At 52.2% G+C, this 92,434-nt stretch carries 70 protein-coding genes, 1 other RNA gene and 1 pseudogene; 18 read left to right on the forward strand and 54 right to left on the reverse strand.

Features of this window, described 5'->3' with window-relative positions:
• The first annotated feature begins 55 nt into the window (after positions 1-55).
• Together H7C19_RS16155 and H7C19_RS16160 are read left to right on the forward strand one after the other, a co-directional pair.
• A complete protein-coding gene (locus H7C19_RS16155; protein WP_185143683.1) occupies positions 56-700 on the forward strand; it encodes an SGNH/GDSL hydrolase family protein in 645 nt (214 codons plus the stop codon).
• Between the two features lie 330 nt (positions 701-1,030).
• Positions 1,031-1,249: a hypothetical protein gene (locus H7C19_RS16160; protein ID WP_185143684.1), complete on the forward strand. Its 219-nt coding sequence runs from the start codon at positions 1,031-1,033 to the stop codon at positions 1,247-1,249.
• A 173-nt stretch (positions 1,250-1,422) separates the two neighbouring features.
• Here the strand turns inward: H7C19_RS16160 and H7C19_RS16165 are convergent, their stop codons facing one another.
• A complete protein-coding gene (locus H7C19_RS16165) occupies positions 1,423-3,177 on the reverse strand; it encodes a methyl-accepting chemotaxis protein (protein WP_185143685.1) in 1,755 nt (584 codons plus the stop codon).
• A 397-nt stretch (positions 3,178-3,574) separates the two neighbouring features.
• Between H7C19_RS16165 and H7C19_RS16170 the strand changes: the two genes are divergently transcribed.
• The 5 genes from H7C19_RS16170 to H7C19_RS16190 all read left to right on the forward strand — a co-directional run bounded on the left by H7C19_RS16170 (position 3,575) and on the right by H7C19_RS16190 (position 12,967).
• On the forward strand, positions 3,575-5,941 hold the full coding sequence (locus tag H7C19_RS16170) for a helix-turn-helix transcriptional regulator (protein WP_185143686.1): 2,367 nt from the start codon (positions 3,575-3,577) through the stop codon (positions 5,939-5,941).
• A 122-nt stretch (positions 5,942-6,063) separates the two neighbouring features.
• Positions 6,064-9,333, forward strand: a complete 3,270-nt coding sequence (locus tag H7C19_RS16175) for an Ig-like domain-containing protein (protein ID WP_246469549.1) — start codon at positions 6,064-6,066, stop codon at positions 9,331-9,333.
• Between the two features lie 197 nt (positions 9,334-9,530).
• Complete coding sequence (locus H7C19_RS16180; RefSeq protein ID WP_185143688.1) at positions 9,531-10,490, forward strand: ABC transporter permease; 960 nt, start codon at positions 9,531-9,533, stop codon at positions 10,488-10,490.
• Positions 10,491-10,504: 14 nt separating this feature from the next.
• Positions 10,505-11,401, forward strand: coding sequence for a carbohydrate ABC transporter permease (locus tag H7C19_RS16185; protein WP_185143689.1), 897 nt, complete (start codon positions 10,505-10,507; stop codon positions 11,399-11,401).
• Positions 11,402-11,455: 54 nt separating this feature from the next.
• Complete coding sequence (locus H7C19_RS16190; RefSeq protein WP_185143690.1) at positions 11,456-12,967, forward strand: ABC transporter substrate-binding protein; 1,512 nt, start codon at positions 11,456-11,458, stop codon at positions 12,965-12,967.
• An 82-nt stretch (positions 12,968-13,049) separates the two neighbouring features.
• Here the strand turns inward: H7C19_RS16190 and H7C19_RS16195 are convergent, their stop codons facing one another.
• The 5 genes from H7C19_RS16195 to H7C19_RS16215 all read right to left on the reverse strand — a co-directional run bounded on the left by H7C19_RS16195 (position 13,050) and on the right by H7C19_RS16215 (position 16,150).
• Positions 13,050-13,415, reverse strand: coding sequence for a GntR family transcriptional regulator (locus tag H7C19_RS16195; RefSeq protein WP_185143691.1), 366 nt, complete (start codon positions 13,413-13,415; stop codon positions 13,050-13,052).
• Complete coding sequence (locus H7C19_RS16200) at positions 13,415-14,068, reverse strand: ABC-2 transporter permease (protein WP_185143692.1); 654 nt, start codon at positions 14,066-14,068, stop codon at positions 13,415-13,417. Before H7C19_RS16200 ends, H7C19_RS16195 begins: the two co-directional genes overlap by 1 nt.
• Positions 14,061-14,915 (reverse strand): ABC transporter ATP-binding protein, encoded by an 855-nt coding sequence (locus H7C19_RS16205; RefSeq protein WP_185143761.1) that lies wholly within the window; start codon positions 14,913-14,915, stop codon positions 14,061-14,063. The genes H7C19_RS16200 and H7C19_RS16205 overlap by 8 nt, the downstream gene beginning before the upstream one ends.
• Positions 14,916-14,997: 82 nt before the next feature.
• Positions 14,998-15,384: a hypothetical protein gene (locus tag H7C19_RS16210; RefSeq protein WP_313731702.1), complete on the reverse strand. Its 387-nt coding sequence runs from the start codon at positions 15,382-15,384 to the stop codon at positions 14,998-15,000.
• A gap of 220 nt (positions 15,385-15,604) precedes the next feature.
• The gene (locus H7C19_RS16215) at positions 15,605-16,150 is read right to left on the reverse strand and encodes a DinB family protein (RefSeq protein WP_185143693.1); all 546 of its coding nucleotides are present in this window, start codon (positions 16,148-16,150) and stop codon (positions 15,605-15,607) included.
• Positions 16,151-16,438: 288 nt separating this feature from the next.
• Here H7C19_RS16215 and H7C19_RS16220 point away from each other — a divergent pair, with 288 nt between their 5' ends.
• Positions 16,439-16,846 carry a DUF6855 family protein gene (locus H7C19_RS16220; RefSeq protein WP_185143694.1) on the forward strand — a complete coding sequence of 136 codons (408 nt, stop codon included), beginning with the start codon at positions 16,439-16,441 and terminating at the stop codon, positions 16,844-16,846.
• Positions 16,847-16,909: 63 nt separating this feature from the next.
• Here the strand turns inward: H7C19_RS16220 and H7C19_RS16225 are convergent, their stop codons facing one another.
• From H7C19_RS16225 to H7C19_RS16240, 4 genes are all read right to left on the reverse strand, one after another.
• Positions 16,910-17,416, reverse strand: a complete 507-nt coding sequence (locus H7C19_RS16225) for a hypothetical protein (protein ID WP_185143695.1) — start codon at positions 17,414-17,416, stop codon at positions 16,910-16,912.
• Between the two features lie 243 nt (positions 17,417-17,659).
• Positions 17,660-18,157, reverse strand: a complete 498-nt coding sequence (locus tag H7C19_RS16230; RefSeq protein ID WP_185143696.1) for a hypothetical protein — start codon at positions 18,155-18,157, stop codon at positions 17,660-17,662.
• The gene (locus H7C19_RS16235; protein ID WP_221469283.1) at positions 18,154-18,735 is read right to left on the reverse strand and encodes a cyclic nucleotide-binding domain-containing protein; all 582 of its coding nucleotides are present in this window, start codon (positions 18,733-18,735) and stop codon (positions 18,154-18,156) included. Before H7C19_RS16235 ends, H7C19_RS16230 begins: the two co-directional genes overlap by 4 nt.
• A gap of 18 nt (positions 18,736-18,753) precedes the next feature.
• Positions 18,754-20,304: an ABC transporter ATP-binding protein gene (locus H7C19_RS16240; protein WP_185143698.1), complete on the reverse strand. Its 1,551-nt coding sequence runs from the start codon at positions 20,302-20,304 to the stop codon at positions 18,754-18,756.
• A 368-nt stretch (positions 20,305-20,672) separates the two neighbouring features.
• Between H7C19_RS16240 and H7C19_RS35715 the strand changes: the two genes are divergently transcribed.
• Complete coding sequence (locus H7C19_RS35715; protein WP_376775372.1) at positions 20,673-20,933, forward strand: DUF3973 domain-containing protein; 261 nt, start codon at positions 20,673-20,675, stop codon at positions 20,931-20,933.
• 174 nt (positions 20,934-21,107) lie between these two features.
• Here H7C19_RS35715 and H7C19_RS16250 read toward each other — a convergent pair whose 3' ends face one another.
• From H7C19_RS16250 to H7C19_RS16285, 9 genes are all read right to left on the reverse strand, one after another.
• Positions 21,108-21,995 carry a carbohydrate ABC transporter permease gene (locus tag H7C19_RS16250; protein ID WP_185143700.1) on the reverse strand — a complete coding sequence of 296 codons (888 nt, stop codon included), beginning with the start codon at positions 21,993-21,995 and terminating at the stop codon, positions 21,108-21,110.
• A gap of 14 nt (positions 21,996-22,009) precedes the next feature.
• Positions 22,010-22,900, reverse strand: coding sequence for an ABC transporter permease (locus H7C19_RS16255; protein ID WP_185143701.1), 891 nt, complete (start codon positions 22,898-22,900; stop codon positions 22,010-22,012).
• An 81-nt stretch (positions 22,901-22,981) separates the two neighbouring features.
• The gene (locus tag H7C19_RS16260; protein WP_185143702.1) at positions 22,982-24,685 is read right to left on the reverse strand and encodes an extracellular solute-binding protein; all 1,704 of its coding nucleotides are present in this window, start codon (positions 24,683-24,685) and stop codon (positions 22,982-22,984) included.
• A gap of 131 nt (positions 24,686-24,816) precedes the next feature.
• Positions 24,817-25,902 (reverse strand): response regulator, encoded by a 1,086-nt coding sequence (locus tag H7C19_RS16265; RefSeq protein ID WP_185143703.1) that lies wholly within the window; start codon positions 25,900-25,902, stop codon positions 24,817-24,819.
• Complete coding sequence (locus H7C19_RS16270; RefSeq protein WP_185143704.1) at positions 25,899-27,728, reverse strand: sensor histidine kinase; 1,830 nt, start codon at positions 27,726-27,728, stop codon at positions 25,899-25,901. Before H7C19_RS16270 ends, H7C19_RS16265 begins: the two co-directional genes overlap by 4 nt.
• 349 nt (positions 27,729-28,077) lie before the next feature.
• Complete coding sequence (locus tag H7C19_RS16275) at positions 28,078-29,082, reverse strand: ankyrin repeat domain-containing protein (RefSeq protein WP_185143705.1); 1,005 nt, start codon at positions 29,080-29,082, stop codon at positions 28,078-28,080.
• A gap of 60 nt (positions 29,083-29,142) precedes the next feature.
• Complete coding sequence (locus H7C19_RS16280) at positions 29,143-29,751, reverse strand: MerR family transcriptional regulator (RefSeq protein ID WP_185143706.1); 609 nt, start codon at positions 29,749-29,751, stop codon at positions 29,143-29,145.
• A gap of 646 nt (positions 29,752-30,397) precedes the next feature.
• Positions 30,398-30,484 (reverse strand): putative holin-like toxin, encoded by an 87-nt coding sequence (locus H7C19_RS34335; RefSeq protein ID WP_219642490.1) that lies wholly within the window; start codon positions 30,482-30,484, stop codon positions 30,398-30,400.
• Positions 30,485-30,673: 189 nt separating this feature from the next.
• Entirely contained in the window at positions 30,674-31,129 is a 456-nt protein-coding gene (locus tag H7C19_RS16285) for an IS1096 element passenger TnpR family protein (protein ID WP_185143707.1), read from the reverse strand.
• 391 nt (positions 31,130-31,520) lie between these two features.
• Here H7C19_RS16285 and H7C19_RS16290 point away from each other — a divergent pair, with 391 nt between their 5' ends.
• The 3 genes from H7C19_RS16290 (at position 31,521) to H7C19_RS16300 (ending at position 34,087) form a co-directional block, all read left to right on the forward strand.
• Complete coding sequence (locus H7C19_RS16290) at positions 31,521-32,774, forward strand: AAA family ATPase (protein ID WP_313731704.1); 1,254 nt, start codon at positions 31,521-31,523, stop codon at positions 32,772-32,774.
• 104 nt (positions 32,775-32,878) lie between these two features.
• Positions 32,879-33,565 carry a PD-(D/E)XK nuclease domain-containing protein gene (locus H7C19_RS16295; RefSeq protein WP_185143708.1) on the forward strand — a complete coding sequence of 229 codons (687 nt, stop codon included), beginning with the start codon at positions 32,879-32,881 and terminating at the stop codon, positions 33,563-33,565.
• A gap of 264 nt (positions 33,566-33,829) precedes the next feature.
• Positions 33,830-34,087, forward strand: a complete 258-nt coding sequence (locus H7C19_RS16300) for a hypothetical protein (protein ID WP_221469284.1) — start codon at positions 33,830-33,832, stop codon at positions 34,085-34,087.
• Positions 34,088-34,132: 45 nt separating this feature from the next.
• On the opposite strand, the gene H7C19_RS16305 is transcribed toward H7C19_RS16300, so the two are convergent.
• The 3 genes from H7C19_RS16305 to H7C19_RS16315 form a co-directional block, all read right to left on the reverse strand.
• On the reverse strand, positions 34,133-34,708 hold the full coding sequence (locus tag H7C19_RS16305; RefSeq protein WP_185143710.1) for a hypothetical protein: 576 nt from the start codon (positions 34,706-34,708) through the stop codon (positions 34,133-34,135).
• 340 nt (positions 34,709-35,048) lie between these two features.
• Entirely contained in the window at positions 35,049-37,385 is a 2,337-nt protein-coding gene (locus H7C19_RS16310) for a family 78 glycoside hydrolase catalytic domain (protein WP_185143711.1), read from the reverse strand.
• Positions 37,386-37,523: 138 nt separating this feature from the next.
• Positions 37,524-39,302: a helix-turn-helix transcriptional regulator gene (locus tag H7C19_RS16315; RefSeq protein WP_185143712.1), complete on the reverse strand. Its 1,779-nt coding sequence runs from the start codon at positions 39,300-39,302 to the stop codon at positions 37,524-37,526.
• An 815-nt stretch (positions 39,303-40,117) separates the two neighbouring features.
• Between H7C19_RS16315 and H7C19_RS16320 the strand changes: the two genes are divergently transcribed.
• The 4 genes from H7C19_RS16320 (at position 40,118) to H7C19_RS16335 (ending at position 46,504) form a co-directional block, all read left to right on the forward strand.
• Positions 40,118-40,981: an ABC transporter permease gene (locus tag H7C19_RS16320; RefSeq protein ID WP_185143764.1), complete on the forward strand. Its 864-nt coding sequence runs from the start codon at positions 40,118-40,120 to the stop codon at positions 40,979-40,981.
• 12 nt (positions 40,982-40,993) lie between these two features.
• Entirely contained in the window at positions 40,994-41,911 is a 918-nt protein-coding gene (locus tag H7C19_RS16325) for a carbohydrate ABC transporter permease (protein WP_221469285.1), read from the forward strand.
• 105 nt (positions 41,912-42,016) lie between these two features.
• Positions 42,017-43,585 carry an extracellular solute-binding protein gene (locus tag H7C19_RS16330; protein ID WP_221469286.1) on the forward strand — a complete coding sequence of 523 codons (1,569 nt, stop codon included), beginning with the start codon at positions 42,017-42,019 and terminating at the stop codon, positions 43,583-43,585.
• Between the two features lie 96 nt (positions 43,586-43,681).
• Positions 43,682-46,504 (forward strand): carbohydrate binding domain-containing protein, encoded by a 2,823-nt coding sequence (locus H7C19_RS16335; protein WP_185143714.1) that lies wholly within the window; start codon positions 43,682-43,684, stop codon positions 46,502-46,504.
• Positions 46,505-46,614: 110 nt separating this feature from the next.
• Here the strand turns inward: H7C19_RS16335 and H7C19_RS16340 are convergent, their stop codons facing one another.
• Positions 46,615-49,380 (reverse strand): alpha-mannosidase, encoded by a 2,766-nt coding sequence (locus H7C19_RS16340; RefSeq protein WP_185143715.1) that lies wholly within the window; start codon positions 49,378-49,380, stop codon positions 46,615-46,617.
• A gap of 86 nt (positions 49,381-49,466) precedes the next feature.
• Positions 49,467-51,938, reverse strand: a complete 2,472-nt coding sequence (locus tag H7C19_RS16345; RefSeq protein WP_185143716.1) for a glycoside hydrolase family 38 N-terminal domain-containing protein — start codon at positions 51,936-51,938, stop codon at positions 49,467-49,469.
• A 138-nt stretch (positions 51,939-52,076) separates the two neighbouring features.
• Between H7C19_RS16345 and H7C19_RS16350 the strand changes: the two genes are divergently transcribed.
• Positions 52,077-52,970, forward strand: coding sequence for a helix-turn-helix domain-containing protein (locus H7C19_RS16350; RefSeq protein ID WP_185143717.1), 894 nt, complete (start codon positions 52,077-52,079; stop codon positions 52,968-52,970).
• Between the two features lie 90 nt (positions 52,971-53,060).
• Here H7C19_RS16350 and H7C19_RS16355 read toward each other — a convergent pair whose 3' ends face one another.
• The 26 genes from H7C19_RS16355 to H7C19_RS16480 form a co-directional block, all read right to left on the reverse strand.
• Positions 53,061-55,814, reverse strand: coding sequence for an L-dopachrome tautomerase-related protein (locus tag H7C19_RS16355; RefSeq protein WP_221469287.1), 2,754 nt, complete (start codon positions 55,812-55,814; stop codon positions 53,061-53,063).
• Between the two features lie 67 nt (positions 55,815-55,881).
• Positions 55,882-58,290 (reverse strand): alpha-L-rhamnosidase-related protein, encoded by a 2,409-nt coding sequence (locus H7C19_RS16360; protein ID WP_185143719.1) that lies wholly within the window; start codon positions 58,288-58,290, stop codon positions 55,882-55,884.
• A 33-nt stretch (positions 58,291-58,323) separates the two neighbouring features.
• Entirely contained in the window at positions 58,324-59,172 is an 849-nt protein-coding gene (locus H7C19_RS16365) for a carbohydrate ABC transporter permease (RefSeq protein WP_185143720.1), read from the reverse strand.
• An 18-nt stretch (positions 59,173-59,190) separates the two neighbouring features.
• On the reverse strand, positions 59,191-60,123 hold the full coding sequence (locus H7C19_RS16370; protein WP_185143721.1) for a carbohydrate ABC transporter permease: 933 nt from the start codon (positions 60,121-60,123) through the stop codon (positions 59,191-59,193).
• A gap of 64 nt (positions 60,124-60,187) precedes the next feature.
• Positions 60,188-61,531, reverse strand: coding sequence for an ABC transporter substrate-binding protein (locus tag H7C19_RS16375; protein WP_185143722.1), 1,344 nt, complete (start codon positions 61,529-61,531; stop codon positions 60,188-60,190).
• A gap of 148 nt (positions 61,532-61,679) precedes the next feature.
• Positions 61,680-62,669: a LacI family DNA-binding transcriptional regulator gene (locus tag H7C19_RS16380; protein ID WP_185143723.1), complete on the reverse strand. Its 990-nt coding sequence runs from the start codon at positions 62,667-62,669 to the stop codon at positions 61,680-61,682.
• A 292-nt stretch (positions 62,670-62,961) separates the two neighbouring features.
• The gene (locus H7C19_RS16385; RefSeq protein ID WP_185143724.1) at positions 62,962-64,005 is read right to left on the reverse strand and encodes an aldose 1-epimerase family protein; all 1,044 of its coding nucleotides are present in this window, start codon (positions 64,003-64,005) and stop codon (positions 62,962-62,964) included.
• 254 nt (positions 64,006-64,259) lie between these two features.
• Complete coding sequence (locus tag H7C19_RS16390; protein ID WP_185143725.1) at positions 64,260-64,922, reverse strand: helix-turn-helix transcriptional regulator; 663 nt, start codon at positions 64,920-64,922, stop codon at positions 64,260-64,262.
• A 6-nt stretch (positions 64,923-64,928) separates the two neighbouring features.
• Positions 64,929-66,110: an ABC transporter substrate-binding protein gene (locus H7C19_RS16395; protein WP_185143726.1), complete on the reverse strand. Its 1,182-nt coding sequence runs from the start codon at positions 66,108-66,110 to the stop codon at positions 64,929-64,931.
• 264 nt (positions 66,111-66,374) lie between these two features.
• Positions 66,375-68,177, reverse strand: a complete 1,803-nt coding sequence (locus tag H7C19_RS16400; protein WP_185143766.1) for an ABC transporter ATP-binding protein — start codon at positions 68,175-68,177, stop codon at positions 66,375-66,377.
• Positions 68,178-68,197: 20 nt separating this feature from the next.
• The gene (locus H7C19_RS16405; RefSeq protein WP_185143727.1) at positions 68,198-69,136 is read right to left on the reverse strand and encodes a phosphoenolpyruvate carboxykinase (ATP); all 939 of its coding nucleotides are present in this window, start codon (positions 69,134-69,136) and stop codon (positions 68,198-68,200) included.
• Positions 69,137-69,259: 123 nt separating this feature from the next.
• The gene (locus H7C19_RS16410; RefSeq protein ID WP_185143728.1) at positions 69,260-69,397 is read right to left on the reverse strand and encodes a paeninodin family lasso peptide; all 138 of its coding nucleotides are present in this window, start codon (positions 69,395-69,397) and stop codon (positions 69,260-69,262) included.
• Positions 69,398-69,426: 29 nt separating this feature from the next.
• Positions 69,427-71,358, reverse strand: a complete 1,932-nt coding sequence (locus H7C19_RS16415) for an asparagine synthase-related protein (RefSeq protein ID WP_185143729.1) — start codon at positions 71,356-71,358, stop codon at positions 69,427-69,429.
• A 217-nt stretch (positions 71,359-71,575) separates the two neighbouring features.
• On the reverse strand, positions 71,576-74,917 hold the full coding sequence (locus H7C19_RS16420) for an S-layer homology domain-containing protein (RefSeq protein WP_185143730.1): 3,342 nt from the start codon (positions 74,915-74,917) through the stop codon (positions 71,576-71,578).
• A 290-nt stretch (positions 74,918-75,207) separates the two neighbouring features.
• A complete protein-coding gene (locus H7C19_RS16425; RefSeq protein ID WP_185143731.1) occupies positions 75,208-76,425 on the reverse strand; it encodes a multidrug effflux MFS transporter in 1,218 nt (405 codons plus the stop codon).
• A 377-nt stretch (positions 76,426-76,802) separates the two neighbouring features.
• Positions 76,803-77,597 (reverse strand): hypothetical protein, encoded by a 795-nt coding sequence (locus H7C19_RS16430; RefSeq protein ID WP_185143732.1) that lies wholly within the window; start codon positions 77,595-77,597, stop codon positions 76,803-76,805.
• A gap of 27 nt (positions 77,598-77,624) precedes the next feature.
• A complete protein-coding gene (locus H7C19_RS16435) occupies positions 77,625-80,045 on the reverse strand; it encodes a DUF2357 domain-containing protein (protein ID WP_185143733.1) in 2,421 nt (806 codons plus the stop codon).
• A complete protein-coding gene (locus tag H7C19_RS16440; protein WP_185143734.1) occupies positions 80,017-82,224 on the reverse strand; it encodes an MrcB family domain-containing protein in 2,208 nt (735 codons plus the stop codon). The genes H7C19_RS16435 and H7C19_RS16440 overlap by 29 nt, the downstream gene beginning before the upstream one ends.
• 175 nt (positions 82,225-82,399) lie before the next feature.
• Positions 82,400-83,920, reverse strand: a complete 1,521-nt coding sequence (locus H7C19_RS16445) for a restriction endonuclease (RefSeq protein WP_185143735.1) — start codon at positions 83,918-83,920, stop codon at positions 82,400-82,402.
• A gap of 522 nt (positions 83,921-84,442) precedes the next feature.
• Entirely contained in the window at positions 84,443-84,940 is a 498-nt protein-coding gene (locus H7C19_RS16450; RefSeq protein WP_221469289.1) for a hypothetical protein, read from the reverse strand.
• Positions 84,924-85,823 carry a hypothetical protein gene (locus H7C19_RS16455; RefSeq protein ID WP_185143737.1) on the reverse strand — a complete coding sequence of 300 codons (900 nt, stop codon included), beginning with the start codon at positions 85,821-85,823 and terminating at the stop codon, positions 84,924-84,926. Before H7C19_RS16455 ends, H7C19_RS16450 begins: the two co-directional genes overlap by 17 nt.
• 167 nt (positions 85,824-85,990) lie before the next feature.
• Positions 85,991-86,572 (reverse strand): hypothetical protein, encoded by a 582-nt coding sequence (locus tag H7C19_RS16460; RefSeq protein ID WP_185143738.1) that lies wholly within the window; start codon positions 86,570-86,572, stop codon positions 85,991-85,993.
• Positions 86,573-86,900: 328 nt separating this feature from the next.
• On the reverse strand, positions 86,901-87,278 hold the full coding sequence (locus H7C19_RS16465) for a hypothetical protein (RefSeq protein WP_185143739.1): 378 nt from the start codon (positions 87,276-87,278) through the stop codon (positions 86,901-86,903).
• A 312-nt stretch (positions 87,279-87,590) separates the two neighbouring features.
• Positions 87,591-87,890, reverse strand: a complete 300-nt coding sequence (locus tag H7C19_RS16470; RefSeq protein WP_185143740.1) for a hypothetical protein — start codon at positions 87,888-87,890, stop codon at positions 87,591-87,593.
• 131 nt (positions 87,891-88,021) lie between these two features.
• Positions 88,022-88,276: a DUF7660 family protein gene (locus H7C19_RS16475; protein WP_185143741.1), complete on the reverse strand. Its 255-nt coding sequence runs from the start codon at positions 88,274-88,276 to the stop codon at positions 88,022-88,024.
• A 46-nt stretch (positions 88,277-88,322) separates the two neighbouring features.
• Complete coding sequence (locus H7C19_RS16480) at positions 88,323-88,745, reverse strand: hypothetical protein (protein ID WP_185143742.1); 423 nt, start codon at positions 88,743-88,745, stop codon at positions 88,323-88,325.
• 35 nt (positions 88,746-88,780) lie between these two features.
• On the opposite strand from H7C19_RS16480, the pseudogene H7C19_RS35875 reads away from it, so the two are divergent.
• Positions 88,781-88,909 (forward strand): annotated as a pseudogene (locus tag H7C19_RS35875) (IS256 family transposase); the annotation flags it as partial.
• 789 nt (positions 88,910-89,698) lie between these two features.
• Here the strand turns inward: H7C19_RS35875 and ssrA are convergent.
• From ssrA to H7C19_RS16500, 4 genes are all read right to left on the reverse strand, one after another.
• Positions 89,699-90,060, reverse strand: a transfer-messenger RNA (tmRNA) gene (ssrA, locus tag H7C19_RS16485).
• A 189-nt stretch (positions 90,061-90,249) separates the two neighbouring features.
• On the reverse strand, positions 90,250-90,735 hold the full coding sequence (gene smpB / locus H7C19_RS16490; RefSeq protein ID WP_185143743.1) for an SsrA-binding protein SmpB: 486 nt from the start codon (positions 90,733-90,735) through the stop codon (positions 90,250-90,252).
• A gap of 298 nt (positions 90,736-91,033) precedes the next feature.
• Positions 91,034-91,963 carry an aspartate carbamoyltransferase gene (gene pyrB, locus H7C19_RS16495; RefSeq protein WP_185143744.1) on the reverse strand — a complete coding sequence of 310 codons (930 nt, stop codon included), beginning with the start codon at positions 91,961-91,963 and terminating at the stop codon, positions 91,034-91,036.
• 256 nt (positions 91,964-92,219) lie between these two features.
• The coding region (locus tag H7C19_RS16500; protein WP_221469290.1) for a hypothetical protein at positions 92,220-92,434 on the reverse strand (215 nt) is incomplete at its 5' end.

Consider the following 92,434-nt stretch of genomic DNA (forward strand, 5'->3'; position numbering starts at 1 on the left):
CCGCCTCAAATATCCATATGTTGGAGTGATCGTCTATTGGAAGGAGTTTTATAAAATGATCGTGTATACGGCTATGGGAGATTCCATTACGCACGGCCTTGGCGCAACTTGTCCTGCGCAAGCCTATCCGCAACGGATTGCCGGCATGCTGCGTTCTCGGCACAGACACGCATGTTCACAGGTTGTGGCCAACTCTGGATGGACGAGTACGGATTTGCTTCACGCCTTGTTGGACCTTGATCCGATTCAGCTTAGAAATTCTACAGCGACGAGCGTTTGGGTCGGCGGCGACAACCTGGTCCTCGCGGGTTTATCGATGCTTAGCGGGGCAGACAAACGCATGATTCCAGACATGCTGTCCCGTTACCAACGAGACCTGACCGTCATGATCAAGACGATCCGAAGGGTCAGCCGGACGACGATCGTCTTATGCACGCAGTACAACCCTTTTCCCAAGAGCGCCATCGCCGCGGAAGCCATCGCCGCGCTCAACGGCGTCACCATGCAAGCGGCTAGACACCATCATGTCATCCTAGCGCCCGCACATCGCTGGTTCGAAGGCAGGCAGCCGCAATTGATTGCCGGTTATCGATCGGGACGACTCGAGGATGCGCAAGGAAGATCGCTCCCCGTTCACCCCAACGATCTCGGCCACCAAGTGATTGCGCAAGGATTAATGCCTTTTATGATGAATCAATGAATCAAAGCCTAGCAATCGTTTCACGACTGTGTTTTCCAGATCCGCCACCGCAACAGCCCAAGAGCCGAAGCTCCGGGCTTATTCGCGTTCAACGCCTAGCCCCCGGGGATGGTGATGGAGAACGCAGATGTACAGAATGTTTGATGAGATTAGACCTAAACAGCCCAAACGGTGCAACTAGATTCCCCGCCCCGCCCAGCCAAGGCTCGCGGGGATTTGTTGTATATGCGGAATTTTGGTTTGATCTGTGCTGATGGACGGACCGTATGCTTATCCATTCATATATTGAGTATGGGAATAATCACTTTTAATAGACAGGTGGTGATTCACATGCAAGCACTCAGAAAAAAATCTATTCCCTCAAACAAAAAACAGAAGAATGTCCGTACAAGCGCGAGAAAGCTTAAAACCGCAAAATCCGTGCGTACAAAAGCATTTTTCCCGTTTGGATTCGAACGTTTTGAGCCATTCGAACGATTCGAGCGATTTGAGCCATTCGAATTTGAGTCACCGTTTTTCTTTAGAAGAGGCTTCCGGGATTTTTTCTAAACAGCTCACATCAAATCAAGATCCCCGCTGTTCTTACAGCTGGGGTCTTTCCTAATTTGGCCTGCTTGCGGGAACGCACCGTATCCACTACAGCGTAGAACCGTACATACCGGGGAATCCCCCGATTTGACGCGATGCGTGGCGATCGAGGAAAACTAATCAACAATGAAGGCCTACAACTTGAACTTGCCGACCGCCGCTTCCAAGCCGGAGCTCCTCTCTCTCAGCAGCTCGGTCGTATCGGCGATTCGCTTGGCCGCCTCCAACTGGCGAGCAGACATTGCGCGAAGCGCCTCCGTGCTGTCTTCCGCTTGCCGGGAGATCCTGGAGATCTGCTCCACGGATGCGGAGACCTCCTCGGAGCCGGCCAGCACCTCCTCCGAAGCCGCGGAGATCTCTTGAATCTGGCCGTTCACCAGAACGAACCGGTCCATCGCGAGGTTGAACAGCCGTTCGGCTTGACCGGACAATTCCTCTCCCCGGTTGATCTCTTGGCCTTCCTCCCGCATCCGCTCCCCGATCCGCACCGACTCTTGCTTGATTTGGAGCAGGAGCTCGGCGATGTGCTTGACTGCAACGGCGGATGCGTCGGCCAGCTTGCGCACTTCGCCGGCGACGATCGCGAAGCCCGCCCCATGCTCTGCGGCCCGTGCCGCCTCAATCGACGCATTGAGCGCCAGCAGCTTGGTCTGATCGGAGATGCCCGTGACGGCTGCCAGCGCCGGTTCGATCTCTTGCATGCAAGCCTCCAGCACCTGCACCGACTCCGTCGTCTGCCTGGCGGCATCGGACATCGAAGCCACCTGCTCGCGCAGCCACCCGATGGCGTTCCTGCCGCGCTCCGCGGACGCCAGCGCTTCGCCGGACACCTCCGTCACGGACGCCGAGGCTTCCGCGATCCGCCCGATGGCGGCAGCCATCTCGCCCACCGACTTGGCGCTCTCCTCCGCTCCGATCCTTTGATGCTTCGCGCCGTCTGCCAGCTCCGCCGCCGACTGCTCCAGGCTCTCGTTCATCGCCACCATCCGTTCGCTCTCCGAACCGAACTGGTTCGTAGATCGAACGAGACTTTGCGTCGTGTCCGCCATATCGCGAACCACGTCCCCGAGCGTGACGCCGAGCCGTTCGGTCATCCGGATCATCGCCGAATAGGCTTGTCCGATCTCGTCCTTCGACCTGACCCGCTTGGCGCCAAGATGCGCCTTCGCATCTGCGAGATCCCCGCGGGCAATGGCCTCCGCACCCTTGACGATCACGCCCAGCGGCCTCAAGGCCCGAGACATAAACCAAACGATCAGGATGAAGATCAGGAGCGTGAGGATCCCCATCAGGACGAACAGAGGCATGCTATTCCGGATGACGTCCCGATAGATCGAATTCGCCACCGATACGTTCGTATCGATGCCGAGCGCTCCGATCACCTTGCCGTCCGCATCGCGCAGCGGCGCATAGGACGAAAGATAATCGCCGTACTCCGGGTTCCGGATGACGCTCGTCTTGGCCGGTTGCCCGTCCAGGATCGCCTCGATCGCCTGCTCGGGCATATCCGTGACTTCCCCGATCGGCGACGCCGAATCCGAACTCCGCGGCTGCCCGTCGATGAGCAGGATCGGCTTCTTGTCGCCATCGATTCGCACCGTATATACATACATCGCGCCGATCCGCTGCCGGTAAAGGTTCAGCTCTTCGCGGAGATTCCAGTAGAGATCCGTCTCCGTGGCATTCTTCAAAAAGTCGGCGTAGGACTTCAAATCGAACTGCCCCGCATAGGCTTCCGCCATATGCATGTTGAAGCTGCCGATCGCTTCTTCGCTAGCTTTCTTGGTGTTGCGGATTTGCATGACGATCAAGACGGAAGACAGGAGAACGAGGAGGGCCAGAATGCTGAGGGACAGCTTGAGGACCAACCGACTGTTGAATCTGAACATGGAAGAAGTGCTCCTTCGGCTGCAATATGCGCATGTGGTTTTCTTTAGTCATACAGAATGTATAAGTTTTACCCCTATCCATTTCTGTATGACCTCCGATAAAAACGTGTCGCCGTCCGGGAAGACGGCGAAGCCGTTTTTACTTGCCAGTAGAACCTCTACAAAATTCGACATAACTGCGCATTTTCCTTCCAGGTCGCCGCCTGAAGGGATGACAAACCATCGAAAATAACCGTTGATGGATAAATAAACCCCGACGTGTCCATCCCGAATGGGCTCTTCATGTAACAAAATGATGCAATTCTTTAGACTTTGATACGATTCGCATTTTTTTGGATTGACATGAAAGCGCATTCCAGAAATGATATTTCTACAGTAGAAAGGGGGGCTTCCTCCGATGGGCATCGTCCGATGGCTCAAAAGCCGGAAATATTTGCAGCGAATCGTCCTGTACTTCAACCTCTCGTTTGTCGGTCTGCTCGTCCTGTTCTCCATCGCCTATTACGTCAGCTCCAAAAACGTCGTCCTGGACACGCAAAAGGACGCCGACGAAAAAGTGTTGTCCCAAATCAAATACAACATCAACTATTTGCATGAAATCGTTCAGAATATCGCGATCATGATGAGCTTCGACAAAAGCATCGTCTATTTGATGAACGCCAGAGAACCGGATTCCTTCACGAAGTTTCAAACGCTCCGCATGCTCGATACGGTCGCCGATTCCACCTCCTTCGTCGATTCGATCGCGGTCTACAACGGCGTCGAAGGGCGCATGTACATCGGAGGCTCCGGCAAGTGGTCCCGCACGCACCTGAAGGAACTGGAGGAGATGACGCTGCGCAGTCTGCGGCAGTCCGACCGCTTGACCGGGGGCAGACTCGTTCCGATGAAGACGGACGAGCGGAACGCGAACGTCGATTTGTTCTCCTTTTTCGTCCTTGAAAGCCATCCGGCGAACGGCGCGGCTCCGAACGCGGTCATCGTCAACATCCGGCCGCAGTGGGTGTTCGATAACATTGCCAACGTGAACAATCTCGGCGGCCGCCAAGACGGCATCGTCGTGCTCGATCAGGACGGCAAAGCGCTGGCTTATCGCAACGAGACCACGAAAAAGCTGGCGGAGGCGGGCGGAGGAACGGCGCTCCACGCCGGACCTGCGTCCGACCTGTTCCAAGTCCGCCGGCTCGGCGGGGAGAAGTATCTGGTCTCCGAGATGAGCGTCGGGGTGAACGATTGGAAAATCATGAGCATACTGCCGTACGACACCGTGATGGGACGCGTGGAGTCTTTTCGCGACCTTTCCTTTTTGCTGATCGGCCTCGCGCTGGCGATCTCGATCGTGCTCTCCGCCGCCGTCGCGAACCGGTTGTACCAGCCGATCCGCAAGCTGACCGATCAATTCAGACGGAACACGCTAGTTCCTCTCCCCGGGGGGCCCAAGACGACGCAGGACGAGATGAGCTACATCTCCGGCGTGTATGAGCGCACGCTGAACAAGCTCCGGCTTGCCCACGAGGAGGAGAACCGAAATCAGCAGATCGTGAACGACTATTACTTGCGGCGATGGATGGCCGACAGCGAATCTTTGACCGAGGAGGAGCTCCGGGAATGCCGTGCGGCATGGCCCCTCTTGTTCCCGGAAGGCGACGAAGCTGAGCCGGGGTGGATCGTTGCCGTGCTGACGCCGGATCCTTCGCTTCCCGCCATGCATTCGCACGTCCGGGACGATCTGTTCCGGTTTGCGGCGTGCAATATTACCGAAGAGACGCTCGCCCGTTCATACCCGGTCCGGGTGCTGGATATGAAAAACGAATTTCTCGTCGCCATCGTCCGAACGACGGCTGAGGGAGCCGATTCGGCCGCCCTGCGGAAGCTGCTCGCCGAAGCGGTCGGGACTTGCCGACGATATTACCGCCGCACCTTCTCGGCCGCGGTCTATCATCCCGTGTCCGATCCGGGCGAGGTCAGCCTCGCCTACCAGGCGGCGGTCCGGCAGCTGATGTACCGCCTGCTGTACGGCCCGGGCTCCATCATCGTACCCGAGGACGTGGAGAGCAACATGGCCCGCCGGGACGTCTCGATTCCGGCGGAATGGGAGAAAAAGCTGGGCGAGGCGATCCGCGCCCGGGACGACAAGGCGATCCTGGCGCTGCTCCGGAAATGGTTCGGCGCGATCTCCGCTTTTCCGTACGACGAGATGACGTTCGCGGTTCAGCAGATCCTGCTGGTCGTCCGGCAGGTGCTTCGCGAGCCGACGTTCGCCGCCCACTCGAATTCCATCGCGATGCAGACGCTCGGGACCCATGTCGCCCGCTCCGATACGCTCGCCGAGATGAAGGAGAAGATCGCGCATTTCCTCGTGCAGGTATGCCTGGCGGACAGGGAAGCGCAGAAGGAAGACAAGAACAAAGTCGTCGTCGACGCGATCAAGGAATTCGTGGAGAAAAACGCGCTGGACATCAACCTGAGCCTGCAGTCCGTCGCCTCGAACTTCAAGATGTCGTCGGCCTACGTCGGCCGTCTGTTCAAACAGTACTTGAACGTCTCCGTCGGCGACTACATCAACGGATATCGGCTCGACAAAGCGCGGGAGATGCTCCTCGCCGGCAGCTTCAGCGTTAAGGAGATCGCCGATTATCTCGGCTTTAACAATGCTAGCTACTTTATTACGCTGTTCAAAAAGAAGTACGGCATGACGCCGAAGGAATTCCGCATGAACGCGACGCTCGGGGAAGAAAACCGGCTGAACGGGACGCAAAATTGAGATGAAATGCAAATCCTGATACGCGGGTTGGCACGTTCGCGCCGTTTTGGGATAGCCGCCGCCCCCTCCCTTTGCCACAATGAAACCGCAATCCACACCAAACGAGGAAAGGCGTGAGAATGATGGGCAAGCGGTTTTGGGCGGCGGTGCTGCTGCTGACGCTGGGGCTGGGATGGTTTCCCGCCCCAAGCGGGTATGCGCAGGAAGAAACGGGAAAGGCGTTTTACGTGGCCACGGATGGAAGCGATTACAACACAGGCGGAATCAACGACCCGTTCCGCACGCTGGAAGCGGCGCGGAATGCCATCCGCGTCCTCAAGGAAGGAGAAGGCTTGCCGGCGGGAGGCGTGACCGTCTATATCCGGGAAGGCACTTACCCGCGAAGCGAGTCGTTCGAGCTGACGGAGGCGGATTCGGGTACCGCCGACTCCCCCATCGTCTACCGCGCCTACCCGGGCGAGACGGTGCAGCTGTCGGGCGGCGCGAACCTGGACCGGACCGGCTTCCAGCCCGTCGACGATCCGGACGTCCTGAAGCGGATCATCGATCCGGCGGCGCGCGGCAAGGTCGTCCAGTTCGATCTGGCGGCCGCGGGCTTGGCCGATTACGGGCAGATCAGCCGGCACGGCTACTGGAAAGCCAGCGACATCAGCCTGCTGGCGCCGATGCAGCTGTACATCGGAGGCCAAGGCATGACGCTCGCCCGCTGGCCGAACGCCGGCACGGTCCAGATGGGCGATATCGTCGATCCCGGGCCGACGGTGAACGATCCGGACCTGCAGACGAGGGGCGGGACGTTCAAGTACGCGTACGACCGTCCCCTGTTTTGGAAGCAGGCGGACGAGATTTGGCTGGACGGCATTTTCGGTTACAGCTGGGAATGGTCCTACAACAAAATCGCTAGCATCGATACCGACAAGAAGACGATCACGCTGCAGTACGGCGAGATGTCCGGCATCCAGAAAAACTGGTACCCCGACTTCCACTTCGCCGAAAACCTGCTGGAGGAAATCGACGCGCCCGGCGAGTATTACATCGACCGCGCGAAAGGCTTGCTGTACCTGTTTCCGAACGCGGACTTCCGCACCGGAAACGGCGAGATTACGGTAACGACGCTGAATAAGCCGATGATCGCGACGAACGGAGCCTCCTATATCCGATTCGAAGAGCTCCAGCTGGCGTACGGCCGGGACACGGCGGCCGTCCTCATCGGGGGCAGCCACGTGACGATCTCGCACTGCGACATCAGCAATTTCGCGGGCGGCGCCGTGTTCGTCAACGTGCCGAGCAAAGCGATGGAACCGGTGGCGGACAACCTGCTGAACGGCCACGACCATCTGATCGACAGCACCCATATCCATCATATCGGGGCGCTGGCCGTCACGCTGAACGGCGGAAACGCGGCGACACTCGAGCCCGGCAACAACCGGGTGGCGAATTCCCATATCCACGACTTCGCCTTCTACAACAAAGCGTACAACCCCGGCGTCGTCCTGCGCGGCGTCGGCAACCAGGCGGTCGGCAACGAAATTCACGACGCCCCCCACCCGGGCATCCTGATTTTCGGCAACGATCATCTGGTCGAGTACAACAACATCTACGACGTGTGCAAGCTATTTTCCGATCTGGGCGCCATTTACATGAACGCGGGCGCGACCCCGCAGGAACGGGGAACGGTCGTCCGGCGCAACTACTTCCACCATATCGGCGAAAACAAGCCGGGCGTGGAAGGCGTCTATCCGGACAATCTGACCATGGGGCTGACGATCGAGCAGAATGTCTTCTACAAGATGGGGAACGCGGCGATCAAAAACAACGCCGGCGCCTACATCAAGGCGACCAACAACTTGTTTATCGACGCGTACGTCCCGTTCGACAACCAGGAGATGTTCCTGGGCGACGCGCCCGGGAACAAGATCGACGAAGCCTATATGCCGCAATGGAAGAAGCTTTTTCAAGACAACGGCGATTTTATCGGCACCCCCTACTTGGCCAAATATCCGGAGCTCGCCCGCTTCTTCCAGGAGAATCGCTATTATCCGGACACCAACGACTTTCAGAACAACGTCGTCTACAACCCGACGCTGCAGCACTCCTCGGAGGTCAATGCGCAAGGCGCGAGAGACGTCCTTAACCTGCTGAATAGCGCGGGGAACTGGGTGACCGATCAGGATCCGGGCTTCGAGAATCTGGCCGCCGGCGATCTGCGCCTGCGGAAGGACGCGGCGGTATTCAGCCGGATCCCGGGCTTCGTCGACATTCCGTTCGAGCAGATCGGCACGCAGGGCAAAGTCGGCGTTACCCACGCGCCCGACGCGGTTCAGCTAACCGGTCTCGCCTTCCCATACGCCAAGATCACGATTGAGCTCGGTCAAACGCTCCCCGTCCGGGCGGCGCCGATCCCTTGGAACGCGGACCTCGGCGCCGTAACGTACGAGAGCAGCGACCCGGCGATCGCCAAGGTCGACGGAAACGGCGGCATTCAGGCGCTGGCGCCGGGCGTGGCGGTCATCCGGGCGCAATCGGCCGCGAACCCCGCGCTGTCGGACGAACTGGAGGTTACGGTGACCGACGAGATCCTCGAGCCGGTCACGGGCATCGAACTGTCTCCGGCCGCGCTGACGCTCGAGCCGGGCGAACGAAGCCCGCTTGCGGCCACCGTCCTGCCGCCGGCCGCCTCCAACAAAAACGTCAAGTGGATGTCCAGCAACCCGAAAGTCGCCATCGTAGACCAGGCGGGCCTCGTGACGGCTTTGAAGCCCGGCTCGGCGACCCTGACGGCCGTCTCCGCGGAGAACGACAAGATCAAAGCCCAATCGACCGTAACGGTCCGGGCATGGCCGAATTACCCGGTCCAAACGTTGAACAAAGCCATTAAAGACCAAAAAGGATGGACGAAATCGGACGCGGTCGATTTCCGCAAAGGGAACGTCCGGATCGCCGGGCAGGGCGTATTCGGCTACGAAGCCCAGAAGTTCGGCAGCGCCCTCCTGAAGTTCAACGCCAAGTTCGGCGCGTACGACGGAGGCTGGTACGGATTCGCGCTGCGCTCCGACCGGACCGGCGACCCGACTTGGGTGAACGGCAACAAAGGGTATCTGATCGTCATCAAAGAGGACCAGATCGAATTCCAGGCGTGGAAGCCGGGGCAAAAGATGGTCCGCATCATCCCCAACGACGCCTTCCAAGGCGGTCGCGAATACGAGATCGAGATCGGCGTCATCCGTTCGGCCGGCGGAGAACGGTTCATCCTGAAATCGGGCTCCCGTGTCATCCTGAACGAATGGGACGCCGACGCGAACAACCCGATCGCCGCGGAAGGGTACTTCAACGTTTACAACTACGGCGGGAAAACGGGCGCGATCGAGCTGATTCCGGCCAAGAACAAGTAATGCTGCCGCCTTCGGAGCCGCCCCATGGGGGCGGGGCGGCTCCGAAGGCGGCGAAATTGAAGTCATTGTCCGATTTGACGATCCATTTTGATACGAAGTGCGATATTTGAGATTTCGGCGGCGCCGGCGGGCGTGCCATGATGGAGAAGCGAACCGGACGCATTCGAACCAACACAATCGAGAGGAGGACGGGACGCATGCGCCATTCCGAAGCCGTCTTGCCCAGCGCCATCGCCGAAGACAAGCCGAAATCCCGCAAGAAGCTTCGCGGCAGCGATAAGGAGCTGAGTCTGCTCGCGCTCCCGGCGGTGATTTATATTTTCGTTTTCAGCTATTTGACGATGTTCGGGGTTATCATCGCGTTCAAGAACTACCGGTACGACAAAGGCATCTGGGGCAGCGAGTGGGTCGGGCTCGCGAACTTCAAGTTTTTCTTCCTGACCGAGAAGGCGTACATCGTCACCCGCAACACCGTGCTCTATAACGTCTGGTTTTGGATCGCGACGACGTTTTGCGCGCTGTTCGTCGCCATTCTGCTGAACGAGATCTCGCGGAAATGGAGCAAGTACTACCAGACCGTCATGTTTCTGCCGACCTTCGTTTCCTGGGTCGTCATCATGTACCTGGCGCAAATTTTCCTGCATCACGACTACGGCTTCGTCAATCGGCTGCTCGAATCGTTCGGCCTGAATCGGGTTCGCTGGTACCTCGAGCCGGCCGACTGGCCGGCCATTCTGACCATCGCCCATATGTGGAAGTCGATCGGCTTTTCGGCGCTCGTCTACTATGCCGGCATCGTCGCGATCGATCCGTCCTACTACGAGGCGGCGCGGATGGACGGGGCGACCCGGTTCCAGATGGTGCGCAAAATTACGATTCCGATGCTGGCTCCGCTCATTACGATCCTGCTCATTATGACGATCGGCAGCATGTTCCGGGGCGACTTCGGCCTTCATTTCTTCGTATCGGGCAATTCGCCGCTGCTGTACAACACGGTCGACATTATCGACACGTTCGTCTATCGCGCGCTCAGCGTCAGCGGGGACACCTCGATGGCGGCCGCCGTAGGGCTGTATCAGTCGCTCGTCGGATTCGCGCTGGTGGTGGCGGCCAACTACGCGGTCCGCAAAATCAACGAGGAAAATTCGCTTTGGTAGGAGATGACGCATCCATGAGCGAGACGGCATTGAAACGCAACCGATTCGGCAACGCGATGATCCATTTGTTTTTTGCGCTGCTGTCGATCGCGATCGTGGCGCCTTTTCTGTTGATCGTATCCGTTTCCCTGACCGACGAGAAAGCGCTGGTCGAGTTCGGCTATTCGTTTTTCCCCTCCCGCTTCAGCATCATCGCGTACGACTTTATTTTGCGGACGCCGGGCGCGCTGCTGCGGGCCTATGGGAACACCATCTTCATCACCGCGGCCGGCACCGTCCTGAGTCTGCTGATCACCAGCATGGTTGCCTATACGATCTCGCGGCGAGATTATCGGCTGAGAGTTCCTTTGACGGTGTACATCTTCTTCACGATGCTTTTCTCCGGCGGGCTGGTGCCGTTCTACATTTTGATGACGCAATACCTGCACCTGAAAAATTCCTTGTGGGCGATCATTTTGCCGGGCATGCTGTCTCCCTTTTACGTGCTCATCATGAAAGGGTTTATGGGCAAAATCCCGCACGAGCTGATCGAATCGGCCAAGGTCGACGGGGCGAGCGAATGGCGCATCTTCTTCCGCATGATCCTGCCGCTGTCGACGCCGGCGCTGGCGACGCTTGGCCTGTTCATCGCCTTCAACTATTGGAACGAGTGGTTCAACGCGCTGCTGTTCATCGACAGCGACCGGCTCGTGCCGCTGCAGCTGCTGCTCGTCCGCATCATGAACACGCTCGATTTTCTCCGCAACAACAGCGAATACATCCAGAGCCTGGGGCTCGACATGAGCCAGCTGCCCAACGAATCGATGCGGATGGCGCTGGTCATTCTGGTGGCGGGCCCGATGATGTTCATCTTTCCGTTTTTCCAAAAGTACTTCGTGCAAGGCATGACGGTAGGCTCGTTGAAAGGATAGTTCTTCAGGGTATTGTTTCGCAGGGATCGATTAGACAAATGGAGGGGTTTGGGTATGAAGAGGGCTCGATACATGGGCATCGTCCTGTTGGGGTTGGCCATGCTCGCGACGGCGTGCGGCAGCGGCAGCGGAGGCACGGCTTCGCCTTCGGCGAGCGGCGGCGCGTCCGCTCCGGCATCCGCGTCGGGGGGCGACGGCGCGCTTCCCGAAGTTACGCTCACGTGGTACTACGGCGTCGCGCAGGTATCGCCGGATCAGCAGCTGATCGAGGATGAGGTCAACAAAATCATCAAGCCGAAAATCAACGCGACCGTCAAGCTGAAGCCGATCGACTTCGGCAGCTACACGACGAAGCTGAACACGGCCAGCGCTGCCGGCGAGAAATTCGATCTCGTCTGGACGGCGAACTGGGCGTTCAACTACGACGAGAACGTGAAAAAGGGCGCCTTCCTGCCGCTCGACGAGCTGATCGACAAATACGCCCCCGAGACGAAGCAGGCGATCCCCCAGTTCACCTGGGACGCGACCAAGCACCAGGGCAAAATCTACGCCGTGCCGAACTATCAGACCGTCATCTCCCGTTACGGCATTAACGTGATTAAGGAGTATGCGGACAAATACGGGCTGGACACGTCCAAGGTGAAGCGGTATGAGGACCTGGAGCCGTTCTTCGAGCAGGTCAAGAAAAACGAACCCGGCATCGTTCCCTTCATGCTCGTCGGTCCGCTCACGAAGTTCCATCCGTTCTTTTACGGCTACGACGACTACGGGGTCAAGATCGGCGACGAATCGTACAAGACGAACTCGATGGAAGAATCGCCGGAATACAAACAGTTCGTCGAGCTGATGCACCGCTGGTTCGAGAAAGGCTACATCAACGAAGACGCGTCCACGGTCAAGCAGATCGACAGCAGCTACAACGGCAAATTCGCCGCGTCCATCGAATACACGATGAAGCCGGGGTACGAGGCCGAGATCAAGGCCAAAAACGGCGGAAGAGACATCGTCGGCATCCCGCTGACGGACGTGACCACGACCCGTACCTCCAACATCGCGACGCTGACGGCCATCAGCCGCACCTCCAAAAATCCGGAGCGCGCGATGATGCTGCTCGAACTGGTCAACACCGACAGCAAGCTGTTCAACTTGCTTAGCTTCGGCCTCGAAGGCAAGCATTACGACAAGCTGAACGACAACACTGTCAAAACGAAGCCGAACGGCGGCTACATTGCTTCCAACTGGGTATTCGGCAACGTGTTCAACGGTTATCTGATCGAAGGCCAGGCGCCGGATACTTGGGAAGTGACGAAAAAGCTGAACGAGTCGGCCGTCGTCCAGCCGACGTTCGGATTCAACTTCGACGACACCTCGGTCAAGGCGGAGAACGCCAACGTCGCCGCCATCCGCGCCGAATACGAGCCGCTGCTCTTCACCGGCACGGTCGACCCAGCCGAGTACTTGCCCCAGTACCTCGACAAGCTCAAAAAAGCCGGCAGCGAGAAAATTCAGGCGGAGCTTCAGCGGCAGTTGGACGCCTGGGTCGCGGAGAAAAAGAAAAACGGATGAGTCCCGGATCAAACACGAAAAGCAACTCGCCCTTCCATGAAGGGCGGGTTGCTTTTTCACGCTTCTATGGCGTCGTCTTCGGTTAATAAATCTTTTTTAACAGCTCCACAACCTCGTCCAGGGTGAGGCCAAAGGATTTGTAGTAAGAAGTGTCGTTCTCCATTTGCTTCAAGATCATGTCGTTGCGGATTTGCAGCATCTCTTCGGAAGAGAATTCGGCTACGAAACACCCTTTGCCCGTTATCGTATGGATCAACCCGCATCGCTCGAGCTCTTCCCAAGCTTTCTTAACGGTGATGACGCTAACGCGAAGCTCCTGCGCCGCTTGCCGAATCGGCGGCAGGCAATAGCCGCTTTCCAGCTCGCCTTTCAAAATTTGCGAGCCGATCTGTTCGAAAAGCTGCTGGTAAATCGGTTTTTCGGAGGTGTTTGAAATCGCTACGTTCATCATATCTCTACTTTGAGGAATCGTTTGACCGCCATGCGATAGGCAATCATGGTAAATGCAATAAAGATTGCAATTCCTGCGGCCAGGATAGATATTTGAAGCGCCGTGTTGTGGACGCCGGCGCCATTGAATGCGTCGGCCACAGCGGAATTCTCGACTCCGATCCATTGCGCGACTCCGGCAAAAAGCATCGCGGCCGCAATGGCCGTGCTCGCCGCCCCGCCATATTTATAGGCCGTCTTGTAATACATGGGGATCAAGATCAGGTTGAAAATCGCAAGCATGACGAAACAGAGTCCCCAAAAAGCCATGTGCGGCGCGAAGAAGTAGTAGACAAAATGCGGGTATAGGTTCAGGTTCAGGATACCAAAAAGCATGGCGATTACGATATGCAGCAATTCCAGGATGACGATGACGGATACCCTTGCTTTCACCATGTCTTTTTTGGTGACGGGCATCATCGTGGTAAAGAGCAAATCGTTCTGCGCTTTAAATCCGCCAAATATGTTCGGTATTGTGATCCAGCAAAAATACAGAAGGACGAGAAAATAGATCCAGCCGGGAATAAGCATTAAGGCGCCTGTTAAAAAAGGCATGACGAAGAACATCGGATGTACGCCCAATTTGATATCCTTGATCAATAGATTATACATGCATATCCTCCCTTTTCGCGAAGTAAATCATGATTTCCTCGAGATTAGGCGTAGTTGCTTTCAGATCGGATGCGGGATCGAAGTCTTCGGAGCGGATCAATCCCATAAAGCCGAACGAATTGATTTTGTAGGAAATCAGCTGCTCCTTTACCTGGTCCAACTGGCTTCGGCTGCCGCTTAGCAGTCGATAAGATTCCAAAAATGCTTCTTTTTCGGAGCTTTGGATAATTTGCCCGTCTTCGATAAAGGTAATGAAATCCGCGCATTTTTCCAAATCGGAGGTAATATGGGTCGAGAAAAGAATGCTGATTTCGCCATCCACGACGAGCTCTTGAAAAATATCCAGCAGATCGTCTCTGGAGACCGGGTCGAGACCGCTTGTCGGTTCGTCGAGAATGAGCAGCTTCGCGCCATGGGATAAGGCAAGCGCCAAACTGTACTTGACTTTCATTCCCGTCGACAATTCGATGATTTTTTTGTTTTCGTCCAATTTGAACCTTTTTAGATACTTGTTATAGGTTTGATCGTCCCAATTCTTATAGAATTTCTTGATCGCTTCGGTCAACGTTTTGATTTTGCTTCGCGTGTAGAAATCGATGTCGCCGAACGCGCATCCGATTTCTTGCTTCAATTCGACCTCGTGTTCGGCCATGTTCTTGCCCAGAATGTGTACCTCGCCGCTTTCCACCTGAATCATATTCATAATCGATTTGATGGTCGTTGTCTTTCCTGCGCCGTTGGTGCCGATAAACCCCATAATATAGCCCTTCTCCAGTTGGAACGAGACGTCTTTGAGCTGAAAATTGTTGTATGTTTTATTTAAATTTCGAATGTCTAATGCCAGCATGCCCTGCCTCCTCTTCGAATGGTGTATTCCTTGCAATACTTCTTGCATGCGCAACAACGGCTTTCATCGAGTTGGACGATCGTCACCCCCGCCTAGCCGAGTTCACCGGTTGGGGGTATAGTGCACGCCCGAGTAGAAGGCCTCCAATGGCAAAAACAATCGACAGCCAGATTCCGATCTGACTCGTTGCGATATACGACGGAAATGCAATATTCAAGGTGACTTTCAGAGCAACAAGCACGATAACTGTTCCAACGATATAGAAGATCCTCATGCCCGATTTGATTTTTCCTTGTTCTTTTTGAGCGATGGCCCACCCTTGAACCACTCCCGCCAAGATGCCTAACACGACTCCCACTAGCAACAACATCCATTCGGTCGTTCCAATGCGGTTTGTCGTCATCGCCCAAACGATCCCGACAACAAGCAGCACGGATCCGATAAAAAAGGTTTTATCCCACTTTTTCACTACTAATCACGTCCTTATGATGGTTTTTCGATTAATTGTGTATATCGTGCATGCACAATATAACACGAGAGGTGCGTGGAGTCAATTGTGCGATCGCCTTTATTTGGCTACACCGCAAAGGATGTATCGTAATACAGAGCAGCAGAAGCCCGACCGTTCCCGGTCGGGCTCCTGTGCTTCCTATGTAGGAGTCTTGCAAAACCCATTATCCCCGATCGATCTATTGTTTCCGAGAGGCATAAAGGAACCGACCGTAACCAATTTCCGCGGCGTTCTTCATCAACTCCAAATTCAGCCATGCTGCTAGCTCATGAAACGGTTTATCGGCGAAGGGCCACCTTGTTCGGTCGTTGGAAAGAAATTCGTCATCCGACAATTCACCCACAGCGGTTTCCCATTTATCGCGCAACTGGAGGATCCGTTTTCTGGTTTCTTCAATGTTGCCGAAACAGCTTACTTCCTCCCGACGTAACGTGCCGCTTCCGAACGAATAGTCGAGAACCATGGTCCACCAAAACGTGATATGCCAAGTTAACCAAGCGATGCTCGGCGGTCCGATATCGTAGGACTCCGATTCCGGCCAATCTGCGCGCCAGACTCCGGACTCCTTCGAAATATGAAGCCCTTTTGCAGCCGGACGCCACAAGTATTCCTCATCCCTAAGCCCATCAAGATGATAGTCGAGAAGCTGCCATGAAATTTGAAACTGGAAATGCAGCGTACTCCGGATGCCGTCCGTTGCTTTTGGGATCGGATGATCATTCACTTGACAACCCTCCCGCAGACGATTTCATCTATTATATAAACAAATTGTATTTTCGTTTATCATTAATGTCAACAAATCATTAAAAAATCAAGAATCCGCCAATCTCCATCATTGACGGGTTGCTAATACTGTTCATGGATCATGAAGTTCACAAATACCGGGCAATGATCTGAACCAGCTTCAGGCGGCCCGCCCCCTGCCACAGGCTCCTATTCCATCAGCATTCCATCGACGATCTGTGATATTCTGTACTTGCGTGTCCAATCAAACTTAAAGGGGTTTTGAATGATGTCGACCGCAACAGGAACCAAAGAGAACCCGTGGAAATTAAAGACTCCCCCTCAAACCTCCGAATATGAAATGTATAAGGACGAAAAGGATGGCAAACCCATTATCGTTTGCACGGTAGGCAAAACGGTGTTGCATTACGACTATCGTTGTATTGATGACTTGCATGCAATGCTCAAGCAGCATGGGGATTGGATGGAACTAGGGAGCGCCGACGAACAGAAGCCGGCGAAAGAAGGCACGGTCGAAGCTTGGGGGCGTTCCCCCGAAAACCCGATCGGCGGCTGGTACAGCTTGAAAAAAGGTTTTCGCGGCAGATTCGGCATGTATATCCCCCCTTTGATGGAGGCGCTAGGGCTTGCGGAAGTCGAACACCATCCAAGGAATAATCGGATGAGAGCACTTTAAAAGAACGTAAAGCAGGCGCAAAAGCTGCCCCCGTACAGGGCAGCTTATTTGATTTGAAATTCATCAATGGAACCGATCGCAGAAGCTTGCGAATTCGTCATACGAAGCGGAGTAGATTTGGAAGGTGCCGTAGCGCGTCTCCATCGTGCCGGTTTGCCGTGCGATCTTCCGATACAACCCGTTCGTATACGGGTTGCCGGAGGCTGTCGGGATTCTCACTTCCTTCACGTCCCCGTTCATATCCGCAATTTGCTCAGCCAGTGTCTGAAGCCCGCGCACGAAGGTCCGGTTGCTCCGATACTTTTCGACGAAAAAGCTGTTGCCCAGTACCGCGATATTTTTGTCGGCGAATTTCTCGCTCTCCACGCCGAGCACGAAACTGCCGATGCCGATAGCCTCGCCCGATTCATCCGTCAGAATGGCTGCCCGGCCGTGTCTCATGCAGTTCTTGACGTCCGCGAGCGCGTCTTTGACCAGATAGCCCTCGATCATGCGCTGGCGATGTTCGACGTAGAATTCCGTGTATCGGCACCATTGCCGCGTGCTCTCGCAAATTTCGAAGTTGACCATGCCGCCCCCTCCTTTCCTTCTCCAATTTAGAAATATATTCTATTATTTTAAGGGTTGATATTCGAAAATAATTAGATTATATTTCTATTAAACCCAACATAAGGCGGTGATCCTATGGGAGCTCCAGCTTGCAACCCGCCATTGGCGGTCCAAAACAACGAAAGAGATACGACTCAAATGTAAGCAGCGTCCGTTACGGGTGGCCGGCAGCAATGCCGGCCATCCGCGCGTCTCGGCCGCGCCTTAGCCGGCATCGAACCGAAGCAAGCGATCCATCGGGATCGCATAGTAATCCAGCGTGCCGCACGGCGGCTCCGTCGTTTTGACCCGCGTCGCGACCTTGCCGAACCTCCGCCGGTTTTCTTCGTTCGACGGCGTGAAGAAGACGACCTCCTTCGTCTCGCGGGGCGATTCGAGCAGATGCCGAACGAAGGCGCGCAACCCGGAGAGCAGCGTCGCTCCCTCTCTCCTTCCCTCTTCCAGATACAGAAGATGAATCTCGACTTTGGACAAGTCCCGGTACCCGTCATCGAGCGTCCCCACCGTGTGGGCCAACACGGCCGCCACGCGGCCATCGCGGTCCCGGCCTATCAAGAAGCCGTTATCCTCCATGGCGTAGCTCAGCGAGGACATCACCGTACTCCAGCTGTACAAAAGGCCAAGTTCGGTTCCGTGCCTGCAGAGGAACTTTGCGCCAAGCTCCCTGTCCGCCTCATTGTCGGCGATCGACCAAGCAATCATAGGGCAGCACTCCTTTGATTTCGTATGCGAAGCGAATGCTCGAGCGACTCGCAGATCGACGGGAACCGCGTCAACAACGGAAGGAAGTCCTCCCGCTCCAAGGCCAGGCATATGCAAGGCGATTGGGTCACGATGCTGGCCGTTCTCGGTACGTTGTGCATCAGCGCGATCTCGCCGAAGTGATCTCCGTCCTCGAGAACGGCAACTTTCTTGCGTTCTTCCGCGCCCACGACGACGTCTACTTTTCCCCGAACGATGATGTAGAACTTGTCTCCTTCTTCTCCCTGTTCGACGACGGGAACGCCGGCTTCGAACCGCTCCGTGACGAATAGGCGGGAGATCTCCTGAAGCGCGATCGGCTCGATCTCGCGGAAGAAGGGAAGTCGGCCGAGACGGCTCCCTTCCACTTGGGCATGGCCGCTCTTCGACAGCGCGAAGCCGTGCTGCTTGTCCCACATACGGCGATAGAGCCCTTGGCTCGCCATCAGCTGCCCGTGGGTACCCGACTCCGCAACCCGCCCCTGCTCCAGCACGAAAATCCGGTCGGATTCGGCCACGAATGCCAATCGGTGCGTCACGGAGACGACGGACTGACTTTACGCAAGCGAGAGAATCGTCTCGTTGACCGCCCGCTCCGTCTCGGGATCCAGCGCCGACGTCGCTTCGTCCAGGAACAGAATTCTCGGCTTGCGGATCAGCGCTCTGGCGAGCGCGATACGCTGCCGTTGACCGCCGGACAGATTGTCTCCCCGGTCGTGAATTTCGGTATCGTACCCCTGCCGAAAACCGGCGATCGCCTCATGAATGCCCGCCGCGCGGGCGGCCTCCTCGATCTCCCGGTCGTCCGCGTCGGGCTTGCCGATCCGGATGTTGTCGCGAACGGTTCCGCGAAGCAGGATCGAATCCTGGAACACGATGCCTACCTGGCTTAGCAAAGAGGCGTAGGCGACGTCGCGAATATTCTCGCCGTCGTACAGCACCGCGCCGCTCGACGGATCCTCGAACCGGAGCAGAAGCTGAAGTACCGTGCTCTTGCCCGATCCGCTCGCGCCGACGATCGTCGTATAGCCGGTCGCCGGAATGGCGAGATCCAGCTGCCTCAGCACCGGCTCGCCGGGAATGTAAGCGAACGACACGCCGCTCAGCGCGATCTCCCGCCGTACCTCGGGAAGTTCGCGGGTTCCGCGTTCCTCCACGTCGGGCCGCCAATCCAGCGCCTCTTGCAGCCGCCGGAAGCCGGCCTGCGAAGACAAGACGGAAGGCAGCAGCCCCGTGACGCCGAACAGCGATTGACCTACCGTGATAAAGATCGAATTGTAAGCGATAAACGTGCCGATCGAGAGCCGGCCGTCGAAAGTGAGGTAGCTGCCGTAAGAGAGAACGACGGCGCCGATGATCGAGATCGCGAGCAGCGGGAGACGATTCAAGTTCGCGTTGACGAAACTCCTGCGCACGCCGATCGACAGCATGGACCGAAGATGGTTCTCCACCCGGGTCAGCATGGTTTGCCTCAGATCAAAGGCGCGTACGACCTTGTAGCTTTTGATATTCTCATCGATGGCGCCTGTAAAAAGCCCCAAATGGTTCAGGTATGCCTCGTTCAAATGGAGCGATCTCTTCTTGAGCAACCGGTAAGGCAGGAACAGCAGCGCCGCGCCTCCGATGACGATCAGCGTCAGGCGCCATTCGGTCGCGAACAGGAACGTCAATCCGACGATCACGCTTAGAACCGATACCAATCCCGAAGATAGCGTCTGGATCGCGGCAAGCTGAATACTCGGAATATCCTCCGTATATCTCGCGAGAAGATCGCCCAGGCGAAAACGCTCGTAGAATCGGTGCGACTGCATCTGCATGTGCTTGAACAATTTGATGCGATAATCGAATACCAGCTTGCTCCCGAGCTTCGACTTGGCGTAATCGCCGGCAATGCCGAAGAGGACGTTCAGAAGTCCGATCAGCAGCAGCGCCCCGACGATGATGGCCAGAACCGATGCATCCTTGGGGATCAAGGCTTTGTCGATCAAGTATTTGTAGCTGAGCGCGGACAGGTAGTGGAAGATGAGCTCGAATAGTCCGCCTAAGGCAATAAGAGAGAATAAGTAAGGAGACGAACGTATGTAAGCGGCAATCGTCTTGAATAACATCCACCCGACTCCTTTATCCGTATCCGAGTCCAACCATCTCCATTCTACCTGCGGAATCTGCCGGCAAACTGAAATGAAAACGCTTCATGTTAGGTTTGGATGTCGAAAAAAAAGCCCGTTGAAAAACGTGTCCGCCCCCTCAACACGTGTTGTAAAAAAAGAAACACTCGGCAACTCTTCAACTGTTCCATAAATGGACCTACGCCACGGAATGCGCAATTGCTCCTATTTCTTGCATTGCATTTCCGTCAACGCTTCCTCAACGGACTTGCACTTCTCTCAACACTTCAACATATGCTATTTCGAAAAAAGGCTAGGCGGTGATCCATCAAATGATCCAATTCCTTTTACAAGAAGAGGTGAACGGCATGTATTATTGCATCGTTTGTTCAAAAATACACCCTCATAGGTATACCTGCGGAAAGGTATTTAAGAAAGGCGTGTATATCGAGCCCGGGACTGGAGCAAGAATTCCTTTTGGGATGTGTGACAGGTGTGATGGAGAAGACGGCGGAGGACAAGATAGCATGATACAAACCATTAATAAAGATGACTCCTCATTGGCAAACGTAAAGAAATGGTTGCCCATCTATGATTATTTTGCGGAGTCTCATCGTCGGGTCCTCTAAAACAGGTATGATAAGCGATGTATAGACAAAGCCTCTGCTGACTCCTGCAGATTCAACAAAGCATTCCGGCTCTGGTTACGAAAAAATCCACAACCGCAATCGGTTGTGGATTTTCAGTATAGAGGCGAACCCTGTCACTGCAAACTCGGCCATTTCGTACGATCCTCGAGCGCCTTATTCCTTCACCGCCCCTAGCGTAATGCCGGACACGAAGTACTTTTGCAGGAACGGATAAACGACGAGCATCGGCACCATGGCGATAAACACTTTGGCGGCGTTGAGCGTTCGGTTGGACAGCTCGGACAGCTTCTTATACTGTTCGGGGGTGAGGGAGGTGCCGACCGGGATGTTGACGACCAACTGCTGGATATAGGTTTGCAGCGGGTATTTATCGGACGTGTTCATGAGCACCAGGCCGTTGAAGAACTCGTTCCAGTGATACACGCTGATGAACAGCGCTACCGCCGCAAGCACGGGGATCGAGCAGGGAATATAGACGCGAAACAAGATGGACCAAGGGCCGGCGCCGTCCACGATGGCCGCTTCGTTCAGGTCCTTCGGAAGATTGCGGAAGAAGTTCATGATCAAGATGACGTTGAAAATCGGGACGCCGCCGCCAAGTACCAGCGCCCAGATGGTGTTGATCAAATGATATTGTTGGATGGTGAGATACCATGGAATCAAGCCTCCGTTAAAGAGCATGCAGAAGACAAGGATCCACATGAACGTATTGCGCAATTTGAATTCTCTTCGGGGTCTAGCCAGCGGATAGGCCATCAGAACGGTGACGAGCATGGAGACGGCCGTCCCCAGTACGGTACGTTGGATGGAAATCCAGAAGGAATTGAAGAACAGTCTGTCGCTAATAATTTCTTTGTAGGGAGTCAAGGAGAAGCCGATCGGATAGAAAGTCACCAAGCCTGCATTTGCGGCCGATTTGTTGGAGATGGATACGCAGAGGGTGTACCATAGCGGGTACAAGCAGCTCAGCAGCAGCAAGGCTTGGAGGACCACGTTGGCCGTATCGAACGTCCTTGAGCCTATCGTTTTATTGCGAACCAAGGCGGATCCCCCCTTTAGAACACCGTATAATCGGCAAATCGATACGCCAGCCGGTAGGAGATGAAAATGAGCACAAAGCTGATGACCGACTTGAACAATCCCGCAGCCGTCGCGAGCGAGAATTGAAGATTCTGCAATCCAAGCCGGTAAACCCATGTATCGAGAATATCGCCCGTCGAGTACACCAGCGGGTTGTACAGATTGTAGACCTGATCGAATCCCGCGTTCAGCACGTTGCCGAGGCTTAACACGCCAAGCAGCACAACGGTCGTCGACAGTGCCGGAAGGGTCACGTTCCGAATGAGCTGCCAACGATTCGCTCCATCGATGGCGGCCGCTTCATACAGATTCAGGTTGACGCCGGTCAGCGCCGCGAGATAGATGATGGCGTTGTAACCGAACTCCTTCCACACGTCGGTGCCGATGATCAGCTGTCGAAAGATTCCCGCGTCCGCCATAAACAGCTTAGGATGCCCCCCGAATGCCTGAACGACCGTATTCGCGACGCCGTAATAGCCGAAAATGCCGATCACGATCGTCGCCATAATGACCCAGGACAAAAAGTGCGGCAAGTACACGATCGTCTGAACCATTTTTTTGAAACGCAAGTGGGTCAGCTCGTTGAGCAAAATGGCAAAGATGAGCGGCACTAATAAATTGAAAACGATCTTGCCGACCGCGATAATAAACGTGTTGAGGATCACCGCCCTGCTGTCGCTCAGTTGGAACATATATTTAAAATTATCCAGCCCGACCCACTCGGAACGGAATAAGCCTTGTCCCGGATTATAATTTTCGAACGCCATAATAATGCCGAACATCGGCACGATGCTGAACAAGATAAGCCAGATCATGCCGGGAAGCAGCATCAAATAATAATGCTTTTGAAGACCCATTTTCCTCATCACGGTTGCCCCCAATCTTCAGAGACTTCTAAACTTGCAAAAGGCATTGAACCCGCCAACGCCTTTTGCAAGTTTCACGCGTTACTTTTTAAGGAGTTCCGCCACTTCCTTGGCGATCTCCTCTCCGCCCTGCGCCTTCCAGTTTTTCACGAAGGTGTCGAACGAATCGATGGACGCTTGACCCAGGATGATTTTCAGGACGGTCTCATCCTCCAGCTTCTTCAAATTCGCCCACTTGGTCTCCATGGTCGGCGTCTGGTTGTAAGTGATGCTATACACTTTCTTATCGATCGGTGTGGTGGTAAACGGACGGTCGCCGATCAGGAGCGAGTACATCCGCTGGAAGTCGCCGAAGTTGGTCATGTTGAAGTTGCTGACATTCAAGTTGTCGTAAGGAGCTTTAACGACGCTTTGCACTTTTTTCGCATCCGAATACATCAACTTGTACAAGCTGTTCGGCTTATTGTAATCTTCGGGCTTGGTCTCGCCTTTCAACACTTTGAGTAGTTCGGTATACTCGTATTCCGTCTCATTGGCCGCCGCCATGACGTTGCGGAGCGGATACCAGCCCACGGCGACGGATAAGTCGAACGTGGATTCGTCGCGGACAAGCGCGTTGTTCATAATGAGAATGGCTTTGACCACGTCCGGCTTCGCGTTTTTGCTGATCAGGGTATAGGTGCTCCCCGTGGTCTTCATATGCGTGTTCCATTTGCCGTCGTCCGAATAAACCGGATATGCCTGCCAGTTGGCGGTCGGATCGTTCTTGAAGGAGTCGCCGTTGCCGTATCCGCCGTTCCACCACGGGCCGAAGAAGATGCCCGCCTGGTTCGCATTGATCGGATCGCCTACGTTGTCGCGGGTGCCGACCTCCGGATCGATGAGTCCCTTCTTGTACCAATCGGCCAGCAAAGCCAACGTCTTCTTCGTATTGTCCGTAAGGGTTCCGTAGGTGGCCGTGCCGTCTCCGTTGTCCAGCCAATAGCCCGGATAAGCGTCCATGGCGCCGAAGACCGGATCGAATCCGCCCATATTGTTGGAAGACACGAGGAACGTCGCGTAAGGGAACGTATTCTTGGACGGGCCGGCGATGCCGACCATATTGGGCCCGCCCAGTTTGTTGTCGACGAAAGCTTTCGCGGTCTTCTCGATATCGCTCACCGTCTTGGGTACCGGCAGATTCAGCTTGTCGAGCCAATCCTTGCGGATCCACATGATGTGAACGCCATCGGTATCGACCGTGATATTGGGGAGCGACACCATTTTGCCTTTATAGCTCGCGTTCTCCATCGCGCGTCCTTGCGTGCTATCCATGATTTCTTTGACCTGGGAAGAGGAGTACTGCTTGAACAGGTCGGTGATGTCGTAGAGCAATCCCGAGCTGGCGGCCTTCGTCATGAAGGAGCGGTCGTCGACGACCATGCCGTCCGGCAGCTTGCCCGATGCGATGGAGAGACTGACTTTTTGCTTATAATCGTTGCCTGTCGCCGCCGTCCAATCCACGATCACGTTGATGTTGTACTTTTCCTTCAGATAGCGCGTGTACTGGTTGTTGTTGACGCTGTCGCCCTGCGGCAGCGTTTTGTCCGTCGGATCCACCACCATGCCGACATGAACGTCGACGGGCTTCGGAAATTTGTAAAACGCTAGATCGTCTCCCGTAACTTGCGGCGAATTCTCGGATGAAGGCGCTTTCGTTTCATTGGATGAGTTGGAGGAAGAACAAGCTGCCATGCTGATCGCAAGCCCGGCTGCCAGCAGGACGCTGGCCGTCTTTCTTTTCAATCGAATCCCTCCCTTTGATCTGCTCACCACCATTGTACCTTGGGGACCGATCCCGGAAGTCGGAAGGATGTATCGTGTTGAGCGGATTGTTCATGGACCCAGGCGGGTATTTGTTCGATCCGCAGCGAACATTAGTCCCCCCTGTGGAATTGGGCGCGGAATTCGGAGGGATGAAGCCGATTCTGTTCATAGAAAAGGTGCGAGAAATACTTCGAGTCGCCGTACCCGACCGCATTGGCCACCCATGCCACCGAACGATCGGTCTCGCATAAGAGCCGCTCGGCGGTACGGATCCGCTCTTGCCTCAAATAATCGTTAAACGTGGATCCGGTCAGCTTTTTGAAGATTTGGCAAAAGTAGCTTCGGCTCATGTTCACATGCTCGGCGACGTCCTCGGCATGCAGCGGTCTCGCCGCTTGCTCGCCAATGTAGAGCACGGCCTTGAGGATGCAGATCGCCGTGGCCGTTAGATCGGTCGATCTGGCGACCTGCGTGTAGATCCGCTTCCGGTATTGACGAATCCGCTCTATCGCCGACCGGATGTCTTCCGCTTCCGGCCTGAACTCCACCTCTAGCGGGATGGCGGTCTCTACCTGCGAGATCACGCGCAGGAACAGCCCCTCCAGACGCCGTACGGGCGTATTCGACGCTTCGGTTTGCCTGCACAAGCGCTCAAAGACGACTTTATTATAGAGCCAGTATGGCGAACGCCAGTCTTGCTCAAGCTTCCGCCACTCATCTTCCTCCGGGGAAGGAGCATTCTTCTCCATCTTCTCCGTCGTTAGAGCGGTTGGGGAGCGCTGCGCGGATGGGGGCTTCGGGATGGGATGTTCAAGTTCGTTCGCCAGCTTTTGCCGGATGCGCTCCAGGATCTGCTCGTTGTCTTCCAGCTCCATTCGCGCTTTGGAAATATAATCGAGAACGCCCATCCGATATGCGGCCTGCACATGTTCGAATTCTTCGTGAAACGTAAGCACGACGAAACGCAAGCTCGGGAACTTTTTACGCGCCGCCTGGATCAGCTCCAATCCCGACATCACGGGCATGGAGAGGTCGACGAACAGGAGATCTACGGCATGTTGGTCCAAGTACTCCAGCGCTTTGGCGCCATTCGCCGCTTCTCCGGCGACGGTCATGTCGTGTGCGGACCAGGGCATGATGGAAATCAAGCCTTTGCGCGCGAGCTTATCGTCATCGACAATCAAGACGCGGATCACATCGGATTCTCCTTTCCATAGGGAAGATGCATCGTAACCGTCGTGCCTTGGCGCGGCGTGCTGTCGATGTGCAGGCGCGCTCTGTCCCCGTAAAAGGATTGCAGCATCGATCGGACATAACGCAAGCCGATCCCCCGGCCCATCTGCCGCGGATCGGGCGTTTCCCGCTGCAGCAACGCCAGCATCTCCCGGCTCAGTCCTTTGCCGTCGTCGCGAATCACGATTCGGGCGATTTGAGCCGTATCATCGGGCGAGATGCTGATATCCAGCTTGCCGTGTTCGTCAAGACCGTGACAGACCGCATTCTCTACGATAGGCTGCAGGATGAATCGGGCGACCGGGCAATCGAGATAGCTGCCTTCTACCAGATCCAGCTTCACTTCAAAGTCGTACCGCATTTGCTGCAGATCCAGATAGGCGCGCATGACCTTGGTTTCCGTCCGGAGGGTCGCCGTCTCCTGGGATTTCCCTAAATTGTAGTGGAGCAAAAAAATCAACGAGGATACGAACTTGTCAATATCCGCCTGTTGATGCATGACCGCTAGCCATCGCACCGAGTTCAGCGCGTTCATCAGAAAATGAGGGTTGATCTGGTAGGCGAGCTTCTCGATTTCCAACTGATGCCGCCGCTTTTCCTTTTGTTCCACGTCGACGATCAATTGCTGAATTTGCTGCTTCATTTTATCGAATTGGTCGAACAGCCTGTCAAACTCGGAAATGCCCGTGCGATAGGGCATGGCGTCCATATGTCCCTGACCGAGCGCCTCCATTTCCGATTCGAACATGCGCAGCGGCCGGTTGATCAGACGCAGCAGCAGCAAAGCGATCGAGAACATCACCATAAGGGCGATGCCGAGGATCAGAACCATATGGTTTTTCCAAGCGTACAGTTCATGATTATAGCTGGCGACGGGAAGAAGGAGGGTCATGCCGTAACCGTAATCGCTCTCCGCCCGGTTCCATAGATAACCGTCCGTGGTGCCCGAGGTGCCGTTCAAGATCAGGTTCCGGCCGGGAGAAAAGATCCCCTGGTTGCTGCTGTATTGTACCTCCCCCTCTCGGTTGGTCAAGACCAGCACATACGGCATATTCACGCTGCGGGACAGGGCGTCGATGTCCGTCGCGATATCGGATTTGGCTTCGACGTAAATGACTTTTCGCGAACCGTCCGAGAAAGCGATTTCACGAGTGACCGAAACGACTTGGTCATCGCTGAACCTGCACAGCGACAGATGAGGCGGCTGATACTGGATGTCCGCGTAGCCGGCCACGTTGAGCAAGGATCCCATCTTAAAATCTTCGCGGAGCGGCAGATTCGAATATGCGGCTTGCTTGTCTGCGGGGCTATAGTACATTGCCAGCTCCATGGCCGGGTTCGAAAACGTGATCAGCCCGATATTGTAGGAGATGTTGAGCTTCAGAAGATAGCGGCTGTAGGAATCGCCGGTCGAGGAATACGATTCCATCAAGTGGCCGACGTTGCCTTCCGGCGTCATTTGCTGCGTAACCTGGAGCAGATTGTTATAGATTTGCGCAAGCTTCATGGATTGCTGGTACAAATCGAAAGACATGGAGGTTTTGATTTTGTTCTGCTGCATCGTGTTGATGGCGTTGTACGAGACCGCCGCCATTAACACGGAGCAGCCCAGAATACCCGCCGTCAGGAAAACCACGATTCTTTTGCGGAGCGAGGAAATGCCGAAAGCGTTGAGCGACAATCTGTGGAGATCGGTCATGAGATGCCTGGCCTTTGCCGTCCAAGAATCCATCAATCGATTGCCGCGCACGCCCACCACCCCACGGTTGAAGTACCTTTGATGACGCAAGCGGTCACTCTCTATTCATCTTACGTTTCACTGCAAACAGTATTCGGCACGAAATTGGAGATCTCCTGCCGGGGGTGGGGGATTGGGGACGTTTATCGTAATGTCGACATTTAAAGGGTCTCCAATCCGCATGGATGAGGGAATGGTACCGACTATTTTCTAACCACTCGCTGAATTGAAACGAAACAAAGACGTCCCTTATTCCAATTTTGGAGTAAGGGACGTCTTGTTTGTCATGCGAGTTTTGGAGTTCTAACCATGTTAATGCTGCCGCGGAGATGCCTTGGACTATGCTGGCAATAACGCCGCCCATACTAGTCAAGATATAGTCGGCCGCCGTTTGTTGCCACTATGATTCGGATGCTCCATACCTACATAATACATCATAAACGTCTTTAGATCCGGATGCTTTCTCTGGAACGGTAGCCCCTGCTTCTATTAATGCTGCCACCACCGCGGCATGAGTTCCTTGCCGGCGAGCAGGACAATGTATGGAACCATGAACAGTGCTATCCAACGGCGTCCCTCCATATTCGTTTCGTTCTGTAAGCGAAGCGCCATGCGAAGTCAGCACACGGACCGTTTCGATATGTCCAAACCACCCCGCGATATGCAGTGCGGTTCCTTCTTCTTTCTTTATCGAACGATCAAAGCCTATTTCCAGCATCAGATTCACGGACTCGGCCTTATTCAGCTCCGCAAATTCCAGAAGCATGATCCTGTCATTAAAAGTTAGAGATGAAAAAGCGGCCGGTTCATCCTTTATGATTTTTAACGCTTCATCTTTGTTCGCAGTGGCGTACGCTCCAATAAGAGAGTCGATCCTATCGATATCCGTTGATGCACCGTGTATGCGCAGGATGTCGACAAGATCGGTCCGTCCATAGCGCACAGCCAACATATAAGGCGTTTTACCGTCAGGTCTGTGTGCATTCACCTCCGCGCCGAATTTAATCAAGAGCTCGATAGCCGAAGGTGACCGCCCCCGAATTACGGCCCAATGGAGGGAAGTACCATGATCCCCCAATGTCTGGTTCGGATCCGTCCCATGTTCCATAAACCACTTCACACCGAAGTAATCATCAAAATCAAGCTTCCGGAATAATGCGGGGGTAGCATTTAGATTTACACCATACTGGTATAACAAATCCAAGCAATCATGACTTGGTAATTCCGCCGCATGATACAAGGACTCCCCATCATTCGGATCGGCTCCTGCTTCAAGCAAAACCTTGGCTACTGCCGCATTCCCAGCTATTCCTACCGTACCGTATAACGCACTGAGCTTGCGTTTAAAAAAATCATCTTTTTGAATATAGAAAGCATTAGCATTTGCTCCATGCTCAAGCAGCAACTTGGCCGTCTGAACGAACCGTTCGTTGTTAGGAGGATTTTTTAAAAAACAGGAGAAGCATTAATAAAGCAATGGCTCCCAGCCTTCCGGACCTCCCGATTTGGCAGCGAGCGTGCGATCCCGCATCAACATATCGCAAACGATTTCGGCTTCCCCTAATGCCGAGGCAGCATAGATGCTTAATTGAGGGATGTCTTTATTGGCGGTCAAAATGGTCCTCGCTTTTTCCCCATTTCCGTTAATGACTGCAATTAGAAACTCATGCAGCCAGTCTTTGTTAGCTTCCATTTCAATCAATCCGATTATTTTTTTAATCTTTTCAGAATAACCTTCCTCTCCGTACTCGGCTACTCTTTCAGCTTCTTTTATAGCCTGGACGACACGCTGCATGTGCGCGATTTTCTCCTCCATCCATTCCCGCTGCATGGTAAGGAGCGCATTTACATTCGTGTCTTGCATCCGCATGATGCTTATAATCTGTTCAAGCGAAAATCCAATAAACTTTAGCGTCACAATTTGCTGTAGCTTAACAAGATCGTCATCGGTATAATGACGTTGGCCTGAATGGGATATTGCACTGGGCTTTAATAATCCGATGCGGTCATAATAACGTAACGTACGGGCTGTAACTCCTGACATCTCCGCAAACTGGCCGGTGCGATAATACATGATTCCATCCTTCACGACTAAATCACCACCGTCCTTGCCGTCAGCTCATTTACCTTCAAGATAACCATAACAGTTGACGTAACGTCAAAGACAAGTATGTTTATCAAATAAAATTTGACGGCTATACCTTGGATGTTACCGAAATAAGTAATATCGTTAACCTTCATACGACAAAGGAGTCGGTGAGGGGTTCATCTCACCGACTCCTTCGTTCAGTCGCTTCAATCGTTAATTTTGGGTGAGGCGCTCCCCCCACTATCCTGTTACCGCTCACGCTCTTTGTCGGTGCAATATTCACTGTCAATGACGTGAGCGTTTGTATGTCAGGCACGTTATGTAGGCGAGAAGCGTTACGCCAATCATCCCAGATTTTTCAGTCAAGTCTAGCAGGGGCACCCGGCCGGGGCGTTGGTCGTCGACGAAATGAATTTGACCAGCGCGGAATCGTGCATTTGTTCTTACTGATTTTTGCTTTGTTCCTTCACGCTTGTGTCTCCTTCACGTTTTCGAAATATCTATGATATACTGTAGTTAGCTAATAGCAGGATGGTGCGGCCAGCACCATCCCACGCAACGAACTTGGGTGGAATCCCTCCAATTGAATTACTTGTCGAAGTAACCCGTCAGGCCGTCAACCTGTGGCGGGTTACTTTCGTTTTTCGATGTAGGTTAAAAGTGCGATCAGAAAACTACCGAACGCAATCAAAACCATTATCGATTGGAAAGTATCCATAGGCACCACTCCTTTCCGGAGGGGCCTTCACCACAAGCTGGTTGCTCATTAATATACCATTTATAGGATGATTTTGTCGGGTTGTAGGGCAACAATCTACAGATGTTTAAGTACTCGAGCGTTTCGTTTAGACCCTTTCTGTCGATGTAAGAAGCGAACGTTTTCTGATATGTAAGGAAGAACCATCCATCAAGATTCGTATTCGTCATCCTCATCGAAGAAGTCGCCGTATTGATCAGGTGCCTCTCCTTTCGAATCCAGTAAAACAGGGAGCCTCGTCCCGCTCAAGTCTCCATCCTCCAAATATTGAACGATAAATCTCCATTCATCACCATAGTCGAATAACAGCAGCATCTTTTGTTTGGGTGTATGGAACACTTTACTAACTTTAGCTTTCTTCACACCCGGGAAATTCATCTTTTCGCCCATATCGGCAAATAGCTCGTATCCTTTCTCAGAGCGAGTCCAGTTTCTCAAGTTGTCATAAAATCCGAACGAATGATCCAGATCAAAATCAAACACTGATAACGCAGTAGCCGCCAGATCGTACAAACTCGCATTCTCTTGAACGGCGATTTTGCGGTACGGTTTTCCGCGAACTGCTCCGTACCAATCCGTCAAAGTGATCTTATAAATTTTTGCCATAAATGTTCAACCCCCTACCGATTTGATTCTTCAGGATATAAGGCTTCCACTCTTAAACTCCTTATCACAATAACATAACAAAACTCGACCGGATAAACATCCGAATCGAGTTATTTTAAGCGCAACCCGATCGAAAGCCGAATCAAGGGAATTTGCTCCTCTTAATAATTAGCGGGGATGCAGCAATATGCGTTCTCGCTTATTTTTATCTCATTCGCGCAATTCCGACGGTGTAGGTTTTTCATTGGTTACGAGAAGGTGTATGAGATCAATTTAAGCTAATAAGGTCCCTTTTTATGTAATGTTGATTAAATTAAGTGGTTTCTCTCTTTATTTCTTTAAAAGGTTGTGTTCCGCTTTTAGTTATCCAATTTTAGGGGTATACTAGTGGGTGAAAGGCATTTTAGTAGACATGGATTCTTCTTATCCTAGGGGTGATAACTTGAAACTTAGAGTTAAAGATGTCTTTATTGCTGGCGCCCTCCCGATTCACACCTACATTTTTCGCAAATCGGAATTTGGTCTCACCTATGAATTTCGTCTTCAGAATGTGATCGATATGGTTGGCTTTCTGACTTCAATTGTAGGTCCATCGAAAACTGGTAAAACCGTATTGTGTGACAAAGTAATCGGCCAAAATCATTACGTTGACTTTATTGGAAATGACTTCAAAGACACGGAGGACTTTTGGGTAACGATCGCTAATAGAGTTGGCATTTCGCTCGAGCGTGATCATACGGAAATACGGAAGATTGAAGGCCAAGGACTCGCTGGGACGAAAGAAGAGATCACAACTTCTATAACCGAGTCTTTTCATTCCAACAAAGATAAAGTTATTCAATATTTTATTAATAATGATTTGGTCTTGTTACTGGATGATTTCCATTACGCTTCGTCGGAAAAGCAGCTTGAAATTGCCTACCAGCTCAAAGATGCGATTCGCAAGGGGTTTCGAACCATCATCATATCCCTTCCCCATCGTTCCGACGATGCCATTCGGAAAAATACTGATCTAGGCGGGAGATTAAACCTGATTAATATCGAACCTTGGAATAAAGATGAGCTGCGCGAAATCGCTGTCGCAGGTTTTGGCAAACTTGATATGGAAATTGATCTTACGATCGCTGATAACATTGCACAAGAGAGTTTATCTTCCCCGCAGCTCATGCAATCCATCTGTTATAACCTTGGCATGTTACTTAATATCGACAATACAGCTACTCCAGTCATGCCTGATCAAGGTCTCCTAGTCAAAGCGTACAGAATGACCTCCTTAAACCTTCTAGCTTATCAAGAGGTCGCTAGGAAGCTGAAGACGGGGCCGAATCCACGGGGTCAAAAACGAAAAACCTATATGACTATAAAAAAAGAAGAAGTCGATATTTATGAATTGCTTCTAAAAGCGATTGCTGAGGATCCACCAACTGTCAGTCTCTCCACCGACTCCATCAAACGAAGAATCGATGTGCTTCTAGGAGATGCTGCCGATAAGCCTGATCGTGTGAAAATCAAAACCGCCATTGATCAGGTGCAGTCGATTATTCAGAGCAGCGAACCGGTGTATCAGGTATTCGAGTATAAGGACGATGAGGTCTACATTCTAGAGCCACTATTTCTGTTTTATTTGCGCTGGGGTATTCTTTAACTGAATCGGAGGGAGGTATTTTCCTGGCTACAATTAGCGAAGACAAAACGAAAACCATAACAGCGATTCAAGTACAGATACAACGATTCCCACAGTGGACACAGATGACGCCAACTCAATACAGTGGTTGGATTAATACCACCAGCCGTGTTTTAGAGCGCTTCTTTTCCGACCAGTCCATAGCACAGAAATTTGTATTGGTTACGAAAGAAGATATGGCCAATGCACTATCCTACCTACAGGACTTGATTACGGATATTAATACTGGGTTGTTTGATCCGGCCGGGCCTCTTAATGCAATCGATGAAGCACACTTTCATCTCATCATTCGCAGAATCCTTGAAAATTTTGATAAGCATATCTATGAAATGTATCAAAAACCCGTACACGGCAATGGGACTTTAAAGCCAGAGGATCTCGCCGAAATTACTCTTGGCAATGAGTACGATGTGCAGCGCATGCTCTATTCATTAATTCGTCCAATTTTCCCTGAGTCCAGAGTTGAAGTAACAAATGACGGAGGATACAAAGGCTATCGTTATGACATATTTATCGACTTCTACGAAACGGTAATCGAAGTCAAATGTTCTCGTCCAAAAATGGCCGAGAGAACACTCACAGAAGAAATTGGATCAGACTCGTATCATTACCTGGCAAAGCACATTTATTTCTTTATCTACGATAAAGAAAAAATCATCTCAAATGTTGACGCGTTCAGCAAAAACTATAGCAAGACTTACGATACCAAACAGATTAAAACGGTTGTAATCCAACCAGTAAGTGTAATATGAGAAACAGCCCATGCCATTGAAAGGTCGAGGCTGTTTCTCCCGAAATCAAGAATTTCATTAAACCTCTCTTTAAGAACCCGAACTATCATAAAGATATCTCCGAAGAAGGAGGACCTGTACTCCAGTTGAGTTCTCATATAAGTACGCATTAAGCGCCCGTACAGTTGAAGTTGGAGAGACGGACACTTCGCTAGATATGTCCGCCGGATGCGGAAAATATACCAGTCCAAATACGAGGCGCTGATGTCCGCGATTCAACGGTTCATGAACAACAAAGTCAGGGTACTGGGACAAAATGTCGAACTGCATCTTTTATTGAAGCTGAACGCCGATTGCGACGAAACCGCTCTGCTGAGAGAAGTATGGTCAGCAGGCATCATGGTCGGGTCGGTAACCGAACACTGGTCAGGCTTGAAGAATACTTATGCGGACACCTTCATCCTCGGATTCGGGACTTTGACGGTCGAAGATTTGGAGGATGGAGTAGAGCGGCTGGCTGAAGCGTGGTTTGGTTCCGAATAGAGGGAGACCATCTTCGGGGTGCCTGCGAGCGGAGCGATGCAAGGATTATGTCGGAATCGAAGGGTCATCATCTTCGTCTGCGTATCGCATGAACGCTTCCAGATCGAATGGCACCTCCTCCGCGTCCCGCTCTTCAGCCTTCGGCCAGTCCCGTTCATCCTCGGATGAGACTGGGCCCTTCCCGCCTCGGGGAGGAGCTGTGCGATGAAGACTTTCCTGATCGGCAAACTGCTCCATCTCTTCCCACGTAATGCCATATGGAAACCCCCATTCCGTATATCCGGCTATGAAGGCATACGTCTCATCGGACCATTGAACAATGTGGCTAAGCTGCCCCTGCTCCTGGAGCCGCTGCCTCTTGTCTTTGCGGGCTTGCTTGGCCTTCACTGCGGCTTGCGCGCTAACCCTGGCATTCCGCACTGCCTCATCGGACAGCGGTACGCCCAGTATCCGAAGCTCCGCAATGGCCGTTTCTGCGTCAACCGCAAAATGCTTGCGGTAACCGCGGATGACATGATTCCCGTTGTATTTCTTAAGCCAGCCTGCCGCCGATTGAAGCCGGCCCTCCTTGTTCATTCGCTTGGACCGCGGCGTGTTGAGCTTCTTTTTTCTCTTCCTCATCTACTCCGTGCCCTTCCCGTTTAGCTGCGACTCTCTGCTACTTGTACAGATCAACTATATATTGATTCATGAGGATGAACAAGGCGGAGATCATCAAGAATCGTATGCGGGCATTTGGGGTATATTCGGTAATGGCAGCTAGCAAAGAGCAGTATACTTTTCTTCCACATATTATGTGATATCAAATAGTGCGCCTAATGACAAAAGAAGGCTATCCGAAAATGATAGGGACGGCCTTCTTTGCGCTGCGCTAAGATCCAAGAATTCAAGCAGTACACAACTTCTCTGTGTACCTCCGGATCATCGTCCAATTGCCCATCCATTATTTCGCTTCCCTATCCTATACCACAGGATGTTCCGGCAGCACAATCTTATAATTCATCCCTTCGGGCACTTGAACCTCGACCTGCATGGTGTTCCGAACGATCTCCCATGCCACGTGAATCCTGCCTTTCGGCGTAGGAACCGAGCCTTTGGCCCATGTTAACCCGCAAGGCTGCGGAGCGATCAGAACTTCCGCAAATCCTGCTGCCGCCGGTTTTACACCTAAGATGCCGGACAGAAATTCATACCCGGGACTGCACGACCAAGCATGACAGTAGCTTCTCGCCAGCCAAGGTTCTTCCGGCCAGGTCGTCAGGTCGGAATCCATCATCTGGTACCACCAATCGAGCAACTCTGCAAACTTTCCGTAGCTTCCTCCTGCTTCGAGAGCTCGGAACACATAATATCTGCCATAAAGCGTCGATTTGGCGAGAGAGCCGCTCCGGTTGAATTGGGCGCAAATGGCTTCGGCCCGTTCCGCGGAAGCACAGCCTGCGATAATGGGCCAGGCGTTCCCCAATTCACTGTAGGTCTCCAAATGAGGACAATCCTTATACAAGCCTTTGGCTTCATCCCAGCAATATGCATGGATGCCGTCTAGGATCTTTCCAGACAAACGGTTATAATGTTCGGCAACGTCGGCTTGTCCCAGCGTATCCATCAGCCTTGCCGCCAGCTTAAGGCAATACGCATACTGGGCGCTGATCAGCCCGGTTTCGCCGCCTTCCGCACCCGGAGGGCTTCCCGGCGGATGATCCCATTCTTTGACCCAATCGACAATTTTCCAATAGGGGAGCTTATACAACAAATACCGCTCATTCAGGAATCCTTCGAACCAATTCAGCGTAGACTTGATGACATTTTTACAGAGCGCTGCCGTTTCGTTATCGCCGGTATGCCACCAATATTCGTAGACCATCACGATCCATAATAACGACCAGGAGGGAATCACTTGCGGCACCCTGGCCGGATAACGGCTCTTCGTTATGCCTTCGTAATCCGCCGACCAGTTGAATAGCAGGACAGCTTGCCGTGCCAGACGCCAATCTCCTGTCATGTAGCCCATAACCAACGCGACGATCTGGGAATCTCCCGCATATTGGTTTTGCTCGTAATAGGGGCAATCCTCGTAGGTTTCATGACAACAAAGCTGCAGTGTCCGGAACGTCATCTCCCAAAGCCGACCGTGCCTTTCGTCGGAGGATGAAAAAGTCGCCGTCAATTCCAGAGGATATCCCACAAACCGATAAAACAAGTCCGGGAGGTCCAGCGTCTCTTCGCCGACAGTAATATCAAGCCGGATATACCGGAACGTTCTCCAATGCAAAGGCTCATAAGCATGGTCTCTGCCGTCGCACAGAAAGCTGTCATATAATCCTTCTACTGTGCCGCCCTCTAATACTTTTTCCACCGTCTTGCGGCCATCCTTATATAAAGCTTCGGAGTATGTGGCGGTCACCGACGACCCGCGCCCCCGCCGGAAGAATACAATCGGATAGCCAGTCGTCAGTTCCCCAGCATCCACAATCAGCGAGATCTGCTTTCCCGGGGGAATCGTTATGCCCTTGCCGTCCCATATCCATCGTTCTGCCTCAACCTGGTTGATGGAATCGGACCGATAAACGCCGGCGAATCTTCTATTTTCCTCGCGCATCAAGGGGATCATTCGGGGAAACAGCCTGTAGGGCAATGGGCTGTCCTTCACGCTTTCTCTCGTTACTCCCACAGCCAACTCTACGGCGGACTGCCAACGCTCTCCGGTGTCGGCTCCGCATTGCCAGCCCTGCGGGTATTGCTCGTAATCGAGATCCTCTCCAAGCCCGGATACAATGCCTGGGGCATCTTCGGAGCGATGATGCGCATAAGCCCGATCCGATAAACTGCTCCACGTACGATCGGTGTGCAATGTCTCCAAAACCCGCGCCTCTTCCTTGTCCATCAGAACGCCGTCAAGGATAAATGCCGGCGTGGCCGTCATGATGCTTAGCGGAACGCCAAGTTCGCCGTAGTCCGGATGGGTTGCCGAAAAGCAAATCACGACGGCGGAAATGATATTTTCTCCCGGTTTCAGGTATGAATCCAGAACAAGCGTGTCATAGAATTGATGGGCGATATCCCCTTTGGCGGGTCCGCAACAAACTCGGATTCCGTTCACGAACAGCGTATATCGGCTGTCCGCCGAAAGGTGTACGGTCAGTTTTGCGCCCGCCGCCGGAACATGAAACGATTTTCTAAAGTAGCAGGTGCGAAACGGCGACCCATGATTAAAGTCGTGTTGCCAGTTTCCGCCCGGTCCCCAGATCCATAGCGCTTCTCCTGTAAATGGACTTCGTTCCGTTCCCGATCGATGCATCCGCAGACCTCCTATCCATTGTGATTTCCACCTCCAGTATGGAACGTGATTTCGTTCCGGCATACTGTAAAACGGGTAACGGATTGCACGAAAAGTCTATACTTTTCGTTCCCGACTGTTATTTCCGCATCGCGTTCTTTACTTCATCCGAAGCGCAAATTCTTTGGGCGTCATCCCGTACCTGTTTTTGAACATCCGGTAAAAATAGGACTCGTTCTCGTATCCAACACGAAGCAACACCTCATTCACGCTTAACCTGGAACTTCTAAGCAGTTCGGCCGCCTTCTCCATGCGCACTCCGTTCAAGTAATCGGCAATCGACATGCCCGTCGCTTGTTTAAACGTCTTCGCCAGCCGTCTCGCATTCATGCCGAGGCTATCGGCAATCTGATCCGCGCACAGGGCATTGTCGTTATAATTCAACAATATAAGTTCGGTAGCGGCTTCCACGATATTCTTATCCGTCGACGATTCCGTTACCGTTTGTTGAAACATTCGTTCCAGGGAAACCAATGTGGACTGGAACACATCATCCAGGGTTTCATAATTCGAAATTGACTTCCAGATTTCCAGGATGCCTGAACCGTGTCCGCTAGGCGCGATTCTGCCGGATGCGAATAGTTCATTGTAAATGGCGGTCATCAAGTGCATGAAAGAAGAAAGCGCATTTTCATAACTCATCCCGGACAGCTCATCCCGAATCTGTTCAAACGCTTGCTTCATTCCCTTGACGCTGCCTTGGCGCAAGTTATCGAGCAGAATCGTTTCCCACTTCGGCGAATGGGATTGGCGGGGATTTGCCTTGTTCTGCATGACTCGCTCCGATGTGATCAAGCTTCCTTTGCCGAACAAAAAGCGATAGGCTGATAGGTTATAGGCATGCCGAACTTCGGCAGGCAAATGATTCACGCCGCGTACCCGCCTGCTGACGGATGTCGTGAGCGAAACAGGGTAATATTCGCAAACCGTTTCCCGGAATCGACCGATTGCGTCCTGGATGATTTCATCGCCCGGCGCATGTTCGCCCGCACGGGTTTCGAACAGCATCACGACGTCGTTTACGTTCAGGCTGACTCCGACCGCCACGCCCAGATCCCGGATCATTTCTTCGAAGATATTGATGGCGGCATACTTGAACAAGTCGATGTCCTTGGAAGAATAGCGGGATTGCAACTGGTCGAAATCGTCGAATTTGACCACAAACGCATAATAATCGGAATCATACTGGAGATGTAGGCCGTACTCCTTGCAGGAATCGGAAAATTGCGGGCGATTGACCTCGCCGGTAAGAATGGTTTTGACGAAGTAATCCCGCAGTACGTGGTTATAATCGAACTTCCGGCTGTCGTATTTTTGCAGTCTGTCAAACGAATCCCGGTATACGCTGCTGAGAAAGGCAATTTCATCCCGCTCCATCGTTTTGCCGTTTACGCCTGCAGCCAGATTCACAAGCCTGCGGATCGGATTGTACACGATGCCGGATACCTTCATGGAAAAGAACAGCGCAAGCACGAGGAAAACCGCGAAAATTACGAGCAAATACAGACTGAAGGCATGCAGATATCGGAATACGAACTCGGAGGGCTGAACTTTAAAGATCGTTAAGCCCAGATTCTTCAGTTTCATGTAACTGACAACATAAGACTCATTGTTTAACACCATCTCCGAGGAGCCGGAGTCGGCGTCGGCATTCCTCATTTCCTTCCGATAGGCGCCGAGAAGCGATTTTCGCAAGCCTTCGTCCTTTACCCCGGTTTCCAGAAACCCGCTAGCATCGCTGTATATATATGCGATTTCTCCCGCTTTTTCATTCAGCATGCTGATCTGCTTGATGTTATCGATCATCCAATCGGAATTGACGTTAATGGCAACCGCGGATGAGATGGCGGCCGGGTCGCCTGAAGTTTCGTACATCATGTAGGTAATGACGGTTTCCTTTACGATTTTATCCCCGAACGTATTCTCGATAGTCCGGAAGATCGGGACCATCCGCGGCAAATCCGGGTAACGGCCGATCAACCGTTTCAAGCCTTCGTCGTTGTAATAGATCTGTTTGCCTACATAGTAATACTGGCTGCGATAGTCGTTATAGAGTCCAATGGAATGGATGAACGTGTTGGAAGTCAGGACGGCCCCTGCGATGCGATTGATCCTACTGTAAATTTCGTCGGTATCCGGATTGCCGGTCGCGTTCAAGATAAAGGTCGTATCGGGATTCACAAATAAATATTGAGCGATATTTTGTACGGATGCGCTCATCAGCTCGATATTGAACTTGGCCTGGTTCAACACCTGCTCGTTATGCTGCGACTGCATCCTGAACAAGGCTTGTTTGCCGTACAAATACATCGCCATCGATAAACTCCCCACCAGCGTGACGGCGACGAGACTAATGGAGATCATGACGCGCATGTAGTACTTTTTGCGGTAAAATCCTCGTCTTGTAAGCGTATCCATAACATTCACCTCTGGATGTTCTTGCCGATGCATCCAGTGTACATGCCGCAAACAAACGAGTAAAGACTTCCAGGCCGAGAGAACATGATTTGCATATCCTTGCAATTTGTACAGCCTTCATATGCAATCCTTTATCGGAATTTGCAGTACTTTCCCGCCTCGTCTTCCTTCAAAATAAGCTTCAGACACAGAACACGATATGGAGGATGTGAGAGATATTGCCCAGAATTTGGTCCAGATGGATCCATTCTTTTAAATCCAATTCCGGACTTACCATGCTTGCTTTGCCCGCCATCGTTTTCATCTTTATTTTTTATTACATTCCTTTATACGGACTTGTATTGCCGTTCAAAGACTACAACTTCACGCTCGGATTTTGGCATAGCCCGTGGAGCGGGTTCACAAATTTCGAGTTCCTGTTTAACTCCAACCTAGTCCAGATCGTGCGGAACACAGCCGTCATGAATGCCTTGTTCATCGTTGTCAACGTCATTGTGGAGGTCACAACCGGGCTGCTTCTGTTTGAACTCGGGAAACGGTCAAGCAAAGTTTATCAAACGATTTTGTTCCTACCGTACTTCATTTCTTGGGTCGTGGTGTCCTACGCGCTATCCGGCTTTCTTGATCCGGATCTCGGCATCGTCAACAAACTCATCACGGCTTTGGGCGGCCAGCCTATCCTGTTTTACAACGAGCCGAAATACTGGGTTTTGATTTTGGTGCTGTGTCATGTGTGGAAGTGTCTGGGTTACGGCACGTTAATGTATTACGCTGCGCTGACAAGCGTCGATCCGGAGTATTATGAAGCGGCGAAGCTAGATGGCGCCAACCGAGTTCGCCAGGCCTGGCATATTTCCTTGCCGATGATTCGGCCGATTATTCTGATTCTGGTCATCGTCTCGATCGGAAATATTTTCTATGCCGATTTTGGACTGTTCTATACCGTGCCTCAGGACAATCCGATGCTATACCCGGTTACGGATGTCATCGATACGTATGTATATCGGGCACTCCGCGTGTTGGGCGACTTCGGCATGTCTGCGGCGGCAGGGTTGTTCCAGTCGGTTTGCGGATTCGTCCTGGTGCTTCTGTCCAACTATGTCATCGGTAAAATCAGCAGCGATGATAAACTGTTCTAGGAGGGACATCCATTGAAAACCGCGAGCACGACGGTTGCCGGCATCGGCAGCGGCAAGCGCAAACAAAATCAGCAGCGTTTCTACCTTTCCGTCCATCTCCTCTTCATCTTGTTGTGCGTTATCGTGACCGTGCCGTTCATCGTCATTGTGTCGGCGTCTTTCACGAACGAAACCTCATTGTTCAGAGATGGGTATGGCGTATGGCCGAAGCAATTTTCCTTGGACGCGTATGCAATAGCCTTCGCCAACAGCAAGCAGCTGATCCAGTCTTACATGGTGACCATCTTGGCTACCGTCGCCGGCACTTTGCTCGGCCTTTGGCTCATGACCACGCTAGGTTACGTGCTAAGCCGCAGCGATTACAGGCACCGTAATAAGTTGAGCTTTTACGTATTCTTTACCGTGTTGTTTCGAGGCGGGCTTGTGCCGACCTATATCCTGGTTGCCAGCTGGCTCGGCATGAAAAATACGATTTACGCGCTCTTCGTTCCTGCCCTCGTCAACTCCTTCTATGTCCTGATTATGAAAGGTTTCCTGAAGAGCATTCCGCACGCTCTCTATGAATGCGCCAAGTTAGACGGCGCCAGCGAGCTTCGCATTTTTCTGCGGATCGTGATCCCGCTTTCGACGCCGGCCATCGCGACAGTCGGTTTGCTGACGTCTTTGCAATACTGGAATGACTGGTTCACCAGCATTCTCTATACGGACGACAGCAAATTGCAGACCTTGCAAGCCTTGCTATACCGCATGCTGAGCAATATGCAGTTTCTCAGCGTCATCCAGCCGGCCGGCCTCGACAGCTCGATGCTCCCGCAAGCCTCATTCCGAATGGCTGTGTGCGTGCTGGCCGTCGGCCCGTTGCTGCTCGTATTCCCGTTTTTTCAGCGGTTTTTCGCTAGAGGGCTGACGGTCGGTTCCATCAAAGGTTAGGTTAATCAGGTCTATGCCCAGAGCGCTCGCAGAAGACCGTTAACATAGCTCCTTTCTTGATCGGCCAATCAACGAAGGAGCGCCGCAACTTGCTCTTGAGAATCATTGGGAGGTTATGCAATGCAATCGAAACACTCAAAAAAAACCAGCCTCATCTTCTCTACTCTTCTGGTTGTGGTTATCGTCGCCGCCCTGGCGGGCTGCAGCCCAAAAAGCGCATCTCCGGGCGATTCCGCTAACGCTCCGGAAACCAAGGAAACCGCCTCGCCAACGGAAACTTCCGCATCTTCCGGCAGTAACGCGGCACCGGCAGACGATACCAAGGAGTTCGTCACCCTTACTTGGTATATGACGGCTCCGTTGGATCCCCGCCCCAACGAAGAGAAAGTCATGAAGGACCTGAACGACAGGCTCAAAGAAAAAATCAACGCCAACGTCGTGTTCAAATTCGTGGACGGAGCCACCTATGCCCAAAAAATGAAAGTCGCCGCCGCGGCAGGCGAACAATTCGACATTTTCCTCGACTTGAACCAACTGGGTTTCAGCCAGATCGTTTCTAGCGGCATGGCGCTAGAAGTCGACGATCTATTGAACAAATACGGTCAGGACATCCTCAAGAAAGTGCCGGATCAAGCTTGGCAAGCCGTGACCGCCAGAGGCAAGAAATTCGGTATCTCGAATCCGAGCGCATGGGTGTCCTCGTACAACATCTCGCTCCGGAAAGACATCGTGGACAAATACAGCATCGATTACCAAAATATCCATACTTATGACCAGCTCGAACCGGTTCTGAAAATGCTGAAGGAGAAGGAGCCGAATCTGATCCCGTTCATGGGTGATTTCGTTTCAGCCTTGCCCAATACGATGGATAAGATCTCTCCCATGATCGGCTACGACAACCTGGACGGACAATGGAAATCGCTGCTGGACAACCCGGAATGGGTCAAAATCCAGAAGCTGCAGCATGACTGGTACCTGAAAGGCTACATTTCCAAGAAACTGGTAACCGACTACGCCGAGTTCAAAACCGGTAAATATGCAGGCTCGATCTATCACATTTATGATGCCTCGTTCGCCAAAGTATCCACCGATTTGGGGACGCCAATGGTCTCCACGCCGCTTGATTTCACGAATTACGTCACCGGTTCGACGATCCGCAGCGCCGTCAACTATATCAGTAAAACGAGCAAACATCCGGAGCGGGCGATGATGCTGCTCAACCTGCTCTTCAAAGACAAAGATCTTTTCAACAGATTCTGTTACGGGCTCGAGGGCGACGACTGGAACTACGTTTCCGGCAAAGGCACAGACAATCCCACGATTAAGACGAAAGATAAGCTCGAGTGGGCGATCTGGCATCCTTTCATCGGCAGCCTCTGGGATCAATGGCCGTCCAACTGGAACAGCCAGGAAGTGCTCGACGGCTTAAAAGCTGCGATCGACAAAGCCAAATACTCGCCTTACGTCGGGTTTACGTTCGATTCGTCTCCGGTCAAGAAAGAAATGGCCCAAATCGACGCGCTGGAACCGGAGCTGAAAACGATTTATATGGCGAAAGATTTAGATGCCAAAATGGCCGAATACAAAGAAAAAGCCAAAAAGGCCGGCCTCGACAACGTAATCGCGGAAATTCAAAAACAAGTTGATGCTTGGAAGACAGCCGACGGTAAATAGGACCCGTTCATTTCCCTAAGGATTTCGCTATCTCGGCAGTTCACCTGCTGCTGCCGGGATAGCGTCACTTTAAACGCACAGAAAAGAGGGATGAAGATGCTGACAAGAAAAGTTCTGCTCTCCTCTGCGTTTGCATGGTTTCTATGCTTAGCGGCGGCTTCCGTCGCGTACGCTTCGAACTACTATATTAGCAGCACCGGATGCAGCGACAGTAATTCGGGCACCTCATCGGCAGCTCCGTGGTGCAGCTTGACGAAGGTCAACGGACTGGCGTTGAGCCCCGGAGACCGGGTGCTGTTAAACAGGGGGTCGACATGGACCGGTCAGCACATGACATTCACGAACAGCGGTACCTCTGCCAGCCCTTTGACGCTGGCTGACTACGGTTCGGCTTCCAATCCGCGTCCGCGAATCATCGGCAACAATTCCGACGCGGAGCGAATGGTCACTTTCGTTAATCCCTCCTACTGGGATGTCCGCAATCTGGAAGTTTCGAACGCCGGAGTCGGCGTTTATGTTTTGTTTAGCACGTTAATGCACGAAGGTTTGAATTTTAACAATATATATGTTCATGATATCAGAGGGGTTTGGGCGGGCCATACGACCGCTTACCCGGGGCCGCTGGATGACAACCATCCCTTCGACCCGAATGCGCAGCGCGATTCCGTGTTTATGTCGTCCGGCATTCTATTTACGGCTGCCCAGGTACCGGTGGCCAACGGCGGCTTCGAGTCGCCCGTCACCAGTACTTATATGTATGGGCCGTTTACGAACGAATGGGCATTCAGCGGCAATTCCGGCGTACAGCATAACGGAAGCGTCTGGGGTGCGCCCAATGCGCCGCAAGGGGTGCAGACGCTGTTCCTGCAAGGCCCCGGCAACATCAGTCAGACCGTCAACTTCCAGACGGACGGCTTCTATTCCATCAAATTTCAAGCCGCGAAGCGAACGACTTCGGGCGGGACCCAATCTTTCGACGTCTATTTCGATCATACGGCGGTCGGCAGCTTCACCCCGTCCTCGGGCAGCTTCAGCCAGTTCATGACGAACGGATTCCATGCGACCGCAGGCCATCATACGATCCAATTCGTGGGAACAACGACCGGCGATAACACGGATTTTATTGATGCGGTCCAAATCTCCATCGCTTTCGATGATACGCAATATGCAGCCCGCAATTTGAACTTTACGAATATCGAGGGCGCGCATAACGTGGACAGCCTCTCCATCGACCCTTGGAACGGTATGGATTCCAGTACGCCGGGCTCGAACGGAAGCACGTTGTTCCAGAACATCGTGATGAAAAATTTATATTTGCACGACGATGACGGACATGCCGCCGCAGCGTATCAAAATGCGACGATGGGATGCAGTGATTCCTTGCGCTTGTCCAGCGTCACAAACGTGAAAGTAATCGACTCGATCTTGAACAATGAGGCGGCCTGCCACATTTATTCCGGAACCGCTGCGGTCATTCTGCAGCGTGTCGAGGACGTCATCTTTGCAAATAACATCATGACTAATGTACCGAATACGAACAGTCCCGACGGCGGGGCGATCGACCAGGAGTTTTCCACCGAGAACGTCACCGTGCGGAACAACTATATCGCAGGCAACGCGGGCCCCGGCTTGGAGATTCTGAATATACACGGGGGAGACCCCGACGATCGCAGCCTCAACACCGTATTCAGCGGCAATCTATTCTCGCAGAACGGGAAGGCAAACGCCTATGGATCGGTGTATTGGCTAAACGGCGGAACGACCCCGGTAACTCCGACAGGTACGTTTAGCAACAACCTGTACTACGAACCCGGACAACCGTTCCTGACCAGCAGCGGCCCGGGCAATCCGTTCGTGCAAACCAACAATGTCCGCCTGGACCAGCCCGGCTATCATGCAGCCAACGATTTTGCCGGAACGCAAGGCGAGAACCAATGGAAATATCAGTATAAGAACGCGGGCGTCTGGACCGATTTGACGTATGATGCGAACAACCGGTGGTGGTATCAAAATTCCACGTATCCGTGGTTGCAGCGGGTTGAAAAATTCGAAATGCACCCCGGCAATTGTTCCGCCTGCGATGTCGCCAGAGTATGGGTGGCGCCGGCCTCCGGAACGGTAAGTATTCGCGGCAGGGTGTTCAAGTGGGATACGGGCGGCGGCGATGGCATTACTGCCCGCATCAACAAGGTGTCCGGCGCGTCGACGACCCAGCTCTGGCCGGCCTCTGGCGCTTACGCGATCGGCGCAACGGACCAAGTAGGCGTTGATACGGATCTTGACAATATAGCGGTATCCGCCGGCGATATGATTCGCTTTGAAATCGGCAGCGGGCCGAATGGAGACGAGAGCTACGATGAAACGAGCTGGGTGCCGATCGTCGCCTACCGTTCCTTTACGAACAGTTCTCTCGCCTATGACTGGGGTTTCAATGCGGACGGCAATACGGAGGGTTGGACGAACGGCAATCAAATCTCCCAGTCCGTATTGGGGGGAATCAACACGCTGACTTCCAATGGTACCGATCCGTATATCTACTCCGACCCGAATCTGAATCTCAACGCCTCCGCTTACAAATACGTCAAGATCAGAATGAAAAACAATACCGGTTCTAACGAGGCCCAAGTATTCTTCATTACCGCAGCGGATACGACCTGGACGGCAGCGAAAAGCGTACTGAAGACGATAACGACGAACGACGGCGATTACTCGGAGTATGTATTCGATTTTTCAGCGAACAGCGCGTGGGCCGGAACGATCAAGCAACTCCGATTTGATCCCATCGCGGCGAGCGGAACGGTCAATGTCGATTACATCCGCGTCTCGAATAGCGCCGCTACCGCGGTACCGCTCGCTGTTGCGGGGTTTGAATTGACGGGCACCGGCACTTACACTTACGGTCCATTTACGTACGACTGAACCTTCGACGGCCACCCCAGTGGCGCTCGTCAAACAAAAGATCATCCGGACTGAATGCTTCCAGTCCGGATGATCTTTTGCCGTGAATTCCAATCGCACAATCATGTCAGCTAAATTCGGTCAATCCTAATTTCGACGGTGATCACTTGCTTCGGCTTTACATCAAGGGTGATTTGCCGGTCGCCGAAGTCGATTTCACCTGCCGGCTGTTCATCCAGATTCAGCAGCTGTGCCGATTGCAATGCACGATCGAAGGCGAGGTTGCCTTGCACAGGCCGATTTAGCACATTAAAGATACGTATGACGTATTGCCCCGGCCGATCTTCGCTTTCCTTCACCGCGCTTACGATTAACCCGGCACCGCTGACGGCCATGAACGAATGGGCGGCGGGCAGCTTGGCTTCCGCCCGGTGCGGAGTTTCATACAGCGGCTTGCCGGCCTTGCGGGTAATGCTGCGCAGCCCCGCAGCAAATAGCTGCCGTTCGCGCCACAGGGTGTGTTCCCGATCGGCAGCGACGGAATAAGGCCTGATCGCATACGAAAATTGCAGTTCTTGCAACAACTGTCCCCCGTCGCCGCCATTGGTCAGTACTTCGTTGCCCGTACTGCGGTATAGGGTCATCGCGATCGTGCGCGGCTCATCATCCCGTACGACGGCTTCGTACAAACCGTTGCTGTAGACGGCCAGACCGCAACTGGAATCATTAACCGCAACAATACCGTTATGAGGCGCTGTACCTCCGTCGTCCGACTGAAGGCGGCTTCGGTAATCCGGATGTTGAATCCTCCTTTCTACCAGATCGAATGGCGTGCTCGTATAGTAACGGTCGGCGGCCAGCCCGGAAGGCAACAGTACACGCAGGCGATGGTCGCGCGCCGTGTTGTGCACGACCGTACGGAAACGGACGATCGGGTCGTCTTTCGTCAGCTCCACGAATGTCGTAATCGGCAGTTCCACGAATGTTTCGCTTCGTCTTGTTTTTTCGAGGTCTGCCCGGTCCGGGACCCGCATGTTCAACTGAATGCGGATGCAAGTTTGCAGCGGCCCCCCATAGACGACAGATATTTGCGCATTCGCCGCGGCCGTTGAATAAACTTCATTCGTTGTCGGACTCACATGGGTCCAACCGTCCCCGACATCTCCCTCGTCTTCAAATAACAATACATTTGAGTACTTATTTCCGCTGTGCAGATCATGGACAGTGATCGTACCGTTCGAATGGATTTGAATGCGAACTCGCCCGTTGTCCCACGTGTGCGCATTCACCTGCATGCTGCCGGCGGGATTCCGATACAAGGGCGCCATCAGCGGCGCATCGTATTGCTTGGGCTTATGTCCTTCCGATACGATTGGGCGAATTCCGTATGTGACGTAGCCGAAGGAAGGTACATTCCCGTGAAAAGCAACACGGTAAACATCGAGAATATCAGCATCCGGAATGTCGCGATATGGACGCGTATGGCTCATGACACCCCGTTTGACTTCCAAAAGTTGATATTCCACTTCTCTGTCATGCTGATCGTAGATACGAAACGGCGCCCCCCCTGAACCCGGGAGAACTGTTGCCTGGGCATATTCAGGGGGAAGGCGAAGCTCGACATCGATCGCTTGATCGACATTCGTTTGCGACGCGTTGAACACGGTCAGCAAATAGTCGCCCTTCACCCCATCCGGCTGCAAATGATTCGAGATGTAGCGGAACTCTTCCTTGATCATCTGTTCGCTGATCAGGCGGCTCTGATCGAAGCGGTAGACCATATCCCGGTGCACCTGATCGATGGAGCAGCCGCATATCGAATCGTGCGGATGGTTCTGGATCAGGTACTCCCACGCCTTGCGATAGAATCCTTTGGCGTACGGCCGCCCTTCCCATGCCGTGAAAACACCCCACGGTTCCGCCCATTTTTCCAACAGCGTTTCACAATTTGCATTCATCTGCTTCAAATGAATTCTGGAAGATAGCACATTTAACGGCACCCAATTGTTGACACCGCTATATCCTGGCGACCTTTGTTCCCCTTTAAATACGTTCAGCGTTCCCCCGTCACCCAGTCGCTCGCGCAAATCGCGCAAATAATGCTCAAAATGCTCGTGCACAAACGTGACGCCCAGGCCCGCTTCGTTCAGCGTCTTCAGAATCGCCGGAAGTTCCGGCTCGATTTCCGAATGATCGACCCCGTCCAGACCGAGCAGAAGATCCGTCGTCGCCCGTTTTTGCTTGTATTCGAGCATGTCTTTCGCCCGCAGAATCAGCTCTTCCCGGTTGTATTCGTAAGCCCGGTCCGCAAACGGCCAGCGCATGAAGAAATAAAAATCGCTGTAAAGACGATCCTCATCCAGTTTCAAACCGATCACGCGGCTTCCGTCGGCACCCTCCCATATCATTTCCGAAGGATCTGCGTCTCCGAGAAAGCCGCGCCCGAGAACGGTATTATCCATGCCGAACCCTCGCAGGATTTGCGGCAACTGGCTGTTATGTCCGAACAGATCCGGAACGTACCCCGACTTCAACGGTTCGACTCCCCAGGAACGGGACTGACGAAAGCCGATCAGAAAATTGCGGATGAGCGACTCCCCGCTAACCAGAAACTCATCAGGCATTACATACCAGGGACCAATCGCGATTCTCCCCGAACGAATCAGACTCAGCAGCCGCTCACGATTCTCCGGCCGGATTTCCAAGTAATCTTCGACAACGATCGTCTGCCCGTCCATCATGAAATAGCGGTACTCCGGGTCGCGCTCCATCTTCTCGATCAATTCGTCGATCAGATAGACGAGCCGGGTTCGATAAGCCTGAAAATCCTGGTACCATTCCCTGTCCCAATGCGTATGGGAGACCACGTACATTTTATCCGTTTGATTTTTATTCACTACCTTCACTCCCTCTCCTAGGTTCCTTTAATACAACTAAGCACACCATTTTTTATGTTGAGATACGATTGCCCATCGCACGATTCCTAAATTTCGCACAAAGCGGTTTGCGAAATCGTTCCCGCTTGCGCGTCGATACGAAAGGTTCTGCATTCATAACCGTTCAGCCGAACCTCCTTGCGGATCCCGAGCGATGGGACGGATACTACGGTCGTTCTCGCAAATCCAGTCGGTTCGAACAGCCTTACGATATATCCGCCTCCCCGCTCTTCCTTCTTGAACGCGCTTAACTGCACCGCATCGTCTTCGAACACCAGGAATGCCCCCGTCTTCTGTCCATTGCCGGAAGGGAAGAACGATAATGCATAAGGTTTTTCATTATGGAAAATCGCTTCGCGATCCACAAGACGACGCCGTTCGTCAAGTTCGCCTGCGTTCAGCCAGAACGTATAGCATCGTTCTCCCTGATCCATTCTCGGCAGGAAGCGGTCCTGCACCAGAATCGGACGGTCAAGGATCGGATGCGCGCAATAACCCGCTCCCCTTAGCAGCGACAAGCGTATCTCTCCCGCCCGGTAATCCGAGCCGTAAATGCCGTCATTGATGCAAGTCAGAGCCTGACCCATCTTGGCTGATTCCACCGCGACCCATTTTTGCGCAACCGTCTCCTCGCCGTTCTCTGCCAGCTCGCTGATGCCGTAAGCCGTTTGACCGCGGTATTTCCCGTCCGCAAAGACTGTCGGAACGGAGAGCTTCAGCATCTTGTCCTTCTCATTCCAATAGACGCGAAGCTGAACTTCGATTTCCGTCCCCCGTTTCGGCAGCTTGTAGGTCAGGCAGATCGCAGACTTTCCATAGCGGAGCACCGATTCGACAACCGTACGCACTTCCCCGTCTTCGATTACGCGAACGGAAGGCAGCGGCGCCTCCTTGATGCCGGAAAACTCGGTTCCTTCTTCCGGATCCATCAATTCAAATCGGCCGACGACCGGACCGAATGCATCAGAATCCATCCGCCAGGGATCCTCATTGTCCTGGATGACCACAGGCGCGAAGGCATTCGGCTTCAGACAGGAAACGCCACGAACGGCATACTCATCCATTAGCCCGGTGTGCGCATTGATAACAACGGTCAACTCGTCCGTTTGGAAGGTGTACCGCCCGCCCCGCTCCTTGAGCTCGGGTACCGGTTTGCGGTCCAGCATCTCGATCCGGCAATCGAACCGGTTCATGCAAGAAGGGGCAAGCTCCGCTTCGAACACGACTCTTTTACGCCAATCCAGATTCAGGTTGCTCATTTCCTTCTCGGGCTGGGAAGGAAGCCTCTTCCCGTCCCGGTAGACGACCGGCAGCGAAAATCGCTCCTCCCAATTCTGATCTTCCAGCATGAACTCGCATTCGAACACGCCTCGGACCGGATAAGGATGCGGATTGTATACCAGCACCGGATATTCCTTGAGCTCCGCCTTCGGCTGGCCGGACGCCAGGGCAAAGAACGCGCGTGCTTTCAGCCTTGCCGCGATTTCCAAGCCGTGGTCGATCAAGCGCAACGAAGCTACTTCCGCGGGCTGCACGGATGAGCCTGGCAATATATCGTGAAACTGCGCGGTCAGCAAATCACACATGGCTTCGTGCAACTCAGTGGAAGGATAAACGAGTAGAGCTTGCAACGCGGCGGCGGACAGCATCTTCTCCGTCATATAGAGTTCGTTTTCCAGCCGGCGATGCTCCTGCTTGATGCGGATCATCGAAGTGTAGCACCCGACGAACCGCGGGTTCAAATCGCCTTCGAAGCGGGGGAGCCGCCCGGCTTCCTTCACATCACGGAAATACGCTTCTGGAGTCGAATGAACGATTTCGAACGAATCGGTCTTCTTCATCCGTTCGCCGATCCGCGTGAGATCGATGCGCGACGGCCCCCCTCCGTGATTGCCCACTCCCCAAAGAATGAGCCCCGTTTGCGCTTCTCCGTTCTCCTCAAGCCAGCGGTCGATCTTCTCGTGCGCTTTGCCGAGCAGCGTATTGTACCCGCCCTGAATATGGTGAGCCATGACTTCGCTGCCGCTCAGGCCACACCAAATAAAATCTTGCGCAGGCAGCTCGCCAAAATCGTCGGGCCGCATGAAAATATAGGAATCGTATCCCGCTTGCTGCAAGATTTGCACCAAACCCTTCGTATGACCGAACGAATCGAAATTGATCGCCGTCGTCGGTTCGACCCCGAACTTTTCCCGAAAGTAAGCTTTGCCGAGCAAAATTTGCCTGACGAATGATTCGCCGGAGAGCATGTTGCAATCCGGCTGCAGATACCAACCTCCCATGATGTTCCACTTTCCCAGCCGAACCAACTCGCGGATTCGTTCGAATAAAGCCGGCTCGTATTCTTCCACCCATTTGTACAAGATGACTTCATTGTGGTTAAACACGTAACCTTCAAATTCTTCGCAAAAGTCGGCCGCCGCGCGAAAAGTCGATACCGCCGCCGCAGCCCCCTCCTCCCACTCCCATTGCCATACAGGATCCAAATGCGCGTTGCTGAGCAAATGCAGCTTTTTCAACGTGATCCCTCCGCCTCCATGAATACCCTTCCATCCTTATTTTGACCGAACCCTCCCCTCCAAGTACATTTCCAATTCTCATCATCTTTTGTCCGATTATGATATAATGGCACAAAACCCTGTGCGGAGGGATAATGCTTGAGTAGAGACGAGATTGCCCGGTGGAAAGTCGAACTTTCGGCCGTATTCCATCGCATTTGCGACGAAATTCGGATCAACGATGCCATCATCGATTGGATCGATATCATTTTCGAACAAGTGGGCAATGCCCGAAGCTGTCCTTCCCACTCCCATACCTGGTTCGAGTTCAACTATGTGCTGTCCGGCCAGATGCAGACCCTCTTTGACCACGATTCGATTACGATCCGCGAAGGGGAATTTTTCCTCATTCCGCCCGGCTTGACCCACGCCCACGTTTACACGCCCGGAAATCCGCACGAAGGCATCTGTTTCCGATGGCGGCTCCGCCGCAGCGAAGGCGAGGAGGGTCCGGATGATTCCTCCTTGTATGAGCGGTTGAGGGGATTGACGGAATGGAAGCCGGGAGGTTACCGCGACCGTTACGGAGTCGGAAATTTGCTTAGCCATTTCCTTCAAGAGGCCGGATCGGGCAAGTCGCCGCTATCCCTTCAATTGCTCTTGGTCCGGCTGCTGGAGACGTTAACCCTCATTCGGGATCCGGACGAATCCGCTTCCTCCGATTCTGCAGGATCAAGGGATTCGCTCGTTAAGAAAGTCGAGGTTTACTTGGAGGATTTTCAGGGAGACCGTCTGAACGTGGCGGACTTGGCCGCGTCCCTGCACATGAGTTACGGCCATTTGGCCCGCTTGTACAAGAAAAGAACCGGCATCACCCTTATCGAAAGGATGAACCGGATCCGGCTGGAGAAGGCTTGCGAGTTGCTGGGGCAACCCGATCTGTTGATCAAGGAAGTTGCTGAGCGATCGGGCTTTCCCGATCTTTCCTACTTCAGCAAGGTATTTAAAAGAAGATACGGAGTAAGCCCGCAAGCATATCGAAAGTATGTGTAACTAAATGTTACTTATAAATTACACATTCACAAAAATTGGCTTGAAATGAATCAACCCGTGAAAATCGCCAGCCGCAGACGGCTGAAGGTTTTACCATGACACGTCATCCCAGACGGAATACGCGTTGTCTCCTCCCATATGCCGCAGATAAAGCTTGGCTTTAACGGCGCCCGCAGGCGCCACAGCCGCAATTTCCATTTGGGTCCACGTCGAGTTGTTGACCCCGGCGGCGCTTCCATCGGTCGAAGGAGTGGCGATCACCTCATTGTTCGCGTCCAGGAATTGCAAGTGCATTTTGACCCGGGTATTGTCCGCGGCATTGGATTTCACCCAAGCTTTCGGATTATAGGAAGTACCCGCCGTTACGGACAGAACCTGAGTCGCTTCCACGTATGACCCGGCAGGACTGGCTGTCATATTGAGCGCGGACGATCCGCCATGCACGATATCCGTTCGCCTCGTAATCCCCGTTCCGTAGGCAATGTTGCTGTAGCCGAGAGTCCAGTAAGTCGGCCGCACGCCGTTGCCCCAGTTTTCAAACCCCGCATTATCCACCGTAGCGCTCGGAATCCATTGGAGCTTGTGCACGCGATCGTTGCACCACTCGGCCACATAGATCGCATCGCCTCGAATGGCAAGCGCGTCAGGGTAGGACAGGTTGTTGTTCCCGGTTCCGAAAGTTCCGAAGCTTGTAATATAGTCATAGTTCAGATCGAATACATCCACTCTGTCGTTCCGATAGTCGGCCACATACAGAAAACCGTTGTCATCAAATTTCACGTCGAGCGGCGCAAACAACATGCCCGGCCCTTCGCCAAATTGTCCAAAGCTGCTGTTGTACGTATAGTCGGGATTATATACATAGATTTTGTTCTTGCTCGACGAGGCGACATAAATTTTGCCGTCGTGTCGGTTGACCGCGATGCCCGACGCCTGTCCAACGGGAATCGTCCCATAGAACGTTTTGTCCGCATTAAAGATCGACACCCTGTTGTTGTTCCATTCCGCCACCAAATATCTTCCGTTCGTATCGATGGCCATGTACATCGGATTATCGAACTGTCCGTTGCCTGACCCGTAGCTGCCGAACGACCAGCCCGTGGACGGACTTGTGCCGTCGTTGTTGAAAATGGTTACCCTGCTGTTGAAGGAATCGACGACGTTGACCCTGCCTGTGGAGTCCAGCGTAATGCCGTTCGGATAGTTCAGCTGCCCTTGCCCCGACCCGAAGCCGCCTATTTTCCTGAGATAGGCTCCCGACGGATCGAACACCTGCACAGTAGAATTAAAAATATCCATCGCGTACAGATTGCCGCTCGCGTCAATATCCAGGCCCGCCGACCTTAGCAACTTCCCGTTGACAACCTGTCTCCTGCTGCCGAACGTCGTCGTGCTGTAGGTCGACAAATCGATCATGTAAACACGATCATTGCCCGTATCCGTTACATACAGCTTGTTCAGGGTCGGATTGACCGCAATGCCTACCGGATTGGTAAAATACTTGCTCCCCGAACCGGACACCGGCGCGGGAGCGCTTGCGCCCGCAAACCATTGCGTGCCCGACCCCATGCCCCATTGGAAATTGCCCGACAGATCGAACGCTTGAATCCGGTGATTCCCGGAATCCACAACATAAATTCTGGAATGGACCGTGTCGACGGCTACGCCGTACGGACCGTTAAATTGCTCGTTCGCCGTACCGCCGGCTCCGAATTTCGTGTTAAAGGAATTGTCCGCGTTTAGAATTTGAATCCGATTGTTGGAGTAATCGGCAATATATTTTTTCCCGCTGCCGTCGATCGTCATGTCCATCGGATTCGCAAACTGCCCGTTGCCTGTCCCATAGCTGCCGATCGCGCCTTGATACACGCGGTTGGAATCGAATTTCAAAATCTGATGGTTGTACGTATCCGCCACGTAAATGTTATTGGAAGGGTCCGCCGTAATCGAGTGAGGGTAATTGAACATATTCGTATTCGAACTGTTGATTTTGCTGTTCCAATTGCTCTCGTTCAAGCTCACCTCATCCCAGGCCACCGTGCCGTAGGTCGTCGCGAATGAACGAATGTACAGCTTGGCTTTGACTGCGTTTGCGGGAGCCGTGGCGCTGACCGACAGCTTGGTCCAGCCAGAGCTTGTAACGCCGGCCGTAACCCCGTCGATGAAGGTGCTGGACAGATTATTGCCGGAGGCGTCCTGGTAGTTCAGATAAAACACGAGCTTCGACTTATCCGGATAATCGGACACCGCATAGACGGACGCCGTATAGGAAACGCCTACCCGAATTTCCGTCGTCCCCGTAACCGCTTCCACGTAAGAGCCGGGAGTGGTAGGGTTCATGCCGAGCGAAAAGCCGTCGCCGGTTCGATCCCAATCCGTACGCTGAAAAATTCCCGCGGACGTCTGGCTGTACCCTGTCGTGAAACCGTACGGCTGCGCGCTGGAAGTCCAAGTCGGAAACCCCCCGTACAGAAGGTACGGCCTGTAGCGCCCGATCCGCCCGACATGGGAAAAGTCCGCGTTATACACTTCGGCGATATTGTCGATCGTCGTGAACAGTACTCTTCCGTTCGTATCCACGGCGACATCCAGCAGATCGTTCGTAAAGCCCGGCGTATCCGGATGCGGAGTGCCGAGCGTGCTTATAAAAGCGCCGTTCGCATCGAATTTTTGAACCCTTTGCGAGTGCGTATCCGCAACGTAAACCGCGTTCGTGGCGGCATCGATCGCGATGCCGCGCGGCTGAAGCAGAAATCCGCCCGCTTGATCGGTTCCTCCGATGATCGAGGAGTGGACCAACCGGGGAGCCGCCTCCGCAACGCCGGAAGCAAAAGCCGAAACCATTATACCGATGAGTAGAAGGAGTGCAGAACGTTTGATTCTCACATCAATATCCTCCCGTTAATGGAATTCAGTTCCTGTATGAAAATCGTGAATCAGAGTGCGCTCCCCAGATGCAGGAGGCTTCCACCGGCCCGGCTTCCGCGTGATTTACCTGCGTTCCGTCCGGCAGCACGATGCGAAGCGGCAACGCATCCGGTCTTTCGACTTGAAGGCGGAAACGGCCGCCGTCCGTATGCCAGCTCACAAGCACCGGGCCGTGTGGCGTCATCGCCGAGCCTTTCGCCCACTTCAAGCCGCACGGCTTGGGCTCGACCGTAATGCTCCGATAGCCGGGAGCGCCCGGCTTGATCCCCAAAATTTCCGCGGGAAACTCATAAAGCGGAATCGCTCCCCACGCATGGCAATCGCTGCGCTGGGTGACCGGGTCTTCCAGCCACGTGGACATGCGCAGCTCCTCCGCCTGATGGCGCCACTCGTCCCACAGCGGGAACGTCCTGTCGTACAGGCCGACGCAAGACAGCGCGCGGAACAAAAAGAAGCTCATCGCATAGGATACCTTTGGAAGTTTCCTGCCGCCTGACAGCATGTCGCTCATCAGCTTGACAGCCGCTTCCCCCGTTACCGTTCCGGAGAGCACGCTCCAGATTTGCGCGTGTTCGCTGACATCGTCCGAATGCGGACCGTCGCGGAACAGCCCCGTCTGCTCTGACCAGCAATGCGCCCGTACGGCACGCTTGATCGCATCTCCCCTCTCCCTGTACTCGACCGCCGTTTCCCGCCGTCCCGTCCATTCGTTAAGATCCGCGGCCGCCGCAAGCGCGGCAGCGTACATCAGGCTATATACGGTAATCGGCCCTGTCAGACCGGCTGTCGGCATCCCGAAGGTGGTCTTCCATTCTTCTACCCAATCGACATAAGACCAATAAGCGTCCGGACAAGCGCCGACGATGCCGTCCGCCGTAATCCGCCGGTCGAACCAATCCAGCACCGCATCGATGGTCGGCCGATAACGTCGGACGAAAGCGTCGTCTCCGAAAAATAGGTAGTGGTCGTGCAGCATCAAAATCCAGTAGAGCGAAAAACCGGGAATGACCTGCTGATAAACCGCCGGGTACCGGCTTTGCAGCATGCCGGATGGCAGCATTGAGCTGTGGAAATCGTGAATGGCCCGGCGAGCCAGACGATCGTCCCCGCTGATGTAATAGGTAAACAAAATTTGCAGCCGGGTGTCCATAATATATTGAAGCTGCTCATAGAAAGGGCAGTCCTCGTACGTTTCGTGCATGCAACGCCGCAGCGTGTTGATGCTGATCTCCCATAACGGCTTCAGCCCATCGTCCGAGCACGCGAAGCTCGTTCGGACCTCCAGCGGGTAGCCGGTTTCGCGATACGCCAAACTGACGATCTCAAGCGGCTCGCCCCCCGTCTCGACCTCCAACCGGACAAACCGAAACGTGCGAAACCAGAACGGCTCGTAACATTCCGGCGAATTGGTCTTGCCGACTCCGGCGACAGCATACCGATCATATTCGCCGAGCAGAACGTTGCCTTCGTGGCGGTCCCGGACGCCTTTGCGGCGCACCTCCAAATCGTCGGTCGGCGGCTCGTAGCATTCCGAGCAAAGCACCTTCACGACGCTCCCTTCGCCTCCTACCAGCTTGATGGTCAAGTATCCCGTCGTCAGTTCGCCCGCATCCAGTTCCGCCATAAACTTCGTATGAGGCTCCAGCCGAATGGGGCGATCCGCTGCCGCCGAGGCCGGTCCGCCTTCGGACCTGACAACGGATTTGAACGAAGAATGGTGCTCGAACAGCGGAGGAATCGGCCGCTCCGACAGCTGCCAAGGGCTCAACTGCCCCGTAAGAGAATCGGACGTGCCGCTTACGACGACCGCCGGCTCCCAGGACGAGTCGTCAAATCCGACTCGTTCCCACCCGTGCGGCATCTTCGCCCCGTCGATCCGCTCCACCCCACCGACAAAAAAAGTGAACGGGCCGTGTTCGAACGTTCCCGACTCGTCCTTCAGGCATTTCCATCGCCCATCGCCGTCGCTGTGAAGCGACGCAATGACGGTCCCGTCCGCTCCATGCAACTCGCCTTCCAGCAGGAAAGCCCCGGCACTGGCGCGCCAGACGGATACCGGCCCGTCGCCGAACGAATAAGGCTGTGAATGGCGGTAATGCACGACTTTGGCGGCCAACGTATTTTTCCCGGGGCGGAGCGATTTCGTGACGTCTACCGTCTCGTAATAGTGGGTTTTCCCGTCGCCTTTGCACGGACCGACGGAGACGGATTCGCCGTTCAGGAACAGCCGGTACCGGCTGTCTGCGGACACGCGAACGACGAGCTCCCCTCCGTCCTCCGGAACGTCAAACGATCTGCGAAAATAGTACGCCTCCCGGCTTGCTGCAAACGCAGCCTGAAGCCGGTTTTCTCCCCATATCCACTTGGCGCGCCAGTTGCGGTTCTCTTCCATCCTGATGAATGTCTCCCTCTCCCGTTAGGGTCTCTATTTGATCGCGCCGGACACCATTCCTTTGACGAACGTCTTGGCGGACAGCATGTAGGCGACGGCGATCGGAACGATCGAAATCGCTAACGCCGCGAACAGCATCGGATAGTTCGAATTGTACTGCCCGTAGAACGAAATGAGCCCGAGCGGTACGGTTCTTAGCTCATTGGACTGAATAAAGACAAGCGGCAAGAAAAAGTCGTTCCATATGCCGACCAGATTCAAAATCGCCACCGTCGTCAGAATCGGAGCGGACAGCGGCATCATAACGCTTCTGAAAATTTTGAAATCGCTCGCTCCGTCCAGCCTCCCCGCTTCTTCAAGCTCAACCGGCAGCGTTCTGAAAAAACCAACCATCAGAAAAATAGAGAACGATTGCGCCGTTGCCGTATAGGTGACAATCAGACCTGCATACGAATTGAGCAGACCCAGGCTGCGCTCCAACAGGAACATCGGCAATACATACAGCTGCAGCGGGAACATGAAACCGAGCATGAAATAGATGTACGCCATGCCGCCCAACTTGTACTTGAACCTCGCAATCGCGTAGGCCGCCATGCTAGAAACGATCAAGATGAAGACCAGCGACAGCGCGGTAATGATGATGCTATTCTTGAAATAAAGCGAAAAATTCGCGTTCACCCAGGCTTTCTCGAAATTCGCGAAAATCCATCGGCTAGGCAGACCGATTGGATTGGCATAAAAATCCGCGTCCGACTTCAAAGCGGAGACGAACGTCAGGACGATCAGAATGAGGCTGATCAGCGAGTAAAACGCGATGGGAAACGCCAGAGCGGCCCGGGAGAGCAGGCTCCCGCTTTTGCCGTTCGACGACGGAATTTTCATCACGGACCGACTCCCTTTCTAGTACTCAAGCTCCCGCTTCTGCAGCAGCTTTAATTGAATCACCGAAACGACCAAAATAATGAAGAACATGACGAGCGCAATCGCAGTCGCCAGCCCCATGTCCGAGCTTTGCAGGCCGAGCGTCTGGGTAAACGCGGTGCGGTAATAGAACGTGCCAAGCACATCCGCGCTGAAGTTCGGCTGGCCGTTCTCGCCGGCGATGGCGTATACGATATCGAAGGTGCCAATGCTTCCGATGAACGTCAGCACGACATTAATCGTAAAAGACGGCGCCAGCAGCGGGAAAATCATTTTCCGAAACTTCTGAAACTCCGTCGCCCCGTCCATCATCGCAGCTTCCAACACCTCTCCGGGAATGGATTGGAGGTTCGCCAGGTACAACATCATATTTACGCCGATCGACTTCCAAATCATAATCAGGACAAGGATAAGCAGAATGAGGTTTTCCATCCCCAGCCATGGCTGCACCCAGTCCTCCAGCCCGACCTTGTCGAGCAGGTTGTTCAGCAAGCCGATATTCGGCTCGAACACGATCAGGCTCATGAACGCAACGGTAACGGTCGAAATCAGCACAGGAAAAAAAATGACGTTGCGATAGATCGCATGCCCGCGCACCTTGCGGTCGAGCGCGTAAGCAAAGTACAGCGCAAGCGGCGTCTGTATGATCAACGTGAGCGCAAAAATGTAAAAATTGTGTCCGAGCGCTCGCCAAAACACGGGATAAATGTTCGGATCGGTGAACAGCCTGACGTAATTGTTCATGCCGATGAAGCGCGCTTTCCCGAGCCCCGACCACTCGGTCAGACTGTAATAAAACGACGACAGCATCGGATAGACGATGATCATCGAATACACGAGCACGGCCGGGAGCAGAAACAGCAGAAACGTCCGAAACGATCTCCGGTTTTGCGCCTTCATTCCACTCTTCATGCAATCCTCCTCGCCGCCGTTCGGCCCGTACCGGATGAAACGGGCCGAACGGCTGCACGGCTTATTATTTTTTCAATTCCGGAAAATCTTTGTCCACTTGGCCCTGAATATCGTCGATCAGTTGGTCGATCGTCTTCTTCCCTGCGAATACGGCTTGCAGCCCGTTCATGAGATAGGTTTGCGGAGTCGGCTCATGCTTGTTGAAATGCACGAAATAGAACGTCATCCACTGATTGGCGGAGTTGAAATCGTTAAAGATCGGATCGTCGGCTTTCAGATCCTTGAGCGGCGAAATCAGTGAAAGCTTCGCATCGAAGATGCGGTAGAAGTCCGGAGAGGATACGAACTTCGCGAACTTGACCGCTGCTTCCTCCGCTTTCGTTTTCGCGTAAATCGTCAGGCCCGATTCATTGTTTGCCGCGCCGACAACCGGATCGCCGGCCTTGAGCGGCGGGAAGTAGAACGCTCCGTATTTCAGATTCGGCGCCGTTTTGATCGAAGAATTGTCCCAGGAGCCGTCGAAAATCATGGCGGCTTTCCCTTGCTGGAAGCTCAGCTTCGCGGCATCGAAGGAGACGCCTTGGAACAGCTTGCCGTAATAGCCTTTGTCCGCAAGCTCCTTGATGATAGATACGGCTTTGACGAATTTTGAATCTTTGAAGCTGGACGCGCCCGTCATCGCATCCTCATACCACTGTGGAGTTACGATGGAAGGGGCAATCGTATATGCTGCAAAAATGTTGTTTACCGTATCTTTCCCGCCATAAGCGACAGGAATGGTGCCGGCTGCTTTCAGCTTCTCGCAAGCCGCCAAAAACTCGTCGTAGGACTTCGGAATGGAAATGCCATTTTTATCAAAAATGTCTTTATTGTAGTAGACGGCCAGAACGTCTTTGCTGAAGCCCGGCGTCGCGTACACCTTTCCGTTGATGATGGATGCCGCCATAAATGACGGGTCGAATGCCGATGTGTCGACTTTGCCGTCCAGCTCCAACGCCGCGTTCATGTCCACATACTGACCCAGCGCGTTAAATCCGTTCGTGCGGAACAAATCCGGCGCGGTGCCGCCTTGAATCGCCGTTCGGAGTACCGTCGTGTACTGGTCAGAGGGGTAGTGCGTAAAGGCGACGGTAATTCCCGGATTTTGTTCGGTGAATGCCTTGCCGACGGCATCCCAGCCTTCCTTGTACGAAGGATTGTCCGTCCACACCTTCAACTCGACAGACTTCTTGCTGCCCGCAGCTTCCGTACTTCCGGACGCGGACGCTCCGGCGCTTGGCGAGGATTCCGCCAGGCTTGCCGCAGGCGATGAAACTCCGTTCCGATTCGAATTGCCGCAGCCCGTCAAGGTTGCGAATAGCGCGAGAATCAATAATCCAATCATGAATTTGCCGTGCCATTTGCCCATTTTCCAGTCCCCTTTACATTTGAATTCAGTTGGATTCACGTGAATCCAACTATATTTATAACGTGAATCGCGAAGGATTCACGTGTTTCCACCACATCATAACACGATTAAATTTGAAACGCAAGAATGCGCTTACACGAATTTTCCGTTATGTCGATTCCCGAACGATTAATTCTGCCGCCAACATTTCTTGTTTCATCAAAGGTTTCTTTGCCCGGATTTTTTTCACTAAATATTCGGCCGCGACTTCTCCCAGCCGCGAAACGGGGAAGCGCAGCGCAGAAACGGGAGGATCGAAATAATTGAAAATTTCTCTGTCGAACAAGGAGAGAACCGCCATATCGGCAGGAATCGAAATGCCGCGGTCCTTCAGCCCTTTGATCACTCCCACAATATTGGAATCGCTGAAGCCAAGAACGGCCGTCGGCCGCTCGGCCAATGCCAGCATTTGGCCCGCCGCGTGATATCCCGACTCGGCGGACATTCCGGATTCGAGCACATATTCCGGGCGGTAGGCCGCTCTTGCCTCGAGAAGCGCTCTTTTGTACCCTTCGACCCAGGCCTTGAACGGATAATCCTCCAACTCCCCCGCGCTAATGCACGCGATGCGCTGATGGCCGATTTTCAGCAAATACTGCGTTGCCTTGTAGGTTGCTCCCTCGTCGTCGAAAGTGACGTAATCTTCCGCCTCGTCCAGCTTGCCCATGGCGACAAACGGGATTCGCGTGTCTTTCAGCATTTGCAGCGTATCGCTTCCTTTGTAGCTCGGCGTAATGATAATGCCGGCGACGCGCAGTTCCTGAAAGCCTTTAATGGCGCTTTTTTCTTTGTCCGGCACGTTTTCGCTATTCGATACGATGACGCTGTAGCCCTTTTTTCTGACCGTCTCTTCGACCGCTTTCGTAAATTCGGAAATTAGCGGCAATGAAATATCGGTCGCGATGATGCCGATAAACCTGTTATCTTTCATCGCCAAGTTCCGAGCGTTCACATTGACGACATAATTGTGCTCGGCGGCGATCCGTTTGATCTTGTCCTTCAGCTCCTGGCTGATTTTCGGTTTATCGTGAAGCGCCTTTATAACCGTCGTATGAGAAACGCCGGCGATTTTGGCGATATCTTTTACCGTGATATTCACTTTCCGTTCTCATTCCTTCGATTTTGGATTCACGTGCATCCTTATCTTAACATTTTACCGCGCTCCAATCAACGGTTCAAGATCGGCCTCATCGCCGCTATTGGACCGACACCGATTTTCCCGGTTGAACCAAAGCCACCGCCTTGTGGCCGATTCACATTTTCTCTTCCGTCAGCAGACCCGAACGTTCCTGCAGCGCAATCCGCTATAGTTATTATTGCACATGCAAATGGGGCCTCCCGCTTAATCTATCGCCGGTTCTTCTTCCGCCTCTCTCCATCATCGCCTATTTTCAGAATACATTCAATTCCAGCTTGTATGATACAGTTGCCCCGGGCTCCAGCATGAGAGGCCCGCCCCGTTCCGATTCCACGGCGCGACCTTCCACTTTGCAATTGGACGGCTCCAGACCAAGAACATGCTCGCCTGCTCCGGGCATCCGCCACTGAACTAGAATCGGCAGCGTATCCGCCGACCAGCGCAGCTTTACCGTAACCGGATGCGTGGTACCGCCCGCCGGAAAGACCGGATTGTGCAGGCTCGCCTCCGCCATTCCGTCCGAGCTTTTGGCTTCTGTTCGTAGATGGTGATAGTAGACGGATTCGGACACTCCGGCCCTAGGCGTTTCCCAAGTTGAACAGCGGCTCAGCGGAGCATGGGTGTCGCGCGCTTCGCTGTCGGCGAAAGGAAGCTTGATGACCGTCTGTTCCCCCAGCAGCGGAAACCCGAAGTTAAAATGGTAGAGCATCATATGCGGGGCTGGGCGAAAGCCGACATTTTCAACCCGGTCTTGAATGAGAATCCGGTTCTCGCCTAGTCGACCGGAGATTTCACGCGTCAATCTGAGCTGGCTTCCAAACACGGAAGTTTCCTCTACCATGCCGGACACGCTCCACTCCAGCTCGTCGCCTATCCACTCTTCGCGGAGGCAAACATGCCTGGCCGGTGTATGGTGAGCTCTTCCATGCAAGCCGTAGCTTCCTGAAGCGTCTTCGGAAGGCGAACCGACGTGGGTAAGACCGCAGGTCATGAGAAGACCTCCGGACGCCGTTCGGAGCCACCCCGCTCCTTCCGGTTCGTAATACATAGGGTGAACGTCGCCGTTCGGAGATTGCCAGGAAACCGGCGCCCCCCATATTTCCGTGTGCGAAATATCCAGCCCTTTGGAAGGAACGGCATCGAAGGCGAGTCCAGCGCCCGTCCGCACCCGGACGATCTCCGTTCCCGCTTCCTTCCCTTCCGTCAGCGTCATCCGTCTGACCCCGCCGATCTGCCCGATATGGCCCACGCGGGCTTCCAGCTCCCGGCGTGTCCAGTTCCGACCGTACAACCGCATGAATATATCCTCCCTTCGCCTTAAGCAGCTTCGTCCTCGATAAATTGTTTGATTACTACATTTCAAAGTTACATTCGAACATAATCATAAAACAGAACAACACCGTTTGCCTACGGAGTGTAAGAATTTTTCTTTGCGCGAAAAATCATCAGACTCGAAAACGCTCTTCCGTCCTCATCCTTCTGAACAGAGCAACTGATCGGCAAAACGAGCCCTATCTCTATGCGGATAGGGCTCGGGTGATTCTCGCTCATCTAGGAACCTCGGTCTTTGCCTGGGGTCCCCCCTTCGACTTTCTTGCGGTATTCTTCCCCCGTGTCGACTACCCTCGTCATCCGTTCCAGCCGGTAATACTCGACCTCGCCGGACTGCTCGCACAAGGCGATTAGGTAGACCACGTTCGCTTGGGAATACGTGCGAAAAGGATGCACCACCACCTCATACTCCTCTTCCTCGTCCGCATATGCGATACGGAGCTTGTGGCTCTGCCGGATGGCTTCGTCCACCTCATGCTTCCGGTCGGCAAGTGCGGAATCCGCATGGAACACCGGCAAGTCGCTGTTCTCCGGTTGATAAGGTACGAATCGTTTCAGCGTCTGGACGACGCGGTCGAGACCTTCGACGTATCCTATGGATTTCGCGGCTTCCTCGTATTTGTAGATGAGGAAGCTCAAGATCCGAATATCCGTCTCAGACAGAAGCACGGACGGCAAAATGTAGGCTTGATTCGCGTATTCATACCCCCGCTCTTTGGCATTGTAACTCATCGGGGCAAGTAGGGAGTTGTGCATATACTCGATGTCCCGACCGGCCTGTCGGACCGAGATCTCGAACCGTTCCGACAGCGACCGGGCATTCGGATAGCGGCGGCTGCGAATTTGTTCGTCAAACCACAAAATGCGATGCATGTTGCTCATGGGGAGTCACCACCAACTCTGGGCTTTGAAATCAAAAGGCGTAATCTTGGGCGTGCGGCGAACCGCCTCTTGAAGGACCTGTTCCACATTCTCGGCATGAATGAGCCTGTCGAAGGTCTCGTTGTGATGGAAGGCGGGAATGAAGTTTGGGTACTGGTACGCGCCATCTCGGCCGTATTGCAGTTCTTTGTAGAAAACGGCATACATGGCGTCCGCCTTGTGGCCGCTTTGTTCCGCCGTCTTCTGGTTTGCCGCCAGGTTCAGAACGGTCCACAGCTTGTCGACGCCTTCCCCCGGAAGAGCCAGCTTGCGAAGAAAAGCCCAGGCAAGTTCGCGATTGCGGCAAGTCGTGGAGATGCCATACCCATACACTTGGAAGATGTTCGATTTAGGATGCTCCTTGCCGCCCGGGAAACCCACGACTCCGAACTTTTCCTTCTGTTCTATGGACATGGGTTTGATCGCCCAGTTGGCATCCAGATACATGGACATTTTCTCATGAATGAAGCAAGCTATCCAGGAATCCTGCCCAACCCCCATCCTCGGCGACACGTCCTCGTCGATCAGGGACAAGTATTGCCGGAACCCTTCGATGGTCGAAGGGTGGTTCAAATATCCTTCCAATTCGACGCCGTCTTCCGATAAGAAAGATCCCCCGTAATTCCAGACAACCGGTTCGACGTAGAGCATATATCCGAAGCTCGTAAAGGCACCGTGTCGGATCACATTCCCACGCTCATCCCGTATCGTCAACTTCCTCGCCGTATCCATGAAGTCCTCCCACGTCCATCCGTCTTGCGGATACGGCAACCCCGCTTCCTCAAAATGCCGCTTGTTGTAGAAGACCCCGAGCGTCTCGGTCATGACCGGCAGCGCCCCGATCCGTCCGTTCGATTCTACGGACTGGGCGATGCACGGAAAGTAGTTGCCCATGTCGACTTTGTCTCGCTGGATAAATTCCCGCAGATCGGACAAAATCCCGGCATCCAAGCATTGCCCCATGTTGGTGCCTTCCCATTCCACAATGTCCGGGCCTTCCCCGCTCGTGAGCCTGCGGATCAACTCCGCCTTGTTCGGCACGAGTTCCAGTACCACGGATACGTCCGGGTTCTCCTTACGGAATTGCTTGACCGCTTCCTGAATGACCGCCATCCGTTGATCGTCATGCGTCGAGATGGTAAGCTTCATTCCTATCGCCTCCTTAAGATATCTTGCCATTCCAGTATAGGAAGGGTCCCCTGACATATCGTGTCCGACTGGATAAATAAGCGAGTGAAAATTCCCTAAGCAGCACGAAAAAGAGCGCCTCTGTAAACATGGGAGTTGAAAACGGGTCTGCCGCCCTTTAATCTCGCCATCAGGAGGTCGCTCTATTTTGAAGTTTAAGTCTCAGGACAAGCAAAATCAACTCATAGAAAACACTGCTCCACACAAAGATACGAAGAGCGCCGCTCAAACGCTCGCCCTTGCCTGATAAGCCAGCAACCTGCCGAAGAGGCCGTCCTGGTCGCCGGAAAGCTGCGTGTATCCGCCGCGTTGCACGATCGTTCCGTTGTCCAATACGACGATCTGGTCCGCGCCCCGGATCGTGGACAAGCGATGGGCGATCACGATCATGGTCATGCTTCCCCTCAGCCGTTCCAGCGCCTCCTGAATGCTGGCTTCATGCTCGCTGTCCAGCGCGCTGGTGGCTTCATCCAGGATGAGGATGGAAGGCTTGCGCAGGATCGCCCTCGCTAGCACGATCCGTTGGCGTTCGCCTCCGGATAGGCGAACCCCCCGGTCTCCCAACACGGTATCGAGTCCTTGCGGAAGCTTCTTGACGAATACATCCGCTGCGGCAAATCGCAAAGCTTCCCACATTCTGTCTTCGCTAGCGTCCGGCGCGGCGATGGACAAATTGTCTCTCACGCTCTCATGGAACAGAAAGGGATCTTGCGAGACGTAGCTGACAGCCCGCCTTAAGGCAAAGGAATCGCTCGCGGCAAGCGGCTTGCCGTCTACGAGCACCTGCCCGCGTTCCGGCTGAACGAGTCCGATCAGCATATCGATCAGGGTGCTTTTGCCCGCGCCCGAACGGCCGACAATGGCCGTCATCCGATTGGCCGGTATTCGCAGATTCACGGCTTGAAGCGCGTAGGAGCCATGGTTGCGGTCATAACGGTAGTATACGTCTCGGAACTCGAAGCCCTGTACGGCGCGCATGGCGCTGCCGCCAGCCGGAAGCTCGGACAGCTCCGGCTCCTGGGCGGCCTCATACTCCTGCTGCAGCTCCCATAGGTTTCGGAAGGCGGGAATCGATTGGGCGATCTGTTCCAGATTGGACTGCAACGCCGAGAACTTCGGCCACAAACGCGAAAAAATAAGGACGATAAAAAGAAGGAGCTCGGCCTGTACATGGATGACTTCGAAGGCGAAATAAACAAAGCAGGCGATGAGCAGGCTCGAGGCGGCTTTGTAATAAAACTGGGATGCCGATTGCAGTCTCGTAAATTGGACGATATTGCGCTCCAGCCGATCGCATAACGCGCCGAACCAGGTCAGATGCTGCTTTTCCATCCGATTGCTCTTAATGTCTTTGATGCCGTTGAAGTGATCGGTCATCCCGGCCACATAACGCTGCATCAGCTCGGTCGTTTCCTGTCCGATCATTCTTGATTTTTTTACCCTGGAACGGGAAAAGACGGCGAGCGCCAGACCGCACAGCAGCACCGCAATCGTGAGCGGCGCCGACAGCCACAGCGCAAAGCCGATCTGGATTAGCGTAAAGAGAAAAGTCGTACTCAACCGTAGGAACATGAAAACACCGAAGCTGACCCGCGGCAGCTCGGTCGTGGCATGATGGATAAAATCCGACTTCCTCTTCTTCAGGAAAAACGCCCAGTTCGACTGCAATAAGCCCTTATAAATGTCCAGCCTCAAGTATCGGATAAAGCCTTGCTCCAGTTCTGAATTCAGGTTGGTCAGATGACGCTGCAAGAGCCCCTGGCCCAACAGCAGGATAAGGAAAACGGCGAGCACAACGGGCAATTGCAAGCCGGACGACAGGCTCTGAAGCGGCTCGGCCGCGGAAGAAAGAAACGGGATGCCTCCCGCAGACGAATCCAATAGCCCAATCAGACTCAGCATGGGAGCCAGCAGGAATATGCCGATCCCTTCCAGCGTGCTGACGACCATGGTCCCGATCAGATTCACATACAGTTTGCGCCCGGCAAACGCGTGAAGCTTCTTGAGATAGACGAGCATGGGCGCTATTCCTAGCCGTTCTCCGCCTCTCACCCCTGCATAACCTTCTCTCCTTCAAGTACGGCAAGCAACACCTGGCCGACCAGCTCATGCACCGAAAATCCGGCAGACGGCCTTTGCAAGCGATACAGATCGACCCGACTCGCGATTCCGGCCACGGTCGAAAAATGCCATTGCTCCCCCGCCAGATGCGAAATCAGAAAATGGCGGTACGTATGCAGCCGGAGGATCGCCAGACGTTCAAGACCCTGATAGCGCGAGAGCTTCACCTCTTCCCCCTCCGTCTTGGTCAGCTCGAATATGCCGGCTAGGGGAACGGAAGTCGCGGCAAATCCGGACGCAACGGGGATGGCATACTTGGACAAATAGAGATGGCGGTATCCGTCCGATTCCATCCCTAGCTGCTCGATGCTTTCCTGCCAGAGCTTCTGCTGCGGGTATGCGGGAATGACGACAGGAGGGCTGCCGTCCGCGCCGAGCGATACCGCGATCACATCGTCGGTCAGGAGCGGATAGCCGCGGTTCAGGAACGCGGCGGCCAGCGTTGATTTCCCCGCCCCGGATTCTCCGACGAACGCGTAGGCTTGTCCGTTAATGACGACGGCGCTGCCGTGAAGAGGGAGCGTCTTGCGCTGCATCAGGATCGCGCCCATACAGGTGCCGAGCAGGTAGATGCGAATGCTCTTTTCCTCCGCTCCGGTTAGGGGAGACACGATGATTTCCTTCCCGCCCTGAATGCTGTAGATGGCGACTTCGGGCACATAGAACAAAAATCGACCGTCTATAAACGCATAGTAATCGTCCTGAGCCCCGTATTCGTTCCAGGCTTCCGACAAGTCCCCGGTCTTGATTGCGACGTCCGCTTCACCGGCCCGTGCGGTTGTCTGCGGCAGCTCCGGCAAACAGAACTCGCTTATGATGCGCAGGCCAAAAGCGGTGTACAGGGTTGGCGCGACCGCATTTGTCATCTTCCTTCCCCCTCAATCCTGTATGTAAATTCCCTCGAGCGGAAGTATTCTCTTCGTAAGAGAAGGGCCCTATACATGCAATAGGTATGAGGACCCTTCGGTGCTGCCATTCGATCTTTCATCTTAGGAATCTTGAGGGGCATGGGGATGGCCGTTGTTCGTGCCTTTTCCGTTTCGGTCCGGGTACAAGCCGTTCGGTCCGCCCATCGTCTGGTTGACGTCAAGGACTTCCAGAATCGGTTGGTTCCACTCTTTTTTCATCTGTTCTCACCTCCTTTCAAGCGGGAGCGTTAGGAACATTGCCGTATGAATCGGTACACGATCAAGCTCTGCATCAATAATCTCGCATGCCGGTCAAAGGCCTGCTCGGGCTTGGGCGGGTGACCGATTGTCGTTAGCGAAGCTTTGATCTGCTCTACGTTCAGAAACCGCGAGGCCCGGGTATCGCGGCATAGCTCGTGCAGCTCTTCCGTGACCGCGCTCCACGACGGGATCACGCGATGGATCCAGTCCGCTCCCTGCACGCCCCGAACGCGTTGATTGAGTCGGACGGATTCGGGCAAATAACGTTCGGTCGCCCTTCGAACGAGCGAGCGATCCATGCCGTTCTGAACATACTGTTCGACGGGCACGGATAAGCAGAATCGAACGACCCTCGGATCGCAGGTAGGATCCCTCTCTCTGACGGCATACTTCAGCGATAATTTGGTCGACGACGTCCCCTGATGGTTTAAGATCGACAATTGATCGAACTGGTACGTTCTGGCCTCGAATTCGTTCATCCAGGAGTCGTTCAATCCGACATCGTGGTGCTTCAGCTTATCGAATACGCCTGTACGCTCCGCCAATTCCGGATGGATCAACAGCGGAATATTCGGAAGCGGCTTCGAAGACGGCGACGGAGACGCAAAAGCCATTTTGCCGATGAAGGGAAGCAATCGCGATCTCCCGACTCGCATGTTTTTGCCATATTGTTCTAACTCGCGATAAAGGCGCACCCAACGCAGCTTTCGCAACAGCCGGGCATAATAGTCCAACGCCGGTCCCCACGAGATGGTGTAATTGCCGCTTCCTCCATGCAATAAAATGCTGACGTCGTCTTTGTTCGCTTGTTCGAGAATGCCTCTGAACCAGTAAGAATTTTCAAAAAATTTATAAGGCGCCTCCATTAATTCGAGCAGATCGTTTATTTCCTCAAAGGAATTCCGATCCGCAAAGTCCATATGGCTGTGCGCAATATTGCCAACATGGTCAACGACGGCCTGGATGTACGGACGCTCGTCGGCAACCATGCTTCTAGGCGTCCAATCCGTAAAGTCCGGGCGAGGGACATAGCTGTATGTATACAACGTTTTGCCTTCCTCGCGCAAAGGACCTGCCGCGAAGCTGACGACTGCCCCCGAATCAAGCCCTCCGCTTAAGCTCGCGCCGACATTCCGGCTTGTCCGGAGCTTCGAGACGACGGCTTCCCGGAACACCTCGCGAAACGCTTCTTCGTATTCGCCGTTTGATCTCAGCTTCAGCTTCGGGACATCGGCCGCCAACGTTCCGTAGCGCTCGACCTTTAGGCTTCCGTCCTCGACGGTAAAGGAATGAGCCGGCGGAATCTGCCCGATGTGGCGGTACACCGTCGAGCGAACGTCGATCGTATCCAGAATGATCGGGATCGCGAGAAACTCGGCCAACCAGGACTCGTTCAGCTCTTTCCTGACGCCGGGCAACGCCAACAGCGGATTCATCACCGTGCAGAAAGCAAACTGCCCCGGCCGATGAACATAATACAGCGTACGGCTTCCCGCCAGATCGCGGGCTCCGAACAAGCGGCGTCTCCGATCGTCCCAGATGACGAAAGCAAAGTCGCCTATGATATAGCTCGGAGCGTCCTCCCCCCATTTGAGGTATGCCTCCACAATTAATTCGCTGTCCGTCATCCGCTTCCGGCGGGAATGCTCGACCTGCAGCCGGTTGAACAGCTCCTCCCGATTGTCAATGATCGCGTCCGCGGCGATGACCAGCCCGTGCCGTTCATCGTAGCAAGGCTGCCGATCATGCACCGATTCGGGCGTGAACCATTGCGCGTGGCAGCCCATAAATACAGACCGGTCATGCCAGGTTCGTACATGATTAGCAGGATATTTTGCTAATGATTTCATCATTTTTTCGCTTACTTCAATAGATACAGGCTCATCATGATCATGGAATACTCCGGCTATTGCACTCATACTTCTCCATTCTTCACCGTTATCCGTCTGCCTTGGGGACAATTATAACAAAATCGGCAAAATTTCAAATGGCCCATGAGAGGTAGTCCGCAATAGCATTAAGTAGTATAGGCGCGGCGTCGATGCGGCAGGAAAGCCTTGTCCTGTTCGGCAGGACGAACGAAGCGCACGAAAGATCGCTTGGTTAGCGGTCTTTCGTGCGTCGCTCTTTAGCCGGCTACTTTTGTTGGCTGAAATCGTAATAGAAATTCGGTCGTTCCCCGAGCAGCACCTTGTAAATATCGTAGTTCGACTGCATGACACCCGCAAGGAACGACTTGTACGGACGGTCCGCGACGTTCAAAACACCTGAATTATAACGTTCCGCCCAACTTCCAATCCCCTGCCAGTATCTTCCGAGGGGGGCCTGATCCACATAATTGAACCAGTGGGCTCCCACAATATAGCCCAAATCGGCTACGCCCTCCACGTAATTCCGGTAGCGCATGCCCCTCTGGAACTGGTTCACGGCTGCATTCGGAAGAAGAGGGTTCAATCCCTGCTCCGCCGTGCCGTAGCCGAATTCGCTTAACAGAATCGGTTTGCCGCCCGACTTCGTGTACACGTCCTTCAGAAAGTCGGATTCGATCTTATACGAGTAATAGTTGATGCTGATGACATCCGAGTATTTCCCTTCCACCTCCGCCATTACGTCCCGAATCTTCTCGTTGTGGAAAGAAGTCGTGATCCAGCGGTCCCCGAGCAGGAGATGATTCGGATCGTATTTACGGTAGATTCGCGAAACCGTTCCGTAGAACGTGTCGAGGTAATATCTGAAAAACATGTCCATATCTTTCCAGGACTGCGACGTCTTGATGGGAAGCTCCGCTTCCCGCAGGTCGTTAAAGGACGTAAAGCTGGTTCCCCAATTGCTGTTGTAGGTATCGATGTTCTGATATTTATCCTTCAGCATTTTGACAAAACGGCCTTTGATGGCTGCGGAACTGGCCTTCAGCTTCGGCACGTCGGAATAAAACTTATGAAAATCGTATTCGTTGCCGATGAAGTACCCAATCAGCATCCGATCGTCTTTGTTCTGCGGGAGTGCATTCGCAAACGCCTGATCGATCTTGGCTTCGGCGTCCGGCGCAAATATGTCGAATATCGAAATCCCGTCAAGCTTCGCCCAGTCCATGTTCAGCGGAAGCATCCGCACGTAAGGGAAGTTGTTCAAGCTGCCGTATTTCTCGGGCGAATAGCCCCCTGCGCTGTTAAAGCCCCATTTCTTAAGCCGTCCGACCGCTTCCGTATAGAATGAGCTTTCCGTCGGAAATTCCCCTGTTTTCCTGTATTTATTCGCCATGTAGAACGAGAAGCTGCCATGATCGGAAGTAATAAACGCAGGTTGGTACTGCCCCTCGTAGGGAGGGATGGATTCAAACTGCTGCTCCCGGCCCTTTACCATCGTATAGGTCTCATGGGCGCTGATCCCGTTCATCCCTAAACTGAAGAAAACGTTGCCTTCCGGCGTCTTCATCACTTTCCGGCCTCCAAGCTGCTGAATCGCGAAGAAGCCGGTGCCTTTAAGCCCGTATTTGGCCGAGCTGCCGGCCAGACCTCCGTAACGATCCAGGTTCGCAGGCGGTTTCAGGCCGTCGTAATAGGAGGCGTCCGATAGGGCATCCGCTTTGAGTTCTTGCTCGTCCGTGACCTTTTCCGGAAAATTCGCGGAAACCATCTGTCCGAACGAGTCGACCAGAATGTCGCTGCTCCCGTTGAGCTTGTACTTGCGGAGGGGACTTGGCTCCTTGCCGTCTTTGACGGCATAGGTCTCCAATACGCTATACCCGGTGAGCTTCAACGGTTCGGAGTACGGCTGAAACGCAAGGGCGTTGTCCTTGCGATAATAAATCCGAGCCCCTTGCGAAGCCGAGGATAGCTCGACCTGGAGCGACCCGGCGCTTCGCGTAGACTTGATAGCTACGGAAGCGGTATTTCTATTGAGCAGTACGCTGGAAAGCTGAGGCGACCAAGACTTGGCGGCCCCGCGCAGTTCGATTTTCAAAAATCTCGTATGCGGCGGCAGCGACGAAGCTTCATTGGCGTACTGCTGCCAATTGCCTGTCGGATAGCCGACCGGATAGAAGCTGACAGGGACCTCCTTATATTCTTTTCCGTCCGCCGAGGCGAACAACCGGTTCTTTTCCAAGTCAATCCCGGTAAAAAAGTAGCTGTATATAAGCAATGACGTAATATCGTAATCGGTTTGGTAGATGACGCTCCCTGACTCCGTCGACGTTCGCGCTAACCGATTCGTATCGTCGGCGAAATAAGCGGGGTGGTCCGTTGCGATGTATACATTCGTACGATCGGAAACCTGCTTAAAGTCTTCGAACGAATCGTACAGTCCGACGGATGGCGCCGGCGGCGTCCCTATCGTCTCATACCGGTAGGTGGAGACATCGCTGACTTCAGTTTTGCCTGCTGCCGGATGGTATACGGCGGATGTCTTCAACTGAAGCTTGCTCAGCACTTTGATCGGCGAAATGTAATGCTTGCGGGTAGGCGATGTTCTGGGATCGCTGCCATCCGTGGTGTAGTATATGGTAGCTCCAGGTTTGGAGGCGCTCAAAATGACCATACTTCCGTAGGGTACGCTCCCCGAAGCCAAACCGGCCCTCACGCCGTTAGCAGGTATCGTGGGTGCAGGCGTCGTAGGTGCAGGCGTCGCGGGCGCAGGCGTCGCGGGCGCTGGCGTTGCTGGTGCTGGCGTCGCGGGCGCAGGTGTCGCGGGTGCTGGCGTCGCGGGTGCTGGCGTCGCGGGTGCTGGCGCCGTGGGCGCAGGCGCCGCGGGTGCTGGCGTCGCGGGTGCTGGCGCCGTGGGTGCTGGCGCCGTGGGTGCTGGCGTCGCGGGCGCTGGCGCCGCGGGTGCTGGCGTCGCGGGTGCAGATAGACTACCGGGGATATCTTTCATCGCCAAATCGATCAGAGCGGCCGACTCCTGGCGGGTCATAGCCGCTTGCGGCCGGTACGACCAAATATCGGAGTTTTGTTTAACGTCCTCGCCGTACCATTCATGGGCAATAATACTGCTAATTCCCTCCGTCGCCCATGGGTCCGGTTTTTCACTGAAGTTTAACAGGGTACCCGGAGACAGACCCATTTTTTTGGCATATCTCCACACCATGACGGATGCCTCTTCACGTTTGACCGGTTTATTCGGCGAAAAAGTCGTGCTGGAGGTGCCGCTTACGATACCCGATTGGAAGACTGCACGTATATAAGCGGCGGCCCAGTGGTCTTGGATGTCCGAAAAGGGAACCGAGCCGCCGTTATCCTTTAACTGAAAAGCAACGGAGACGAGTTTGGCAAACTGAGCACGAGTCAGCGTCTGTTCCGGTCCGAATATCCCTTCTGCAATTCCTTCCGTTACACCAAGCGACTTTAGATTGTCAATGTGAGACAAATATGGACTTGTATCGGGTACATCTTTATAATCCGCCGCTGATGCAGCAGCACCCGTACATGATAATGCGGCAAGAGCAATAGTTACCGTGTACGCAATTGTTAATTTTCTCATACCGACTCCTTTCATCCTCTATCAATGTCTTCATCATAAAATTCGAGTCAACCGAGAGGTATGAGAGGGGAGAAAAAATGATAAAGTACTAAGAAAACTTTTCCAGTCATTCTCGCATGGATGGGGATGGCAAGGGGGAGTATATGATTTCCGATTGAATTTGCATACGAAGCTCGGTTGACGAAGCGGAGCGCTGTTCCGTCCATGCGGAACGGAATCGGGGCAACGCCTCCCCTCGCTCCACGCAAAAAAGCCGACCTCATGCGGTCGGCTTACCAGTTCCAGACTATTCACATGCTGCTAACTTTAGCTGCTCCGCGCGGGCTTCTTCTGATCAGCAAGAAGTAAGCCAGCATCGCTGCGACGCTCGTCAATAAGATAATGACGCCCAGCGGAACGGCAGTGTCTTCGCCCGCGATGCCGACTAGCGGAGAGACGACCGCTCCGAGCAAGAAGGGAATGACGCCAAGCAGCGCGGCGGCGCTGCCTGCCATATGACTCTGGCTCTCCATCGCAAGCGGGAATGCTGCCGTGGAGGTAATGCCGATTGCCGCTACGAAGAAAAATAGCGGAATCACCAATGTGAAAAGCGGTCCATGGACGATGGCTACCACTAAGACAGTGACGCTAGCCAAGCAGGCAAGCCATAGGCCGAACAACAGAAAGGCGCGTTCGGATATGCGATGCGTCATCCGCCCGACCAATTGGGAGCCGATGATCAAGCTGATGCCGTTCGATCCGAACAAAAGAGCGAATACGGTTGGCGAGGCACCATAAATATTTTGGTAAATAAAGGGCGTTCCCGAAACATAGGCGAAGACCCCGGCGATCATAATGCCCTGTGCCAGCATATAGCCGACAAACTGGCGATCCCGCAAGAGCGTTCCGTAATTCCGCAGCTGCTGCACGAAATTGCTGGGCCTGCGCCGATCGGCTGGCAGCGTCTCCTGCAGCCCCCATTTTGTCATCGTTAATAGGTAGATTCCAAGCAGCGCCAGCGCGATAAATACGCCGATCCACGTCGTGAAAGAAAGAATCCCGCTACCGGTAACCGGTGCCACGAGCGGACCCAAATTACCGACAAGCAAGAGCAGCGAGAAAAATTTGGTAAGCTCGTGACCGCTGTACAGGTCGCGTGCGATCGCGCGGGAAATGACAATGCCCGCCGAAGCGGCAAATCCTTGTATGAACCGGAATGCGATCAACAGCCCGATATTCGGCGAGAATGCGCAGGCCAACGAGGCCAAGGCATAAACGGCCATGGAGATCAGCAGCGGATTGCGTCTGCCGTGGACGTCGCTCAGCGAACCCATGACAAGCTGGCCGATGCCGAGTCCGAGCAGACAAGCGGTCAGGCTGAGCTGCACCAGCGAAGCTGTCGTGTCGAATTGCTTCACGATCTCCGGAAACGCCGGCAAGTACATATCGATGGTAAAAGGCCCGAGCGTCGAAAACAAGCCTAGCAGCAAAGCTAGCCTAACACGCGAATGATTCTTGTTGGTCATCATAAAGTATGGCTCCTATTCTCCATTCCATCTCTATAGCTCTATATCTCTATTTCTCTATTAATCGCTTTAGAAAATGCACAAAGTCCGGAAGCCGACTTTGCACGATTCGAAGCGGAGAGTCTGTTGTTCATCCTATCACAACTGTACGGATTTCGACAACAGATGAAGTGTGGGATGGTTGATTTGACGAAGCAGAGAACTGCGGTAGAATCAGATGCCATGTTCGTTGCTATTCCCCTCAAAGTGACCCCAAGCTCTGAAGCATATTCGGAATACTTTGCGGGGGCCCAATTGCGCGCTCCCTGCGCGCGGTAGAACCCCTGTCCTCCTTTGGAACTAAATGACCGCTCCCGGTAGAATACCGAGAAACGGCCCAGCTAAATCACATATTCGATTTCGCTAGCTTTATTAGCTCTGACCATGTGAAATTCTTCTTTTAGAATGTTATCTCTGTCGACTATTTTAAAGCTGCTACAGTTCTTCAACTGCTCTGCATCACCCAGCAATATCTTGTTCTTGTCAGTCAAGTGATGGATGTACCAACGCTTTTTCTCCATCACGATATAGAAAGGACGATCTTCGATATAATTGGGGTTCACTGATTTAAAGTCGAGGTAACCCCATATCGTTCTCATAAAAGGTAAAATAAAAATAGCCATAATAATGTAAATGGCAAACAAAAATGCAATAGTTAACAGCACTGCCTGAATGGTCATTTCTTTTTGAAATAAGATATATGAAAAAAGCGTACCACAGACATAAGCCGGCATAATAATAAAGCCAGCTTGGAAAATTAGCAACGTAATAAACATAATCAGTTTGGTTCTTTTGCTATAGTTGTGTTTCTGAAGAAGACTACGATCATTGATTTCTTTGTTCCAAGCAATCCAGCAATATACCAATAACAAGATGATTGTGCCAACAATTGCTACGGCGCCATTAAAGTCCTCCTTTCTCTTGAAGAAAACCATATTCACTAGAAACATAGCTAGCGCTAGCCCAATAACTTGAACAATAAATCTGAGAATGGAATAACCGAACTTTCTCTCCTTGCTGTACAACTTTTTCTCCAGAGAGGTTGAAGTTAGTAATGTGATAGGACTTAACTTGATTGCAGCGGCTATTAAAGTAAGAATGCTTCCAATGCTTAAAATACTTTTGAGTGTGATCATACGCTATTTGCCCGCCTCTCCACCAACCTAGCTATCTTCCACCCGAACCTCTTCCAGTCTGTTTGCTTTATCCAAGTCTTCGGAGTCCCACCGCAATTTCACTTTTCCTCGGCGACGCTTCTCTCTCCAATCCTTGAGCTCGGCTTCCGTCTCAAGCCGCAACTCCGCCACTTCCTCTGCACGTTCGAACATGTACATCGAGGTTAGCAGGACATGCTTCACTCCGTGGCCCCCCGGCATTATCGGGGCTTCTCGCTGCTGCCATTCTTCCACTTGGAACTTCACATAGAGCTCCGAAGTTGCCCCGCGGCGAGATGGGATCTCAAGGATCTGATCACGAGGGAGGACGGTCCAGCTCACCACTTTGCCGTACAGGGTAATCCCTGCTTGCTCCCGACCAAACGATGATATCGACTGATAGATGGCGACGCACTCCACTCTTGTTAAATCGCCGTGTTGGCTAAAATGACGCAGAGGCACATGATAAAAACCATGCTCCCTTAAATCCTTCAATTGGTCCCTATGGCTCAACGCACCAACGAGCACGGTTTTCCCAGCTAACTTATTAACATAATAATTCTTCGTCCCACGAGGCCGGGTCGCGCGTTCGTAGGCTTTCTCAGGGCTATCCAAGATAAGCTCGTCCAGGAACTTTTCCACCAGTGACGTACTACTCGGTAGAAAAGGCAGCGCACCCACGTTCACAAGCTCAATACTTCTGTAGAACTTATGCTCCTTGTACTCCGCTTCATTGGAGTATGGGAACAATACATACGCACCAAACATCGTGCGCTCATAATCCTTGTGCCCTTCCTGCTCCGATGACTCGTAGACGATCGCATCCCGATAACGGTGCATTGTATTGATGTCATCCACCTGCGGTCCCGGCGTTTTGTAGGATTGTTTATACGGGGTTCCCTCATAGGCTGGATTTATCCGATACTTCGCATCAAACACATATTTATACTCGACAGATGAATCTTGCTTCTTTAAGGTGAGCACGTTGTCGGGTACCTGAGCGACCGTCTCACTGCTGTCACCGGACGGCAGTGCATTGTAATACAACGTGAAAATCTCGCCATTCCTCGGATTACGGTACACCATCTTCGATTTATTCGATGTATCCAAGGCTACGAAGAGCCCCCCACGGTTTAACTTGATCACATTTTGCTTTACCAACTCGTACTTGCGGTTCAACAGTTCATGGATCTTTAAAAAGCACCAGTATTCATACAGCTTGGCAAGATCCTTCATCGAGAGACGGAAGAGATCATTCTGAATCGATAAACCTTTCATCAGCATTAAGTAACACCGATATACTTCCCGGTATCCTGGCGCCATCTGTAACACAAGGGATGTCGTGAATTGCCGCATTTCCCCTACCTGTAGAAAATCAAATTGAAGTAGCCGTTGCAGTTCTGTTTGCATCCGTCTTAGCTTGGTTTCCAATACAGGGTCATTCGTTCGACCTTTGGTCTTTAATAGTTGTCGCAGATGCCTTAGTCGCTGCTGAACCCGCTTCAGCACCCATCGAACAAATCTGTTCTCGGAGGTGTCATAGTCAATATGGCGTCTGGTCTCCATCAAGTGTGACGGCGTGTACTGCTGATGCTGAATCGTGACCAGGCCTTGTCCTTGATCAGGGAGAAGGAGATGAGGCCTCTTGGCTAGGAATACAATGTTCGATCTTCCTGCTTTCTTCACCCTTGCGGCTTCCCTGATGCGATTCTCGGTTCGGAGCTTATGGTGCGGTGCATGCTGAATCAACTCGACCTGGTGGACGAGTTGTTGGAAGATGTGCTGCAGAATCACGAAAAACTCCGTTAGACTCTGCGACTTAGTTTCCCGGAGCCCGGTGTAATTGTAGGTTTTGCGCAAGAAATCGAACGACAGATTATAAATCTGCTCGTTTACATCCTGCATAATGGCCTCGTAATCCTTCTTGTAGTCCATCTTCGAGGGGAAGATCTCCAGTTCAAGGCGGAAGACCGATTCACCGTGCATGCGAAGCTCCAGCTCTGTAAATCCGACCTCATTTTGAAAATTCAAAACGCCAGATAGCAGACGCCTCCCCTTCGGCAACACGGCTTCCCGCAATGCTACGTTCTCATGGTAGAACGTCAGCGGCATCTCCGATTCAAGCTCGACAACGAGCTCATAAGATTGGGTCTCATAGAAGAGTGGCTGACTCTCCTGCTCAGCATCCTGTGGGACAAGCTTGCCCTGATTGGGAGCGTATCGCTCAACCGATTCAATGTTCAAGCCGGGCACTAAGGATAAGGGACGCAATCTTGACTCTATCCAGGAAGCATCCTCCTGGCGATGCAGCTGCAGCGTCTCCACTGTCGGGTGGAATGGTTTCCCTTGAATATAGAGATGGAACCAATTCGTCTGAATTCGAACGAGCTCAACCGCACGGTTAGGAGAGCCAATAGGAAGTGAATCCATCCTCTTCTAACCTCCGCAACATGAACAAGATTTTCCTCGCGCTCTGTGGGTATTTAGCCGTCTCGACTCTATTAGATAAATCTACCCATAACGCTGATGCATCTTCTTCAAGTTCAGCCTTGTTCAGCCTTGTGCCCAAGGCAATCTCCAGAAGTTGAAGCAGGACACGTTTCACCGCTTGATTACTTCCTTGAATTCTCGGCAGAACCTTCTGAAGAAGCTGGAAGTCGAACGCTTCGTCTCTAGACATTAGCCCATGCTGCTCGTTATAGATGAGGTAGAAGCAGACAGCATCCCTAATTCGGAACCCTACATGGCAATGGATCGTTTCCAGAATATTGCTGATCCGAACGAGCTCGCGTGTCGCATCCTCGATGAGGTCTTTATTCGGTTCTGCATAGACCTCAAGCAGTTGCAGATAATCCGAATGCAGAAAAGCATTGGGAGCGGGATACGCCATCCCATCGGCTGAGCGCTCCGTAGGGAACTGATCCAAACGGATATAGTTAAATTCGATTGTATTTGCACGATCAAGTACTTTTTTGCTGAACGGATGGGTCGTCTCGTCCATATTAACTGTACCGATCATGTAGACATTGTCGGGGATATGGAGTTGTCCGTACTTGGCCTGATCTTCCGAGTTCCCTAGCGAAGAGGAGCGGATCAGCACATCCGTAATTATTCGATCGCCACGTCGTTGCTGCGTCTCCAAGATGCTGAGCATATCGCTAAAATAATGCTCAACCCGCGCTAAGTTCATCTCGTCCAAACAAACGAAATAAGGCTTGTCCCTGTTAGCTGACTTGGAGGCTTCCACCAATACTTCCGTTAATGGGCCTGGACGAAACTGTCCGCTCAGATCCTTATAGCCGATGAGGTCGGACGGGTCGCTCCAGTCCGGTCTAACCGGAATTAAGGTGAATTGCAAATTGTCACTCGTTGCGCCGACTGCCTCAGCGAATAGCTGTACAAGCTTCGTCTTGCCTGTTCCGGATACACCCGCTAGGATAACGAACGGCTTGGATCTCAGGGATAAGTAGAAATTCTCAACCAGTCTATCCGGGAAAGAGAAGCCTTTGTTATGGATGTAGGTCTTCACAGCGTCAAGCCTCTCGTTAATACTTAGTTGGGGCAGAGACGTATGAAGACCTGGCACGGTTGAATTCTCCTGTCCGACATGAATTTGCAAGGCGTGCTCCACATATTGCTGGTAGTTCGCAACCAAGTACTCGAGATCCGCCAATAGCTGTGCTTCCGATGGTAAGACCTCACGATCATATCTATAATACGCGACCGTAGAGACCTGATAGTCACGACCGAGTCCCCCGGACGTTAAGAGAATCTCTTCATCTTTGCGTAGCCCATGGAGGGGAAGCACTGCCCTGATTTCCTGGACACGATTCCGGAGGTACTTGTAGGACTCTGGCTTGCCCTGTTTATTCGGTTCGGTTACGCCCTGGGCGAGGGTTAGGTAAACGGAGCTCATATCTTCGGAGAACAAATACACGATGTACTCTCCGCTTTGCGTAGATTCCGTGATGCGCCGGTCCATGATCGCGATCCACGGGATCGTTGCCCAGTTCCCCATACCCGCTGAGGCTTGTACTTTAAGATTAGGGTCTCCATTGATGAATGGATATTCCCGTATTCCAGCGGGGATATGCTGACGAATATAGGAGGCTAAAGCGTTTTTGCGAAACGGCTCGCTCTTCGCCGCCGGATACTTCTCCATAACATTGATTAAGGCTTCACGAATCGTAAAGTTGGACGCTTGACGTCCATAATAAAGATCAATCTCTTGAAGGGCATACTCCTGTAGCTCATCAAGCACCTCTTGTCCCCAAACGTTGTAGAAATGCTCCTTGAACGCCAGTGTCTGTTGCTCTGGATTAAAATCTAAAATGGAACTTAGTGCGGATATCGGTGTGGCTATTGTCTGGGAGATTTGCGAGAAAGATACATCTGCCCAGCGAGATATACCTTGAACCGGTGTATCCACAGATTCACCCCGGGCTTCTCTTTCTTGCAGCAGGCTCAGGAAATTTCGCTTAACATCATTAAGTTGGACTATGCGTTGTCTCTTGTCTTCCATCTGCTGCAGGATAGCAAGGATTAGGACCATCTTATATGCCTTCTGCTTATGGGCAAAAATACCCGACAATTCGGTTGGCAAGCTCATGAAAAAACCACCTAAGGAGGATTATGGGAATACGACATTATTCCCATAAATTCGCCAAGGTGGTTGGGGGTTCCTGCTTATCTTAAGCGGGCTGTTCAGAATATTTCCAGTAATAGGGCTTTGGAGGTGAACCATGGCTAGATATACCCAATATCCGCTCAGTGGACCTAACCCGTTACTTTTTTAAATCAATGGTTACATGGTGCCCATGCTCTTGAAACATATATACAAGATTAGAACCATCGATTAACGTCAGCGGCTTATCCTTTGCAAACTCCCTGGAGTCATTACCATAATAACTCGTCGTTACAAGAATTCCTTTTGAAGCACCTTCCGAAACCATAGTGCCGTATAAATCCCGAACAGCGGATACCGGCACAACATTGGTATACCTTTTTGCCTGTATAACAAATTTTCCACCACGAATAGGATCAGGATCAAAAGCGACGGCATCTACACCGCCATCACGGCTAGCCTGAGTTACTTTGACTTCAGCTCCATCCTTCGAAAATATTTTAGCAAACAGTTCTCTCACTAAGTGCTCAAAATCAGCCCAGTCCATTGCGGCCAAATTCGTCGTGGAGTCGATACCATTTAACACTTCTTTCGACTCAACAAATCGCTTATCATTCCTATCGACATTATAAATTGGACGTACAGGTGCTAATTGAGCCAGAGGTCCAGCTACCATGCCCTTTAAATTTCTGTAGCATTCCTTAGGCTCTACACGACTCAGATTATAGGATAAGAATTCGGCTCTTGACGCCTGACAAGATAAAATACATGATCTGAAATCATTCCCCGTTCTTGGATCTACTCCTTCAACCCACCCATTAAATACAACGGACATAATCTGATCTATGTATACGGACTCAAAAACCTCGTGAATTGTTCTCAGGCAAACTTGATACAATACATCTTCATAAAATAAATCAAACTCTTTTTGCTTCATTTCAACACTGCTTATTTCCTTACGGCTAGCTACAAATTTATGTTCAATAATCCGTGGCATTGACTCCTTGGATGGCAAATTGTAATTAATAATGATTGTGCCACTGATAGGCTCGAACACAATATCGTATTCTTTATGGAACCCATCCGGATAAATGGAACGTTCTAATACGATATGCACATATTTTTCAATAGCCTCACCATGTCCATTTTCGAACTCGAATTTAAGTTGAACTATGCTCTCATTTTGTTCATTTTGGGCCTTTTCAAATTCAGCTTTCTCAAGGTGATATACATCTAGTTCTTCAGAAAATTTAGCATGAGCCTGTTCTTCTTTCGCCAGTCGTGCCCTCTTCCGTGACTTAAAAATCAACTCAGCAAACTTGTTCTCCACCGGCACTTGCATCTCAGTGCGAGTCTTACTAATAGAAGGATATACTTTGCCGAATGGCGTTTTATCCTTTAGAACCTCCCAATCAAGTTTATCGTTGACTTGCAAGGTGGCATTTAAAATGTTTTTGTATGCCCTTATGAGCTCCTGAGCCGCAGATGTATCAAATTCGGCCTGTTCTTTCAGATCATTTATTGCTTCTTTTGCACGTTCCTTCTTTTCTCTTTCATCCCATTTCTTCAATTGGTCTGACGCCTTTAATTGAACCTCGTATCGAGTCATTCCTTTGACTATCTTGGATACTCCTAAATAGTTATTATGAATTTCTAATGAGTATAAATATCTTGAAGCCATTACATCAAGCTCCTTTCTCACCATGCGACATTGTAGCTATAAATTTCGACATATTACATGATTTTCCTTCTTCAGACTTCCCTTGCGCCTGTTTCATCTATTATCTTGCTTATATATTTAATATCGAATTTATGTGTTGCCTGAGCCTCTGCTCCTCTTCACTTGCGGTTGCGCGGTGAATCCACGTCCGCCTTCGGATTCGGGGCAACACCTCACCTTGCTCCACGCAAAAAAGCCGACCTCATGCGGTTGGCTTTCATGTTGATGGAGCGTCCTTATCTAAAAGCGAACCCACAAATATCAGTTTCGATTTACAATACTCGCAAGTAAAGATTGGGCAAAGTAACACCTGGAATGCTCTTAAAGGAAGGATTCATAAGTTTGAGTTATTTGGTCATCAAGCAGCAAATGATATACTAGATCAAATGTTCTCAGTTGCTCATATTATTAAATCCATTAACTGATCAAGAAAAGGCACCCCACTTATGAGGAAGTGCCTTTTACGTATTTTTGTTAGAAAAACTATTTTGCACTCTTGCTGAGTGCTGTTAAGAGGCTAAACAATGTAAGGATAATATCTGCAACTGCGGATAAAGACAAGAAAATTACAAATAGTTTAGTAAAGTAAACGAAATTAAGTTTTGAAAAAGGGAACGTATTACTCCATTGAAGGTTCGGAATATCCGTATCGCGAAAAAAGATAACTAGTACAACAATAATTAAAAATACAAAGACTGCCCACGTGTCTTTTTTCAACGTACCGAAGAGCCGATTAATTATTTTATCTATATTGGAATTGTCCGGCATTTTTTCTTTTATCTTTTCGAGCAATGTATAGATTAGAGTGATAACTGCAATCGATAACGCAAGTAAACCACATAACAAGTTAATTATAATATCATCATTTAAAATACTGATCTTATCAAGCTTAGTGTTAAAAGTACAAATAAACCAGGATAGCCCGGCTGATATAAATAAAATTAATATTAGTTGAACTGCTTTTTTAATTTTGATTTTCATCATGATTCTTACCCCGAGTGGTTCCATCATTCACATTTTTAATGATTTCATCAATCACTGTAATTTCATTGATAACAAGTTGTAAATCTAAATTATCATCAATGACATGCAATTGGACTGTCCTTACAGAATGAGTACTCTTGATCTTAACAACTCTTTTCGAACCCTTACCGGTTACACCTAAGACCCACTTCCCACCGCCAGCAGATATATATTTAATAAAACTTTGGATTTTATCTCGAACAACTCGAAGTTTCCCTTTATCATTTTTGACTTTCAATGTGGTTTCAGTATTATTGTATGTCTTATTGATTTCTTTAAGTAATTCTTCTGCTTCCACAAGACTACCAAATAGATTCGGCGACTTCATAGTTAACTCTAGTTCGTAGATAGATTCATGGGAGTCCAGTTCTTTCCAGAAGTTTTGTTCGTATGTAATTTCATCGATCGTAACTAAATAATCGTAATCTTCGATGAACGAATTAATTAGCTGGCAAAATGAATTCTTCGACGTTGCTCGGTTTGGAAAAATAGATTGCTTCTCCTGAAAAAATAATATCTGGCTGTTTAGGTCCACTACTATGTAGATAAATGGATATGTATTCTCGGGGGTGTCCTCTATATCGGAACTTCCCGGCTCATAAATCGTAATATTTTTTTGTTTTGCAAATTTGCAAAGAAAGAGACCATTGGCAAGTTCCTTGGTAAGATACAGGATGTAGTTTTTGCTCCAATAACTTCCCTCAGCCTTTTTTTGGGTCTTTAGTAATTCAAAAAAATTAACTAGCAATTCTCTTTTATCCGAAATAAAGAGTTGATTCATCGTCATTTGCTGTTCAGTAGGTACGATGAAATAGCGATATGCATAGAAATTGTTGCTCACTAGCAGCACACCCCAAATGAAATTATTGGTAATTATTTCCCGTTTAAGTTTCGACATTGTACGACTATTTTCCTGCAAAAAAAATAGAAACGATAACCCGATTAGATGGGATATCGTTTCGTGCAGTTCTGTGAACTATCTTTTCCCGTTAGTTGAGGTGTACTGTTTCACAAAGTCCTTATTTTCCGTTCCATTGATTTAGAGTAACCGAAACATTCTCTAAATAATTTCCTGCCTATATATTGTTGAAATTTTTTGTGTTTATATCTGTAATATTCGTTCCAATAGCTAATCATTCTATTATAGCTTTTGCAAAACGACTCAACATTTTCAAGACAAAATTTCTTCATCCGTTTCGTATCCTGTCCTTTTAAAATTTCATAATTCATTTCTAATATTTCAACGACATATTCATCACATATTTTTACGATATACGGAATAGTCCAATCTTCATAATCCATCTGAAGCAAAGAATACATATGTTTTTGGCGAACAAACCCGTCACAACTTCTTGAATAAATGCAATGCAAAATCATTTTTTGTCGAGCACTTAAATTTTGTATAACTTCACTTGGAATATCAATGTAGTAGATACGATAAGGAAACCTAATCACGTTGTTATCTATAAAATATTGAATGATGTCCTGGGACTCACCAATGTTGATGTTATTAAAAGTATTATGAGGAATCAGTCCAATAACCTTATTCACATCATCACACAAAAAGTTTGGAAACCCATCTTGAAACATACATTCACATCCTTACTTCGCATAATTCTTAGTTCAACAACATTGCCATTTAGCGGAACAGACTCACGACAGCCTGTTACTAATAAACGTATTAAAATAACCACATAACTTCAAAGTCATGGTAGTTTATCATGTTGTACGGCAATATAGATCTAGTTGGGAGTGGACGGAAAGAGGCTTTTACTTTCAATGAATGTCTAGAGGGTTCGAATAAATAATCAGTTAATGATTTTCAATGTAACGTCCTTGATCACCTGGCAAGGTGCCGTAAATGAAGGGAGCTGCCGTTCAGCAACCCCCAAGCAGTTAAGTAACTGATTTAATAACCCTAAGTTAGTTCATCACCCATATATGTAGGCAAGTTCCATTCCCTACAGATTTCTTCATACGTGTTTGCGATGTTCACCAATTTGTCCCAGTACCTTTGTATTTCTGTAATAAGTAACGGTGGAGTCCATTGGAAATCAAATAGTTGTTCAGGAATCTCAATCAGTTTCCCAGATTCCAATGAAGAAATAATTATCTTAAATGCATTCTTGACCTTTTCCTCTAATTCATTAAGCTGTTCTCGAAAGATAGCTAGTATACCCCAAAGATTACCTGCACCCCATATATCATATCGTTTAATAATCGTAATAAAATGAAGCGTTTTATAAAGGTAATCTAGAATGTCGTTATATTCTTCAAGATCTCTTTCTCTATCCATAGCATTCTCAAAAAAATACTTCAGTTCATTTTGTTGATAGGTAAACTTATTGAAGGCTGAGTAAAACTTTATCCGTTTAGCAAAAAATCGAAACATATAATGACTTATGGGGTCTTGGGTAAGCTCATTCCGAACCGGTATATTTATAATTTTGGAGGGCTCGCAGAAAATGCCTCCTGTAATTTCAAGAGCGAAAGCCGTTCACCTATAAGAATAACGTTTTGCAGAATACTCAACCTCCATTATCAGTTATCCTGACAATAACTTCATCCTTATATTCGCACTAACTGCCTGTTAGCTGAACAACAACATCTAATACATTTTGTGGTCATGAGTCATTCTTTTTGTCTCGAACTCCTTTAGTGATTCAAAGAACTCACAACAAGGATATCCCTTAGCTTCAACCTTCATTTTCCACGTTAAATGAACAACCACGAAGTATGTCTTTTCCCCACCAGCGACTTGGAATAGAACATCGTCACAATCGAAACGTCGTGCGATTGCTGTTATTTCTTTGCCATATAAGGGATGGGACTCACTAACTTCACGAAGTAACTCCGTTTCAAATTGCTCACCCTGTTCAATTGACTCCCAAGGTTCAATCAATGTCACGACCATAACCCCATTTCATGGATGATGTTCAACTTATCTACCCGATAGCTTGAACAGTCTGCAGGACCAAGCCGACAGGCTGTATATTTGCGGATCGTTTCCCGGTAGTTGAACGAAATCCAAAGCATTATTTATTCGTAAATTTTAGCTGCATATAAGATATCAGCAATAACCTTCCACGTTGGTTGTTCTGGAATTGTCTGATTAGTGTTTGAATAGTAACTATCCATATCTTTTATCCAACCTTGCATTGCTTCAAGGTATCTATCTAAAGTTGGGTTCTCCCAATCTTCATTATTCGTAACTAAGTCCTTCCTAAGTGCAGTAAGAAACCGCAGCAAATCATCTTTTGACCTTATTTCATTTAACATCTCATGAAGATACATAATAAACCTCCCAGACAGGATTCGCCTTAACGCCGATGTCAAATATTCAAGCATTTCGATAAAGCATACAAGAATTATCAATTAAGGTGTACTGTCCTTCTGACAATTTTTCATTTAATGATTTATTTATTAAGATAGCCTGAAACTTATATAAGTTATCTTTGAAAGTAAGATTTACAAAGTTATATTTTTCATTTGGCCATACTTTATTAACATCAAACAAACCTTTCATATCTTCTTCAATTGCTAATCCACCCACGCTAAACTTTAACTCTCTATATAGTGAGATTAATAAACAGATAAACTCATCAAGTTCATCATCTCTTATTCCCGGCTGTTTCCACTCTGGAGCATCATCTATAGCTCCGAAAAAACACATTGAAAATGATAGTAACTCCGAGCTAATTTTCTCAACAAACAGTAAAGCTCTCCGTTTTCGGGTTGTGTGCACAGTTAAGTTGATTTCCATTCGATGGATCATCACACTTTGGGGATCATCCGCATCAAAAGGATTTTTACCTGCAAGCGCTCGACTACAACGAAAAATGGTGTGGTAGAGCGATTCGTGGCTTTGTTGATACCGATACGAGGGCTAAGTTTGAGAAGATGTACGCCGAACGATATGGAGGGTAGTACCAAAATCCCTCCAATAACATGACAATGGACTGTCAATCGTCCCGATGGAAAAACCTACTACACAAACTTCTTGACGCTACCCGCCCTAACTGCCCTTTTACTAATTAAGCCAAACTGTTACTGAAAATCCACCAACTAAGTATATTGTGTTCGTTTTTAGTAAGGTTGGTGGAGGCGAGGGGAGTATATGATTCACGATTGAACTTGCTAACGATGCCCACTCGACGATGCAGAGCGCAGCGGTTGAATCAGATGCCGTGCTCGTCCGCTTCGCTCCCTGCGCGCGGTCGAACCCCTGTCCTCCTTAACTGATTCATTATCTAATATGCTAACGATGACGATTCACAGATGACGAGCGCAGTGGTGGAATCAGATGCCGTACTCCTCCGCTGCGCTCCGTCCGTGCGGAACGGATACGGGGCAGCGCCACCCCTTGCTCCACGCAAAAAAGCCGACCTCATGCGGTCGGTTTTCATGTTGGTGGAGGCGAGGGAAGTATATGATTCTCGATTAAACTTGCTGACGAAGCCATTTCGACGAAGCAGAGCGTAGCGGTGGAATCAGATGCCGTGCTCGTCCGCTTTGCTCCCTGCGCGCGGTCGAACCCCAGTCCTCCTTAACTGATTCTTGATTGAACTTGCTTACGAAGCATACTCGACGATGCAGAGCCTAGTGGTGGAATCAGATGCCGTACTCCTCCGCTTTGCTCCGTCCGTGCGGAACGGATTCGGGGCAACGCCCCCTCGCCCACAAAAAAACACTGACCTCATGCGGTCAGTGTTTTTATGGTGGAGGCGAGGGGAGTCGAACCCCTGTCCGAAGATAACGGCACACAGGCTTCTACGGGTGTAGTCACGGATTTGATGTCACCCTAGCAGCGCTCCGTAACCAGCTCCGCTTCGGGTCAGCCTGATTGTCTTCTTCAGCTAGCCCCAGGCGGAGACTAGACAGCGTATCCCACTAAAGTTGAGCCCCTATCCCGCCACATGGGCGATGGAGAGTAGAAGCTTAGCATACAGTTTCTTAGGCTGCTGCTAAAGTTGTACGTTGGTTGCCATTTAATAGGCTTTAGCGTTGATGAAGCGGACGCGTCCCCACTACCCGCAACCCATGCTCGAACTATCCCCGTCGAATCCATAAACGCCCCCGAAAGTGGGAAGCCGGTACCGCGTCGCATCGTCCAAAACGGCGATCGGGTACGGATCCTAGGCACCGTCCGCGAAGACGGTGAGTTCGTGCATCGGTCGTGCTACATTAGTATACCATAAGCGTGCGACGATTACCGCTCTGCATTGCTGGGAAGCTTGGCGATCGCTGCCTACCGAGCCAATACCGGCTCAGCGGGAGATCTTCTGCTTCTCGCGCAGCGCCCGTTGGATGTCGCGTTGGGCATCTTTCTTGGCCGCGGATTCGCGCTTGTCGTAATTCTTTTTACCTTTGCCCAGCCCGATCAGACACTTGGCGAAGCCGTTGCGCGTGTACACCTTCAGCGGCACGATCGTGTAGCCCTCTTGCTTGGACAGGCCGAGCAGCTTCAGGATCTGCGACTTGTGCATGAGCAGCTTGCGCGCGCGCGTCGGGTCCGTCGGATTGTGGCGGTTGCCTTGCTCGAACGGACTGATGTGCATGTTGTGCAGGAAAAGCTCGCCGTTTCGGATCGTTGCGAACGCGTCGCCAAGATTGGCTCGTCCGCCCCGCAGCGACTTGATCTCCGTGCCCGTCAGTACCATTCCCGCTTCGAAGGTCTCTTCGATGAAGTAGTCGTGCGAGGCCTTCTTGTTCTGCGCTAGCGGTTTGTCGAATTGGTCCTTCTTCTTGGCCACCCTACTTCACCTCCAGATGTCCCATCGATAGTCAGACATTCATTATATCACGCGAGCCAAACCCTTCACAACTGAGCTTTCCTTCACGTTCAGCAAACAAGTTAGAGGAGCGCCGACCGCGTCGCAAGACCGCTCCTCCCGCCATCGGAACGGCGCAAGCGGGCGACGAATCATGGCCGTTCCGCTCCACCACGCTTGCACAAGAACAGCTGCTTCGGTATGCCTCTATTCGCCGTTCCACTCCGTCGCGCTTACGCAACCATACCCGCTCTCAATATGCCTCTATCCAGGCCTGTGCTTACTTGCCCCCGAGCGCCTTGTCGATGAGCGCCATCCGGATGTACAGACCGTTCTGCGCCTGGCGGAAATACGCGGCACGCGGGTCGCTGTCGACGGCTTCGGCGATCTCGCCGGCGCGCGGCAGCGGGTGCAGCACGATCGTGTTTTTGCGCATGCGGTCCATCAAATCGGTGTCGACGATGTACTGGCCGGCAGCCTTGTCGTACTCCTCCGGCGACGGGAAGCGTTCCTTCTGAATCCGCGTCTGGTACAATACGTCGATCGAGCCCGCCACGGCGTTCAGGTCCGTCGTTTCTTCGTAGCGGACGCCTTTCTCTTCCATATAGCGCTTGACGTTCGCCGGGATCCGCACGTTCTCCGGGGAGATGTAGTAGATCATGACGTCCTTGAAGTTCGCCAGCATATAGCTCAGCGAGTGCACCGTCCGTCCGTACGCGAGGTCGCCCACCATGGCGATCTTCAGCCCGTCGATGCGGCCGAATTCCTTCTGGATCGTATACGCGTCAAGCAGCGCTTGCGTCGGATGCTCGCCCGCTCCGTCGCCTGCGTTGATGACCGGCACGCCAGATACGGCCGCAGCGCGCTTGGCCGCGCCGATCTCGGTATGCCGCATGACGATGATGTCGCTGTACCCCGTGATGATGCGGATCGTGTCCTCGAGCGTCTCCCCCTTGATCGCCGAGGAGAATTGCGCCGCGTTCTCCGTCCCGATGACCGTGCCGCCGAGGCGCGAGATCGCCGATTCGAACGATAGCCGCGTCCGCGTACTGGCTTCGAAGAACAGCGTCGTCATGATCCGTCCCGCATGCCGCCGGTCCCCGCCCGCCTTCACGACTTCCTCCATCGCCTTGGAAGCCGCGAACAGCTCCTCCAGCTCCGCCCGCGAGAACTGCTTGGCCCCGAGCACGTGATACAATTGGTCTGCCATTCGTCCATTCCTCCCGTTAACGCGCCGAGCGCGTCCCATTCATACCATGTATTATCCTACCCGAATTCGGGGCGGGTTGTCTAATGGCATTTCGGCGAAATTCGGGCCAAACGGCGTCGACTTGGCACGTTAATCTTTAACGGGATTAACGCTGAGCCGGATCGTACGAGGCTGCGTCGCGAATCCCCCATCAAGCAGGCCGTACGACATGAGAAAGGGAGCCGCCGGCACAAGCCAGCTAGCTCCCTCGCACATGCTATTGCTGCTCCTTCGGAGCCTTCGGCTTGCGCCGGCGGCGCGGCTTGCTGCTGCCGCCCTCGACAGACGCCGAAGCGGCCGCGGTCTGCTCGTTGGCCACCGCTACGGCCCCCACCGGCGCCGCCGACTTCTTGCCGCCGGCCGCCGCACCCTTGCCGCCGCCCGGCTTGCTCGCCTTGGCGTTGCCGCCGGCAGCGGCGCTCGGCTTGCCTG

The sequence above is a fragment of the Cohnella nanjingensis genome (assembly GCF_014212125.1).
Taxonomy (GTDB): Bacteria; Bacillota; Bacilli; order Paenibacillales; family Paenibacillaceae; genus Cohnella; species Cohnella nanjingensis.

Coding starts and splice junctions, on each gene's coding strand:
- H7C19_RS16315 (WP_185143712.1), bottom strand. CDS start 39,302: ATGATGTACGAAACTTCAGGCGACCCGGCCGCCATCTCATCCGCGGTT.
- H7C19_RS16180 (WP_185143688.1), top strand. CDS start 9,531: ATGCGCCATTCCGAAGCCGTCTTGCCCAGCGCCATCGCCGAAGACAAG.
- H7C19_RS16320 (WP_185143764.1), top strand. CDS start 40,118: ATGCTTGCTTTGCCCGCCATCGTTTTCATCTTTATTTTTTATTACATT.
- H7C19_RS16420 (WP_185143730.1), bottom strand. CDS start 74,917: ATGAGAAAATTAACAATTGCGTACACGGTAACTATTGCTCTTGCCGCA.
- H7C19_RS16430 (WP_185143732.1), bottom strand. CDS start 77,597: ATGATCACACTCAAAAGTATTTTAAGCATTGGAAGCATTCTTACTTTA.
- H7C19_RS16440 (WP_185143734.1), bottom strand. CDS start 82,224: ATGAGCTTGCCAACCGAATTGTCGGGTATTTTTGCCCATAAGCAGAAG.
- H7C19_RS16435 (WP_185143733.1), bottom strand. CDS start 80,045: ATGGATTCACTTCCTATTGGCTCTCCTAACCGTGCGGTTGAGCTCGTT.
- H7C19_RS16415 (WP_185143729.1), bottom strand. CDS start 71,358: ATGAGTGCAATAGCCGGAGTATTCCATGATCATGATGAGCCTGTATCT.
- H7C19_RS16220 (WP_185143694.1), top strand. CDS start 16,439: ATGTCGACCGCAACAGGAACCAAAGAGAACCCGTGGAAATTAAAGACT.
- H7C19_RS16205 (WP_185143761.1), bottom strand. CDS start 14,915: ATGCTGGCATTAGACATTCGAAATTTAAATAAAACATACAACAATTTT.
- H7C19_RS16185 (WP_185143689.1), top strand. CDS start 10,505: ATGAGCGAGACGGCATTGAAACGCAACCGATTCGGCAACGCGATGATC.
- H7C19_RS16305 (WP_185143710.1), bottom strand. CDS start 34,708: ATGAGGAAGAGAAAAAAGAAGCTCAACACGCCGCGGTCCAAGCGAATG.
- H7C19_RS16280 (WP_185143706.1), bottom strand. CDS start 29,751: ATGTATTATCGCACCGGCCAGTTTGCGGAGATGTCAGGAGTTACAGCC.
- H7C19_RS16410 (WP_185143728.1), bottom strand. CDS start 69,397: ATGAAAAAAGAGTGGAACCAACCGATTCTGGAAGTCCTTGACGTCAAC.
- H7C19_RS16425 (WP_185143731.1), bottom strand. CDS start 76,425: ATGATGACCAACAAGAATCATTCGCGTGTTAGGCTAGCTTTGCTGCTA.
- H7C19_RS16460 (WP_185143738.1), bottom strand. CDS start 86,572: ATGTTTCAAGATGGGTTTCCAAACTTTTTGTGTGATGATGTGAATAAG.
- H7C19_RS16255 (WP_185143701.1), bottom strand. CDS start 22,900: ATGAGGAAAATGGGTCTTCAAAAGCATTATTATTTGATGCTGCTTCCC.
- H7C19_RS16310 (WP_185143711.1), bottom strand. CDS start 37,385: ATGCATCGATCGGGAACGGAACGAAGTCCATTTACAGGAGAAGCGCTA.
- H7C19_RS16365 (WP_185143720.1), bottom strand. CDS start 59,172: ATGAAAATTCCGTCGTCGAACGGCAAAAGCGGGAGCCTGCTCTCCCGG.
- H7C19_RS16190 (WP_185143690.1), top strand. CDS start 11,456: ATGAAGAGGGCTCGATACATGGGCATCGTCCTGTTGGGGTTGGCCATG.
- H7C19_RS16165 (WP_185143685.1), bottom strand. CDS start 3,177: ATGTTCAGATTCAACAGTCGGTTGGTCCTCAAGCTGTCCCTCAGCATT.
- H7C19_RS16355 (WP_221469287.1), bottom strand. CDS start 55,814: ATGGTTTCGGCTTTTGCTTCCGGCGTTGCGGAGGCGGCTCCCCGGTTG.
- H7C19_RS16375 (WP_185143722.1), bottom strand. CDS start 61,531: ATGGGCAAATGGCACGGCAAATTCATGATTGGATTATTGATTCTCGCG.
- H7C19_RS16405 (WP_185143727.1), bottom strand. CDS start 69,136: ATGACAAATGCGGTCGCGCCAACCCTGTACACCGCTTTTGGCCTGCGC.
- pyrB (WP_185143744.1), bottom strand. CDS start 91,963: ATGGCAGACCAATTGTATCACGTGCTCGGGGCCAAGCAGTTCTCGCGG.
- H7C19_RS34335 (WP_219642490.1), bottom strand. CDS start 30,484: ATGGATACTTTCCAATCGATAATGGTTTTGATTGCGTTCGGTAGTTTT.
- H7C19_RS16300 (WP_221469284.1), top strand. CDS start 33,830: ATGAACAACAAAGTCAGGGTACTGGGACAAAATGTCGAACTGCATCTT.
- H7C19_RS16285 (WP_185143707.1), bottom strand. CDS start 31,129: ATGGCAAAAATTTATAAGATCACTTTGACGGATTGGTACGGAGCAGTT.
- H7C19_RS16370 (WP_185143721.1), bottom strand. CDS start 60,123: ATGAAGAGTGGAATGAAGGCGCAAAACCGGAGATCGTTTCGGACGTTT.
- H7C19_RS16200 (WP_185143692.1), bottom strand. CDS start 14,068: ATGTATAATCTATTGATCAAGGATATCAAATTGGGCGTACATCCGATG.
- H7C19_RS16155 (WP_185143683.1), top strand. CDS start 56: ATGATCGTGTATACGGCTATGGGAGATTCCATTACGCACGGCCTTGGC.
- H7C19_RS16385 (WP_185143724.1), bottom strand. CDS start 64,005: ATGCGGTTGTACGGTCGGAACTGGACACGCCGGGAGCTGGAAGCCCGC.
- H7C19_RS16240 (WP_185143698.1), bottom strand. CDS start 20,304: ATGTTATTCAAGACGATTGCCGCTTACATACGTTCGTCTCCTTACTTA.
- H7C19_RS35715 (WP_376775372.1), top strand. CDS start 20,673: ATGTATTATTGCATCGTTTGTTCAAAAATACACCCTCATAGGTATACC.
- H7C19_RS16170 (WP_185143686.1), top strand. CDS start 3,575: ATGGGCATCGTCCGATGGCTCAAAAGCCGGAAATATTTGCAGCGAATC.
- H7C19_RS16475 (WP_185143741.1), bottom strand. CDS start 88,276: ATGTATCTTCATGAGATGTTAAATGAAATAAGGTCAAAAGATGATTTG.
- H7C19_RS16445 (WP_185143735.1), bottom strand. CDS start 83,920: ATGGCTTCAAGATATTTATACTCATTAGAAATTCATAATAACTATTTA.
- H7C19_RS16465 (WP_185143739.1), bottom strand. CDS start 87,278: ATGGATAGAGAAAGAGATCTTGAAGAATATAACGACATTCTAGATTAC.
- H7C19_RS16335 (WP_185143714.1), top strand. CDS start 43,682: ATGCTGACAAGAAAAGTTCTGCTCTCCTCTGCGTTTGCATGGTTTCTA.
- H7C19_RS16225 (WP_185143695.1), bottom strand. CDS start 17,416: ATGGTCAACTTCGAAATTTGCGAGAGCACGCGGCAATGGTGCCGATAC.
- H7C19_RS16360 (WP_185143719.1), bottom strand. CDS start 58,290: ATGGAAGAGAACCGCAACTGGCGCGCCAAGTGGATATGGGGAGAAAAC.
- H7C19_RS16450 (WP_221469289.1), bottom strand. CDS start 84,940: ATGAAAATCAAAATTAAAAAAGCAGTTCAACTAATATTAATTTTATTT.
- H7C19_RS16195 (WP_185143691.1), bottom strand. CDS start 13,415: ATGAACGTAGCGATTTCAAACACCTCCGAAAAACCGATTTACCAGCAG.
- H7C19_RS16230 (WP_185143696.1), bottom strand. CDS start 18,157: ATGATTGCTTGGTCGATCGCCGACAATGAGGCGGACAGGGAGCTTGGC.
- H7C19_RS16160 (WP_185143684.1), top strand. CDS start 1,031: ATGCAAGCACTCAGAAAAAAATCTATTCCCTCAAACAAAAAACAGAAG.
- H7C19_RS16390 (WP_185143725.1), bottom strand. CDS start 64,922: ATGAGCAACATGCATCGCATTTTGTGGTTTGACGAACAAATTCGCAGC.
- H7C19_RS16175 (WP_246469549.1), top strand. CDS start 6,064: ATGGGCAAGCGGTTTTGGGCGGCGGTGCTGCTGCTGACGCTGGGGCTG.
- H7C19_RS16295 (WP_185143708.1), top strand. CDS start 32,879: ATGACGCCAACTCAATACAGTGGTTGGATTAATACCACCAGCCGTGTT.
- H7C19_RS16395 (WP_185143726.1), bottom strand. CDS start 66,110: ATGAAGCTTACCATCTCGACGCATGACGATCAACGGATGGCGGTCATT.
- H7C19_RS16480 (WP_185143742.1), bottom strand. CDS start 88,745: ATGGAAATCAACTTAACTGTGCACACAACCCGAAAACGGAGAGCTTTA.